This is a genomic window from Phytohabitans maris (genome assembly GCF_031085175.1).
GTDB classification, from domain to species: Bacteria; Actinomycetota; Actinomycetes; order Mycobacteriales; family Micromonosporaceae; genus Phytohabitans; species Phytohabitans maris.
Genome location: NZ_JAVHUY010000025.1, coordinates 1 through 115,343 on the forward strand (window position 1 = coordinate 1; position 115,343 = coordinate 115,343).

Genomic DNA, 115,343 nt, shown 5'->3' on the forward strand with positions numbered 1-115,343 from the left:
CCCGGCGGGCGCCCGTCTCGCTCGAGTGGGCTGCTTCGGGCGAGACGGGCGGGTGCGGGTGGTCGACGAAGCGGATCGACCACGCCGCTGGTCCTGGTGCCGGCGGCGGCCCTTCGGGAGGCATGAGGGCCACCGCCGGCGGCGTCCCGGGCCGGGGGCTGCTTGCGACCCTGGACACCACCCGCCCTCCGGGCAGCTCGTCCGCCAGCCGACCGGTGGGCGGTCGCCGCTAGGCGGGGACCGGCGTACGGCTCCGGCCGCGCCTGCCCCGCGCCGGCTCGCCGGGCGCCCCCGTCTCGGGCAGACCGCCGTCCGACTCGGTCAGCCCGGCGCCCGCCGCCACCGCGGCCAGGTCCGGCTCGGCGCCGTCACCGGGGAGCATGTCGACGCTCAGGCCGTCTGCCGTCTTGTCGCCGTCACCCTCCTCCGCCTCGTCCAGGTCGTCGCCGTCGTCATCGTCATCGTCGTCATCCGCGTCGGCTGGGACCGTGGCGGCGATGGCGAGCGGGTCGAGATCCTCGTCGAACTCCCGGCCGCCGCGCATCTCGGCCAGCGCGTCGTACGACGGGGACGAGATCGGCACGGAGCCGAAGTCTGGATCGGGGATGTCGTCGAACGGGTGGTCGCCGTGCCGGGTGGGCGCCTCGGCCTCCGGCACCGCCTCGGTCGCCTCGCCGCGCACCCGGCTTTCCGCCTCGTCGTCCTCGACCGCGCTGGTGGCGGCCGTCGGACGGTTGCGCGCGAAGCGGGCCCGGCCACGGGACAGGTCGTGGCCGACCGCTACGGCCTCCATCTCGTACGCCACGCGGGGGTTGCCCTCCGTGTCGCTCCAGTCGCGCGTGTAGAGGCGGCCGACCACGACCACGGGATCGCCCACCATCACGCTGGAGGCGACGCCCTCGGCGAGCCTGCGCCAGCAGGTCACCCGCACGCGCAGGCTGTGGCCGTCGACCCACTGCCCCGACTCGCGGTGGAGGCGGCGTGCGGTCGAGGCGACCTTGAAGTTGGCCACGAGGGTGTGGCTCTGGCTGGTGCGGCGCCACTCGGGTGCCGTCAAAACGTTGCCAATGATCGTGAGATAAGTGTCAAACATCGCGTCTCCCACGCAGGGGTCCGAAGGGCTTGTGGTGCGAGTCGACTCGTGCGACAGCCTGGCCCCGCGCGACCGGTCCACGCCACCGCGTGAGCGCCGGCTGTGGACGAGCGGGCGCCCTGTGGAAAACACCCTGATCAAGCGTTGATGTGCTATGGACCGCCCATGGCGTACCGTTCCCGGGATGAGGGACGGGGAAGTGGACGTTCTCGGCACGCCGTACCAGAGCAGGGTCATCGACCTGGGCCACGACGAAGAGGGACCGGTGGTCGCGACGCTGGTCTCCCGCCGCGCCCAAGCGCCCACCGGGCGCGCGGTGCTCTATGTGCACGGGTTTGTCGACTACTTCTTCCAGACCCACCTGGCGGACTTCTACACCGACCGCGGATGGGACTTCTACGCGCTCGACCTCCGCAAGTACGGGCGCAGCCTCCTCCCGCACCAGACGCCGAACTTCTGCCGCAGCCTCACCGACTACTACCCCGAGCTCGACGCCGCGGCCAGCATCATCCGTGACGAGGAGGGCCACCACACGCTGCTCGTCAACGGCCACTCCACCGGCGGCCTGATCACGTCGTTGTGGACACACGACCGCCGCGACGAGCGCCTGGTCGACGGCCTCTTCCTCAACAGCCCCTTCTTCGACTTCAACGCGCGTTGGGTGGTGCGCAGACCCTTCGCGGCCGCCGTCGCGCGCGTCGGCCGCGCCCGCCCGCTGCGGATCGTCCCGGTCGCCCCTTCTCCGGTGTACGGCCAGACGCTCCACGCCGAGCAGCGCGGCGAGTGGAGCTACGACCTGGCGTGGAAGCCACTGCTCGGCTTCCCGGTGCGGGCCGGCTGGCTGGCCGCGATCCGCGAGGCGCACCAGCGGCTGCGGGCCGGCCTGGCCATCCCCGCGCCGGTGCTGCTGGCCTGCTCGGTACGGAGCTTTCGCGGCTCGGCCTGGCACGAGGCGGCCGCCCTCGCCGACGCGGTCCTCGACGTGGAGCACATGGTGCGGTGGGCGCCCGGTCTCGGCCCGCACGTCACGGTGGTACGCGTCGACGGCGGGCTGCACGACCTCACGCTCTCCGGACCCGTCGTGCGCGCACGCGTGTTTGACGAGGTAGGGCGCTGGATGGGCGCGTACGTCGAGCGTCCCGTGCGGGTCGACGAGACCGGCGGCGTGGCGGAGGCAGCCTGAGGGTCGGCTGAGCGCTGCCTGAGGATCCGACACCGCCATCGGCCGTAAAGCCGGTGCTCGTCAGCCGTGCACCTGGAAACCTAGTATGTGCTGGCCAGTGTTGCCGTCACGGCGTCACGCGCTCGTAGCTCAGCGGATAGAGCAGCTGCCTTCTAAGCAGTTGGTCGCAGGTTCGAATCCTGCCGAGCGCGCGTCCCACCTCCTCTCGGCGGAAACCCAGCGGGTGTCTCGGTACCGGTGCGGGCTGGATCGTGGCGTGAAGGGGTGAGGCATTCGAGGTGGTTCATCATTATTGGACCACTTTTGCCGGCTGCGCTCGTCGCCACCAAAGATGGCTCTTGGCCGGGTATGGGGTGGCCAGCACGGACGACAGGCGCTAACTTCGGTCGCTAACGAGGCGCTTGGGACGAGAAGGCAGCAGCGGGAGCCGCTTTGACAAGACACCAAGGCCGGGGGCCCAACGGCTTGCGGGCGGCCGTCGCCCATGACCGGTAGGGTGCTCGGCGGCCGCGTTCCGAGGGTCGACGATCTTCGCTGCGACGGCTCGCGGCAGGAGCGTATCGTTAACAGTCACCGCGGGACTTCGGGGGAGACACCGTGACCAAAGACTATTCGAGCATTCCTGACTCGAGCATCAACGTCGACGTCACCGACCTGGTCAGCTACTTCCTGAAGATGCAGGAGCTGTCCGGGTCCGGCGGAGGGCCGGCGCTGGCCGAGCTCAACGAGATGCCGCTGTACATTCAGGACGGGCTCACCATGCAGCCCGCCGACGGCGTCGCCCCTCTCCCCGAAGGCATCCACGCGGCTCACCAGATCAACGGTTACCGCAGCAACTTCCAATACTTCGTCCGGGACGTGATCGAAGGGATCCAGAACATCGGCTCCGCCGCCTGCGTCATCGGCGAGATCTTCGAAAACGGCGACGGCGAAAACGCGGCGGACCTGTCCGACATCATGTTCGCCTTCAGCGACCCGGGCGCCGGCCGGCCCGACGGCTTCCGCCCCGGCCAGGACCCCAAGACCCTGGACGAGGTGCGGCAGGAGCAGATGGCCAGCATGCCGCAGGCGGCCCAGGGCGGAGACAACTACACCTCGGTGCGGCAGGAGAACGGCTGGACCATCTACACCTATCCAGACGGCTCCGTGCTGAAGAAGCACACGGTGAGCACCGGCTACTACGCGGCGGGCGACACGACGACCGAGGAGGTGTACGGCCCGGGCGGCGCGTTCGTCTCCCGCACCAGCACCCATACGAACAGCGAGCTCGACGGCACCGGAAACCGGACCGTCACGGTCACCCGGGCCGGTGAAGAGGGGGCGTCGACGACCAGCACCACCCGTACGTCGACGCGACCCGACGGGTCGATGACGGTCACCAGCTCCAGCACCAGCCGAAACAGCGAGGGCGAGGAGACGGCCGGCCCCACCCGCACCACGACCATCGATCCGCAGAACGACGGCGGCGACTCCAGCGGCACCGCCGGTCCGGTCGAGGCGGCGGAGGAGCGGTTCGGCACCACTGGCTCCGACGGCATCCAAGAGGAATACGGCCGCGGGTACTAGGGGGCGGACGCGATGACCGACGAGCGGTACAACTACTGGGGCTACGAGACCTCGGGCAACACCGAGCTCCAGCGTGAGCGCGAGGCCCTGCGGCACATGCCGGAAGGCCGGGACGGCAGCTACCGGTACTACCCTCCGCTGGAGGCGGGCTCCAACTATCCGTCCCCCACTGTGGACTGGGACGACCCTCGCATGGACGAGGACAGCGACGAGTACCGGGCCGCGTACGCCAACGACAGCGTCGAGCGGATCTACAAGCGGGTCATGGCGCAGGACTCCGCGGCCGTCCGCCGGGTCGCGCACCAGTGGCGAAACACCTACCACACGCTCGACGAGCTCGCCGACCGCATCTACGACCTGGCCGACAAGCTCCGCAGCGGCGGGGGCGGCAGCGACAAGGGTTGGCAGGGCAAGGGCGCCGAGGCGTTCATGGCGCGCGGCCCGGGCGCGACCCTGAAGTCGATCGACGACTGGAAGTACGCGGCGACGATCATCTCCTCGGGGATCGACGCCCTGGCCGACAAGATCGACCACTATCAAGGCAGGATGGAGACCTTCTACGAGGAGTACAAGAGTCACATGGTCTCGAGGAGCAACGAGTTCCTCGGGATGTACGGCTTCGACTCCGTGGGCGATCTCGAGGGGCAGCGGCTGCACGGCTTCGACGCGGGCGAGTCGTATGTGAACATCATGCGACACGCGTCCGATGAGAAGGTCGCCGAAGCGCGGCAGATCCAGGCCGACATGGCGGAGTCGTACCGGACGACCATGTGGCAGGAGTTCGCCGGCGCCAAGGAGACCCGTTACGAGGGCCCGGGCGACGCGGTGCAGCACAACCAGGCATTCGTCGAGCGGTGGATGACGGAGAAGTTCGCTCCGAACATCACCCCGCCGAGCATCACGCAGCCCAACATCACACCGCCGACCATCACACCGCCCAGCGTCGACCCGGCCCTCCTGAAGCAGCTCGAAAAGCCGCTCGGCCTCCAACCGGACATCACCGCGCCCAGCGTCGACCAGGCGGACCTGCCGTCCACCGAAAACCTGACGCAGAACGCTCCACAGATCACGCCGCCGAACGTGGTGATGCCGCCCGCGGCGCTGCCGCCCCCCGCCATCGCGCCCCCGGCGATCCGCCAGGTCGGTCCGGCCGGCCCGCCGGCCCTGCGCGCTCCCGGTGAGCTGCCGACGGGCCCGGGCGCCGGACGACTGCTCAACAACCTCCCAGGCGGCGGTGGGCCGGGCGTCCTTCGGGGCGCGAGCGCCCCACCTTCGGCGGAAGGGCTGCCACCCTCCCCGCCGCAGGGTGCCCGCCCCGGCCAGGGGACGCCACCGCCGCAGATCAAGCGGCCTGGGCAGCCAGGGGCGCCGAGCATGCCGCAGCAGGGCCAGCGCGGCGGCGGCCCGGACCGGTCCACTCCCGCCACTCCGGGAAGCCCGGGCAGGCCGGCCTTGGAAAACCAGTTCGGCGGCCCACCGAGCACACCAGCGTCGCCGGTCATGCGCAATCCTCGGTCCACCCCCGGGGGCGACCCGCGCGATCCGCGCCGGGGTACGCCCGGCATCGCGAGGCCCGGGGTCGGCGGGCAACCGCCCGCGCCGGGGCGTCCCGACGCCGTGCCGCCCGTGCTGGGCCGGCCAACCGGCGGCACGCCCAGTGCGCCCGAGAGGCAGACCGCGCGACCGCCGGCCGGATCCCGAGACACCGGCCCGCTCGCAAACCCGCTGGCCCCGCCGCCCCCACCCACCTCCAGCCCGATAGTCGGGCGCACGCCCAGGCCGGAGCCGCGGGCCGAGACCGCCGGTCGCGTCGTCCGCGCCAACAAGGGCGGATCCAGCGGGTACGAGGCGCAGATCGGCTCGCGGCGGCGCGAGCAGGAGCCAGTGGTGTCCAAGGTGGACGCAGAGTTCGACAAGATCGCAAAGCTTCTCGACAAGGAAGCGCCGTGGCGGGTTGCGACCCCGGGCGGCGGTGTCCTGGATGCCGCTCCGACCCCCAACAGCACCCCGACGGCGGAGCCCAAACCGGTCATCGGGGGGTGACGGCGCGTCTTGAGACATGGCCTAGCCGCGTGCGCCGCCGTCGTCGTGCTGGCCGGGTGTGGCGGCGACGAGCCCGTCGCGGAGCCCGCCAGCGGCGGGGCGCCGACCTCGTCCCCGTCGACACCACCGGGTCCGCCCAGCGCCACCGGCCCTCTCTACCGCGAGCCGGCGAGCCTCTGCGCGGCCGCCGACCTGAGGCCGCTCACCGAGCTCTACCCGCAGGTGCTCGACCCGATCGGCGATGGGCCGGGGCTGTGCCGGATCACCCTGAAGTCCCGCGACGCGTCCCTCGTGGCGTCCCTCGACTCAAACACGTTTCCTGAACCGTCGAACGCGTACTACGGCTACCGGGGCTTCCGCGGTGACACCGAGGCGTACAGCGACATCCAGGGCGTCGGCACGGCCGCCGGCTGGGCGCCGAAGGACCAGGGGATCTGGTTCATGGCGTACGACCGTAACGTGCTCCTGATAATCGATATCAAGCACACCGATCCCCGCCGGAAACTGCCCGCGGACGCGCCGGAGCACGTGGCCCGGGTGGCCGCCGGCACCTTCGCCCGCCTGCCGAGCTGACCAGCCATGACAGATGAGGCGCGCTGATGGAGCTCGAGACGTTGACCCCCGACGACTGGCGGCCGGCAAACGACGTGGAGGAACGGCTGTCGGCGGCTGCCACGGCGGGCGACCTCCCCGAGATGCTGCGCATCCTCGCGGGCGCGCCGCTGCTGGTGCCGGGTCTCCGCGACGGAACGGCCGAGGAACAGCGGCAGCGCCTGTTCACACGCGACCGCGAGGGCGTGCCGTACGTGCTGGTCTTCACGTCTCCGGAAGGGCTGTACCGTGCGGTCGCCACGGACGGATGGCGGGTCACCAACATGACGGAGCTGGTCGGGGGTGTCCCGGCGGGCTATGGCCTGGCATTCAACCCGGCCACGCCGATCGTCGTGCTGGTCGAGCCGGAGACGGTGCCCACATTGGTGCCGACGGCGGCCTCGACCGCCGACTTCGTCCCGGCGAACGAAGGCGAGCGGCTGCTGCGCGACGCCCTGATCGCCCCGGACGCCGACCTGGCGCTCGGTGTCCTGGTGACCGCGCGGGTGCTCGCGCCGACCCGGGCGGTGGACATCGACGGCGTGCTGACCGTGCCGGTCTTCACCTCGACCGAGCGGTACGACGAGTTCGTCGCGGGCTGGGACATCGACCTGCCGACCAGGAGCCTGGACCTGGTGGCGGTGCTTCAGCATTGGCCCGGCCCGGAGTACCGGCTCGGGGTCAACCTCGGCTCACCGATCGAGCTGTCCCTGCGCGGCGAGCGGGTGCCCGAGCTGCTCCGGTACGCGGTGTCTCTCGCCCACCGGCTGCGCCAGCAACCCCCGCCGGACAGGGCGGTCCCGCGGCAGTCCCCATCCGTCTCGACGGCGGCCGGCGCCACCCGGACGCCGGACGAGCCGGAGCCGGAGCCGGGACCCTCCGAAAACGGCAACATCGCTGACGTGCTGCGCGGATTCCACTGAGGTCACGATGAGCCAGCCCTGAAGCGAAGCTCAGGCGGGTGCGCTACGCAGAGCACATCATCTATTGTCAAGGCAGGCTGAGGAAGGACGGGGAGGCCGATGAACACTTTCTTGAGGCTCGAGGACGACCCCAACGAGATCGCGGGCACCGGCGCGCGGCTGCTGGGGATGGCGCAGCAGTTCCAGGGCGAGGTGCAGACCGTCCTCGGCGAGATCAAGTCGATCGACGCCGAGCGCCCGTGGGCGTCCGACAAGTACGGTCAGGCGTTCGAGGCCAACTACACCAAGGCCGGGGAGGGCCAGGACGAGCCGATCCGCGACGCCGTCCAGGAGCGCATGGGCCACGCCGGCGAGCAGCTGACCACGGTCGGTGACCAGACCGTCCTCGCCATGACGGAGTACCAGGGCGCCGACGACACGGGTGCGTCCGAGATCCGCAAAACCGCCATCTAGCCGGGTCCGTAGTGAGCAAAGCTGTCCATATCTACATCAAGTACGCCGGTCCTCTCCGGGTAGTCACGCGGCGCGTGGCGCAGGGTCTCGGGATGACCGGATACTTCCAGTCCGACCTCGGGTTCATGGGGTCGCTGGACGCGTCGCCATGGCTCGGCGAGCAGGCGTGGACGCATGTCTACATCGGCGCGAACGAGTGGGACCCGCACGAGGTGACCGCGTTCTCGCCGTACGAGTATGCGGTCAGCCTGGACATGCGTGGCCCCTACGAGCGGGTGGAGCGGCTGGGCTGGCTGGTCTTCGACCGGCTTGTCCAGTTGGGTCTCCCGCTGGCGTACGAGGGACGCGACGCGGATCTCATGGCCGACTTCCTGCCCGGCCGTGGCGTACGCAGGTTTCCGACCGGGACCGATCCGGAGGAGTCGAACCGTGTGGCGTGGCACGAGCCGCGCTTGCATGACGATCCGGCCGCGCCGTGGGGGGCGGAGCCGGAGCTGGCGGTAGTTCCACCCGGGCGGGTCGTGGTCTTCGAGACGGCCGGGCTGCTCCAGGTGGTTCCTATGGCGCGAGCGGACGGTGGGTGGCGGTGGGTGGCGCCAGCGGCGTCGATTCGCGCCAGCCGCGGCGCGCACGAGGTCGGCCTGTTGCTCGGCTCCACGCTCGACACCACCTCGGCGCCAGACCGTGACGACCGCGCCGAGATCGAGCGCCTGTTGTACGACCTGCCTGGCGTGGGCTTGACGGGTGTCGAGGATTTCGGCCGGCGCAGCGTTTCGGTGGAGGTGCGTTCGGACGGCGCTGTGGTGACGGCGGTCCCGCACGGTCCGTACCGGGGTGCTCCCGACGAGCCGCCCAGCGGCCCGGTCGTCGAGTCGCTGATCCAGCGGCAGGACACCGCCGGACTCGATGCCGCCGGCCTGGGACGGATGATGATCGACCTCATCTCGGCGGTACGGGAGCACGCGCCAGTCTGAGGACGCGACATCGACGGGACGTGGGTGGCCGTGCGGCCGCGGGAGAGATCGGGGGGAGGCTGACGTGGCGCCGACGGCGGAGGACGCTGCCTCGGCCGCCCTCGACGCGGTCGAGGTGTGCCTGCGCGAGATCGACCGCTGGATTCCGGTGCTCGGCGACTTCCTCGACATGATCTCCGATTGGCCGGAGGCGGAGCATGTCCGCCTCTACGACCTCGCGGAGCAGTACGGATCGGCCGCGGAGCTCTACTCCGGCCATCTGGAAGACCTCAACGGGTACATGCGAGACCTGGACGCCTGGCAGGGCGACGGCGCCTCGGAGATCGCGAGGCAGCAGCTCACGGGCTACTTCGAAGAGCTTTCCAGCATGGCGGAGACCCTTGGTGGGGTCCAGCAGTACGTGCACGGCCAGGCGCTCGAGATCGAGTCGATGAAGTGGATGGCCGTCGTCGCCCTGGTGATGATGATCATTGCCCTGATCCAGATGATCATCACGATCTGGACGGGCATCGGGGCGGCGGCGGGCGCCGTCGCGATCAGCGGGGCCCGGGTCACCATCCAGACCGTCGCCAAGGAGCTCTTCCGCAAGCTGATGCAGGAGACCATCAGGGGCGGCATCCGCAAGATGGTCCAGACCGGCTTCACCAACGTGGGTCGGCGGGCACTGATGGGCGCCCTGGCCAATGCGGCGTTCATGGGCGGCATCAAGGCCGGCATCATGGGGATCCAGGCGCTCCAGGGCCATGACCCGTTTGTCGACGGTTGGGAGCAGAAGTTCGCGATCGGCCTCGCCGACAGCCTGATCGCCGGCGCGATCGGTGGCCCGCTCACCTTCGGCGCCAACAGTCGCTTCGTGGAGGCCGTGGCGTTCGGCGTCGGCCAGCTCGGCGACAACCTGATCCGCATGGGCCTGGACTCGCTTTTCCGGGCGACCGGCAACCAGGACTGGGCGGAGCGCAACGGGCTCTACAGCGGCATGGGCCTGGGCGACGCCTTCCAGGCGATCATGCCGGCCTCGATCCTCGGCGAGATGATGGAGCCGGCCGGCCGCGGCCACCGGCCGGATCACGTGCAGAACGCGGTCAACAACGGCGCCAACAACCTGTTCAACAACCTCCCGGACCCTGCCCCGGGCGGCGCCCAGCAGACCGGCAACCAAAACCAAGGTGCCCCGGCCCCTGTCCTCGCGCCCGGCGGCCTGCCCGCCGGCTCGCAGTCGCAGACCGGTGGCCCAGCGCCCGGCACCCAGGGCGCCGGCTCCCAGAGCGGCAACCAGGGTGCCGGGTCTCAAAGCGGCGGCCAAAGTGGATCCCAGCGCGGCGGTCAGACCGGTTCCCAGGCCGGCTCCCAAAGCGGCTCCCAAGGTGCCGGCACCCAGAGCGGCTCCCAAGGGGCCGGCACCCAGAGCGGCGGCCAAAGTGGATCCCGGGATGGCGGTCAGAGCGGCTCGCAGGGCTCCCGCGGATCCAACACCGACGGCGAATCGTCCGAAGGCTCCGCGCAGACGCAGGGCACCCAGCCCGACGGGGCGAGCGGCACGCCTCCCGCCGCGACCGACGGTTCCTCCAGCACCCCGCCGGCGGAGTCCGACGGGGCCTCGGGCACACCGTCGCAAGGGGACGGTGCGTCGCAGACGAACGACTCGTCGTCCGGCCGATCCACCGCCACACCGACACCGACGCCCGCCACACCGGCCACACCGGACGGTTCGACGTCCACAGAGACGGGCGGCTCCACCACCAATACCGATGGCACGGCGTCACAGCAGACGTCGAGTGAAGGGGATCGGGCCGAAACCGACCAGCGGAGGGCGACGCCGGAGGTGACGCCGCCCGTCTCGTCAGGCACTGTGGAGGGTTCGACCGACGGATCGGCTACGCAAAGCGAGTCTTCGGACGCCGCGTCGAGCCAGCCACCGTCTGAAGGGGACGGCACCTCGACCCGGGATTCTTCCGGGGAGAGTTCTACCTCGGAGAGCTCGTCGGCCCGGGCGTCCGCAGAGGACGGTCCCTCCACCGACGGGTCCTCCTCGGAGGATTCTTCGTCGGAGGATTCCTCGTCGGAGGGCACCGGCAGCACGCCGCCGCCCGTGCAGCCGGACGCGGCGCGTCCCGACACCGGTCAATCGTCGAGCCAGCCGTCGTCCAGCCAGTCGCGCGAGGCGCGGTGGTGGAACTTCGGCAAGCGCCTCGAACAGCGGATCGAGGCGCAGTTCACGGAGGGCGCCGCCAACTTCTTCGGGGGTACGCTCCAGGGCAGCACGGTCCGGCCGCCAGCACTCACGCCAGACCTGGTGCAGCGGGTGCTCGACGCGCGGCCGGAGTCGCTGAGCACGTACGGCAACCGCATGCGCGGCTTCATCGAGCAGCACTTCACAGAGGTGGACGCCGCCGGGACGCGCCGCCCCCTCGACGATGCCCAGATCGCCGCCAAGCTGGCCGACATGCGCGGCGCGACACCCGCCCCGCAGGGCGGCTCGGCACCGTCCCCCGGCGGAGACGGCCAGACGGGCCAGACCGGGACAGGCCAGACCGAGACGGGCCGGACCGAGACAGGCCGCACTGAGACGGACCGGACCGAGACAGGCCAGACCGAGACGGACCAGACCCGGCAGTCCGAACAAAGCCGGGAGGAGAGCCAGCAGGCCCGATCGGAGAGCGAGACCCGGCGCAGCCGCGAGGAGGCGCCGGCCCTGCCCGGATTCGCGCCGATGCCCGGACCGGTACTCACCCCTACCGGCAGTGCCAGCCCGCCCGGCAGCGTCGCACCTCCTGGCGGGACCACGCCCGCCGGCGGTACCAGCCAGTCGAGCGGCACGAGCCAGTCGGGGCGCGACGGCGACGGTTCGAGTAGCGAGAGCTCCACTCCGCCGGACGAGGGGCAGGGCCAGCCCGAGCCGAGCGCCGCGACGGGCGGTTCGTCAGTTGGCTCGTCCTCCGGCGGCGACGGGACCACCGGGACCGCGACGCCGGACACCACGGGGACGACCGGCCAGCCGGCCAGCCCCGGAGACGGCACCCGTCAGTCCCTCATGGACCGCGTCCGCGACCGCGTCAGCCGCCTCTTCGGACGGGACTCCGCCAGCCAGCAGACGCGGCAGGAGGCCGCCGAACGGGCCGCGTACGAGGCGAACATGCGCCAGGCGCAGGCACAGCTCCGGCAGACGATCGAGAGCGATCCGCGGGTTCAGCAGCACCGGCAGACCGCCGCGAACGCCGCCCACCAGGCGCAGCAGGCGAGGACCGAAGCGGCCGCCGCGACCAACGACGCCGGGCTCGCCCGAGCCGAACAGCAGGCCGCCCAGCAGCGAGCCCAGCAGTACCGCAACCAGGCCGCCCGGCTGGACCCCAGTGACCCGCAGCGGGGCGCGCTGCAGCGGGCCGCCCAGCAAGCCGACCAGTACTCGTACCAACGCGCCTTTGACGCCCAGAACGCCGAGGCACGGGCCAGCGCCGCGCAGCAGCGCGCGCAGGCGGCTGACGCGACGGCGGCCCAGGCCAATCGGGACGCGGACCAGATCACGCAGAACGCCGCCACGCACCAGCAGGCCGCGTGGCGTATGGCCAATGTGGACACGGGCGCCGGGTTCCGCCAGGTCGGGCCGGCGCACCCCGGTCCGCAGGTGTCGATGGTCAGCGGCCGGCCCGACGTCCCACCCCCGGTGTCGCAGAATCGCCCGTACGACCAGCCGGGTGGCCTGCGCCGGCCGCTGGCCGCGGACCAGGCCCGGCTGCAGCGCGCGCTCAGCGACGGTCAGGGCGGCTACGTCCGGACCCCCGACCCGACCGGCCCATGGCTCCGGCTCGTCAACGCGTTCGGGCTCGGTGACCCGACGCGCACCCAGAACTGCCAGGACGCGGTCGCGTCGCTCTTCGACACGTTCGTACACGGCCGGCCGACCGTCGCCGCCCCGCGTACGTACGACGGCTATTCGGGGAGCAGCCCGCATGTGCCCTCGGGCGGTGAGGCGGACGGCCCGGGCCGGATGGAGGACCTCTCCGGCGGCCGGTTCCAGTCACTGGTGGGCAACCTCTCCACGCAGTCGCCGAGCCAGCGCGGGCCGCAGGTGGACCGGGGCTTCGACCAGATCCGGCAGCAGCTCCTCGCCGGTGGCCACGGCTCGTTCGCCGCGATCATCACGGGCTGGCAGAGCGGCAGCTCACACGCGTGGGCAGCGGTCAACCACAACGGAAACATCTATTTCGTCGACCCGCAGGTGGGCACCGTGGTGGCCGCCGTCGACGGGCCGAACGGCGTCTCCTACATCGACCCGCACACCGGGCAGGACGTCGGCAACCCGATCCACGACCGGTCGCAGATCACCATGATGGATGCGCTGGTGGTCGACGGGTCCGCGCGGCCCATGCCGTTCGCCAACAATCCGCCCGGCACGTGGAACTCCCGGCCGCTCACGCCCGATTACCTCGCGTCGCAGTCGCCGCAGGTGCAGGCGTCGGACGGCGCGGCGAACGATCACGCCGCGGCCCGGGCCGCGCAGGAGCAGGCCAGGTCCGAGACGCAGCGGGCCGAACGGCTACGGCAGCACGCGCAACGGCACGCCACCGAAGCGCAGGGGCATGCCCTGCGGGCCCAGGCCGACGCCCAGCAGGCCCAGACACACCGCGCGGAGCGCGACGCGGCCGCGCAGCGGGCGACCCGGCTCGAGCAGGAGGCCCAGCGTCACGACGCGTACGCCCGGCAGTACGCGGAACTGGCCCAGCGGGGCACCCCGGACGCGCAGCAGGCCCAGCACATGGCCGACCAGCACCGGGCCCTCGCCGACGGGGCCCGGCAGCAGGCCAACGACCAGCGTGCCCAGGCACAGCAGCACGAGGGCGAGCGCCAGCGGGCCGAAGCCAAGTGGCGCCAGGCCGAGCAGCAGCGCGCCGATGCGGAAGCCCGCGCCGCCGCGGTCGCGCGGGACGCGGCCACCGCCGAGCATGCCGCCGCCGCGAGCGCGCAGCGGGCGGCGGCGCTGGAGACCAGCTACGGGCAGCGGGCCAACCAGGCGGCGCAGGCCTACGACGCTCAGGCCGCCCAAGCGGCCGCCGATGCCGCGCACCACTCGCAACAGGCCCAGCAGCACCCGCCGCACGACCCGCTGCGGCGCCAGGAGGAGGCCCGCGCCGCGCACCACAATCGGCTGGAGCAGAACGCCCGCCAGGCCGCGCACCACCACCGGGTCGCCGCGCAGCACCAGCAGGCCGCGGCGGCGCGTGACGCGCGCGCCGAGTGGTACGACCAGGCTGCCCAGCGGCACGAGCGGCAGGCCGCCGTCGAGGAGCGCGACGCCCGTACCCATGAGCAGCGCCGGGCGGCGGCGGAGGCGCGGTACCGGCAGGCGGCCGCGGTCGACCCGCAGGTGGCGCAGCGCTTCCGCGACCAGGCGAACCACTTCGCGCAGGCCCGCGACGCGGCACAGGCCCGTGCGGCCCAGCAGCGCCAGGACGCCCAGACGGCGAGGCAGACGGCCGCCACCGAACGGGCCGAGGCCGCGAACCATCGCAACGCCCGCGATCAGTTTGAGAGCGCGGCCCGGGAATGGGTCCAGCAGACCCGGCGCGAGGACCGGTTCGACCCGGGTTCGCAGACGCCGTCCGGCCGTACATTCGACCCGGAAAACCTGCCCGACGGGCTGCGCCAGCGGTACGACGCGCTGACCGACCCCCGGGCGCGGGAGCAGTTCGCCCGCGTGTACGAAAGGGCGCGCGACGACGCCGGCGTCACCCGCGCGCTGGAGGGCATGGAGCGCGGGGCGGCCAGAAACGGTACGACGCTCGAAGACGTGCTCGTCGAGCAGCACGAGAAGGCCGCCGCGCGCCAGGCCGTGACGCCCCCGCCGCCCGATGTGGTTCGCGACATCGACCAGCGACTGCGGGAGGCGGAGCGGGTCCGGCAACGGATAGACGCGTACGCGCAGGCGCATCCCGAGGTCCGGGGCATCGATCGGTGGCGGCGCTCGCTGGACGCCGAGATCACGGCGCTGGAGAACGAGCGCGAGGGGCACGGCACGCCGAGCCCGGAGCGCCACGGCCGGAGCATCCAGGGCATCGACGGCGAGGTGGCGCTCGCCGAGCGGTCGCGCGGGGTGGTGGAGGTCGCCATGACAGTCGAGGTGCGGCTCCCGGACGGCCGGGTGCTGCGCACCGACATCGACGTGGTGGCCGAGGGCGGCCGGGTCTGGCTCGACGCCAAGAGCTACGAGATCTTCGGGCCGGACAGCTACAACGTCCGCCACCACCAGGGACAGATCGCGCGACAGCTCGAGATCATCGAGCACAGTGGACACCGCGTCGACGGCGAGCCGCCGCGCCTGGAGTGGGTGTTCGTTCGCGGCGTACACCCGGACGTGGTGCCGCTGCTCGAGGGGACCCGGGTGTACGACCCGGAGACCGGGGCGGAGCTGCCCCACCGGGTCACGGTCACGGACGGCCGCCCGCCGGACACCCCGCCCCCACCGCCCCCACCGAGCGGCGCCCCACCCGCCCCCGCGGCCCCACCGGGAGCCGTCCCGGACACGACAGCTCCCACCGAGGTAGCCGGCGAGCAGGGGCCACCGGACACCAGCCGGGACGATGACCGCCTGTACTCGCGGGAGGTCTCCCACACCAACCAGGACGTGCTGGTCAACGGTGGGGACGCGCCGTTCACGCTCGAAGAGGTGCACCGGGTCGCGGAGATCCTCGGGATCGACCTCACCGGCGTGGACGTGCGACTGATCACCGACCCCGAGGAGATCCGCTACCTCGACTACCAGGGGGCCAGCGCGTACACCCCGGTCGAGGCCGGCGGGCGGGAGATCCGACTCGGCCCGGCCGCCTTCGCCGACGCTGAGACCCTGGCGGTGACGATCGCGCATGAGTACAAGCACGTGGAACAGATACGTTCCGGTGAGACGATCAATACGGCCACCCGGCGTGAGCTGGAGGACGCGGCCTACGCCGTGGAGCCGGCCGCTCTGGAAAGGTTCCGGGCACACTCCGAAGGGGGATCCGATGGCACCGACGGCACGGTTCTCGATCGAGAAGGTGTTCGACCTGGAGCAGAGGAGCGGTCTGCTGGCGTCCGGGATGGTGCTGGAGGGCGTGATAGCGGAGGGCACGGTGCTCTGGGACGAGACGACCAGGGCGCAAACGACGGTACTGGGCGTGGAGTTCGAGACCAGGGCGGAGCGGGAGACCGGCCGGACGACGCTTCTGCTCGAACGGACCGACCCGACTCCGGTGGTGCCCGGCCGGGTCCTGACCAGCATGACCTGACCCGCCACATCGGCCCACCCACGGATGGCTCAGCTCCGGCCACGCACGCCGACAAGTCAAGCGGTATGCCGGCGCCAGATGATCGGGCCGGACAGACCGAAACCGGCGACGCGGCGAGCCCCGACGCCACGCCGGCGTACGTGGACACCGCCGAGGCGGTCCGGCTCGTCCGCCAGCACCTGCACGCCACCCGCGCCGGCTACGCGTTCTACCCGGCCGGCGACCGGGTGCTCTCGTTCGCCCATGCGGTGCCGCCCCGTCCCGGCGTGGTCACCTTCGACCTGCACGGCTCGCCTGACGGCTTCCACATCGACGGGCGGGTGCTGACCCCCGAACAGTTCGCCCACGCCATCGACGTGATGCGCCAGGAAGGCCGGATCCACCTCGGCGCCGGCGACCACGTCCGCCTGACGGCCTGCGACGTCGCTCGCGGCGACCACTCGCCCGCCGCCCGGTTCGCGCGGGCCTCCGGTACGGCGGTCACCGCGCCGACCGAACGGGTGTGGACCAACCGGCGGGGCGAGGAGCGCGTCACCTCCGCGGAGCTGCGCGGCGGCCGTTGGGTGCCCACCGAGCCGGACAACGGTCGCTGGCGCACCTTCGAAGCCGACGGGCAGGAGCGCGGGGCGCCGCACACCGAGTCCGGCCCGACCCCGGAGTACGGCGGCTCGGAAGCGGCCCGGTCCGGCACGGACGGCGCCTCGGAGCAACCCGCCAGCGACGGCGACCCGCGCGGCCCGGTGCTCACCCCCGACGTGCTCGAGAGCGAGTACGGCATGCCGGAGCGCAACCAGGAGGCGTTCCAGGCATACGCCGAACAGCACGGCCTGGTCATCGACGTACGGCCGACGAACGCGGCGGCGGTACGCTGGCTCGCCGAAGGCGCCATGCCGAAGCCGCTGGATATCAAGGCCAAGACGATCGACGAGCGCGACGTGCTGCTCGGCGCGCAGGCCGGCAACGTCGGACTGGTCGGGTACTTCGAGCCGCGGCTGCCCGCCCGCCCGGACGGCATGTCCGACGCGCAGTGGGAGTCCGTCGAAAAGCGGTACCGGCAACGGCTGAACGAATATGCCGAGCTGTCCGAGACGATGGCCCGGCTGGCGGCGAGCGGGCGGTTCACCGTCTCCGACGGCGTGGTCTACGCCGTCGAAGGCGAGGGCGGCCAGCGCCCGATCACGGGCGACCACGACTTGTTCGACATCCGCCGCACCGACGGCTCACGCCTGGACCCCGACGAGTACGGCGACGTCATCGAGGAGCTGCGCGGGCAGGGCATCGGCGTGCAGCACGGCGCCCACATGTACTGGCAGCCACAGAGCGCCTTCGAGCTCCAGATCCACGCCGACATCGCGGCCAAGCACCAGCCCGGCGGCGAGGAAGGGCTGGTCCGCTTCGCGCCCGGCGAACCGCCCCGCCTGGTCGACGCGTCGACCCCGGTCCACGAGCAGACGTCCGCCCCACCGCGCGACCAGGACGAGTCACCGTCCGGCGGCGACGAGTACCAGGCCCGCTCGGGCACCGACCCGCCATCCGACGCCAGCCCGCCCGCGACCGACCGGGCGGACCTCGACCGGCTCGCCGCCGAGGCGAGCCGTCCCGGCACCGGCGAAGGCGCCACCGGGCGCGCCCGCACGCAGGTGTACGCCATCGCGGAGCGGCAGGGCCTGCTCGGCAACGACGCCACCACGGCCGAGCGCCGGGAAGCACTCGGCGATCAGCTCTCCGGGCAGACCCGGCAGCTGCTGGAGACCTCGCCGAGCCTCGCCGACCGGGCGCGCGTGGAGCGGCTGTACGCGCGGGAGGCGTTCGACCACACCGGCTTCCCCCTCGACCAGGCCGTACGCGGCGCGGAGAGCCTGCCCGCCCTGCTCGAGTCGGGCGTACAGCCGCACGAGATCGCCCGGCATGCCACTCCGGAGACGCTTCGGCGCCTGTTCGACCTGTCCGAGAGCCAGGCCAACGACCTGGCGACGCTGCTGGGCGACCCCCAGGTCCAGACGATGCTGCACGACAGTTGGGGCAGCCCGCCGTTCGATCCGCCGATCCTGGCCGAGTCGGTCCTGGCCAAGCTCGGCGCACACCCCGAGCTGGTCCGGATGATGCTCGACCTCCCGGACCTGCGCAACGCCCTCGCACTGCGGCCGGTGACTCTCGACCACCTGGCCAGCCACCAGCAGGCGATCGACACCTTGCGGGAGGTGGTGGAGGACATCCAGCGCCGTGGACCGGAGGCCGTGCTCGCCGACCCCGAGGTGACGGTGGAGCCGACACCGTTGACGGACGACCAGCGGCAGACCAGCGAGGCGGCCAAACCGGAAGAGGTCCAGGATCGTCAGACCGGCTTCGACCAGCGGCGGCAGGACGATGCGGCGTATCGGGCGGAGTACCTTGACTCGATGTACGTACAGGCAGTGCGGGCCCAGGCGGAGCTGAACGCGATGGCGGCCGAGGTGGCGGGCGACACCGGCGAGCCGGCCGGCCGGTCCGAGCCGAAGAACCGCCAGCGGGCCGAAGATAAGGTCGTCAAATACCGCGGTGAGGTGTCGAGACTCAAGGATCTCGCGGCCGCGAAGGTCGCCTTCGACACCATGGCCGATCTTTATCGAGGGCTGGAGCAGGTGAGACAACACCCAGGGGTGACCATCGTCAAGCTCGACGATCGGTTCGCTCGTCCGCAGGACAGTGGCTACCGGGACATACAGATGAGTGTGCGCACCTCCAATGGACATGTGGCCGAGTTCCGGCTGCATCTGAAGTCGCTGGACGAGGTGGCGGATTGGGAGCACGCCCTGTACGAGATCCGTCGTGACCTGGATACGTTTGGCAAAGAGCGTCGCCTCACGCCCCCGGAGGAAGCCATCCGATTCGGCCTGCTGCAACGGGAGCGGGAGCTGTTCTGGCAGGCCCTGCGGCCGGCGTTGGGAGAGGGCCAGCCGTGACCGTGCCGAGCGGCTTCGTACTGCCGATGTACTACGAGCACTACTCGTTTCCGGTCAAGATGGTGAGAACGCCGGACGGTGGCCTGATGACGTACGACTTCGACGTGGTCACCGGCGGCTGGAAGAAGGCCAACGACATCTTCGACGAGATCGTCTTCGCTCACGGTGGTGAGACGAACAAGATCACCCGTGACGAGTTCGTTCAACTGGTGGAGTCGGAGCGGGCCCACTGGCTGACCGGTGTCGGGCCGATCTTCGCGCTGTACGAGACGGTCCGAGCCATCAGGGAGGCAGCCCGCGCAGAGGATCGGCCGCTCACTCCTACTGAGAAGGCTCTGGTTGCCGGTACCCGCCGGCGTACCTACGCGATGTTCGAGGCCGAGTTGGCGGCGCAGGGTGACCCGGGTGCGGATCTCGACGCCGCACGGGAGGCTGGCTGGACGGAGGGGTCCGCCCCGGGGCTGCCCTCCACGCGGGTGGTGATCCTCCGCGAGGGTGAGCGGGTGCGGGCGGATATCGCCGCGGCGGATGCCGCGGCGGCCCGGGGTGAGGCGGTGGATGGCGCGGCGCTGGCGGCTGCTCGGGAACGGTGGCGTGCGCTGCGTGCGCATTACCGCGAGTGGTTGCCGCCGGTGCCGGTGTCGCGGTGCCCGGACACCGGTGAGGTCGTCGAGTGGCGGCTGGATGACGTCAACTTCGACGGTTGGTTCTGGGAGTACCACAATCCGCTTCGGGTGACGCCGAAGCTGCCGCCCACCTGGCGGGCGATGACCGGTGCGGTTCGCCTGGCCGAGGTCATCGGTGCGGCCCCGTTCATCGCCAAGCCCGGCCCCGAGGTGCCGTACGTGGTGCCCCGGATCCTCGACGAGCCGGATGTCCGGGCCGTGATCGCGCAGGTGCGGGTCAGTCCGCACACCGGCTGGGCGATCACGTACTACGCACCGCGGCGTCTCGGTGTCCCGCTGGCGAACCTGTGGGGCGCCGACAACTACCCCGTCTACGACGACGACGGTACGTGGCTGGGCTGGGACGAGGTGCCGGAGTGGCCGGCCGACAACGACTACGATCTGCGTCCGTGGGTGCTCAGCGGCAAGCTGTTGTGGATCGCCCCCGATGACGAGACGATGACCTTGCGCCAGGGCGTTGACGGATGCCCGTATCTGGATCTTCCCGGGCGGCGCGAGTACGGCATCGTCGAGCGTGGCGAAGTCCGCTACCCGCCGCTGCCGCCGAGCGCGTCGCCACCGCCGGGAAACAGCTGACCCACCCATGCCGTGAAAACGAGGATGACGACATGAGCCGCTTCCGGGTGACGCCGGTATTCGACGCGGTCGACGGCGACGAGCCGTACTTCTCCCCGGACCGGCGACGGGTGCTCGATGGTGCTGAGCGGGCCCGCCTGTTGACGTACCTGGCCGGGGCGCCCCTGGTGCTGCGCGCGCACGGGCTGGAGCCCGACCCGCTCGACCCGTCGGCCGGGCAGGCCGTCCCGGTCGGGTTCCAGACCGACGGCGTGTGGATCTGGCAGGAGGCCACCGTCTACTACCTGCGGCGCTACGGCATCGCTCCGGAAGACGACCTGGTCAGGCACATCGAGGCGGCCGGATACACGCTGCCCGCCCAGCTCGCCGACGAGGTCCTCGACGACGCGGCTGACGCCGCCCTCGCACCGGCGGCCTCGCCGGCGCCGGATGTCCGCCGCGACGTGCGGTACTTCGCCGACGTCCCGGCGGGCGGCTCGGCCGAGGACCCGGGTGGCCTGTCGAGGCAGTGGCACCAGACCTGGCGCGACGGCGAAGACGTACGCATCGACCAGGTCTGCGACCCCGCGCTGCGATGGCGCGACACGGGCGCTTTCGCGTCCAACGCGCGCGGCGGCGAGCACGACTTCGTGGAGATCCCACAACGGCTCGCCTCCCGCATCCTCGACCGCTGGTGGGCCGAGGAACACACGGACGCGAGTTAGCTCACTGGTGGACGCCCGACCGGAACTTCGGTCCGGCGTACTGGTTGACGAGAGCCGCCACCTCTTCCCGGCTCTCCCGGAGCTGGTCCATCTCGACCACCGCGTACCCCTTACGGGCGGCGCCGGGCGGGAAGGTGGGCTGCTCGCCGGTCCGCACGTCGTCGGAGAGCCACATGACGAGCATGTGTCGCTCGGTCGGAGTCGGCATGCGCTCGATGTTGATGGCCTCGACCTGCTCCCAGCCTGCCTCGAAGCGCAGCCCTTCACAGTGGACGGAGACGCCGCTCTCGCCGAACGAAATGCGGAACGGTCGCATGCTGAGGGCGAAGACGAGAAGGCCGACCAGGATCAGGAACACGCCACCGATGCCGGCGAAAACCACCAGGTAGCCGCCGAGAGGGCCACCGATGAGAAGGCCGAAAGCGGCGATCAGGAGCCCTACGGCACCGACGCCCATGCCCTTGAGTGCGAGCGACCGGTCAGTCCATCCCTTTCGATGCAGCTCCATCAGCCCTCCTCCATGGCTCACACCGACCAGACCCTAGCAGGGAAAACGCCGGTCGATGCCCATTTCAGCGGCGAAGAGCGTCGATCTCCTCCTGGCGGGCCCGTGGCACCACGCCGAACAACTCCGCCTCCACAGTGGAGCGGGCGCGGGCGTTCGCCAGGGCGAGAACGCGTACCGGCGGCGGGGCCTGCGCGATGCGGGCGGCCCGGCGTGCCACGCCCTCCCCGTCGGTCTCCTCCGGCTCGGGCCGGGCCAGCCGGGCCAGCTCGCCGGCCGGCGTGCGCCACAGCGGTGAGGCGTCGTCGACCAGCGTGTCGGCGCGGGCGCTGCCCCGGGCCGCCAGAAGCGCGGCGGTCACCGACTCCGGGTCGGTGACGTCGACGGTCGCCAGCTCCCGCACGGTCTGCACCGCCACGCGCCAGGCCACCAGGAAGTCGGGCCACGCCTCGGTGGCCAGCGCGGCGGCGTACCGGGTGGTGGCTTCGTGCAGGACCGGGGCGGCGGCCGAGTGCACGGCGGGCGGTGCGGTGGCGGCCAGCCCTTCCGGCAGCGGTGGCCGACCCTCCGGACGCCACCCCGGCGGCAGCGGGAAGGCGCGCCGCGGGTCGACGAACTCGCGGAGGGTAAGGCCGGCGAGGTCGACGGCGTCGACGTGGCGGGTGACCCGGTCGACGATCCAGGCCGGCTCGCGCGGCGGTGGTGTGGGCTGGTCACCCGGATTGGACACGACCGGACCGCCCGGCCTGATGGCCTCCGGCGGCGCGTCCCAGCGGACCTGGTAGACCAGCTCCTGGCCCTCGACCAGGTAGCCGGTGTCGAACCCGCCGTCGACCCACATCGTGTGCGCGCCGAACCGAGGCGGGCGGGCCCGCACCAGGGCGATCGCCTCCGCCGGGCCGCCGACCGGATCGGGCACCGGCTCCCGCGGCTGTGGGGGGTGGGCGCTGGACGGCAGCAGCGAGCGGGGGACGTCGGGGGCGAGAAAGGACAGCTCGGCGTCGTCCCACGGGCGCGGCAACGGCAGCGGCAGGCGGGGCGGGAAGGTACGCCGCTGCGCGGCGATGTCGCCGGCGAGCGAACGCTCCGTCAGCACCGCGCCGCGCAGCAGCGGTGGCAGGGCGGCAAGCTGGCGCAGGTGTGCGGGGGGTGGCACCGGGACCGCCGGCGGGGCGGGTGGGGGGTCGCCCGCGCGGCGCAGGGTGCGCGCCTCGACCGGGATCATCGCCAGCACCATCGCCGCGGCCCAGTCCAGCGGCCGCTCCCGCAGCAGCCACTGGCGTGCGCCGACGGCACCGTCGTACCACGGCAGGGCGACCACGGCGGCCAGCACCTCCGGGTCCGCGCACTCCCTGGCGAGCACGGCCGCGGTGGACACGCCCATCTCCAGCCGGGCACGCACGAGGTCTCGCTCCGCGCCGGGGTCAGGGGTGGCGAAGGCGGGCGCATACGCCAGCGGGCGCGGTCGCGCCGGGTGGAGCAGCCCGAGCACGAGCGCGTCGAACGCGTCCCGCTCCCGGCGCGGGAAGACCTTGCGCAGCTTCCGGCCCGCGTCCGCCCACGCCCCGGCCAGCTCGCCGTCCCCGCCGGTCACCCCCACCGCTGCTCCCCGCTGCCGTGGAGGTAGATGTTGCCGCCGAGGATCGGCAGCTCCTCGCGCGGCTCGCGGGCGAGCGCCGGGGCGATCGCGTAGTCGGTCTCACCGTTGAGATAGAGGGCCGCGAAGCCCGCGTCGAGCAGCGACTCACCGTCCATCGTCACCACGTGGTACTCGTGCTCGACGGCGGCCTCGAGCAGGTCGGGCGTCCGCCGGGAATGCAGGAACGCCACCTCGAGGTCGGGACTTAGCCCGGCGCACGCGGCGGAGAACGCCCGCGCGACCGGCGGGGCGGCGTCCGTGCCCGCACCGGACTGGCCGCGCGCGGCGTCGAGCTGGTCCTGGAAGGCGTAGAGCTCGAAGGCGAGCAACAACACGGTCAGGGACCCCAGGTCGAAGGCCCGCACCACGCAGCCCTGCCCGCCCCAGTCGGCGTAGAAGGAGCCCGGGCTGGCGGGATCCGCGGCGGGGGTGATGCCAATCCTGGTGAGCGTGTCCGGCAGCCACACATAGTGCAGGCTGGCGGGAGATCGGGGAAGGTAGAACGCCGCGCCGATCGGGCGCTTCAGCGGCCACGGCGGCGTGCCGGCGGACTCCGCCAGCTGCTCCGGCGCGGGTGGCTCCCAGTCCGGGCGGCGCTCGTGCACCGGCTTGGCCGGGCTGGGCTGCCCTCCGGTGACCAGCGTGTCGAGGGCCGCTTCGAGGGTGGCGCCCAGCGACCACTCGCCGACCGCGTCGATGGCGAGCACCTCGCCGTGGTCGGCGATGGCCAGTACCGCCTCGTCCATGCCCTCGACCCCGATCGGAAACAGGGACGCCCCGAGAGCGCGACCCGCGTCGATCAGCGTCTCCACGCTCGCGGCGGCCAGGGCCGGGTCCAGCGCGAACGGCCGCGGATTGAGATCCACCCCGGGCCGCCCCGCGTCGACCACGAGCCCGCCGAACTCCGCCAGCGCACGGTCCGCGTGGACGGACGGCCGCAGCCGCCCGCCGAAAACCCCGGTGCGCGCGAACACCGCCCGGCGCAGCCCGGCCAGCTCCTCGTCCGGGAGGCGACGGCCCGGGTACCAGCCGGCGGCCCGCAGCGCGTTTTCCACCGGGGGCGTGAAACGCTCAGCCATTGTCGGCCTCCGCCCCATCGCCGGCATCGTCTGGTGACTGGAGCGCGAAGCCGAAGTGCCGCAGCAGTGCCATGCAGGAGACGCAGGGCGGTGACGGCTGCCCGCCGGTCGGGTCGCCCGGCTCGCGTACCCGATAGGTCACGACCTCGGCGCCGCGCAACAGCTCGGCGCGGGCCTCGTCGATGCCGACCGGCGGCTGGCCGGCGGCGGCGCGGCGGGCGTCCTCGGCGTGCAGGGCGTCGGAGATCGCCGCCACCTCCGCGCACCGGTCGCCGCCACGCTCCCGGTACGCCGGGGACGCGCTGGTGAGGAACGCGGCGACCAGCGGGTGGAGGTTGGGCGAGCCCGCGCCCTTCATGGAGCGTCCGCGGCGCAGCCGACCGTCCGCCAACCGCAGGTGGGTGACGTTTTCCGGGAAGGTGGCCCGGAGCCGGTCATACTCGGCCCGCGCCACCGGATCCCACGTCAACGGCGCGGCCGGCGCCTCCCGCCGGTAGTCCTGGTACATCAGCGCGACGGTGTCGGGCGGCACCGAGGGCCAGTACGTCAGCTCGCCGGTCGCCTTGTCGACCACGATCTGACCGGCGCCGATGCCGGCGGCATCACCCTGCGGAAACTCGCGCCAGAACACGTAACCGAGGTCGAACTCCCGCATGCCGAGGGAACGCTCCGCGCCCACCGGCTTGTCCTGATAGGCCCAAGGCGCCGCAATCAGCTTGGCTTCCCACTCGCCGAGCACGCTCGCCTCCCCCGAATGCTCCATCCGGCGCCACTCTAACGTGTACGCCGCACCGCCGGCCGGTCGGTTTGACGCGGCCGAGGCCGGTCCGGGTGCCGAGCTCGCTGGGCCGCCAGGCGGCTACCGGTCAGGCGGTGAAGCCGCCGTCGGAGGCCACCACCGCGCCGTTGACGTTGACCGCCTCGTCGGAGCCGAGCCAGCACACCAGCGTGGCGATCTCGTCGGGCTGGGCGGTCCGGGTGGTCCGGGCGAACGCCTTCTCCAGCCGCTCGTAGGCCCACGCCACCTTCGGCACCGCGCTACGGCCGATGTTGGTCGCCACCCCGCCGGGGCAGACCGCGTTGGCCCGGATGCCGTCGGCGCCGTAGAGGGCCGCGATCGAACGGGTCATGCCGACCAGGGCGTGCTTCGACGTCACGTACGCGGTGCCGGCCACCGCGCCGGTCAGCCCGCCGATGGAGGAGACGTTGACGATCGCGCCGCCGCCGGCCGCCCGCATCAGGGGCAGCACCGCTCGGGACAGCCGCATCGGGCCGGTCACGTTGACCGCCATGACCCGCTCCCAGGTGGCGTCGTCGACCTCGGTCACCGGCAGGAAGAAGTCCATGATGCCGGCGACGTTCGCCAGCAGGTCGATCCGCCCGTCCGGGAGGAGACCCACGATCCGGTCGACGTCCGCCTGCGCGCTCACGTCGGCCACCGCCATCGTCGACTGCCCGCCGGCGTCCGCGATCAGCTTGCCGGTCTCGGCCAGCGCATCCGCGTCGACGTCGCAGCCGAGCACCCAGGCGCCCTCGGCCGCCAGCCGCAGCGCGACCGCCCGACCGATACCCGAGGCGGCACCGGTAACCAGCGCCACCCTTCCCTCGTACCGTCGCTCGACCATCACACACACCTCATCCGTCGCCACGCGGCCGACCTCGGCCCTACTGATCAAGCCTCGCGCTGTGGGCACGGCGCCGCGCAGGGCCACAGGTCCCCCAACCGGGCGACCGGCGTCCCTTTAGTCCCGGCGGCCGCGGCGGCGCCACCAGACCAGGGCCAGCGCGAGCGCGACCGCCGCGGTGGCCCAGAGACAGCACGAGCCGGCGACCAGCAGGGCGGTGAACTCCCACTCCACCTACGCCTCCGGTTCCGCGGCGGTGCCGAGCTCCTCGGCCCACCGCTGCGACCAGCGCCCCAGCGGCCGCAGGGCCTCGTACGCCTCGCGGCCCAGCCCGGTCAGCTCGTACGTGGTGTCCGGCAGCTGGGCCACGATCCGGCTCTCGACCAGCTCGCCCAGGCGCTGGCGGAGCACGCTCGACGACATGTTTCCGCAGCGCTGCTGGAGCGCCCGGAAGCCCAGCGGCCCCTCCCGCAGCTCCCACAGCACGCGCAGGCTCCACCGGCGGCCGAAGAGGTCGAGCGCGGCCATCAGGGGACGCCCCGTGGTCGACCCCCGGACCGGGCCGCCGGGCTTCGGAGCGGTCACCGCACACCCCCTGGCGCTTCGGATACAGAAACGCTATCGTGCTTCTGAAATAGAAGCGCGAGGAGGGAACGGTCATGGCCCGCATCGCCCCACTCGACCCGCCGTACGCGCCGGACGTCGCCGCCGCGCTCGCCAAGTGGATGCCGCCGGGCTCCGCGCGCGAGCCGCTCGTGCTCTTCCGCGTCCTGCAGCGCCACCCCGAGCTGGCCTCGCGGATGCGGGTGCTCGGCGCCGGGCTGCTCGGCCACGGGGCGCTGCCGCCCGCCGACCGCGAGCTGGTCATCCTGCGCACCTGTGCCCGCGCCGCCTGCTGGTACGAGTGGGGCGTCCACGCCGAGGCCTTCGCCGGCCCGGTCGGCCTCACCCCGGACCAGGTGGCGGCGACCGCCTCCGGCACCGGCGGCGACCTGCTGATCCGGGCGGCCGACGAGCTGCACGACAGCGCCCGCTGGTCCGCGCGGACCTGGGAGGCGCTGCGCGGGCGCTACACCGACGAGCAGCTCGTCGAGCTGCTGGCCCTGGCCGGCTGGTACCGCACGATCAGCTACGTGGCCAACAACCTGCTGGACGCCGGAGACGCCCGCCAGGATGACGTCCTTGACAGGACGTACCCGTACGCCGACCCTTTGTGATGACAGTCCTCTATCTAGGAGGTCGCGGGGTGGCCAAGGAGAAGTTCGAGCTCGTGTTCCTCGCCGGCGGCTTGCTGCTGGATGTGCTGGCAAACCGCCTGCGCCGCGACCCGGCGACACCACGCGAGGTGGTGGGCGCCGCGATGTTCGCGCTCGACCAGGCCTTCGAGGAGCGGCGGGGTCACCTCGCCGACCCGCGGGGCGTGGCCGACCAGATCGACGTGATCAAGGCCGAGCTCTGCTCCGACGCGCCGCACAAGCTCGTGCTGGAGGCATACCTCGACGAGTTGGCCAGCCGCGCCGCGTCCGACGTCGAGCTCAGCGAGGCGGTGGCTCGCCTGCGGGAGGCCGTTCGCGGCTGGCAGGGCTGAGCCGGGGGCCGTCAGGCCCGAGCCGGCCCGTGGTAGTCCGCGGCGACGTAGACGGGCCGGCGCTCCCCGCCACCCAGCGCAAACCGGCGCAGGTAGGTCACCCGGCCGCCGGTCTCGGCCGGAGACGGCACGTTGAAGTGCGTCGGTAGCGACTCGTGCCCCCGCGCGACACGTGCCGGCGCCACCTCGTGCCGCTCACCGTGCCACGGACCGCCCAGGAAAAGTACTCGCATTCGCTGATCCTGCACTATTCGCGTCCGCACCGACAGTACGCGGTCGCGTGGTAAGGTCGACCGGTTGCAGTTTGGTTTCCGTGTGCCCAGTTGGCGCTTGGTGGGACAGATGGCCACCAGGCGCTTTTTGTGTAGCCGGATTTCCGAACGAGGCTGGTCAATGCCGGCGACGCAGGACCCGCAAGGTGCGGGCCCATCAGCCTTGTGAAGGAGTAGACATGGCTTTCGGCACCGTAAAGTGGTTCAACGCGGACAAGGGCTTCGGGTTCATCGCCCAGGACGGCGGCGGCCCGGACGTGTTCGCGCACTACTCGAAGATCGCGTCCTCGGGCTTCCGCAGCCTGGACGAAAACCAGCGCGTCGAGTTCGACGTCGAGCAGGGCCAGAAGGGCCCGCAGGCAGCCAACATCCGCCCGATCTGAGGGATCGCACACCTGCCGTGCCGACGGCGGGTGTGCGGCTCCAGGGCGCGTGCTAGCGCCACCCACACCGCGGCTCGCAGAAGGATCACTCTGAACGCCCTACGTTCCCGCGGTATCGACGACCTCAGCCTGATCCCGGTGCCGCTGGCGCCGGAGATACGGCTCTTCCTGGCCGAGGACGCGATACTGTTCTGGGCCCGCTTGGAGGCCGAGGCCGGCCGGCGGCTGCCACCCCCGTTCTGGGCGTCCGCCTGGATCGGCGGTCAGGCGCTGGCCCGGTACGTCCTGGACAATCCGGCCGTGTTCGCCGGCCGCCGCGTGCTCGACCTCGCGAGCGGCTCGGGCCTGGTCGCGATCGCCGCGGCCATCGCCGGCGCCCGCGAGGTGACCGCGAACGACATCGATCCGTACGCGATCGCCGCCATCGAGATGAACGCCCGGGTCAACCACGTGGCCGTACGGACGCGGTGGGGCGACCTGCTCGACGGCGAGAGCGACGGCGCCGACGTGGTGCTCGCCGGTGACATCCTCTACAGCCCGGCGCTCGCCGAGCGGGCGCTGCCGTTCCTCAGCCGCGCCAGCGAGCGGGGCGCCCTGGTGTTCGTCGGCGATCCGGACCGGGGTCACCTGCCGCACGACTGGCTGGAGGCCGTCGCCAGCTACCAGGTCCCGATGGCCGGAGCGCCGGAGGACGCGCAGATCGAGCGGACCGCGGTGCTCACCCCTCGCGGATCGCCCAGCTAGAGCGCCTCCCCCACGTCTGTGATCGAAGCTCCCGTCAAGTCGTTAGAACGACTTGACGGGAGCTTCGATCACAGAGCCGGCGCGAAGGCCGCCGCCAGGCGGCGCAGCCCTTCGCCGATCCGCTCGGTCGGGATCGCGCCGTACCCGATGACCAGCCCCTCGCGCACCGGCTCGCCGAAGTGGTAGTCGCGCAGCGCCTGCACCCGTACGCCGGCGGAGCGGGGGCGGCCACCACCGGCTCGACGTCCACTGTGGAGAGGGCGCAGAGGTGCAGGCCGGCCGCGGAGGGCACCACGCTCAGCCACGGCGCGAAGTCCCGTTCCAGCGCGGCGACGATCCGGGCGTGCCGCTCGGCGTACTGGCGGCTGGCCTTGCGCACGTGCCGGGCCAGCAGCCCCTCGTCGACGAACCGGGCCAGCGACTGGAAGAGCAGCCGCGCCGGCCAGTACCCGGGCCCTCCGCCGCGACCGTGCTCCCCGGCTCGACCAGCACCCGGCCGATCAGGTCGAGGGCCTGCTGGGCGCCGTGCGTGACCAGCACGTCGTCGGCGCCGGCCCGGACCGAGCGGGCCACCCCGATGTGGCGGGCGATCGCGGCGCGCAGCCCGGCGTGGCCGCGCGGGTCGCCGTACGTGGCCGAGCGGACCGCGGAGGCGCGCAACTCGCGGGCGACCAGCCGGCGCCAGGTCTCGATCGGGAAGAAGCGGCCGTCCGGCACCCCGACCGCGAAGTCGTACTCCACAGTGGACCGGTCGGGTGCCGGGACGGGCGGGGTGCGCCACACCGGCCGGGGCAGCACGTTCGACCCGGCCGGCGCGGACCGGGCGCGGAGCCGGCCGAGCGGTTCGGCCGACACGAAGGTGCCGGCGCCCACCCGGCCGACCAGGAAGCCCTCGGCGGTCAGCCGCTCGTACGCGACCGCGACCGTGTTGCGCGAGACCTCCAGCCGCTGCGCCAGGTCGCGGCTGGGCGGCAACCGCTCGCCCGCGCGCAGCCGCCCGTCCAGGATCGCGTCGAGCAGCTGGCGGTAGATGCCGGTGGCCAGGTCGCGCCGCCCGGCGAGGCTGACGTGGATGTCCATCGCCCGCAGCCTAGCCCGCAATGGAGCCGACCGATGGAAGCGCTCTCACAAACGCGCGGGGCGCCGTTACGTAACATCTTGAGAGCGCTCTCTTGACAAGTCGGATACTAAGCACGACCCTCCTCCTGTGAGAGCGCTCTCACTGAGCGCGGCGCGAGAGGGGCACCCATGCATGTCAACTCCCGCGGTCGCCGGTTTGCGGCCGTGGCCGTCGCCGTCACGACGGCGACCCTGCTGGCCGCCTGCGGCGGCGACGATGGAGACAGCGGTAGCGGAGACGGGCCGATCACGTTGACGGTCGACGTCTTCGGTCAGTTCGGATACGAAGAGCTCTACAAGCAGTACGAGGCGAGCCACCCCAACGTGAAGATCGTCGAGCGGGGCACCGGCAGCAACCTCGACGAGTACTCGCCGAAGCTCACCCAGTGGCTCGCCGCCGGCAAGGGCGCCGGCGACATCGTGGCGATCGAGGAGGGCCTGCTCGTCGAGTACAAGGCCAACCCCGGCAACTTCGTCAACCTGCTCGACCACGGCGCGGCCGAGCTCAAGGGCAACTTCATGGAGTGGAAGTGGAGCCAGGGGCTCACCGCTGACGGCAAGCAGCTGATCGGCCTCGGCACCGACGTCGGCGGCATGGCCATGTGCTACCGCAAGGACCTCTTCGAGAAGGCCGGCCTGCCCACCGAGCGGGAGGCGGTCTCCAAGCTCTGGCCCACCTGGCAGGACTACGTCAAGGTCGGCGAGCAGTTCAAGGCGAAGAACACCGGCGCGGCCTTCCTCGACGCCGCCACCAACACGTTCAACACGATCGTGCTCCAGTACGGCGGCGCCGCCGGCGGCTACCACTACTACGACACCAGCGACAACCTGGTGGTGGAGAGCAACCCGGCGGTCAAGCAGGCCTGGGACACCACGATGGACATCATCGACTCGGGCCTGTCCGGCAAGTACCAGGCCTGGTCGGACGACTGGGTGGCCGCCTTCAAGCAGGCCAAGTTCGCGACCATCGCCTGCCCCGCCTGGATGACCGGCGTCATCGAGGGGAACGCGGGCGCGGACGCCGCCGGTAAGTGGGACATCGCCAGCGTGCCCGGCGACGGCGGCAACTGGGGCGGCTCCTTCCTCGCCGTTCCGAAGCAGAGCAAGCACCAGGCCGAGGCGATCGAGCTGGCCAAGTTCCTGACCAGCCCGCAGGGGCAGATCGGCGCGTTCAAGGCGAAGGGCCCGCTCCCCTCCTCCCCGCAGGCGCTGGACGACCCGGCGATCACCGGCGCGACGAGCGCGTACTTCAGCGGCGCGCCCACCGGCCAGATCTTCGGGGCCGGCGCGAAGAGCCTCAAGCCGGTCTACATGGGACCGAAGAACCAGGCGGTACGGACGGAGGTGGAGAACGCGGTGCGCACGGTCGAGCTCGGCCAACGCAGTCCCGCGGACGGCTGGACCGACGCCGTGAACAACGCCAAGAAGGCCGCTGACAAATGAGCGCGAGGAGTGCGGGAGCGCCAGCGATCGAGCCCCGCGGTCGCGCATCTCAAGAGGACGAGTAGTGGCCACCAGCCTCGACATCCGTACCGAGCCCGGGACGCCGGTCACCCACCGGCGTCCCGGGTCACCCCGCCGGCACCGGCTCAGCCGCCTCGACACGAAGTTCTCGCCATACCTGTACGTGGCGCCGTTCTTCCTGCTCTTCGCGGTCTTCGGGGCGTACCCGCTGGTGTACACGCTCTGGGTCTCGCTGCACGAGTGGGACCTGCTGGCGCAGGAGCACCCCTTCGTGGGGCTGGCGAACTACAGCGCGCTGATGAGCGACGGCGACTTCTGGAACTCGGTGTACAACACGCTCGGCATCTTCGTCCTCTCGACGGTGCCGCAGCTGCTGCTCGCGCTCTGGCTGGCCAACCTGCTCAACCGGCAGCTGCGCGCCCGCACGTTCTTCCGGATGGGTGTGCTCATCCCCAACATCACCTCGACGGCGGCGGTGGCGATCGTCTTCGGGCAGCTCTTCAGCCGCGACTTCGGCCTCGTCAACTGGGCGCTCGGCCTGGTCGGCGCCGGCCCGATCGACTGGAACACGAGCAAGCTCGGCTCCTGGGTCGCCATCTCCACGATGGTCGACTGGCGGTGGACCGGGTACAACGCGCTCATCTTCCTGGCCGCGATGCAGGCGATCCCGCGCGACCTGTACGAGTCGGCGGCGATCGACGGCGCCCGCCCGTCCCGGCAGTTCTGGTCGATCACCGTTCCGCTGCTCCGGCCGACGATCGTCTTCTGCGTCATCATCTCCACCATCGGCGGCCTCCAGCTCTTCACCGAGCCGCTGCTGTTCAACTCCGGCACCAACGCGATCCGCGGCGGGACGCTGCGCGAGTCGCAGACCATGACGATGTACATGTTCGAGAACGCGTTCGCCCCCAACTACAACTTCGGGTACGGCGCCGCGATCGCCTGGATGCTGTTCGCCCTCATCGTCGTCGTGGCCATCGTCAACGTACTGATCATCCGAAGGGCGGCGCGGTCGGCATGAACGGCGGTCTGTGGAAGGGCACGAGGCTCACCTACGTCGCCCTCTTGCTCGCCGGCGTGATGTCGGTGTTCCCGATCTACTGGATGTTCGTCGTGGCCACGCGGTCCAGCGACGCGATGGGCGAGGTGCCGCCGCCGGTCACGCCCGGCGGCAACCTGCCCGGCAACCTCGACCGCCTCTTCGCCAACGCCGACGCCCACTTCCTCACCGGCATGCTCAACTCGGCGATCGTCGCCGCCTCGGTGACCATCTCCGTGGTCTTCTTCTCCTCGCTGGCCGGGTTCGCCTTCGCCAAGCTCCGCTTCCGCGGCTCCAACGCGCTGCTGCTCGTCATCATCGCGACGATGATGGTGCCCACCCAGCTCGGCGTGATCCCGCTGTACATGCTGATGACCGACCTCGGCTGGAACGACCGGCTGCAGGCGGTGATCGTGCCGGCGCTGGTCACCGGGTTCGGCGTCTTCATGATGCGGCAGTACGCCAGCCAGGCCGTATCGGACGAGCTGATCGAGGCGGCCCGCGTCGACGGCTGCGGCACCTTCCGCATCTTCCGCAGCGTGGTGGCGCCCGCGCTACGCCCGGCCGCCGCGGTGCTCGGCCTCCTCACGTTCATGACCACCTGGAACGACTTCCTCTGGCCCTACGCCGTGCTGAACGACCCCGAGAACCCCACCGTCCAGCTCTCCCTGCGCGCCCTCTCCAACGGCTACTACCAGGACATGTCGCAGGTCTTCACCGGCACCGCCATCGCCACGCTGCCACTGCTCGTCGTGTTCATCATCTTCGGACGCCAGATCATCGGGGGGATCATGGAAGGCGCGGTCAAGGCGTGACATCCGCACGGGAACGGCCGACGCTGGAGGAGGTGGCGCGCCGGGCGGGGGTTTCGCGCGCCACCGTGTCCCGGGTGGTCAACGGCTCCACCACGGTCGCCCCGCCCATCCAGGAGGCCGTCCGCCGGGCGGTGCGCGAGCTCGGGTACGTGCCCAACCTCGCCGCCCGTACGCTGGTGACGCAGCGGACCGACTCGATCGCGCTGGTACTCCCGGAGACCGCCACCCGCGTCTTCTCCGACGACCCGCTCTTTCCCGGCATCGTGCGCGGCGTCAGCCAGGAGCTGGAGGCCGCCGACCGGCAGCTCGTCCTGATGATGGCCGGCTCCACGGCGAGCCACGACCGCATCGAACGGTACGCGATCGGCCGCCACGTCGACGGCGTCATGTTCGCCTCGATGCACGGCATGGACCCGCTCCCCGGCGCCCTGGCGAGGATCGGCATGCCCGCCGTCTGCAGCGGCCGCCCACTGGGCCGCCCGGGAGTGCCCTATGTGGACATAGACCACGTGTCGGGCGTGGCCAGCGCCGTACGCCACCTGCTCGACGCCGGCCGCCAGCGCATCGCCACCATCGCCGGCCCCCAGGACATGGTCGCCGGCATCGAACGCCTGGCCGGCTACCGCGACGCCCTACGCGGTTCGGACCGCCGCTCGATAGTCGCGGTCGGCGACTTCACCAGGGAGTCCGGCGCGCTCGCGATGCGCCACCTGCTGCAGGACGACCCCAAGCTGGACGCGGTCTTCGTCGCCTCGGACCTGATGGCGGACGGCGCGCTGCGCACCCTGCGCGAGGCCGGGCGGCGGGTGCCGGACGACGTCGCGGTGATCGGTTTCGACGACGCCGAGTTCGCCCGCTACACCGACCCTCCACTAACGACGGTCCGCCAGCCGATAATCCAGATCGGCCGCGAAATGGTCCGGCTCCTGCTACGGCTCGCCGAAGGCGCCCCCGTCGAAGACTCCCTCATCCTCCCCACCCACCTGGTGGTCCGGGAAAGCGCCTAACCCGCGGCCCGAACCGGAGCGGACTATGGCGTCTCTTCGACCGGGAGCAGCACCGTAAACTCGGTCCTGCCGGGCTCGCTCTGCACGCGGATGTCGCCGTTGTGCTTGTTGACGACGATGCGGTACGAGATGTCGAGCCCCAGCCCCGTCCCTTCGCCCACCGGCTTCGTGGTGAAGAACGGCTCGAAGATGCGGGGCCTGATCTCCGGGTCGATGCCGGTGCCCGTGTCGCCGACCGTTACCGCTACCTGGTCGCCGTCGCGTTCGGTGCGGATGGTCAGGGTGCCGCGGTCGCCCATCGCGCCCAGGGCGTTGTCGATGAGGTTGGTCCAGACCTGGTTGAGCTCGGCCGGATAGCAGGGGATCTCGGGCAGCGTGTGGTCGTACTCCTTCACGACCGTCAGGTTGGGTGAGATCTTCGCCGTCATCATGACCAGCGTGGAGTCGAGCAGCTTGTGCAGGTCGACCACCTGGTGTGGCGCGCGGTCCAGCTGCGAGTACTGCTTGGCGGCGCCGACCAGCGCGGAGATCCGGCCGACCGACTCGTCGATCTCGCCCATGAGCAGTTCGGTCTCGATGGTGTACGTCAGCCAGCTCACCGCCGACTGCAGGTCGCTGGGGTCGACCACCTCGGCGACCAGGTCGAGCCAGGGCACGCTGGCGTCGCCGGCGACGAGGGTGGCGGCGTGGTCGTACTCGAAGCCGGCGGAGAGGCCGCGCTCCTGCAGCCAGTCGACCACCGCGTCCTCGGCGTCACCGGTCTCCAGGGCGGAGAGCTTGGGCGCGTTCGCCGCGCGCTTGACCGCGGCCTCCTGCAGCTCGACCAGGCGGTGCAGCTGCTTGACGTTGATTTTGCCCTCGGCGATCATCGCGAGCTTGTGGCGCATGCCGGCGACCTTGTCGCGCAGGGTAGCGGTGGCCCGTACGGCCGCGGAGGCCGGGTTGTTGAGCTCGTGGGTGAGGCCGGCCGAGAGCGAGCCGAGCGCGATGAGCCGCTCCCGCTCGCTGACCGCCGACTGGGTCCGCTTCTGGCCCCAGAAGAGCCCCTCCATGAGATGCATGGCCATCGGGAACCAGCGGCGCAGGATCGGGCCGAACTGGTCGGCGGGCAGCTCCAGCGCCTTCACCGGCGTGATGGCCACCATCGAGTTGGGGTACTTCTGGTCGACCTGGTCGCCCAGGTAGGCCTGGATCGCGCCGCCGTACACGCCGAGCTGGTCGGTCCGGGAGACCTCGATCTCCTGGCCGTGCACGTTGCGGGTCAGCGTGACCGCGCCCTCCAGCAGTACGACGAAGCAGGTGGCCGGCTCGCCCTCGGAGTAGACCCGCGTGGTCGCCTCGTACTCGACCACGGTGCTGTGCTCCTGCACCCACGCCAGCTTCTCGTCGTCGAGCGACTCGAAGAGGAAAAGCTTGCGGAGATCGTCCTTCGAGATCACTGTGTCTCCTGATTCGCTCGCTCGTGCGGCGCCAAAGGCGACGTCTTCCTCCGCCAGCCCGAAACCCCGACTCCGTCGGCGGGCCGGCTCCGTCCAGACGCCGCCGCGCCAACTCGCTCGCTCATTGCGCCTCCAGGTACCTGTGCACGAGCGTGACCGCCATCGCTCCCTCGCCCACCGCGGACGCCACCCGCTTGACCGAGTTGGCCCGCACGTCGCCCGCGGCGAAGACGCCGGCGACGCTCGTCTCCAAGTGGTACGGGTCGCGGTCGAGCCGCCAGCCCTTGGGCCGCCGGCCGCCGACGACGAGGTCGGGACCGGTCACCACGAAGCCCTGCGCGTCTCGCTCCACCAGGCCGTCGAGCCAGCCGGTGTGCGGCTCGGCGCCGATGAAAACGAACAGCCATGAAGCGTCAACATCCCGCGTCTGACCGGTGTTCCGGTCGCGGAGTGTGAGCCCTTCGAGGTGCTCGGTGCCGTGGCCGGCGGCAACCTCGGTGCAGGTGTGCACCTGGATCCGCGGGATGCTCTCGATCTGCTCGATCAGGTAGGCGGACATCGACTGTGCCAGGCTCTCGCCGCGCACGACCAGGTGCACCCGGCCGGCGAAGCGGGAGAAGTAGACGGCGGCCTGCCCGGCGGAGTTGGCCCCGCCGACGATGTAGACGTCGGCGCCGGAGCAGGCCGGCGCCTCGGTGGCCGCGCTGCCGTAGAAGACGCCGCGCCCGGTGAGCTCGGCGAGCCCGGGAACGTCGAGCGTGCGGTAGGAGACGCCGGTGGCGAGGATCACCGTGTGCGCCACGATCTGCGGCCCGCTGGCGCAGGTGAGCACCCGGGCGGAGCCTTTGGCGTCGAGGCAGGTGACGTCTTGCGCGGTGAGCAGCTCGGCGCCGAAGCGCTGCGCCTGCCGGCGGGCCCGGTCGGTCAGCTGCGCGCCGGAGACGCCGTCCGGAAAGCCCAGGTAGTTTTCGATCCGGCTGCTCTGGCCCGCCTGCCCGCCGGTGGCCCGCCGCTCGACCAGGATCGTGCGCAGCCCCTCCGACGCGCCGTAGACGGCGGCGCCGAGCCCGCCCGGTCCGGCGCCGACCACCGCCAGGTCGTAGAACTCGGCCGCCGGGGTGGTGGTGAGGCCGACGTGCGCGGCCAGCTCGGCCTCCGACGGCCGCACCAGCGTCTTGCCATCCGGCGTGATGACAACGGGTACGTCGGACTCGCTCGCCCCGGAAGCGGTCAGCAGCCGCTGCCCTTCCGGCTCCTCGGTGAGGTACCACCGGTAGGGCACCATGTTGCGGGCCAGGAAGTCGCGGATCTCGAACGACTCGGCCGACCACCGGTGCCCGACCACGCGCGTCTCGACCTCGGGCGAGGCGGGTGTCGCCTGCCACGCCTCCAGCAGCGAGTCGAGCACGGGGTAGAGCTTTTCCTCCGGCGGGTGCCAGGGCTTGAGCAGATAGTGGTCGACGTCCACGAGGTTGATCGCGTCGATCGCGGCCTCCGTGTCCGCGTACGCGGTCAGCAGCACCCGCCGGGCGTGCGGGAAGAGGTCCATCGCGGACTCGAGAAACTGGATGCCGTTCATCTGGGGCATCCGGTAGTCGGCGAGCAGCACCGCCACCTGCTCACCGCGCAGCTTTATCTCCTTGAGCGCATCCAGCGCCTCGGCTCCTGAACTGGCCCGCACGACGCGGTAGTCCTGACCGTAGCGGCGCCGCACATCGCGCGCGACGGCCCGGGAGACAGCGGGGTCGTCGTCGACCGTCACGATCGCTGGGTTGGCCATTGCCCAATCAAAGCACGCTCAGCCGTCCCCGCGTTCCTCCCGAAGTTTCTCCCACCGCTCCAGCAGCTCGGACATCCCTTCCTGGATGAAGACGTAGAACTCCTCCATCTCGGCGAGCCGCGCGCCGGCCGGCGACGACGTGTCGCCGACGGCGACGACCCCTTCGTGGACGATGTCGGCGAACCGCTTGTACACCCCACTGCGGATCATGCCGGCGGTGAACCACGGATCGGGCGGCAGGCGGTAGTGGTCACTGCGCGAGCCCAGCACCGGCTCGCGCACCACGAACTGCAACTGGATGAGGTAGCGCACCGCCCCGGAGACGGCCGCCGGGCTGACCCCGAGGCGCTCGCCGAGCTGGCCGGCGGTCAGGCCCGGCTCGTCGGTCACCGTGAGCATGGCCAGCACCCGGGCGGGCATCCGGGGGAAGCCAAGGTCGCTCAGGGTCATCGCGAAGTGCTCAACGAAGCGGCGAACCGCGTCCTCGTCACGCGCTTTCGGCATGGTTCACCACTCTCCTAGTGCTTGTGTGGCGGCGCCCGGAAGGCGCCGCCACACTCCGTCACAGTGCGAGGTCCCGCCGCCGGAAGAGTGCCAGGCCGGCGGCCCCGAGCGCCACCGCGACCGCGCTGAGCGCGATCAGCGGGGCCGCCGTCGCGGTCGCCGCCGGCACCGCCGGTACGTGGGTGAAGGGTGAGATGTCCCGCGCCCACTGCGGCAGGCCGAGCAGCTCGCCGAGCTGGCCGACGATCAGGCAGATCGTGTACGCGGCCCAGGCCAGTCCGATGGTCAGCCGGGGCAGCAGCCCGAAGGCGACCACCGTGAAGCCGACCAGGACCAGCGCCGCCGGCAGCTGCATGAGTGCCGCGCCGGTGAGCTGGCCCACCCGGCCCGCCGCTTCGCCGCCGTCGAGCCCAGCCACGATGCCGGTGGCCAGGCCGGAGACGAGCAGGAGCAGGGCGGCCCCGGCGACGGACACCGCCAGGTGGCTGACCAGCCAGGTCAACCGGCCGGTGCCGGTGGCGAGGACGGCCTCTCCGGCACCGCCGGCCTCCTCGATGCGCGGGCGCATCAGCGCCTGTACGACGTAGGCGGCCGCCATCGCGCCGTAGAAGGTGATCATGGCGGCGAAGAACGCGTCCGTCAGGTCGGCGCTGCTGCCACCGGCCAGCTTGGTGATCGTCTCGGCGCCGCCCTCGTTTTCGCCGAGCGCGCCCGGGACGCTTGTGGCCAGCGATCCGACCGCCACGCCGAACGCCGCCATCGCCACACCCCAGCCGAGCAGCGTGCCGCGCTGGAGCCGCCAGGCCAGGCCGAGCGGGCTGAGCAGCGCCGGCGACGCCTGGGCCGGGCCGCGCCGGTCGGCGATCATTCCCATGCCGACGTCACGGCGGACGGTCAGCGCGAACGCCACCGCCACGCTCGCCGCGAAGCACGCGAGCGGGAGCAGCAGCACCCACCAGCGGTCACCGGCGTACGGCCGGATCTCGGTGACCCAGCCGATCGGCGAGAGCCAGGCGGGCCAGGCGCTGCGCATGACGTACCCGTTGGGCTGCACCTGGCCGAGGGCGTCACCGAAGCCGCGTACCAGAAAGGCGACGCCGACCACGGCGGCGGCGATGCCGTTCGCGGCGCGTGCGCTCTGGGTGATCTGGGCCGCGACGGCCGCGATGCCGGCGAAGGCGACGCCCGCGGCGGCGATGCCGGCGCCGGCGGCGAACGACCCGGCGGCCGGCAGGCCGTAGCCGAGCAGTGCGAGGCCGAACAGGCCACCGAGCACGACGTTGGCGCCGGCTGCGACGATCAGCGCCGCGGTCAGCTCCGCGTACCGCCCGACCACGGTCGCCCCGAGCATCTCGGCGCGGCCGGTCTCCTCGTTCTGCCGGGTGTGCCGCACGACGGCGAGGGTGCTCATGAGGCCGGTGACCACGGGGAGGTACCCGAGCATCTGGAACATCGCCATCGCGCCCTCGCTCGTGCCGGTCGGCACCGTGCGCATGACGAGCAGGGCGGGACTCTCGACCGCGGCGCGCAGGACCTCGATGCGGTCGGCCTCGGTCGGGAAGCGGTCCCGGAGCGAGGCGATCACGGTCGGGACGAACAGCAACGTGCCGATGATCCAGAGTGGCAGCTGGATCCGGTCGCGCCGGATCGCGAGGCGGACGAGCCGGGCGGTGCCGACGAAGGCGCTCATCGCACTCCCGCCCCCGCCTTCACGCCGTTCTCCCGGAGCTCGTCGCCGTAGTGGCGCATGAAGAGCTCCTCCAGCGAGGGCGGCGCGCTCGTGAGCGCCCGCACCTCGAAGCGGGTCAGGTAGCGCAGCGCCTGGTCCAGCTGGTGACTGTCCACATCGAACTTCGCGTGCGTCCCGTCGACGGCGGCGTCGTGCACGCCGGCCTGCTCGTCCAGGCCGCTGATCGGGTGGGTGGTCTCGACCGAGATCGAGGTACGGGTGAGGTGGCGCAACTGGGCCAGCGTGCCCGACTCCACCGTCCTGCCCTGCCGGATGATGCTCACCCGGTCGCAGAGCGCCTCCACCTCGGAGAAGATGTGGCTGGAGAGCAGGACCGTACGCCCCTCCTGCTTCACCTCGCGGACGCACTCCTGGAAGACCGCCTCCATCAGCGGGTCGAGGCCCGAGGTCGGCTCGTCCAAGACGTAAAGCTCCACATCGGACGCGAACGCGGCGACGACGGCCACCTTCTGCCGGTTCCCCTTGGAGTACGTGCGGGCCTTCTTGCTCGGGTCGAGCTGGAAGCGCTCGACCAGCTCGGCCCGGCGGCGCTTGTCCAGCCCGCCACGCAGGGCGCCGAAGAGGTCGATCGCCTCCCCACCGGTCAGGTTCGGCCAGAGGTTCACGTCGCCGGGCACGTACGCGAGGCGCCGGTGCAGCCGCACCGCGTCCCGCCACGGGTGGCCGCCGAGGAGGCTCACGTCGCCGGCGTCGGCACGGAGCAGGCCGAGCAGCACCCGGATGGTCGTGGACTTGCCGGCGCCGTTCGGCCCCAGAAAGCCATGCACCTCACCGGTGTCGACGGACAGGTCGAGCCCGTCCAGCGCGCGGGTCCGGCCGAAGGTCTTCACCAGGCCGGAGACCGAGATCGCAGATGTCATATCAGCGACGCTACGCTCGTTTCACGAATTTGTGAAACCTCAGAAGCGTATGAACGACGTCAAGAAACGTGACCCCGCCCACCGTAGAGTTGATCGAGGTTGATCAGTCGCACGCCGGTGCCCGGCGCCGCGTCGAAGCCGGCCCCGCTGTAGCAGGCGAGCACCGTGTCCCGCGTGTCGTAGCCGCGACCGGCCAGCAGGTCACGGGCCCGGGCCAGCCGGTCCACCTGCCGCGCGCCCATGACGTCTCCCCACTTGGCCTCGCCGAGCGAGAGCACCCGCCGCGGCTCGCCGGGCACCGCCGGCGCGAAGACCGCCACGTCGACCTGGATCTGCGCCCGCCGGGCCGGATCGGCGACCACGCCGGAGCCGACCACGCCCGGCAGCCCGCCGTACGTCTCCGGCGGGGCCGCCATCGCGTACTCCCGGCAGAGCTGCTCGAAGTGCGGCCCGAGCACCTGGGCGGCGAACCGGGTCCGGGCGTCCTGCCACACCGACTCGGCCCGGCCGCTCTCCAGCAGTCCCCAGTACGGGCGCATGACCACCTGGTAGAAGGTCACCAGCGGCTCGGCGACCCGGTAGGTCATCCGGCCGGAGCGGAAGACGTCCGGCTCCCGGCGCAGCAGGCCGGCGTCCTCCAGCACGTTGAGGTGGTGGCCGATGTCGGTGGCCTTGCGGCCGATGTACCCGGCGATCCCGCCGCGCGTGCTGTTTCCGTTGGCGACCGCGGCCAGCACGGAGTGGTAGAGGGCCGCGTCGCGCACGCCGCCCTCCTCGTCGAGCAGGTAGCGCGCCTCGCGGAAGAGCGGGGTCGCCGGGTTGAGGACCGTACGCAGCACCCACTCGTCGAAGTCGGCCAGGTCGGCCGGGGCGTCCTCGCCGACGAACCGCCGGTACGCCGGGGTGCCGCCGACCACCGCGTGGGTCTGCGCGGCCAGCCGAGGGTCGGACATGCCCCAGAACTCGGCGGCGAGGCGGTGGTCGAACGGCCGCACCACGAGCTCCAGGCTGGCCCGCCCGCGCAGCGGGGCCGTGCCGCCGAGCAGCCCGCCCATCACCGACATCGCCGAGCCGCAGAGCAGGACGGCGATGTCACGCTCGGCCGAGACCGCCTGGTCGATCTCGCGCTGGAGGATCGACGGAAGGGCCGGCGTCGCGGCGCTCAGGTACGGAAACTCGTCGATCACCACCGGCCCCGGGCGGGGCGTGCCGGCGGCGAAGAGGTGCCGGATCGCCTCGTCCCAGCCGTCGAAGCGGGGTACGACGGCGGCGCCGGTCCAGGTCGCCAGCGCCTCCCCGAAGAGCCGCAGCGACTCGCTCTCGGTCGCCAGCGTGGCCCCGAAGTACAGCCCGCCGGTCTCCCGCGCGAGGGCCTCCAGCAGGTACGTCTTCCCCTGCCGCCGACGGCCGGAGACCACGCCCAGCCGGGCACCCGTACGGGCCGCGAAGGTGGCCAGCTGGCGCCACTCGCGGTCCCGGTCGAAGATCCGTGCCGGCTTTTCGATCAACCCGTCCTCCAAAAGCAAGCAGTACACTTCTTAGAAGTATACTTCTCGTTCTTGCGAACGGGCCTGAAAGCCCAGGTCAGAGCTGGGCGTCGACCACCTCGCCCAGGCCGGAGGCGACCAGCTCGTCGCGGATCACGGCGGCGTCGCCCTCGACCACCAGCGTGAGGCCGTGCGGGTTGAGGTGCTTGGCGGCCGCCTCGGAGACCGTCGCCTCGTCGGCGGCGAGCAGGGCCGCGCGCAGGTTGGCGTGGTAGTCGTCCGGCAGGTTGTGCACCACCAGCGTGGCCAGGGCGCCGGCGATCGCGCCCGGCGTCTGCAGGTCGACCGAGAGCTGCCCGGCCCGCCAGGACCGGGCCACCGCCAGCTCCGGTTCGGTGACGCCCTCGACCGCCGTACGGGAGACCTCGCCCACGGTGTCGACCAGCGCCGGCACGGTCACCGCCGTCTGCACGCCCGAGCTGACCAGCAGCCGCCCGAAGCGCTTGGACTGGCCGAACTCGGCGCGGATGCCGTACGTGTACCCGCGCACCTCGCGGATCAGGTGGTTGAGCCGGGACGTGAACGCCCCGCCGAGCACCGTGGCGGCCAGCGTCATCAGCACGTAGTCCGGGTGTGCCCGGTGCGGTGCGGCATGCCCCAGCCGCAGCGTCGACTGCACCGAGCCGGGCCGGTCGACCAGCACGACCCGCCGGTCGGTACGCGGTTCGATCGGCAGCGGCCCGCCCGCCCCCGCGACCGGTTCGCCCGCACCGGCGAAGGCGGCCGCGCCGAGCGCGCCCAGGTCGACGCTCGTCAGGTCGCCGGCGACCAGCAGCGTGCCGGGCTGGCCGAGCCAGGTGCGGTGGTACTCGACCACGTCGTCGACGCCCACCCCGGCGACCGAGTCGGGGTCGCCGTGCAGCGGGCGCCCGTGCCGCCGGTCCCGGCCGAAGATGTCGGCCCGGAGCGCGGCCTCCGCGCGCGGCCCGGGGTCGGCCCAGTCCATCCGCAGGGCGGCGGCCTCGTCGTCGCGGACCCGGGCCACGTCGGCCGGGTCCAGGCGCGGGGTGCGGGCCGCCTCGGCGAGCAGCGCCACCGCCGCCGGCAGCCGGTCGACCGGTGCCTGCACGCCGATCCGGAACGAGTCCCAGTCGACGTTGGTGAACAGCTCCGCGCCCAGGCTCTCCAGCGCGAGCGCGTAGGCCGCGGAGTCGCGCTTGGCCGTACCCTCCTCCAGGGCCTTGGCCAGGACGGCGGCGATCCCCTCCCGGCCGGCCGGCTCGCGGCCGGCGCCGGCGTCCAGCAGCAGGATCGCGACGGCCAGGGCCTGGCCGGGCAGGTGGGCGGCGACCACGCCGTCGCGGCGGACGACCTCGGGAAAGCGGTACGGGCGGGCCGCGCCCGGCCCAGGACGCTCGGTGACGAGGCTCATGCGGGCTTCTCCTCCGTGAGGTAGGAAAGGGTGACCCGGCGCGACGGGTGCAGCTCGGCGGCGACCTCGGCCACGGCGTCGAGCGTGACCGCCTGCCAGGCCGGCAGCCGCTCCCCCGCGCGGGCCGGATCGCCGAACTGGGTGGCGTACCGGCTCAGCACGTCCGCCCGACCCGCCACTGTGGACACCTGCCGCCACCACGCGGTGGCCAGCAGCGCCTTGGCCCGGTCGAGCTCCTCCTGGCCGACCCCGCCGGCCAGCCCGTCGACCACCTCGGCCAGCCCGGCCTCCAGGTCGGCGGCGGCCACGCCGTCGCGGGCGGTCGCGGTCACGATGAGCGGCGCCGGCGCGTGCGCGAGGTCGACGCCGTACGCGGAGACGTAGTCCGGCTGGGCCAGCCGCGCCCCGTCGGCGAGCCGCTGGTACAGCCGGCTGCCCCGGCCGGTGCCGAGGATCGTGGCGAGCACGGTGACCGCGTCGTACCCCGGTGAGCCGAACGCGTGGGTGCGGTGCGCCAGGTAGATCCGCGGGGCGGGCACGTCGCCGACGACGTCCTCGCGCACCGGGCCGGTGGGCGGCGCGGGGCGGGTGCCGTCCGGCGCGGGCGGGATGTCGGGGCGGGACGGGAGGCCGCCGAAGTACTTCTCCGCGAGCGCGAACACGTCGGCCGGCACCACGTCGCCGACCACGGAGAGCACCGCGTTGTTCGGCGCGTAGTACGTGGTGTGGAACGCGGCGAACGTGGGCAGGTCGGCCGCGTTGAGGTCGGCCATCGAGCCGATCGTGGCGTGGTGGTACGGGTGGCCGGGCGGGTAGAGCAGCGGCAGCAGGCGCAGCCAGGCATCCCCGTACGGCACGTTGTCGTACCGCTGGCGCCGCTCGTTCTTGACCACCTCGCGCTGGTTGTCGAGCGTCTGCTGGGTCAGCGCCGGCACCAGCCCGCCCATCCGGTCGGCCTCGAGCCACAGCGCCAGCTCCAGATGCTCGGCCGGCACGGTCTCGAAGTAGTTGGTGCGGTCCGGGTTGGTGGTCGCGTTGAGCGAGCCGCCGGCGCCCTGGACCAGCCGCATGTGCTCGGTCTTGGCCACGTGCTCCGAGCCCTCGAACATCAGGTGCTCGAAGAGGTGGGCGAACCCGGTCTGGCCGTCCGGCTCGTGCCGCGACCCCACGTCGTACCAGATATTGACGGCCACGACGGGCGCGGTGCGGTCTTCGCTGACCACGACCCGCAGGCCGTTGTCGAGGCGGGCGGTTTCGATGGGCCACGGGTAGCCGGTCGGCGACATGCGCTCGACGGTAGCGGATCTGTTGCGGAACGCACGTGTGGATCCCGGCACCTCGCGCCCCGGGAGCCGGGACGGATACTACGGGCATGCTGTGTGAGCCGTACCTGCTCGATCCGACAGCCGACGGCATCCACGTCGTCTGGCACACCGAGGGGCCCGGCTCCCAGCACGCGGTGCTCGCCGGTCCGGCGGTGGCGACCATGACCGGCGACGAGGCGCGCGCCGCCGCCACCGGCCCGGCCGGCGCGGGCCAGGGATGGCGCCGCTTCAGCGCCGACACCGTCGAGCTGTCCCGCACCCGGGAGGACCAGGAGTCGGCGGTACCCGGCCGGGAGTACCCGGTCGTCACCCGCCGCGCGGTGCACCGGCACCTGGCCACCGTCACCGGGCTGCCCGGCGGGCGCACGCCGTACCGGGTGGTCTCCGGCGGCACCGTCACCGCCGCGTACACGCTCGCCCCGGCGCCGCCCCCGGACCGCCCGGTGCGGCTGCTGCTCACCAGCGACCACCAGCTCAAGCCGATGGTGCCGGCCAACCTGGCGAAGGTGGCCGAGACGGCGGGAGTGGCGTTCGACGGCGTGCTGATGGCGGGCGACATGGTCAACGCGCCGGACCGGGCCAGCGAGTGGTTCGACAGCAGCGCCGAGCCGCCGTTCTTCCGCACGTTCGAGCGGATCCTGGCGCACTCGCCGATCTACCCGGCGATCGGCAACCACGAGGTGATGGGGCGCTGGTCGGAGAGCGCGACGCTGGACGCGCAGTTCAACGACCCGCAGCCGGGCGCGTGGGACATCACCACGTACCGGGAGATGTTCCCGTACCCGCGCAGCGACTCCGGCGACCAGCGCTGGTGGTCCCGCTCGATCGGCGACGTGCACGTGATCTGCCTCTTCGCCACCCAGGTGTGGCGCTCGCCGCGGCTGGAGGGGCGGGGCAAGTTCCAGGAGGCGCTCGAAGACGTCGACAACCCCGACCGCTGGGGGTACGGGCAGTTCATCTTCGAGCCGATCAAGCGCGGCTCGCCCCAGTTCGCGTTCCTGGCGGCCGAGCTCGCTTCGCCGGCCGCGCGGTCGGCCCGCTACCGGGTGGTGATGTTTCACCACCCGAGCCACGGGCTGGGCAACCACTCGGTGCCGCCGTACACCGATCCGGTCCAGGTCGTCGGCCCGAAGTCGATCCGGTACGAGTACCCGCTCGCCGGCGACTACATCCTGCGCGACGTGGAGCCACTGCTCTCCGCGGCCGGCGTCCACCTTGTCCTCAATGGACACTCGCACGTCTGGAACCGCTTCCGGAACGCGGCCGGCGTGCACTGGCTGGAGACGTCCAATGTGGGCAACAGCTACGGCGCGTACGACGTGACGTCGGGCATGACCCGCTGGTACCCGCCGGACTACGTGCTCCAGGGCGACCCGGGCGGGCTCCAGCCGATCGTGCCGACGGTGGCCCCGTTCGTGCGCCCGGACGGGGTGCCGCTGCCCTTCGTCGCCAGCAACGAGGTGACCGTCTTCACCCTGCTCGACTCGGCGGCGGGCGTGGTGCGCTCGTACCGCCACGACACCCGCCACCCGACGTCCCCAGCCGTGCTCTTCGACGAGTTCCCACTCGCCTGAGGCCCCTTGCGGATTCTTGGGTCGCTTCCCCCGCTCGCCGGACTCCCCGGCCTCCGCTTCGCCGTCCGCACCCGCACGCCCATGTGTAGTCATCGGCTACCTATCGAGCTGCCCCGTCTGCGCGCCCGCCGGCGGTGCCCCTCCAGGCCGTCCGCGTAATTGGCTCGGGCCCGGCGTCAATCCCCACCCAAGCGATCGGCTATAGAGCGACATCGACGTACGGCTGCTATCGGATGCCGGCGTTGCCCGCTGGCGAATGTGGATCTAGAACGTTTAGGGCGCGATATCAGCCCTAGATGTTCTAGATCTACTTCGATCCGGTCGTACGCGGCGGAGTTGACGAACAGCGCACCGCCAATTGTGCAATATCACTTGGACCATTCCGGGTCGGGTTGCCGTTTTCCGGATCCGGCGCCCGCGACAGGCGGAGCGGGTCGGGCTGGTCCCGCGGGGCCGGCAGCGGAGGATCGGGGGTCGGCGAGAGTCAGCGACGCCGAGCCCCGACCGGAGCGCTGCCCGCGGGAGCATACGGTCCGCCGGTGAAGCGGACCGGGGCAAATCTATCTATGAATCACGATCTGAACGGGCCGCGCACCTCGTAGGTGATGCCGCCGGAGGAGGAGCCGGAGGTGCCGCGCTGCGAGGAGAAGTAGAGCCTCGTGCCGTCCGGCGAGAAGGCCGGCCCGGTGATCTCCGAGCCGGACTGCCCGGAGAGGCGGATGAACGGTGCCACCACCCCGGCCGGCGTGATGATGTTGATCTCCATGTTGCCGCCGTCCTCGGCGACGAAGAGGTCGCCCGAGCCCGAACCGGTGATGTTGTCCACCCCGGTCAGCGGGGCCGTGCCGGTCACCAGCGAGTCGTCGTACGCGAGGTCGATCCGCTGGTTGACCGCGTCGTACGCCCACACCCGGTTGTCGCCCTTGGTGGTAAACCAGCAGACGCCGTCGGCGTAGTAGCAGCCCTCACCGCCGTTGAACCGCTTGGCGCCGGAGACCTGGCTCCGGGTGCGGGTGGGGCTGCCGTCCGGGTCGGGCACCGGCGCCCAGCTCACCGGCCCGCTGGTGGCCGAGCCGGCGACCAGCACCTCGAGCGTGCCGGCCGAGAGGTTGCCCCAGGTGGTGGGGCGGAAGCGGTAGAAGCAGCCGTTCGTCTCGTCCTCGGTGAGGTAGATCACCCGCCGGTCCGGGTCGGCGGCGGCCGCCTCGTGGGTGAAGCGCCCCATCGCCGGCCGGCGCACCGCCGCGGTCCCGCCCAGCGGGTACGTCTCGTACACGTACCCGAGGTCGGCCTCCTCGCAGGAGAGCCAGGTCCCCCACGGGGTGGCGCCGCCGGCGCAGTTGCGGTTGGTGTTGGCCAGGATCCGGTACGCCGAGGCGATGCTGCCGTCCGCGTTGAACCGCAGGGCCGAGGCCCCGCCGGTGGCGGAGATCTCGGAGTTGGAGACGTACACCCAGCCGGCGCCGGTCACGAAGCAGGCGCCGCCGTCCGGGGCGTCGTGCCAGGTGTACCCGGCCACCGCCTGCCGGGAGCGGGCGACGATCCGGCTGGTGAAGCCGGCCGGCAGCTGTACGCCGTTGGCGTCGGCGGCGCGCAGCCCGCCGTACGGGCTCGGGCCGGGCTGGGCGGGGGCGGCGAAGGCGGCCGACCAGAGGCTTCCGGAGAAGGCGGCGGTCCCCGCGCCGATCACGGTGGCGCGTAGCACAGTGCGACGATCCATGCCGGAAACGTATTTATCGATCGGTGTCGAAGGGCACGCCCGCGAGGTGAACGTCGGTGGAAGCTCCGTTGAGGTTCCGGCAATGCGATATGATCCCGGCGTGACCCGATGGTATGTGTGCTTTAGTTGGCCGGCCCTGGCGCCGGCGGCTGAGGCATGAGCACATGACCTAGGTCACCACCGCCAGAGCCGGCCAGGGCAGGAGAGCGCTCCTGCCCTTTCGCGTGTAACGACGACGCAGAGCCGGCTTCGGCCCCGGGACGCCGGCCCCGGGGTGGCTGGCGAAAGGAACCTCCGTGACTCTCCCGAGTGTGCAGCGGGTCAGCGACCAGCGGATCGACAAGGTCGTCCCGCTGATGACCCCCGCGCTGCTCCACCACGAGCTGCCCCTGGACGACGATCTCTCGGCCGCGGTGGTCGATGGTCGGCGTGCCGTCGCCCGCGTGCTGGACCGGGAGGACGACCGCCTGATGGTCGTCGTCGGCCCGTGTTCGGTGCACGACCCCGTGGCCGCCCTCGAGTACGCGGACCGGCTCGCCGAGACGGCCGCCCGGCTCGCCGACGACCTGCTGATCGTGATGCGGGTCTACTTCGAGAAGCCTCGCTCGACCGTGGGCTGGAAGGGGCTCATCAACGACCCCGGCCTGGACGGCTCGGGCGACGTCAACACCGGCCTGCGTACCGCCCGCTCGCTGTTGCTCCAGGTGCTCGCCAAGGGGCTGCCGGTGGGCTGCGAGTTCCTCGACCCGATCACCCCGCAGTACATCGCCGACACCGTCTCCTGGGGCGCGATCGGCGCCCGCACGGTGGAGAGCCAGGTGCACCGCCAGCTCGCCTCGGGCCTGTCCATGCCGATCGGCATGAAGAACCGGCCGGACGGCGCCATCGCCACGGCCGTCGACGCGATCCGGGCCGCGGCGGTGCCGCACGTGTTTCCCGGCATCGACTTCTCCGGCACCCCGGCGATCCTGCACACTCGCGGCAACAGCGACTGCCACCTCGTGCTGCGCGGCGGGCGGGGCCTGCCGAACTACGGCGCCGAGGACGTGGCCGGCGCGCTCGACCTGCTGCGCGCGGCCGGGCTGCCGGAGCGGCTGATCGTCGACGCCAGCCATGACAACAGCGGCAAGGACCACACCCGCCAGCCGGTGGTGGCGCAGGACGTCTCCGCCCAGCTCGCCGCCGGCCAGCGCGGCATCGTCGGGGTCATGCTCGAGTCGTTCCTGGTACCGGGGCGGCAGGACCTCGACCCGACCCGCGCCCTCGCGTACGGCCAGTCGATCACCGACGCCTGCATGGGCTGGGACACGACGGTCGAGGTACTGGAAGGGCTCGCCACGGCCCACCGCTGACTTCCGCGATCAAAGCTCCCCCCAAGCTGTTCCAGCAACGTGCGGGGAGCTTTGTTCACGCGGTTCTGCGGCGCTCGCTGGAGCCCATGAAGCGGGCGGCGAGCCAGACGAAGAGCACGGCGAGCGCGATCTGGATGGCGTGCCGGATCCAGTCGATGCCCCTGGTGTCGCCGACGCCGAGCCAGTCGGCGATCACACCGCCGAGCAGCGCCGCCGCGATGCCGACGCCGATCGTCAGCCACACCGAGATGTTCTGCCTGCCGGGCAGCAGCAGCCGGCCCAGCATGCCCACGATGGCGCCACCGATGATGGCCCAGAGAATCGTTCCAATCATGGGGGGAGCGTATGACCGAGATACTCCGAAGGAGGTGAATTGCCAGGATCGCCGTACGCACTCGTGAAAGTGCTGTGAAGATTCCTCCCGCCAGCAACCCATACCTCATCTTTGTACGTCTTGCAGAAGTGACCGAACCCCTGCTGAGCTTCTCCGCCGGGCGTGCCCCCGACGGGCGCCGCCGCCACGCCCTGGTCAACCTCGGGACGCTGGTGCTGTGCGGCCTCCTCGCCGGCCTCGTCGTCGCGGCCGCGATGTTTCCGGCGATCGCCGCCTCCGGCCTGGCCGCCAAGGCCGGCGCCGAGTCGTTCGAGGCGCTGCCGAGCGAGCTCACCACCACCAGGGCGCCGCAGGCCACCGAGGTGTACGCCGCCGACGGCAAGACGCTGATCTCCCGCTTCTGGGACGAAAACCGGCACGACGTCACGTTCGCGCAGATCGCCGAGCCGATGCGCGAGGCGATCATCGCGGCCGAGGACCACAACTTCTACGTGCACAAGGGCGTGGACGCCAAGGGCATCGCCCGGGCCGCGCTCAACAACAGCTCCGGCGGCGCGCAGCAGGGGGCTTCCACGCTCACGATGCAGTTCGTGCGGATGTCGGTCACGTACACCGCGCCCACCCACGCCGACGCGGTGAAGGCCGGCGAGGACACCACCGCCCGCAAGATCCGGGAGGCGCGGCTGGCGCTGCAGGCGGAGAAGAAGTTCTCCAAGGGCGAGATCCTGACCCGCTACCTCAACCTCGCCCCGTTCGGCCACAGCACGTACGGCGTCTACGCGGCCAGCCAGTTCTACTTCGGCAAGCAGCCGAAGGACCTCACCATCGCCGACGCCGCCCTCATGGCCAGCCTGGTGCGGTCGCCGACGTACTACGACCCGCTCGACCCCGACGGCAAGGAGCGCGCGCTGGGCCGGCGCGACTGGGTGATCGGCCAGATGGTGGAGATCAAGGCGATCACCGCCGCCGAGGGCGAGGCCGCCAAGAAGCAGAAGCTCACGGTCCGGGGCAAGCGCCCGCCGAACGGCTGCACCGCCACCAAGCCCAACGACTGGGGCTTCTTCTGTGACTACTTCCGGCGGTGGTGGCTGGAGCAGGAGGCGTTCGGCCCCACGGCGTACGACCGGGAGCGGCGGCTGAACGGCGGCGGCTACCGCGTCGTGACCACGCTCGACCCGAAGGCGCAGAAGTCCGCCCGGGACAACGTGGAGCAGCGGCTCAAGACCGGTGACAAGCACGCGCTGATGGTCGCCGCGGTCGAGCCGGGCAGCGGCCGGGTGCGGGCGCTCGCCACCAACCGGGTCTTCAAGCTCGACAGCTCCGCCAACAAGCCCTCCTCCAACCCCGGCAAGTCCGGGCAGCGGGGCACGTACCCGAACACCACCAACCCGCTGCTGACCGGGGGTAGCGGCTACCAGGCCGGCTCGACGTTCAAGATGTTTACGCTCGTGGCGGCGCTGGAGAAGGGATACCCGCTGGACTACTCCATCAACGCCCCGCAGCGGTACCCGTCGAAGTACCACGGCGCCTCCGGCGACGCGGCCTGCCCCGGCACCGACCAGTGGTGCCCGGGCAACAGCAGCGCCAGCCTCGCCGGTATGCACAACGCCTGGACCGGTTTCGGCAAGTCGGTCAACACCTACTTCGTACCGCTGGAGGAGCTGGCCGGCGCGGCGAACGCGGTGAACGTGGCGAAGCGGCTCGGCATCCGCTTCCTCTCCCAGCAGGACCTCGACATGGCGAACAACCGGGCGGCCGCTGACGGCTGGGGCTCGTTCACGCTCGGCGTCTCCGGCACGACACCGCTGGACCTCGCCAACGCGTACGCCACCCTCGCCGCGGACGGCAAGCACTGCGAGCCGATCCCGGTACAGCAGATCAAGGACATCGACGGCAAGCAGCTGGACGTCGCCAACCCCCGCTGCGACCAGGCGGTCGACCGCGAGGTGGCACGGGCCGCCGTCGACGCCGCGCGCTGCCCGGTCGGTGACCAGTCCGCGTTCGGCGAGTGCCACGGCTCCACCTCGGCGGCCGCGAAGGCGGCCATCGGGCAGCCGATCGCCGGCAAGACCGGTACCACCGACAGCAAGCGCACCGCGTCGCTGGTCGTCACCACCCGGTCGATGGCGGTCGCCGGCATCCTGGCCGACCCGGACTGGCCGGAGACCACGGCGAACATGAGCCACGACATCGTCAACCCCGCCGTGTACGAGACGCTCGCCGACATCGTGCGGGGCAAGCAGCCGCAGGACTTCCCGCGGCCGAGTGAAAAACTGGCGTACGGCGAGCAGCGCTCGATCCCGGACGTCACCTGCCAGCCGGTCGACGCGGCGAAGTCCACATTGGAGAATCAGGGGTTCCGGGTGGAGACAAACCCCGAGCCGGTCGCGTCGGCGTGCCCGGCCGGCTCGGTCGCCCGCACCGAACCCGCCGGCCGCACCATCGACGGCGGCCTGGTGGTGATCCGGACCAGCACCGGGGTCGCCGGCACCCCGACCGCGCCGCCTCCCGCGCGGTAGGGCTCGCTCGGGCGGAGCGGGATGCGCGGTCGGACCGTTCCGGAGGCGCGGTGGGACGCTCCCAGCGGGGCCGGCGGGACCCGCCGGAGCGCCCGGAAGCCGGTGCCAAAAAGCGCCGCCCGGTGGAATGGCCACCGGGCGGCGCTAGGCGTCGGTGTGCAGGTCGCCTCTCGGCGAGTGGCACGACGCGGCTCCGGCCGAACGGTATTCCGCGAAGGCAATTAGGTGAGGCCCGGGGACACTGGACACACCGACAGTCATCTCAACGGCCCACCCCCACATGGTGTTCCGGGGCCTGAAGTGGCCCGCGCCACACAGGGCACAGCTAGTAGCTTGCGCGCCGGCACGCCGACAGCTGACTGGTGATCCACATCGGTCGCGGAATCAGATCGTGGTACCTGAGTGCCCCCAGAGGGGCACTGAAATACCACGATCACCGTCTTCAGACATGATTTGCCCCGGTCCGCTTCAGCTGTGGGCCGTTTGCGCGGGTCCCCGGGGAAACGTGGAGCGCAGCGGAGCGTTTTCTCGGGGTGCTTTCCCACGGGCGCCGCTGCGGCCGGCGGTCGCCGGGATCCCCGGCCTCCGCTGCCGGCCTCGCGGGGCAAGCCCAACCCAAGGGAGCACAGACGGGGCAGCTCCAGAGCTTCCCGCACACACACATCCGTCCGCCCCGGCGGCGGCGCAGTGGTGACGTGTCGTCTTTCAGTCGCGCAGGCGACCGGGGTCGACCTCGCGCCCGGGGTACCGGGTGAGGTACTCGGTCTCCAGCTCGGCCGTGCGCCGCAGGTGGTTGGCGAGCGCGGCGTCGGAGCCGTGCCGCAGCGTGTCCAGGCGGGTCCGGTGCAGGCTGGACATCTCCCGGATCAGGTCGTCGTCGGTGAGTTCGGCCGGGTCCACCCCGGTGTCGAGGTCCGCCGCCGAGGCGTCCGCGTACTGCGCTGGTCCACTCATACTCCCCACCGTTGCCCGGAGCGGAGCCGGCCAAACCCTCGCCGGTACTCTCGGGCGTATGAGGCGGCTGTGGACACCAGGGTGGATCGCCCGCCACGTGCTCGCGGTCGGGCTCGTGGGCGGCTTCCTCGCCCTCGGCTGGTGGCAGATCAGCCGAGCCGCCGGTGGCAATACGCTCAGCTGGGCGTATGCGTTCGAGTGGCCGGTGTTCGCCGCGTTCGTGGTGTTCATCTGGGTGCGCGAGGTGCGCCTCACCGTCCGCGACAAGACCCTCCGCGACTCACCCGCCGCGCCGGTCTCACCGGCCCCGGCGGGCGCACCCGCCACGGCGGCCACCGCCTTCCGCCGCCCCGTGCGCACCGCGCGGCGACCCATCGGGTACGAGGACGGCGGCGACCCGGAGCTCGCGGCGTACAACCACTACCTGGCCTGGCTCAACGAGCACCCGGACGCCCGGCCCGCCGACTATCCCGGGTGACTGGAGGAGTTGACCGTGGGGGGAGCCCTGCTGCGCTACCGCGCCATCGCGTACGTCGTGGGCGTGGTGCTGATCCTGCTCGTCGTGGTCGGCATGCCACTGAAGTACATCTGGGACGAGCCGGCGGTCGTAGAGACGGTGGGCCCCGCGCACGGCTTCCTCTACATGATCTACCTGGTGGCCGTCTTCGACCTGGCCCGCCGCACCCGCTGGGGGCTGCGCCGCATGCTGCTGGTCATGCTCGCGGGCACGATCCCGTTCCTCTCCTTCTACGCCGAGCGGGTGGTGACCCGCTGGGCGCGCGAGCCGGTCGCCGTCAGCGCCTGAGCTCGCCCTCCCGCACCGCCGCGCAGAACGCTCTCCATGCTGTCGCGGTGACCTCGATGAACGGCCCGTCCGGCGACGCGGAGTCGCGGATCGCGACGTGAGCCTTGTCCAAGGCCACCTCGACACAGTTCTGCGATTCGCACTGCCCGCTCTTACGCCAGTTCGTCGGTCCATCCGCCACGGCAACCTGCCCCTCCGCGGGCTGGTACGCGCCGGCCATGACGGCACCGCCCCGCACTCGCGCTGCTATCAAATGTTTCATGCCGAGGCATCCACAGAAAGGAGGGCGTACATGAATGAATGACCTCCCCGCCGCTACCAATGTGCCACAGGCTGTCACGAAACCCGTGAACAACAAAAAAGGGCATCCGTCGTGGATGCCCTCGCGAGGTGCCGAGGAGAGCTCCCCGGGCGGAGAGACCCGGGGAACCGGACCCTATTGAAGGTCGAACTGACCTGCGCGAACGCCGCTGATGAACGCTGCCCACGCCGGGTGGGCGAAAGCCAACTGGGCGTCCGGGACCGAGCTGTTGCGAATAGCAACCGCGTCGGCGCGCTCGGCTACTTCGACGCAGTTGTGCGTCTCGCAGCGAGCGCTCTTCCGCCACGCGTCGGCGACGGAATGTGTCTGGGCCATCCGGTGCTCCTCTTAAGCAGCCGCAAACGTCGCGGCAGAGCGCCGTGACGCCACACTGTAGCGCATGAAGAGCGGACTCATGTGCCCAAACCGCCGCACTTACGGCCGAATCCGCATCGCCAACCGAACATCAACCGGGCCCCTTTGACGGATGCCCGGGCGCCCCGCGGCGCGATGCTGGAAAAGCTAGCAGGGCAGGTGTAGCCTTCACAAGACTAGCTAAATGGCAGGTCGCGTCTAGCCAGGTGGCATTCTGCACAGATCATTCTCTGCACGGACGGGTCGACTGCACGGTGACACATCGTGGGCGCGGGATGCGCGCAGCCAGGGAAGGTCGCCGATGACGACGGTGCATGGGCCTACGGTCGGCCGGCGCCGGCTGCGGTCCGCACTGCGTCGGGCGCGTGACGCCGCCGGGCTCACCCAGGAGCAGGTGGCCGCGGCGATGGACTGGTCGCTCTCCAAGCTGATCCGGATCGAGGCCGGCTCGGTCTCCATCTCGACCAACGACGTCAAGGCGCTGCTCGGGCACTACCGGCTGACCGACCAGCAGCAGATCGAGGAGATGGTCGAGCTGGCCCGGGTCTCCCGGCGCCGCACCTGGTGGTCGCAGTACAAGGACACCCTCCCGAGCGCGTACGCGGCGTACATCGGGCTCGAGGCGGAGGCGTCCAGGCTTTCCTTCTTCCAGCCCTCCGGCGTTCCCGGGCTCCTGCAGACCGAGTCCTACGCGCGGGCCGCCGTCACCGCGGCCTCCACGACCGTGGGCGACACGATGGACGCGGAGCAGATCGAGGAGCGGCACGCGATCCGGATGCGGCGGCAAAAGGAGGTGTTCGACCGCCCGGGCCGGCCGGACATCGACGTCGTGCTCGACGAGGCCGCGCTGCACCGGCAGACCGGCGGCCCAGAGGTGCTGCGGGAGCAGCTGCTCCACCTGGCGGACGTGAGCCGGATGCCCCGGGTGACGATCCACGTGCTCCCGTTCACCGTCGGCGACTACGCGCCGCAAGGCCCGTTCGTGATACTCCGGTTCCCCGACGAAGACGACAGCGACGTCGTCTACCTGGAAGGTGTGCTGGCGCAGGACGTGCTCGACCGCCCCACGGACGTGGCGGCCTACCGACAGACCTTCGAGCGAATGCGCGAGATGTCACTCGACCCTCACGAGTCCCTCGCAAAGATCACCAAGGTTGCCGGCCAGCTCGGCTGAGCGACGCAAACAACGCAGGAGTGGCGGCATGACTGCGACATATGGGCCCACCGTTGGTCGGCGACGGTTGCGGTCCGCATTGCGCGCGGCGCGTGAGGCAGCGGGCTTCACGCAGGACCAGGTCGCCCAGGAGATGGACTGGTCCCTCTCGAAGATCATCCGGATCGAGTCCGGAGCGGTGGGCGTCTCGCCTATCGACGCGCGTGCCCTCCTCCGGCTGTACGGGGTGGCCGACAAGCCCCGGGTCGACGAGCTCGTCGGCTTGGCCCGCTCGTCCCGGGCGCGCCGCTGGTGGTCGTCGTACGCGGGTGCCCTTCCCGCGCCGTACACGGCGTACATCGGGCTGGAGGCGGAGACCTCGTCGGTGCTCTGCTACACGCCCACCAAGCTGCCCGCGCTCTTCCAGACCGAGGCGTACGCGGCGAAGGCGGTGCGCCGCGGCCAGTCCGGCACCGACGAGCAGAGCCAGGTGGCGGTCCGGCTCGCCCGCCAGCGCGAGGTGCTGGGCAAGGAGGACCCGCCGCACATCACCGCCGTGATCGACGAGGCGGTCGTACGCCGCATCGCCAGCGACCCGCGGACCAAGCGGGAGCAGCTGGAGCGGCTGGTCGCGCTCTGCGGCGAGCCCAACATCACGATCCAGGTGCTCCCATTCGCCGCCGGCGTCGACGGCTTTCCCAACCCGTTCGCGATCCTGGAGTTTCCCGACCCGACCGACGACGCCGTGATGTACCTGGAGAACGGCCTCGGCGACGACGTGGTCGACCAGCCCGACCTGGTCGGGCCGTACCGGCACGAGTTCGACCGGCTGCGCGAGATGGCGCTCAGCCCGGCCGAGACCCAGGACATGATCAAACGGATCGTGGGCGAACTCGACTGAGCCCGCCCACGATCGGTGTGGCCCCCCGGCCCCACCTGCGCCCCTCGTCCGTTGTCTCCGCTTTGCCGCGCGGCGGCCCGAACTGGGGACGAAGTATTCGGTTACTGGGTCATGCGGTAGATGTTCATCGAGACCAGGGGCTCGGCCAGCCCGCCGAGCTTGTAGGCCTCGCGTGCGCGAAGCAGCGCCCGGGTGACCTGGCCGTACTGCCGCTCCTCGTCGCTGCTGAAGAGCAGCACCGTCATCCCCCGGAACTCGCCCCAGAGCTCGTAGGCCCGGGGGCGCAGGCGGTGGCCGATCGTCGCCACTAGGAACGGGACGAACGCCACCGCCGTGAGCGCCAGGTAGGTCTGGGCACTCAGGTGGTTGAGCTCGGTGGTCATGCCGAGCGTGATCCCGATGGCGGCCAGCACGATCGCGGTCACCGTCACCGACCGAACGGTGAGCTGATGCGCCGGGCCCCGGGCCGTGTGCAGGTGGTGCAGCTCGCCGACCGGAAACCGCCGACCGCCGACGATGAACCAGTCGCGGGTCACGACGATGCCGGGCTGCTGGTAGAGCGGTGCGGGTGGTTTCGTGGTTGTTACGTCTACCGGCGTTACGGACTGTGCTGCTGGTGACCGCGCGGGGTAGCGAGTAGTCTGCACGTCATGCCTCCTACGGCTCGTGAGGCGGGCTGGTGTGGTGGGTTTTGAGATCGGCACCTGGTGGCAGCCAGGTGCCGATCGTCTTTCTCGCTCCGGTGCCGCTTCAGCAAACCCTCAAGGGCCTAGTGCCATTGTGCGAGATGCCATCTAGTCGAGGGAAGGGGCGCAATCAGCCACCTGGCAGATTGGCAGGGGTCGCCTAGCCGCATCGCGGGGCTTTCGGGGCCGCACGCCCCATTTGTCCGCGCCGTCGCCCACGTAACGCGTAGACCGACAAATCGCCCGTCCCCCGTACGGCCCACCGGCCCACATGAACGACCTAACCACTTAGAGTGACTCAGACATTCGCCCCATTGGCGGGTGTCAGTCACAAGTCACCCAGCGGCCACTTTCGTCCGACCGGCTCCGCCGCTAGGTTGGAGCCGCTGGTCTGGTCGTCAGTCACTCCCCCCGGGTGACGCCGGTCCGGTGCCACCACATCGCTCGACGGTCACACTCCGTCAGCGAATCGGGGACCCACCCTGTGCACTGGGGTGAATCCGCGGCCGCCTGAGCGGCGGTCCGGTAGGGCGATCTTCCCGCCCGGATCCGTCAGCTGACGTCGCTTCGCGACGAGCCGCCGCCAGCGCAGGCTCCTGAGCTTGACGGTTCGCTCGCAAGCTCGCTCACCCGGTCGGTGGCGTTGGGGAAGAAGGGTTCACCGTTTGTCTTCCGCGCGGAAGCTGCTCCGCGCGCTCGTGCTGGTCGGCCTCGGCATCGGGCTGACCGTACCGGCCGCGGCCGCACAGGCCGAGCCGTCGCCGAGCGAGCTGACGGAGCAGATCAACAAGGCGTCGACCGAGCTCGAGAAGGTCGTCGAGTCGTACAACAAGCTCAACGAGCAGCTCAAGCAGACCAAGACCGCCTCCGCCGCGCTCGCCGCCAAGATGGGGCCGCTGGAGGCCCAGCTCGCCAAGGCGGACGCCGAGGTGGGCACGATGGCGGCGGTGGCATACCGGACCGGCCAGGTGGGCACCGCGAGCGCGCTGCTCGACGGCAGCGGATCGCTGGCCGACCGGCTGGGCGTCCTCGACCAGCTCGCGCGGGACCGCAAGCGGCAGCTTGAGGGGTTCACCGCGACCGAGCGCCAGTACACCGAGGAGAAGGCGAAGCTCGAGGCCACCCAGGCCAAGCAGACCGCGCAGCTCAAGGAGCTGGCGGCCGGCAAGAAGAAGATCGAGGCCGAGCTCGACAAGCTGTACGAGATGCGGGAGAAGGCGTACGGCTCGGCCACCTCGTCCAGCGGCGGGTACACCGGGTCGATCCCCTCGATCTCCGGTAAGGCGGGCGTAGCGGTGCGGTTCGCGTACAACGCGATCGGCACGCCCTACGTCTGGGCCGCCGAGGGCCCCGACGGGTACGACTGCTCCGGCCTCACGCTCGCCGCGTGGCGGGCGGCCGGAAAGACGCTGCCACACAACGCCGCCATGCAGTGGGACGTGGTCGCGCACATCGGCCGCGGCTCGCTCCAGGCCGGCGACCTCGTCTTCTACAGCGGCCTCGGGCACGTCGCCATTTACGTCGGCGGGGGCAAGGTGATCCACGCGCCGACGTTCGGCGAGTCGGTCAAGCTCGCCTCGGTCGACATGATGAGCCCGTACGGCTACGGCCGGGTCCGCTGAAGCCACCCCAGGAAAAATCTTCGAATACGCCGATCGAGGGCGGGCAGCCGGCGAGTCCCTGACGACTCACGGCCGCTAGCCCTCGATCGGCGTCAAATCCCCTGATCGACGGGGTGGTGGGCCGGCGGGAAGTGTCGTACCGCGGGTCCACCGTCTAACGCATGAGCGAAGTCATCCTGGCGGCCCGCGAGCCGTTCTCGTTCGATCTGTCCCTGCGCGCTCTCGCCGGGTTCGCGCCCTGCGCCGGCGGCCACGTGATCAGCGGCGGCCGGGTGCGCAAGGCGTTCCTGCTCGGCGCCGAGGCGGTGGTCGCCGACATCGGTCCCGCCGCCGACCGGCCGGGGGTCGCGCTCACCCTCCACGCCGACCGCCATCTCTTGCCCACCGAGCGGGCGGCGGTGCACCGGGCCGTCGCGCAGTGGCTCGGCCTCGACGACGACCTCTCCGCCTTCCTCGACGTCGCCGGCCGCGACCCGGCCATGGCCACGCTGCTGCGCGCCGCGCACGGGCTGCACCAGGTCCGCTTCTCCTCGCTCGCCGAGGGCGCGGTCTACTTCGCGCTGGTCCAGCGGAGCACCCAGTGGTACGCGGCGGCCCGCAAGCGCCGGCTCGCCGCCGAGTTCGGGCCCTCCCTGACGGTCGACGGCGTGGAGCACGTCGCCTTCCCCTCGCTCGCCATGGTCGCCGCCCGGGACGAGGCCGAGCTGGTCCGCTTCGCGGGCAACCGGCTGCGCGCCCGCCGGCTGCGCGAGGTGGTCGAGGGCGTGGCCGGGCTCGACGAGCAGTGGCTGCGCACCGGGGCGTACGAGGAGGTGCGCAAGGCGCTGCTCGGCCTGCCAGGCGTCGGCCCGTTCACCGCGCACGCCCTGCTGCTGCGCGTGCTCGGCCGCCCCGACGGGGCCCCGCTGGGCATGCCCCAGTTCGAAGACGCCGCCCGCGCGGTGTACGGCGACCCTCCGCCCAGTCCGGCCGAGCTGCGGGAGGCGTATGGGTCGTCGATCGGCTGGTGGGCCTACTACGTGCGCACCGCCCGGAGCTGGCAGCCGGAGGCGGTGCCGGTGGCCGCGTAGACAGGCGAGCGGCCGGTGTCCGATCCGGACACCGGCCGCTCAGCGGGCAGATGGTGGGGTGTGTGTCAGGCGGCCTGCAGGCCCTCGGCCCGAGCCAGCTCGCGCAGCCGGCCCAGCGCCTGGATCTCCAGCTGGCGGATCCGCTCGCGGGAGAGCGAAAAGCGCGAGGCGACCTCGGTGAGCGAGTGCTCGCGCCCGTCCTCCAGGCCGTAGCGGGCCCGCATGATGCCGGCCGACCGGTCGTCGAGGTGATTGAGCAGGCCCTCGATCCGCTGCCGCTCGAGGGCGGTCAGCACGACCTCCTCGGGCGACGGCGCGTCGCTGTCGGCCACCAGGTCGCCCAGGTTGGTGTCGCCGTCGTCGCCGACCGGCGTGTCCAGCGACACGGTGTCCTGCGACCAGCGGACCAGCTCGTGCACCCGCTCCACCGGCACGCCCAGCGCCACCGCGATCTGCTCCGGCTCCGGGTCGGAGCCGAGCTCGCGGGTGAGCTGGCGAGCCACGTTACGCATCCGGTTGACGTCTTCGACCAGATGCACCGGCAGCCGCACGGTGCGCTCCTGCTGGGCGATCGCCCGGCTGATGGCCTGGCGGATCCACCACGTGGCGTAGGTCGAAAACTTGAAACCGCGCTCGTAGTCGAACTTCTCCACGGCGCGCACCAGGCCGGTGTTGCCCTCCTGGATCAGGTCGAGCATCGGCATGCCCGACCGCACGTAGCGACGGGCGATCGAGACGACCAGCCGGAGGTTGGCCCGGATGAACAGGTCCTTGGCGCGCTCACCCTCGAAGACGATGCGCTCCAGCTCCTCCTGGCCCACGCCCTTCGGGATCTCGCCCTCGTCGAGCAGGTGCTCGGCGTACAGTCCGGCCTCGATGGCCTTCGACAGATCGACCTCGGTAGCGGCGTCGAGCAGTGGCGTCCGGGAGATCTCGTGTAGGTAGACGCCAACCAGGTCGCGCTCTTCGGCGACCTCGTCGGTGCGCATCACCACGCTGCTTTCCACGTTGCTCACGATCCCCTCGTTCACCCCTGTTGCTCTCTTGCCTGCGGTCCCCACGTCCATCAGCCCTCCCCCGTAACTTCCGCTATCCCCCGCGGTGCTGACACCTACACAACAGATGAGACGCGTAAGGGATTCCATCTGCTGAGTCGAAAGTGTCACGAATGCCTGAGTACTAGCTGAGAGCGCGGTGCATAGTTGCTGTGCACTGCCCTCATCAGGGCGTTCGGGGTCCGACCCGGTGGCGGATTGGGCGGCCACTGCGCATACTTCGCCCGAATAATGACAACATCCGGGCTCCATCATGTGCAGCGATCCGGGTCACTACCTGTCTGCGATCCTCGTCACTTCACAGTACGCACGTACGCCGACGCCGGTTCACTGTCGGATCAAGGATTACCCCGCACGCCATCCCACATAACTCCGGCCTACCCGGCGCCCATCCCAGCCGTGACCGGCGTCACGCCCGGCCGTCCGCCAGCAGGCTGAGCGCGCCGCGCACCTGGCCGGTCGAGCGGGCCAGCGCGCCCCGCGCCTCCGCCACGCTCGCGCCGGAGACGAGCGCCACGAGGGCGACCTTCAGGTCACCGTCGGCACCGGCGAGCGCCCGGCGGCAGGCCTCCTCGCCGTACCCGGTGGCCTCCTCCAGGATGGAGATCATCCGGCCGCGCAGCTTGGCGTTGGTGGCGACCATGTCGACCATCAGGTTGGAGTAGACCCGGCCGAGCCGCACCATCACCGCGGTGGAGAAGGCGTTCAGCACCAGCTTTTGCGCGGTCGCCGCCTTCATCCGGGTGGAGCCGCTCACCACCTCCGGACCGGTGTCCACGCCGATGAAGACGTCCACCTCGGCGGCAGCGGCCGCGTCCGGGTCGGCGGTCACCAGTACGGTGCCGGCCCCCGCCGTCCGGGCGGCGCGCAGGGCACCCAGCACGTACGGCGTACGCCCGCTGGCGGCCAGCCCCACCACGAGGTCGCTGGCGCGTACGCACTCGGCCGCCTCGCGCGCGCCGGCCTCGCCGTCGTCCTCGGCATCCTCGACCGGCCGGAACACCGCACCCGTGCCGCCGGCGAGGTGGGCGCAGAACCAGTCCTCCGGCGAGTTGAACGTCGGCGGAAGCTCGGCCACGTCGAGCACGCCGAGCCGCCCGGAGGTACCCGCGCCGAAGTAGTGCACCCGGCGGCCGGAACGGATCGCGGCGACCGCCAGGTCGACGGCGGCCGCGATCTCGTCGAGCACCGCCGCCACCGCCGTCGGCACGGTGCGGTCGGCGTCGTTGATGACCCGGACCACCTCGCGGGTGGAGAGCAGGTCGAGGTCGACGCTGTCCGGGTTGCGGCGCTCGGTCGGCGAGCCGACCCGGACGACCGCCCGCCTGTCCGCCTCCGCTGTCACCGGGACCGCCGCGCCCCGCCCACGCGGTGGGTCTGCACGGCCTCGGCGGTGACCTCGAGCGCGCGGCGCGCCTTGGTCCGGTTGCGGGCCGCGACGCCGACGAAGAGGCAGTCGACGACGGTCAGCTGGGCCAGACGGCTGGCCATCGCACCGGACCGGTACGTGGTCTCGCGCGCGGCCGTGGTGAGCACGAAGTCAGCCACCTCGGTGATCGGGGATCTGGGGAAGTTGGTCAGCGCGACCGTGGTGGCGCCCCGCGCCCGGGCCTGCTGGAGCACCTCGACCACGTCCGAGGTAGTGCCGGAGTGGGAGATGCCGATCGCCACGTCGCCCTTGCCGAGCAGCGCCGCCGAGGTGAGCGCGAGGTGCACGTCCGGCCAGGCGAACGCGGTGCGCCCGATCCGGTGCAGCTTTTGCTGGAAGTCGGAGGCGACGAAGCCACTGGCGGCGGCGCCGTAGATGTCGACCCGGCCGGCCCCGTTGATCGCGTCGACCACCTGCTCGCAGACGGCGGGGTCGAGCTGCTCGGCGGTCTCCTCCACGGCGCGCGCGTCGTTGAACGCGATCGTCGCGATGATCTGGGCCAGGTCGGCGCCGGGCGGGATGTCGCCGCCCACCACCCGGGCGTCCGGCGGCTCGACCCGGCGCGCGGCCTCGGCGGCGAGCCGGATGCGCAGCTGCGGGTAGCCCTCCATGCCGACCGAACGGCAGAAGCGGATCACCGTCGCCTCGGAGGTCTCCGCGGCCGTGGCGAGGTCGGTGATGGTGCGCCGGGCGGCGTCGGCCGGGTCGGCCACGACGAGGCGCCCCACGCGCTGCTCAGCGGGCGACAGCGACGGCAGCAGGCCGCTGATGTGCACGATCAGCCCGCTCGACTCGTGGGTCGCGGAAACCTTCGTCGTTTTCGCCACGGATGAAACTTACTTTCAGAGAGGTGGGACCGTCAACCGTGACCTCGGTATCTGCGACGGTACGCCGCGGACCCCGACATGGCGCTCGGCTTCAGCCGTCCGAGCGGGCCATTCCTGATACACGTTCGGTTCATGCCGGCGTAGCGGGACGGTGGGGATACGGTGTGGCAATGGCCGATCGCACCGTTCTGATCACCGGTGGCACGGGAGGTTTGGGCGGTGCCGTCACGGCCGCCTTCCGCGCGGCGGGATGGCGCACGGTCGTACCCGTCCGAAATCGTCCGCCGCACGGCGGTGACGCCATCTACGTGACCGCGGACGTGAGCGATCCCGCGACGGTCGCGGCGGCGGTGGCCACCGCGGCCGGCGACCCGGCGGCGCCGCTGCGGGCGGTGGTCAACCTCGTCGGCGGGTTCGCGTCGGGCGGGCTGGTGCACGAGACGCCGATCGAGGACTTCGAGCGGATTCTGGCGCTCAACCTGCGCCCCACCTACCTCGTCACCCAGGCCGCGCTGCCGCACCTCGTGGCCGCCGGCGGCGGTGCGGTGGTCTGCGTCTCCTCCCGCGCGGCGGTCTCCCCGTTTCCGCGGGCCGCCGGCTACGTCACCGCGAAGGCGGCGGTGCTCGCGTTCGCGAGTGCGGTGGCCGTGGAGTACAAGGCCAGGGGCGTGCGCTGCAACACGGTGCTGCCGAGCGTCATCGACACCCCGACCAACCGGGAGTCCCGGCCGGACGCGGACACCTCCCAGTGGGTACCGCCGGCGGAGATCGCCACGGTGATCCGCTTTCTCGCCAGCGACGAGTCGGCACCGACCAGCGGGGCGGCGATCCCGGTCTACGGGCGGGCGTAGGTCGGTCCGGTGAGCGCGCCGAGGTGCGCGCCGATCCGGGCGGCCACCTCGTCCGGCGTACCGTTCGCGTCGATCACCACGAAAGTGGCGAATTCCGGCAGTGACCGGTATGCGGCGGTCGACGTGGCCAGGAACTCCTCGCTCTCGTGGTCTTCGGCCCGCAGGTCGATGCGGTGCACCGCCACGGCGGGGTCGACCGCGAGGAAGAAGGTCACGTCCGGCCGGGGAAACAGCGCGTACGCCCGGCGGGCCAGCCACTCGGCCACCCGGCTGCCGTCGTGCGCGCGGATGCTCGCGTACTGGCAGACCGCGTACCGGTCCATGACCGCGACCCGGCCGCGCAGGCGGGAGCGGAGCAGGGCGCGGGCGATCGCGAGCCAGCGGAGCACCGACTCGACCAGGAGCAGCCCCGCCCGGCCGAGCAGCCGCTGGGCGTCGCTGCCCCGGCCGAGGCGCCTGGCCAACCGGCCGAACCAGCGACGGCCACCGGCGTTCTGCCAGTAGGTCGCGGGGAGGCCGGTCTCGGACAACGCGGTGGCCAGCCGGTGGGCCTGCGTGGTCTTGCCGGACCCGTCCACGCCCACCAGTGCGACAACCCGTGGCCGCCCGGTGACAGTGGGCCGAACCCTGGAGTAGATCACGATCACCCACGGTACCCGGGCAGCACAACATCGTACTTTCGGCTAGATTTCTCTGAACCGTTTGGTCTAAGGTGAGATAGCTGATCGGTTAGGCCCCCTTTGCATGATCGGGCAGCACGCGAGACAGCACAGATAGATAGCGCAGACACGAGTCCGGACACAGGTGCAGGGAGGACCACCATGACCGCGACCCACGTGCACCGCACGAAGAGCAATGCCCCCCTGGACGAGCGCCAGGTGACCGATAACGCCGCTGACCTGCTGGCCACGATGGCCTCGATGCCGGCGCACCACCCGTCCCGGGCCAGGGTGCGCGACCAGGTGATCGAGTCGTGGCTGCCGCTGGCGCAGCACCTGGCCAACCGCTTCGCGGGGCGTGGCGAGCCGATCGAGGATCTGGTCCAGACCGCCACGGTCGGGCTGATCAAGGCGGTGGACAAGTTCGACCCGCACCGGGGTGTCGAGTTCGCGGCGTACGCGATTCCCACCATCATCGGTGAGATCAAGCGTCACTTCCGCGACCGCACCTGGGACATCCGGGTCCCCCGCCGCCTCCAGGAGCTGCGACTGAGCATCTCCGAGGCGACGAGCACGCTGCTGCAGGCGCTCGGCCGCTCGCCGACGGTCGCCGACATCGCCGGCCACATCGGGATCAGCGAGGAAGAGGTGCTGGAAGGGCTGGAAGGCGCCCGGGCGTACAACGCGGTGTCGCTCTCCATGCCGACCAGCGACGGCGACCGCGCCACCGAGCTCGGCGACATGCTCGGCAGCGAGGACAGCGAGTTCGAGCTCGCCGAGCTGCGGGTCGCGCTCGGGCCGGCCCTGGCCGCGCTCGACCAGCGCGAGCAGAAGATCCTGACGCTCCGCTTCTACGGCAACATGACCCAGTCGCAGATCGCCGACCAGATCGGCGTCTCCCAGATGCACGTGTCCCGGCTCCTGGCCCGGGCACTCGCCAAGCTCCGCGGCCACCTCGGCGAAGACGCCGCCTAGGCAAAGACGCCGCCCAGGCAGTCGCCGCGCCACAGACGCTCGACGGCGGTTCGCCGTGCGAGCGAGCCGCACGGGCGGACCGGTGTGTCTCTATGAAGGGGCAGAGGTCACACCGGTCCGTCCGTGCGCGCGTGCGTACCCAGGCCGTGGCGTGTCAACCGGTTGCCACCCGGGTATCTGTACTGCCTCCCCCGGAGCGAACTACCTGAGGAGCCTTCATGGGCGTCGATGATGGACTGCTCGTCACACTCAAGCGTGTCGCTGCCACGCTGAAGCAGGCAGAGGTCCCCTTCGCCCTCGGCGGCAGCTTCGCCGTGTACGCGCACGGCGGCCACTCCGGCGACCACGACGTCGACTTCCTGATCCGCCAGGAGGACGTGGAGCGGGCGCTGGAAGCGTTGGTGGCGACCGGTTTCCGGGCCGAGCGTCCGCCGGAGGACTGGCTGGTCAAGGTCTACGACGACGAGGGCCGGATGGTCGACCTGATCCATCACCCCCTGGACACGCCGGTGACCGAGGAGACGCTCGCCGACACCGTCCCCCGGGTCGTCGACGCGATCGTCATGCCCTGCGTGACCGCCACCCAGCTGATGATCCACAAGCTGCTGAGCTTCACCGAGCACTACTGCGACTTCACCCGCGGCCTGCCGCTGGCCCGGTCCCTGCGCGAGCAGATCGACTGGGACCGGGTACGCAAGGAGACCGCGCAGTCGCCGTACGCGGAGGCGTTTCTCCTGTTGCTCGAACGCCTGGAGGTGGTCGCATGATCGACGAGTACGTGGAGGCGGCCGTACAACGGCTGTTGACCGAGCACGCGGGCCTCGCCGAGCAGGGCATATCGGTGACCCGCCGGGAGCACACGATGATCCTCTTTGGCGAGGTGGAGAGCCCCGCCCGCCGGGACGAGATCGTGCGGCTGGTCGAGGAGCACTTCCCCGACGTACCCCTCTGGGTGGACATCGGCATCACCCGCGCGAACGCACCGACCGAGCCGGAGGACCTGCCGTGAACGACCGAAACGACCCGCCGGTTCGCATCGCGGCGGTCGGCGACGTCCACATGGACCAGGACGTGCTCGGCCGCTTCCGTCCGGCGCTGGAGCAGCTGGCCGAGCAGGCCGACGTGCTGCTGCTCGCCGGCGACCTGACCCGGCACGGCACCGAGGCCGAGGCGCGCTGCGTGGCACAGGAGTTCGGCCACGTGGGCGTGCCGGTGGTCGCCGTGCTCGGCAACCACGACTACCACTGCGACCAGGTCGACAAGGTGGTGAACGTGCTCGCCGACGAGGGCGGCATCACCGTCCTGGAGGGAGACAGCACGGTCGTGGAGACGCCCACCTGCCGGATCGGCGTGGCCGGGGCGAAGGGCTTCGGCGGCGGGTTCGCCGGGCGGTGCGCGAGCGAGTTCGGCGAACCGGAGATGAAGGCGTTCGTCCGGACCACGAGCGCGGTGGCCGACCGGCTCGGCGCGGCGCTGCGCGAGCTCGACTGCGACCTGCGGGTGGCGCTGACCCACTACGCGCCGGTACCGGACACGCTGGCCGGTGAGCCGCCGGAGATCTACCCGTTCCTCGGCTCGTACCTGCTGGGCCAGGCCATCGACTCGGCGCCGACCGCGCTGGCCGTGCACGGGCACGCGCACGCGGGCAGCGAGCGGGGCGCGACACCGGGCGGCGTACGCGTGCGAAACGTCGCGCATCCGGTCATCAAGCAGGCATACAGCGTCTTCCGGCTGGGCTGAGTAGAGGTTTCTGCCGGCGAGGCCGGGGGTACCTCACCAGACATGGAATTTCTTCTGTGGATTCTCGCAGTCGTGCTCGTGGTTGCCGGCGTCCTGGCGCTGTTCCGCCGGCAGGTCCTGTGGGGCATCGTCCTCATCATCGTCGGGCTGCTCGTGGGCCCGGGCGGCGTCAGCATCTTCACCTAACCGATCGAGGCGCCGCGCACCACGACGCCCGCGGCGCGCTCCGAGCGATCTGGGCGACTTACGGCCACCCCCAACGGCCGCGGGTCGCCCAGATCTCTGTAAGGGGCGCACAACCTGTGCGCCTGGACAGCCTCCGCGGCGTGCCTCAATCACTGGTGTGGCGCAGATCCATCACCTGACGTACGGGGCCGTGAACCCCATCGTCGCGTACCTCATCGCGTTTGTCGGCTCGCTGCTCGGTCTGGTCTGCACGGCCCGGGCGCGGGCGGCCCGGCACCGCCGCCGGCGCACCCGCTGGCTGGTCCTCGCCGCGATCACCATCGGCGGGGCGGCGCTCTGGCTCATGCACTTCACCGCCATGTTCGGCTTCGACGTGCCGGACAGCCCGGTCCGCTACAGCCCGTGGCTCACCATGGCCAGCCTCGTCGTCGCGGTCGTTACCGCCGGCGCCGGCCTCTTCGTCGCCGGCCGTGGCCCGGCGAGCGGTGGCCGCGTCGTCCTCGGCGGCCTGCTCATCGGTGCCGGCGCGGTCGCGATGCACTACACCGCCATGGCCGCGGTGCGGGTGGCCGGCCGCATCGAGTACGACGGCGCGCTCGTCGGCGTCTCCACCCTCGTCGCCGTCGCGGGCGCGACCGCGGCGCTCTGGCTGGTCGTCGCGGTGCGCGGCTGGCCGGCGGTCATCGCCGGCGCGTTCGTGCTCGGGCTCGGCGTCTGCGGCATGCACTACGCTGGCATGGCCGCGATGCGGGTACGGCTCTGGACGCCCGGCGAGACCCGGGTGGAAGGGCTCAGCCCGTCGCTGCTGATCGTGCCGATCACGGTGCTCGCCGCGGTGACGCTGATCGGTGTGGCGTTCAGCGCGCTGCAGGCGATGACCGAGGAGGAGTTCGCCGACGACCGGTGGCCCACCTCCCGCGCCGCCGGCCGGCCGGCGCCGGTGGACCCGACCGTCCAACTCGGACAGCGCCCCTGGTCGGTGCGCGCTGTCCGGGCGATCGAGGGTCAGCAGCGGGGGACGCTCGGGATGTAGCCGTCGTAGCCGGTGTAGACGTACGCGTCGGAGACGAACCGGTCGGTGCCGATGCGGTCCCAGATGTCGCTCGTGCCGTACGTGCCGGTGACCGTGGTGCCGGCCGTCTGGCAGTAGATGGTGACGGTGGCGCCGTCGGCCACGGTGCCGACCGCGCTGTAGCCGGTGCCGGGTCCGGATCGGACGGTCAGCGGCGAGCCGGCCGTGTCGACCGTGCCGGACCCGGTGTTTCCGCCCGAGCAGGCGTTGTCGCTCGTGTACGTCTTCGTGCCCCAGTAGAGCGCGAGCGCGCCGTTGAACCGGATCTGGATGTCGGCGCCGTCCAGGCGCTGCTCGTAGTGCAGGTGCGGCCCGGTCGAGCCGCCCGTGGTGCCGACGTAGCCGATGACGCTGCCGTAGCCCACCGTCTGTCCAACGGAGACGTTGAAGCCGTTGAGGTGCGCGTAGTACGTGGTGTAGCCGCTGCCGTGGTTGATCCGCACGTACTTGCCGTAGCTGGTGTCGCCCAGGTCGGTGACCCGGTCCACCGTGCCGGGCGCGCTGGCCACGACCGGGTCGCCCTGGTCGTCGGTGCGGTTGAAGTCGATGGCGTTGGCGGGGCTGTGGTTGGTGCGGGTCTGACCGGACCACGACTGTCCACAAGGGAACGGGACCTTGAACGCCGGTGCGGCCTGCGCCGGGCCGGGCCCGACGACGACCACGGCGGCCGCGGTGACGGTCACGGCGAGGAGACGGAACGCGCGTCGAGCCATCGATGTCCTCCTGCGTCGAAAACCTTCCTACATGCGCGGGAGTTTGACAGAAAGCTTCATCGAGCGGAAGACGGGACGGTGGAAATTGGCGTGATCCGGTATACCTGGAGCCCATGGCGTCCCCGGCGTACCTCACGACCATGCCGCTGCACGCGATCACCGAGATCTACGGGGAAGACGGCCTGCGGCAGCGGTTCGCCCTGGAGGTCGCCCGCTTTCCCGCGCCCGACCGGGAGCGGCTGACCGAGGCACTGGAGCTCGCCGCGCACCTGCACCGCGACGACCGCCGGGTCCGCGAGCCGTACCTCAACCACCTGCTCCGGGTCGCGATCCGGATCATGTCGCACTACGGGGTCGACGACATCGACGTGATCGTGGCGGCGCTCCTGCATGACGCGGTCGAAGACCACCCCGACGAGCTGGGCGGCGACACCGAGACGGCGCTCGCCGAGCTGGCCCGGCGGTTCAACCCGCGGGTCGCCGACCTGGTCCGCGCGGTGACCAACCCGGCGTACGACCCGGACCGCGACCGCCACGAGCAGTACCGGGCACACGTGGCGGAGAGCCTCGACCGCGACCCGTGGGCACGGGTGATCAAGGTGTCCGACTTCACCGACAACGGCGTGGGCGTCATCCACACGACCGGGCCGAAGGTGCGCAGCTCGGCGACGAAGTACCGGCCGCTCGTGCCGGTATTCCGGGAGCTGGTCAGCCGGCCCGACACGCCGCTGTCCGGGCCGGCCAAGGCCCACATCATGGACCAGCTCGACCTCGCCGAGAGCCGGTTCGCCGCCATCCTCGACGGCAGTGGAAGCGCTCCCGACGTTTCCTAATCGTTACGGCTTCTTTGCTGGAGAGCCTGGACGATGGGTCGTGCAAGCGCTTACATGTGTACACGCCCCTAGTCGGGACCGGCACGTGAGCCAAACGCACCGTGCCGGCGAGGAAGGAGGACGGCATGGCGGTCTTTCCAAGACGACGCCAAGCCATCGTGATCGCCACCGTGGTCGGGTTGGCGCTCAGCGCCACCGCGTGCGGGGACGACAGCGGAAGCGGAAGTGGCAACGGAAGCTCGGCGGAGTGCTCCGCCTTCGAAAAGTACAGCGGTAACGACGGCAAGAAGGTCACCATCTACGCGTCCATCCGCGACACGGAGGCCGACCTGCTCGAGCAGTCGTGGGAGTCGTTCACCGACTGCACCGGTATCGAGATCGACTACGAAGGCAGCGGCGAGTTCGAGGCGCAGCTGCAGGTGCGCGTGGACGGCGGCAACGCGCCGGACATCGCCTTCATCCCCCAGCCCGGCCTGCTGGCCACGTTCGCCAACGCCGGCAAGCTCAAGGCCGCGCCGGCCGACACCAAGGCGTCGGCGGAGGCCAACTACCCGGCCGACTGGCTGAAGTACAGCACCGTCAACGGCACGTTCTACGGGGCGCCGCTCGGCTCCAACGTGAAGTCCTTCGTGTGGTACTCGCCGAAGACGTTCCAGGAAAAGGGCTACACGGTCCCCAAGACGTGGGACGAGCTGATCGCGCTCAGCAACAAGATCGCGGACAGCGGTGAAAAGCCGTGGTGCGCGGGCATCGAGTCCGGTGACGCCACCGGCTGGCCGGCTACCGACTGGCTGGAAGACCTCATGCTGCGCACGCAGACGCCCGAGGTCTACGACCAGTGGGTCACCCACCAGATCCCGTTCAACGACCCGAAGGTCGCCACCGCGCTCGACAAGGCCGGCGAGATCCTCAAGAGCGACAAGTTCGTCAACGCCGGGTTCGGCCCCGTGAAGAGCATCTCGACCACCTCGTTCCAGGAGGCGGGCCTGCCGATCCTGGACGACAAGTGCTACCTGCACCGCCAGGCGTCCTTCTACGCCAACCAGTGGCCGCAGGGCACCAAGGTGGCCGAAGACGGCGACGTGTTCGCCTTCTACTTCCCGGCCGTCGACCCGAGCAAGGGCGAGCCGGTGCTCGCGGCCGGTGAGTTCACCGTCGCGTTCGCCGACCGTCCCGAGGTCCAGGCGGTGCAGAACTACCTGGCCACGCCCGAGTACGCCAACTCCCGGGCCAAGCTCGGCAACTGGGTCTCGGGCAACCGGGGCGCGGACATCAACAACTTCAGCAACCCGATCGACAAGCTGTCGGTCCAGATCCTCCAGGACCAGAGCAAGGTGCTCCGGTTCGACGGTTCCGACCTGATGCCGTCGGCCGTCGGTGCCGGCACCCTGTGGCGGGGGATGGTCGACTGGATCAACGGTAAGGACACCGCCAGCGTGCTCTCCAGCGTCGAGAGCTCCTGGAAGTAACGCATAGCCGGCCGGGCCCACCCCCGGGGGGTGGGGGGGGGCCGCCCCGCCCCCCCCCGGGGGCGGGTTGCCGTGGGGGTGTGTTGGCCCAACCGCACCCTGAACCCCCCGCCAACCCCCCCCCCGCCGGCCCCCCCCCCCCGGGGTGCGGGGGCGGCCCCGGCCGATCCCCCTCGGGAGGGCGGATGGACTTCGCGGATATTTCCCCCAAGCTCACCGTACTGGTGTACGGCCTCGTCGCGTTCGCGGTGGTCGTCGGTGGGCTCCTGCTGCTGCTCGACGTCGTACCCACCTACTTCGCCCGGCGGCGCGAGCGCCAGCTCATCGCGGTCGCCGCGGGCGACGTACCGGCGCCACCCTCGGGCCGACTGCGCAAGCCCCGTGAGTTCGGGTACGCGTTCTTCTTCCTCCTCCCGGTCGTGGTGTTGCTGCTGATCGGGCTGGTGGTACCGGTGGTCCGCACGCTCGTGCTGTCGCTGAAGAACGGCGACGGCTCGGAGTGGGTGGGCCTTTCCAACTACGGCTGGCTGTTCAGCAACGGCGACATCCTCAACGTGCTGTGGAACAGCCTTCTCTGGGTCGTGCTGGTGCCGCTGGTGGCGACCACGGTCGGGCTCCTCTACGCGGTGATGGTCGACCGGGCCCGCTTCGAGGCGGTGGCCAAGTCGCTGATCTTCCTGCCGATGGCCATCTCGTTCGTCGGCGCGAGCATCATCTGGCGCTTCGTGTACGCGTACCGCGGCGAGGGGCAGGACCAGATCGGCCTGCTCAACCAGATCGTCGTCTGGCTGGGCGGCACCCCGCAGCAGTGGCTGCTCGAGTCGCCGCTCAACACGCTGCTGCTGATCGTGGTGATGGTGTGGATCCAGGCCGGCTTCGCCATGGTGATCCTCTCGGCCGCGATCAAGGCGATCCCGGGCGACATCGTCGAGGCGGCGCGCCTGGACGGGGTCACCGCCTGGCAGATGTTCTGGCGGATCACGCTCCCCAGCATCCGGCCCGCCCTGATCGTCGTGATCGTCGCCATCACCGTGGCGACGATGAAGATCTTCGACATCGTCCGCACGATGACCAACGGCAACTACGACACGAACGTGATCGCGCTGGAGATGTACAACCAGGCGTTCCGCTACCAGGAGACCGGGCAGGGGTCGGCGCTGGCCGTGTTCCTGTTCATCCTGGTGATCCCGATCGTCATCTTCCAGATCCGCAACCTGCGCCGGCAGCGGGAGGGCTGACATGGCAACCACGACTCCCGTGCTCCCGGCCACCACCTCCGCCGAGGCGATGCCCAAGACGGTCGCCGGGCGGGTCCGCCGGCGGCTCAACACCCGCGCGGCCACGGTCATCTCGATCCTCATCGCGCTGCTGTGGACGGTGCCGACCTTCGGCCTGTTCATCTCGTCGCTGCGCCCCGAGGACGCGATCAAGACGACCGGCTGGTGGACGTTCTTCAGCGACCCGAAGCTGACGCTGGAAAACTACAACGAAGTCCTCTTCGGACAGTCGGCCTCCTCCGGCCAGCTGGCCAACTACTTCGTCAACTCGCTGGTCATCACGATCCCCTCGGTGCTGTTTCCGGTGGCGTTCGCCGCGATGGCGGCGTACGCGCTCTCCTGGATCCAGTTCCGCGGCCGGGAGTGGATCTACATAGGGATCTTCGCGCTGCAGATCGTGCCGCTGCAGATGGCGCTCGTACCGCTGCTGAGCTTCTTCTCCCGCGGCGTCTCGCTCGCCGGCATCACGCTGATGCCGGCGTGGCAGCTCGAAGACGAGCAGAAGTTCATCCAGGTGTGGTTCGCGCACACCTGCTTCGCCCTGCCGTTCGCCGTGTTCCTGCTGCACAACTTCGTGTCGCAGCTGCCCGGCGAGCTGATGGAGGCGGCGCGGGTCGACGGGGCCAGCCACCCGAAGATCTTCCGCACCATCGTGCTGCCGCTGATCACGCCGGCGCTGGCATCGCTGACCATCTTCCAGTTCCTCTGGGTCTGGAACGACCTGCTCGTGGCGCTCATCTTCGCCGGCGGTGGAGACGAGACCGCCCCGCTGACGGTACGGCTGGCGGAGCTGGCCGGCACCCGCGGCAACGAGTGGCAACGGCTGACGTCCGGCGCGTTCGTGTCGATCGTCATCCCGCTGATCGTCTTCCTCTCCCTCCAGCGGTACTTCGTCCGGGGTCTCCTCACCGGCAGCGTGAAGGGCTGATACGCCATACGCGGGTGGGCGGCCTCGGCCGCTGCGAGCGAAGCGAGCCAGCAGGGCCCGCGCCGCCCACCCGCAGCGATCACCCACGAGGAGGGCGCGCGTGACGAAGATCGATGATGTCGCGCGGCTGGCCGGCGTATCGACGGCCACCGTTTCCCGGGCCCTGCGTGGCCTGCCCACCGTCTCCCAGGCGACCCGTGACCGCGTGCTCGCGGCCGCCGCCCAGCTTGGCTACGCCGCCTCGCCCAGCGCGTCCCGGCTCGCCGGCGGCAAGACCGGAGCGGTCGCGGTGGTCGTGCCGCGGATCACCCGGTGGTTCTTCGCGACCGTGGTGGAGGCGGCCGAGGAGGCGCTCCACCGGGGCGGGTACGACCTGCTGCTGCACAACCTCGGCGGCAGCGAGACCGAGCGGCAGCGGCTGCTGTACACCGCCGCGCTGCACAAGCGGGTGGACGCGCTGATGCTGGTGGCCACGCCGCTGCAGGGGCCGGACCTCCACGCGGTCACCAGCCTCGCCCTGCCCGGCGTCACGGTCAGCTCCGGCACCGGCGTACCCGGGTGGCCGAGCATCCGGATCGACGACGTCGCGGCCGCGCGGACCGCGACCACCCACCTGATCGAGTGCGGCCACCGCCGGATCGCGCACATCTCCGGCGATCCCGCCGACGAGCTGGCCTTCACCACCCACATCGACCGCCGGCGCGGTTACCGCGAGGCGCTCGGCGCCGCCGGCATCACGCCCGACCCCGCGCTCGACGTCGAGGAGGAGTTCACCGTCGCCGGCGGCGAGCGCGCGGTGGCCGAGCTGCTGCGGCGCGGCACCCCGCCGACGGCGATCTTCGCGGCCTGCGACGAGATCGCGATGGGCGCGATGGCGGGGCTGCGGCAGGCGGGGCTCAAGGTGCCGGCCGACGTCAGCGTGATCGGCATAGACGACCATGACCTGGCCGGTGTGGTAGGGCTCACAACCGTGGCCCAGCCCGCGGCCGAGCAGGGCCGCCTGGCGGCAAACGTCCTTCTTACTCCGCTGACCGGCGGCGACTACCCGGGAGAGGAAACCGTGATCCTGCCAACTCGCTTGATCGTCCGCGAATCGACCGCGCCACCTCGGGCAAACTAGAACGATGCCTGAGTGGATCGCACCCCACGAAGACGCTCCGCTGCGCTCCACGTCTACGCGGGGACCCCGCACCAACGACTGGTGGCGCGACGCGGTCATCTACCAGATCTACCCGCGCTCCTTCGCCGACTCCAACGGCGACGGGATCGGCGACCTGCCCGGCATCACCGCGAGACTCGACCACCTCGTCGATCTCGGTGTCGACGCCGTCTGGCTCTCGCCCTTCTACCCCTCGCCGCAGGCGGATGCCGGCTACGACGTGTCCAACTACCGGGACGTGGATCCCATCTTCGGCCGCCTCGACGACGCCGACAAGCTCCTCGCCGCGGCTCGCGAGCGGGGGCTGCGGGTGATCGTCGACCTGGTGCCCAACCACACCTCCAGCGAGCACCCGTGGTTCAAGGCCGCGCTCGCCGCCGGCCCGGGCAGCCCGGAGCGGGCCCGCTACGTCTTCCGCCCGCACAAGCCCAACAACTGGCAGAGCACGTTCGGCGGGCCTGCCTGGACCCAGGTGCCCGACGGCGAGTGGTACCTGCACCTGTTCGACGCGGGGCAGCCCGACCTCAACTGGGACCACCCCGAGGTGCGCGCCGAGTTCCGTGACGTCCTGCGGTTCTGGCTCGACCGCGGCGTCGACGGCTTCCGGGTCGACGTGGCGCACGGCCTGATCAAGCAGGCCGACCTCGCCGACTGGCACTACCCGGTCGAGCCGCTCTCCGGCCCCGCCATGGAGGGCATCCGGCCGCCGATGTGGGACCAGGACGGCGTACACGACGTCTACCGCGACTGGCGGCGGGTGCTGGACGAGTATCCGGGCGAGCGGATCCTCGTCGCCGAGGCGTGGGTGTCACCGTCCGAGCGGCTCGCGGCGTACGTGCGCCCCGACGAGATGCACCAGGCGTTCAACTTCGAGTACCTGGAGGCCGCCTGGACCGCGGCTGCCCAGTTCGAGGTGATCAGCCGCTCGCTGGAGGCCAACGGCACGGTCGGCGCGCCGACGACGTGGGTGCTCTCCAACCACGACGTGCTCCGCCACGCCTCCCGCCTCGGCCTGCCGATCGGCACCATGCGCCCGCGCGGCATCGGCGCCGGCGACCCGCAGCCGGACCCGGTGCTCGGCCTGCGCCGGGCCCGCGCGGCGACGCTGCTGATGCTCGCCCTGCCCGGCTCGGCCTACCTGTACCAGGGCGAGGAGCTGGGACTGCCCGACCACACCACGATGCCCGACGAAGCCCGCCAGGACCCGATGTTTCGGCGCACCCACGGCGAGCAGAAGGGGCGCGACGGCTGCCGGGTGCCGATCCCGTGGGAGAGCCACGCCCCGTCGTACGGGTTCGGCCCGTCCGAGCGCACCTGGCTCCCCCAGCCACCGGTCTGGGCCGACCTCGCGCTCGACAAGCAGCGCGGGGTGCCCGGCTCGACATACGAGCTGTACCGGGCGGCGCTGCGCCTGCGGGCCCAGCACGGGCTCGGCGGCGGCTCGCTCAGCTGGACCGAGGGCCCCGACGGCGTGCTGGCCCTGCAAAACGGCGACGTCTACGTGCTGACCAACTTCGGCGGTACCCCGGCCCCACTGCCCACCGGCGCCCGTCCGCTGATCAGCAGCGAGCCGCTCGCCGCCGACGGCACGGTGCCGACCGACGTCACGGTGTGGGCCGCGGTGTAGCCGGCTCCCTCCGCTCGGCGCGGGCCTCCAGCAGTTCGTGGACGGTGGCGATGTCCGCCGGCGAGCTGCGGGAGGCCCGCCAGTACATGAGGCCGGTGGGGATGAAGAAGAGCTGGAAGAAAGCGAGCCCGACCGCGTAGTTCAGCGGCGGCGGAAACGGGCCCTGCAGGGCCCGGAAGGCGACACCGGCCAGGCCGTTGCCGACCGCGCGGCCCGCGCCGTTGGTGAGGTTGCCCAGGCTGTACACGGTGCCGCGGTGCTCGGGCGGGTTGACGTCGGCGATGAGCGCGTACCAGTTCGGCGAGTTGGCCGAGGTCAGCGCCAGCGCGACCAGCGCGGTGAGCAGGCTCAGCCCCACGGTCGGCTCGGTCACCACGCTGGACAGTACGGCCCGGACCGCCGCGCCGGCGCCGGCGCCGTCGGGAACGTCGATGCGGATCGGCACGAAGAAGAGCACGAGGTACAGCGGTACGGCGGCAAGGATGCCGACCGCCGCCACCATGGCCCGCCCACCGGGGTCGCGCCGCTGCAGCCGGTCGCCGACCAGCCCGCCGATGATGGAGAAGCCCGCCCCGAGCTGGAACAGCGTGGCGAAGACGCTCCCCACCACGATCGCGGTGTCGTCGCTGTACCCCTGCTGCTCGGCCCGCTCCCGGAAGAGCACCGGCAGCCACACCAGCGACCCGAACGCCACCTGCGCGGTCAGGCCCTGGAGCACCAGCCAGAAGTTGGTCCGCCGGCGCAGGATGCCGGGCAGGTCGGCGCGGCTGATCCGGTAGTCGTACTCCCCGCCGTGCGCGATCACCCCGGCGAGCTCGGGGTCGCTCTGGCCGCGCCGCACGTCGTAGGTGAAGACGTACGCCAGCGTGGCCGCCAGCCCGACCACGGTGAGCACGAGGAACGGCACCCGCCAGTCGTGCCGCCCGAGCAACCCGCCGACCAGCGTGCCGGCGAGCGTGCCGATCCCCTGCGACAGTCCCCAGAAGCTCATCACCAGCCCGCGGTGGCGGGGCGCGATCAGGTCGCTGACCACCGAGAAGCCGACCGAGGCGATCGCGCCCAGCCCGACCGCGGCGATGATCTGGGCGGCGAAGAACGCGGCGTAGCCGCCGCTCACCGCCGTGCCGGCCGCGCCCGCCGCCCAGACCAGCGTCCCCACCATGAGCAGCGGCTTGCGGTGGTGCCGATCCCCCGTGTACGCCCAGGCGACGGCGGCGACCGCGCTGACCAGGAAGGTGATCGCGGTGACCAGGCCGATGGCGCTCTCGGCCACCCCGAACGAGTCGCTGATGCTGCCGTAGAGCGGCGGCACGAGCCCGATCGCCACGTTGTCGAGCGAGGCGAGCACCACGAAGACGGCGACGCTGTAGATCCGGTGCCCCCGCCCGCCGCTGCTCATGACCGCACACAACCAGCGCAAGATAACGAAGAGGTAGCGCCACGCCGGCCGAGCTTGATCATGGATTTCCGGGGAGTCTAGGGCAGGCGGTGCGGCCGGGACTCGATCGCGCGGCGGACCGCCCGGGACACCTGGCCGAAGACCACGCCGTCGCGCGTCTTGAGGAGCATGACCGGTCCTGTGCCCAAGTCTCCGTAACCCACCGTGATGGTCAGCAGGGCCCGACCGACCCGGCGGCCGGTCAGTGATCGCGACTTGTCCCTACGGCCGACCCGCCCCGAGCGACCCCGCCGCTCCCTTGGTGAGGACCAGGCCGAGCTCGCCGGCGCGGTCCCAGACCGGGCGCATCGCGGCCTCCGGGTCGCGGTGGAAGACGCTGGCCCGCAGGCGTACGAAGACGCAGTTGCCGACCCGCTCCAGGATGGCCTGGCGGCGCAGGTCGTGGGCGAACGCCTCGGCGCCGTGGTAGGTGTCGCCGTCGCACTCGATGGCCAGGCGGCGGCCGTCCGGGGCGGCGACCATGAAGTCGACCTTGAACGTGCCGATCCGGAACTGGGGCACCGCGCGCAGCCCGGCCGCGACCAGCCGGCGGTGCACCGCGCGCTGGAACTCGGTCGCCGGCTCGCCACCCACCTCGGGGGGCGCGGGCGGGCGCTGGGCGTACGCGAGCAGCGCCGCGCGGGCGTCGTCGGGGTGCAGGTCGGCGAGGGTGACGGAGTGGAAGAGCCACATCTGGTCGCGGGCCCGGGAGGCGGCGACGTTGATGCGGCGGTGGAAGTCGCGTTTGGTGAACGCGCCGATCGCGGCGTCCGCCGAGGAGACCACCATCGAGGCGAGCACCACGTCGCGCTCGTCGCCCTGGAACGTGTACGGGTCGCCGACCCGCAGCTCGCGGCGCTCCAGCTCTTCGGGGCCGATCTCCTCGCGGAGCCGGTGCTGGAGGTACGCCGCCTGCCCGCTGCCCGACAGCAGGCTGACCACGCCGAGCGTGTGCCCGGTGTAGGTGGGGTCGGCCACGATCGCCGCCACCCGGGCGACCAGGGCCTCCGCCTCGGCGATGTTGACCTCGCCGTACTCGGGGAGCGTCACCCGCTTGCCGTCCGGCACGTGCTCGGCCACCACCGAGCGGTCGAGGCCGCTGCGGGCGGCGCGGAGCGGCTGGATCTTGCCGTCGTAGTAGACGGCGCTGGAGAAGCCGATGATCTCGGGCACGCTGCGGAAGTGCTCGGTGAGCAGGATGCGCTGCGGCGAGCGGCGTACGGCGTGGTCGTAGAGGCTGCTCTCGGTGTCGAAGTGCTCCGCCGACGGCACTCCGGCCGGGTGCAGGTGGGTGGCGACCAGCGCGTTGACCCGGTCGGTCGGCACGCCGACGAGCTGCGGGCCGATCTGCTGGTCGTCGCCGACCACGACCGCGCGGCGGGCGAGGGTGAGCACCGGCAGCGCGAAGAGGTCTGCCTGGGACGCCTCGTCGACGATCACCACGTCGAAGACCGGCGCGTGCCCCGGGAACTGCTCCAGCGCCCGGTCGATCGACATGATCCAGACCGGTACGGCGGTGACCGCCTCGGACATGGCCCGCTGGGCGGCGGCCTGCCAGTGCGCGGCGCTCTTGCCGGTGCCCTTGCCGATCTTGCGGAGCGCGGCGGTCCAGTCGGCGAGGGCCGCCTTGCGCCGGTCGTCGAGGGAGAGCGCCACCTCCAGCCAGGCCGAGGTGACGACCAGGTCACCGGTGAGCCGGCGGATCTGGTCGCGGGCCCGCTCCAGCCGGCGCCCGAAATCGGCGCCGTCGACATCGCCGACCACCTCGTCGAACCAGGTCTGCGCCTGCCGCCACTGCCACGCCCGGAGCGCTCCCGCGCCGTCGAAGGAAGCCGCCCCGCTCGCGCCGGCGGAAGCAGTGCCGCCCGAAGAAGCCGCGCCGGGGGCGGCACCGGCTCCGCCGGGGAAAGCGGCGCCCGCGGCAGCACCGCCGGAGGAAGCCGCGGGCCCGGCAGCACCAGCGCTGCCACAAGAAGCCGCGCCGGCGCCGCCGGACGCAGCCGCAGCGGTGCCGCCCGGAGAAGTCGCGCCGGCGCCGCCGACGGAGGTGGCGGCCGCGTCGATCGCGGCGGCCCACTGCGGGGCTACGGCGGCGAGGCGGGCGTGTAGGGCGGCGTAGCGGGTGGCGTCCGGCCGCAGTGTCCACAGTCGACGGATCTCGGCCAGCGCCGCGTCCCAGCCGGCGAGGTCGTCGCGGTCCCAGGCGGCGGCGAGCGCCTGGATCTGTGGCGACTCGGGCGCGAACCGGTGCAGCCACTCGGCCATCGCGGCCCGCTCGGCCTCCAGCCGGTCGGCGAGCAGGACGTTGCCGGCGGCCTCGACCGCACCGGCCAGCTCGGCGATCTGCCGGGCGTCCACGTCGCGGGGGCAGCGGGGGAACACGGTGACCAGCGTCGCGTGCAGCTCCGGCCAGCGGTGGCTCTCCCACTCCAGCGCGGACACGGCCGAGGAGAGCAGCCGCCCCGCCCACAGCTCCGGCTCCCCGCCACGCCCGCCCGGCGAAACGCCACGCCCGCCCGGCGAAACGCCACGCCCGCCCGGCGAAACGCCGCGGCCGTCCGGCGAAGCACCGCGCGCGTCCAGCGAAGCACCAGGCCCGCCGGGCGAAACGCCGCGCCCGCCCGGCGAAACGCCGCGGGAGGACGGCGGAGCGGCGGCGTCCACTGTGGAGGTCGGCACGGGCACGTCGAGCCGCGTGCGCCACTCGTCCCACCGGGCGGCGAGCTGCTGCCGCAACTGCTCGCGCTCCACGGTGGCCACCACGAGGTCGACGTCGTCGGTGGTGCGCAGCGGCTCGCCGTCTACCTGTACCTCGGACACGAGCCGGGCCAGCTCGGCGTGGGTGAGTCGGCGCACCGCCTTGCCGGCCGCGTACCGGGCGCGGATCTCGGAGAGCTGGGAGAGCAGGCGGCGGGGCTGCGTCGAGTACGGCTCGGGGATCGTGACCCGCCGCCCGGCCACGAACGCGGTGCGCTGCCCCAGCTCGCCGAGGAGCTGCTGGCAGGCGGCCACGTGGCCGTCCCACACCGCGCGCCAGCTCGGGTCGCGGATCAGCTGGCCGAGGCGGTCGGTCCAGCTCCCCTCGCGGCGGGTCAGCTCGTCGGCCGCCCCGCGCAGGGCGGCGGCCAGCTCGTCGACGACCGTGGGCCCGTGTTCGCGTACTCCCGCTATGGCCATGCCGCGGTCTCGCAGCGCGTCGACCACCTTGCGTGCGTCGCGCAGCGCGTCCCTCCGCGCGGCGACCGCTTCCCCGGTCGGAAGCTGGCCATCGGCGGGCAGGGGTCCGAGCGCGGCGGCGCGGTCGGCGGCGGTCAGCCGCCGCGCGAGATCGGCGAGTACGGCGAACTCGGCGGCCTCCAGCGGCGGCGGCGTGCCCGGCGGGATCGGGTCCGGGACCAGCGCGTCGGCCTCGTGCCGGCGCAGCCACTCGCCGACCTCGCCGGCGCTGCGCCCGTCGTAGCGGCGGGCCTCCCGCTCGGCCGCGGCGAGCAGCTCGGCCCGGGCGGCCGCGAACCCCTCCTCGGCCGCCGCCACCTCGGCGACCAGCTGACGCACCCAGGCCGCCTCCGCCTCACTGTCCAATGTGGCCGCGCGGTCGGCGAGCTCGCGGGCGGCGACCTGCAGCTGCACGAGCTGGTCGGCGGAGCGGCCGAGCACCGCCAGGCAGAGCGGCTGGATCTCCTCGGGCAGCCCGTCGCGGAGCACCCGCAGCGGGTCCTCCTTCTGGGCGAGCACGAGCACCCGCTTGCCGTGCGCGACCAGGTGGCAGATGAGGTTGCGGATCGTGTGCGTCTTGCCGGTGCCGGGTGGACCCTGCACGGCGACGTTGCGGTGGGCGGCCAGCCGGCGGGCGATCGACTCCTGCGCGTCGTTGGTGGCCATCGGCATCAGCAGCCGCTCGCTGGTGCGGTCCCAGGCCTCCGCGTCGTCGTCGGGCATGCGCAACCGGCTCGGCTCGTGGGCGAGCACCCCGGCGAGCGCGCCGACCTCGAGGCTCCCGCCGGTCAACCGCTCGCGCAGGGCTTCGAGGAAGCGGCGGACCATGCGCTGGCGCGGCCGGACGAACAGGACGCCGGTGTCGACGACGGTGTCCGGCTCCAGGCCGAGCCGGCGGGTGGCGCGGCGGGCGAAGTCGAGCCGTTCGGCCGCGTCCCACGGGTCGATGTCGACCTGGCCGCCGGTGCCGCCGAGGTCGAGCAGGTCGGCCACCCGGCGCCCGTCGAGGTCGCCGAGCGCGTCGACCTGGATGCGTGGCGGGCCCTGCGGGGTCACCGAGACGGTGGTGGAGTCCGGGTCGTACTCGATCGCGACCGGCGTGGCCAGCAGCGGGTAGTGGATGTCGCGGTGGCGCAGGACCAGGTGGCCCCAGACCAGCTCGACCCGGGCGGCGTCGATGTCGACCCGGTACCGCAGGTCGTAGAGGCGGTCGTGCAGCCGGCGGGTCACCTCGGCGAGCTGGTGCTCGCGGGCCCACGGCTCCCACTGGCCGTCGCGCCACTCGGTGAACGCGGTCTCCACCTCGGGCGCGACCTCGCCGATCGTGGGCGGCGACACCGTCGAGAGGTCCCAGACCAGGTGGCGCAGGAGCGGGGTGGGGATCGAGGGCGGGTCGGGCGGGTCCGGCCGGCCGACCCGCAGCCAGCTGCCGCCCGGCTTGAACGGGCCGACCCCGCACTCGACGTGGGCCGGCAGGTCGTCCTGCCAGAACGCGTCGGCGGCCGGCACGGCCCGCACCGGCTTTTCCAGCAGGGCGCGGACGGCCAGCAGGTATTCGGTGAGCGCGACCGCCCGCGCGTGTACCGCCGGCGGCGAGTCGCCGCCGGCGGTCTGCTCGGTGTCGCCCAGCGCGGTCATACCCATCGACGGTAACCCGCCGGTGCACCGCCGCGCCCGTTGATCAAGCGGTTCGGTCGATCACGTGTTCGCGCGCCTCGGCGTACCGGTCGCGGATCGCCGGGACCGCCTCGCCCTCGTACGCCTCGACCGCGCCCGTGGACCAGGCCGGTGGCTCGTCGCCGCCGAGCGCGACCCAGGCGGCCTGGCGAGCGGCGCCGTCGGCCACATACTCACCCGGGGGCGGCACGACCACGGGAGCGCCGAAGACCTCGGGCGCGATCCGGCGTACCGCCTCGGAGCGGGCGCCGCCGCCGACCAGGATCACCCGGTTGACCACCGCACCCTGCGCCACCAGGGCGTCGAGGCCGTCGGCGAGCGCGCAGAGCATGCCCTCCACCGCCGCCCGGGCCAGGTGGGCCGGGGTGGAGGTGCCGAGCGTCAGCCCGTGCAGGGCGCCGGTCGAGTTCGGACGGTTGGGGGTGCGCTCGCCCTCCAGGTACGGCACGAGGCAGAGCCCGCCGGCCCCGGGTGGTGCGCTCAGCGCCAGCCGGGACAGCGCGGGATGGTCGACGCCGAGCAGCGCCGCGACCGCGTCCAGTACCCGGGCCGCGTTGAGCGTGGCGACCAGGGGCAGGAAGCGCCCGGTGGTGTCGGCGAATCCGGCGACCGTGCCGCTCGGGTCGGCGGCCGGCTTTTCCGCGACGCTGAACGCCGTACCCGACGTGCCGATCGAGACCAGCACGTCGCCGGGAAGCGCGCCGGCGCCCAGCGCGGCCGCGGCGTTGTCACCCGCGCCCGGGCCGAGCGGAGCGCCGTTCGGCAGGCTGCCGGCGACACCGGTCGGGCCGAGCACCTCGGGCACCAGCGGCTCCCGCCCGAACGCCCGCCGGAGCAGGTCGAGGCGGTACTCCCCGGTGGGCGTCGACCAGTAGCCGGTGCCGCTGGCGTCGCTGCGGTCGGTGCGCAGCGCGTCGAGGCTCCCGGCACCGGCCAGCTTCCAGGTCAGCCAGTCGTGCGGCAGGCAGACGGCGGCGGTGCGCTCGGCGTTGGCCGGCTCGTTGCTGGCCAGCCAGCGCAGCTTGGTGATGGTGAACGAGGCCACCGGCACCAGCCCGACCGCGTCCGCCCACGCCTTGCCGCCGCCCAGCTCCTCGATCAGCTCGGTGGCCGCGCCGGCGGAGCGGGTGTCGTTCCAGAGCAGGGCCGGCCGCACCACCTCGCCGCCCTCGTCGAGGCAGACCATGCCGTGCTGCTGCCCCGCCACCGAGGCCGCCGCCACGTCATCGAGCCCGCCGGCCGCGGAGATCGCCGTGGAGAGCGCCGCCCACCAGGCTGCGGGATCCACCTCGGTCCCGTCCGGATGCGAGGCCCGCCCCTCCCGAACGAGCACACCGGTCTGCGCGTCCCGGACAACCACCTTGCACGACTGCGTCGACGAATCCACTCCCGCGACGAGCATGCCGTCCCTCCCCTTTCGACGGTGCCGGCCGGGGCCCGTGCGGGACCCCGACCGGGTGGGTCAGGCCTCAGCGGGCGCCGAGCGCGTGGTCGGCCATCAGCTGGTTGAGGCGGACGAAGCCGTAGCCCTGGGCGCCCTTGGCGTCCGGGTCGAAGTCTTCCCAGGCGGTGCGGTCGGCCAAGAGGTCGGCGACCGTCTCGCCCGCGCCGAGCGTGGGCTGGGACAGCTCGGCCACCTTGGCGGCGGCGAGCGCCTCCCGCACCTCGGGATCCGCCCGGAACGCCGTGGTGCGCTCCTTGAGCAGCAGGTACATCCGCATGTTGGCCTTGGCCGACTCCCACACGCCCGCATAGTCCTCGGTGCGGGACGGCTTGTAGTCGAAGTGGCGCGGCCCCTCGTACGCCGGGGCGCCGTCCGGGCCGCCGTGCTCCAGCAGGTCGACCAGCGCGAACGCGTTGAGCAGGTCGCCGTGGCCGAAGACCAGGTCCTGGTCGAACTTGATGCCGCGCTGCCCGTTGAGGTCGATGTGGAAGAGCTTGCCGGCCCAGAGCGCCTGGGCGATGCCGTGCGCGAAGTTGAGCCCGGCCATCTGCTCGTGGCCCACCTCGGGGTTGAGGCCGACCATGTCGCCGTGGTCGAGGCTGGCGATGAACGCGAGCGCGTGCCCCACCGTCGGCAGCAGGATGTCGCCGCGCGGCTCGTTGGGCTTGGGCTCCAGGGCGAAGCGCAGGCCGTAGCCACGGTCGATCACGTACTGCGCGAGCGTGTCGACGGCCTCCCGGTAGCGGTCGAGCGCGGCCCGCACGTCCTTGGCCGCGTCGTACTCCGCGCCCTCGCGGCCGCCCCACATGACGAACGTCTGCGCGCCGATCTCGGCGGCCAGGTCGATGTTGCGCAGCACCTTGCGCAGCGCGTAGCGCCGGACCGAGCGGTCGTTGCTGGTGAAGCCGCCGTCCTTGAACACCGGGTGGGTGAACAGGTTGGTGGTGACCATCGGGACGACCAGGCCGGTCTCGTCGAGCGCCTTGCGGAAGCGGGAGATGACCTCGTCACGGCTGGCGTTGTCGGCGCCGAACGGCACGAGGTCGTCGTCGTGGAACGTCATGCCGTAGGCGCCCAGCTCGGTCAGCTTGTGCACGGCCTCGATCGGGTCGAGGGGAGCGCGGGTGGCGTCACCGAAGGGATCGCGGGCCGGCCAGCCCACGGTCCAGAGGCCGAAGGAGAACTTGTCGGCGCGGGTCGGCTGGACAGACATATGAGACCTCCACGTAACATCCGCGATTTGTTCAACGGTTGAATTATTTGCCTCCGCTATGGCACTGTCAAGGGCATGACGGACGGGCCCGTACGGCAGGCTTCGCTGCGCGAGCACAACCTCGGGCTGGTGCTGCGCCAGGTCGCCAGCAGGGCCCCTGGGCCTGGCCGTCGCCTGGCGGGCGACGGCCGGGCTCCCGAAAAGGAAGCCGCCCGCCCGCCGTCCCGAGCCGACATCGCCGCCGCCACGAGTCTCACCCGCGCCACCGTTTCCGCGCTGGTGGATGACCTGATCTCGGGCGGCCTGCTGACCGAGGTGGAGCCCGCGCCAAGGGCCGGCGCCGGGCGCCCGGCGGCCGGCCTCGTGCTCTCCACGAGCGGTCCGGCCGGCCTCGGCCTGGAGATCAACGTGGACTACCTGTCGGCCTGCGTGGTCGACCTCGCCGGCACGGTCCGGCACCGGGACGTGCGCCACGCCGACCAGCGCCCCGGCCGCCCCGACCAGGTGCTCGCCGAGGTCGCCGGGCTGGCCGCGGACGCCCGCGCGCACGCGGAGCGCGAAGGGCTCGTGCTGGCCGGTGCCGCGCTGGCCGTACCCGGCCTGGTGACCCCGGCCGGCGTGGTCCGCCTCGCCCCCAACCTGGGCTGGCGGGACGTGGACGTGCCGGCCGGCCTGGCTGCGGGGCTGGCAAGGTCCGGCCCGAGGAGCGAAGCGAGCGCGGTAGGCAGAGCCGCGGGGCTGGCACGGTCCGACCCGAGGAGCGAAGCGACGAGGCCGGACCGAGCCGGCCACCTGCGGCACCCAGCGAGCGAAGCGAGCGCGGCCAGCAGAGCCGCTCTCGACGGGCTGCCGGTAACGGTCGACAACGAGGCCAACCTCGCCGCGCTCGGCGAGCTGCACGCCGGTCCCGCCGGCCCGGCCAGCTTCCTCTACGTCTCCGGCGAGATCGGCATCGGCGCCGGCATCGTGCTGCACGGCGCGCTCTTCAGGGGCGCCCGCGGCTGGAGCGGCGAGCTGGGCCACATGGCCGTACGACCGGACGGCCCGGCCTGCCGGTGCGGCGCGCGCGGCTGCCTGGAGCAGTACGCGGGGCAGGAGGCGATCCTGCGCGCCGCCGGCGCCGACGACCTGCTCCCGCAGGCCGAGGCGGGTAACCCCGCGGTGCTGGACGCGCTGGCATCGGCCGGCGAGGCGCTCGGCGTGGCGGTCGCCGGCGTGGTCAACCTCCTCGACGTCGAGGCGGTCGTGCTCGGCGGCATCTACGCGCCGCTGGCCGCCTGGCTCCGCCCGGCCGTCGAGGCGGAGATCCACCGCAGGGTGCTCACGGCCGCCTGGTCACCGGTGGCCGTACGCCCCTCGGTCCTCGGCGCCGACGCGGCTGTGGTCGGCGCCGCCGGCTCGGTCGTGCGGACCATCCAAAACCACCCGGCCCGGTGGCTGACCCGCACCGTCTCGTGATCGGCCGCCGATGCTCGCCCGGCCTCGGGCGCCTCGCTCCCGTGGTTCCCCGTGTCGCCCCCAGCCAAGGCGGTGACCCCACCCGCCCACCGCCCGGCCCACCATCCATCTGCTGACCGGCGCACAAACCGGGGCAGCTCGACAGCCCGCCCAAGCGACGCTCCCCTCCGACGTCCACCAACAGCCCAACGGGCCTCCGGCGTCTCAGGCGGCGAAGCCACCTGCGAGGCGGTTCGGGTTGTGTCGTGGCGGCATTTGCCCTGCTTTGACATCGGAAGCAGCCGGGCCCAGGCAGCACGGGCGGTGGGGCAGCCCTTGATCGGCGTCGACGTCAGCCGACTTTGAGCAGATCGTGGTACGTAGCTGCCCTTGTAGGGGCAACTCTGTACCACGATCTGCGCCTTGGGTTGATCGGGCGGCAGAAGGTTGTCTCGATCCGCCTTCCGGCATGATCGTTCGCCCAAATTCCGCGTGAAACGCCGTCGAGAACGCGGAATCCGGGCGAAGGATCATGAGAGGGCGCCGTGCGGACAGCGGCACATAGCGCGGACGGTGAGGCCGCAGGAAAGCGGCCCCTACGCGCAGGCGCCCCATCGACCTGGCTGGGCGCGTTGGTGCGCCCAGCTCCGCAGCGGCTAGTACGCGCCTCGGCTGGCCATCACGGCGCCGATCGTCTTCCACATGATGACGACGTCGGTGGCGAGGGACCAGTTCTCGACGTAGTACAGGTCGAGCCGCAGACCGTCCTCCCAGGACAGATCCGAGCGGCCGCTGACCTGCCACAGGCCGGTGATGCCGGGCTTTACCAGCAGGCGGCGGGCGATGTCGCCGTCGTAGCGGGCGACCTCGGACGGCAGCGGCGGGCGCGGGCCGACCAGGCTCATGTGGCCGACCAGCACGTTGATCAGCTGGGGCAGCTCGTCGAGTGAGTACTTGCGCAGGATCCGGCCCACCCGGGTGACCCGCGGGTCCTTGCGCATCTTGAACAGCAGGCCGTCGTGCTCGTTGCGGGCCGCCAGCTTGGCCAGCATCTCGTCGGCGTTGACCACCATCGTGCGAAACTTGAAGACGCCGAACTCGCGGCCGCCCTGCCCGACCCGGATCTGCCGGAAGATGACCGGGCCCTTGCTGTCCAGCTTGATCGCGAGCGCGATCACGACCATCAGCGGCAGCGCGATGGTCAGCCCGAGGATCGCGGTGAACCGGTCGACGAAGCCCTTGACTATCTTGCGGGTGCCGCGAAACTCGGGCGCCTCCACGTGGATCAGCGGCAGCCCGGCGACCGGGCGGGTGTGGATCCGCGGGCCGGCCACGTCGGTGAGGGCCGGCGCGAGCACCAGGTCGATGCCGGTGCCCTCCATCTGCCAGCCGAGCCGGCGCAGCCGGGCGGCGGTCAGTTCACCGGAGGCGGTCACCGCGACCGTGTCGACACCGGCCGCCCGGGCCGACTCCAGGATGCTGCGGAACGAGCCGACCACCGGCACGTCGCCCAGCCGCTGCGGCACCGGGGCGAGCAGCGCGTCCGGGATGCAGGCGCCGACCACGCGATAGCCCGCGTACGGCTCGCGGCGCAGCGTGTGCACCAGCTCCAGCACGTGCGGCGCGTCGCCGACCACCAGCACCCGGCGGGACCACCCGGTGCCCTTGGCGCGGGCCTTGTGCAGCCACTTGCGGGCCAGGTAGCGCCCGCCGACCAGCCCGACCGTGCCGGTGGCGAACGTCAGGGCGAGGAAGCCCCGGGCGACGCCGACGTTGGCCACGTAGCCGACGATCGCGATCGCGCCGGCCAGGCGGAGGGTCGCCGAGGTGACCCGGCGGTACTCGTCCGCGCCGTACCCCAGCACACGGTCGTCGTAGCAGCGCATCACCTTGAGGGAGCCGAGCCAGACGAGCACGAGGGCCGGGCCGACCACCGGGTACGGGATCTGCGAACCGATCGGCTCGCCCCCGCCGAACGGCTCGACCGCCCAGTTGAACCGCCCGAAGTAGCCCGCGAGCACGGCGCCGGAAATGATGGTGAGATCCAGCACCACCAATGCCCGCTCGTACGTGCGGAGCCTCGCGCGCAGCAGCGCGCCCGTCGTTTCCGCCGCGTTCGGTACCCCCACCGGACGCGTCAGGAGAGTCGCCGACGTCACCAGCCCTCCCCCAGCTTGTCAAGTCGACCGTGCCCTCACGGCAATCGCCGGACCCATGATCGGGGCCGGCGGCGCCAGAGCACCAGGACATCTTGACCTACGGGCGCATCTCGCATGGGCTTCCGACAAAAAACTGTCAGTTCATTGCGATCAACCACCCGAACGTACATGTACGCAAGGTAGTCAATTGCCTACATCAGGTATATCCGCTGCTCAGCGGGGTGCCGCGGGACGCAATGCGAGCGCTTTGAGAAAGATGTCGCCAATCTTCGTCGGGTCCTTTGTGACGAAGACGCCGCCGCCCGTGACGTTGGTGATCCGCTTGAGCTGCCCCTCGTCGACGCCGTCGCCGATGCCCAGGATGATCACCTGGATCGGGCGGCGCGGGTCGGCGAGATCCTTCAGCTGGGCCAGCAGGGTCTGCTCGTTGATCCCGTTGGCGTCGTCGTTCTTGCCGTCGGTGAACATCACGATCGAGTTGACCCGGTCGGCCGCCCACCCGTCCTGCACCTCCTTGTACGCCGCGAGCATCGTGTCGTACAGCCCGGTGTCGCCGTCGGGCTTGGGCGAGATCGACTTGAGCGCGTTGAGCGCCTGCGAACGGTTGCTGCTCAGCGGCCCGATCGGCACGAGCTCGCGCCAGTCCTTGCCGCCGTCGAGCTCGGTGGAGAACGTCCAGAGCCCGAGCGCCCACGAGTCGTCGAAGAGGCTGAGCCCGCCCTGCGCCGCGGCGAGCGTCACCGCCATCCGGGTGGCGTTCTCGGCCGTGGGCACCCTTTCCAGCATCGAGCCGGAGACGTCCATGACGGCGAGCATGCGGCCGGGCGCGGTGACCGCCGTCCAGGTGGCCAGCGACCGGTCCAGCGCCAGCGGGTCGAGGTCGCCGGCGGCCCGGCCACCCGCGTTCGGCGTCGCGGACGGCGGCCCGCCGGCCGGGCTGGGCGCACCGGTGGGCGCGGAGAAGCCGGAGCCCCAGGTGCCGTCGGGCGCCCGGAGGCCCTGCGCGCCGAGCAGGTCGCGGAACGACCGGGTGTCGAGCGCGTCGTGCACCGCCTCGGCCGCCGCGGCCTTGTCCGGGTCGACGCCGGGCATCACCGCGAACGGGTAGTCGAGCGGCGCCGGCGTCGGCTCGACGTAGAGCGCGGCCAGCGGCACCGGCGGCTTCTTCGCGTTGTACTCGATGACGTCTTCCTCGGACAGCGGCGCCACGTTGAGCCCGGAGGCGAGCGAGGCGGCATCGGAGGCCTGCGGAAACTTGGCCACCAGGTCGTCGCGGAGGGCCGAGCGGCCGATCGCCAGCGAGCGCAGTGCCGCGGTCTGCGCCTGCGCCCCGTTGCCGCCGCTGGCCGCCGCGCCGAGCGAGAGCAGCCCGGAGAGGCCGGCCGCGTCGCGGGTCGGCTCGACGATGCCGGTGCGCAGGCCGGTGCCGGTGGTGATCCGCTTGAGCAGGTCGGTCCAGCCCACCTTCTTTTCCGGCCAGCCGAGGCTCTCGGCGAGCGGCTCGGGCATCGCGGCCACGACCGGGCTGCGGGCGACCGAGCCGCCGTCGGTCGGGTTGAAGCCGGGCGCGAGGTTTTTGAGCCGCACCAGCCAGCTGGAGGAGTCGGGCAGCCACACGTCGGGGGTCTCGAGCGTGCCGTTGGCGCTGCCGACGCCAGCGAGCCCGACGTTGTGCTGGGCGGCGATGACCGCGGCCATGTCGACCGAGTTGACCTCGTTGATGTCGACCGCCACGCACGTGCCGCCGGCCGAGCCGCCGTCCGCGCGCCAACTCTCCACGGTGGAACGCACAGCGGGTGCGATCTCCGGGGAGGCGGCAAGGGCAAGCTTCATCTCGCCGGTGCACCGGGAGCCGGCGAGCTCCCGATAGCCGAACCACGAGCCACCCACCACGACGACAAGCGCCACCGCTACAGCGATGGCGCCTGCTCCGCGAAAGTTGCTGTGCATGCGATGGCGGCCTGGCACGGTCCCATCCTGCTGATGCTTCGTGCGCGTCGCCAGGTGCGTTCGGCCGAACGTTACGGATCAGCGACCTTCCGGCCGATATTCGCTTACACGGCGTAGCTATATAACGGCGGTCCGTTTTGGGAATCCCCCATATACCGGGGCCAATCCCCAATCGTTCAAGCCGGCATCTTCATTAGCGATATCGTCCTATAAGGACTTAGCGGGCAAAACGCACGTAGGGCTGGGCAGCTCCAGTACGCTCCCCGGCTCCTGCGGAACCCCCGAGTCGGCGTCGAGGTGGAAGCCGACAACCGCGTGCGACCGCTCGTTGGCCACGTACAGGTGATCACCGACGAGCGCGAAGTGCCGCGGCCACCGGCCACCGGTCGGGATCTCGGCCAGGTAGACCGGTACGTCGCCGTCGAGCGCGAACGCGGAGATCGTGTCGGTGCCGCGGTTGGCCACGTAGAGGAAGCGGCCGTCGGCGCGGACCGCGATCTCGGAGGGCTGGGCGCCGGTGAGCCGGGTGGTCGCCACGCGGCCCCGCTCGTGCAGCACGCCGGCCCCGCCCTCGATGTCGTACGCGGTCACGGTCGCGTCGAGCTCGCCCACCAGGTACGCCCGGCGGCCGTCCGGGTGGCGGGCGAGGTGCCGCGGCCCCGAGCCGGCGTGCGCGTGGATCCGCGGCCCGAGCGGCACGAGGCGGCCGGTGGCGGCCTCCAGCTCGTACCGGTACACCGAGTCGGTGCCGAGGTCGACCACGAGGATCGCGCCGCCGCCGGGGTTGGGCGAGGCCATGTGCGCGTGCGCCCGCTCCTGCCGCTTGGGGTCGGGTCCGGCGCCCTCGTGCGCCAGCAGGTCGGTCCGCTCGCCCAGCGCGCCGTCGTCGCCGAGCCGGTGCACGGCCACGCTCCCGCTGGAGTAGTTGACGCTCACCAGGTATCCCCCGCCGGGGGCGACGGCGAGGTGACACGGGTGCATGCCGCCGGTCGAGCCCTGGCCGAGCGGGCGCAGGTCGGTCTCCCCGTCGACCGCCCAGGCGCTGACCCCACCCTCCTCGACCTCGTTGACCGCATACAGCACCGGGAGCGTCGGGTGCCAGGCCAGGAACGACGGCGACGGCGTACGGGCCACGACGCCGAGCGATTCGAGGAGGCCGGTGGCCGGGTCACGCCGTACGGCGGTGATGCCGGCCCCTTCCCCGCCCGAGTCCGGCGTGTAGCACCCGACGTAGAGGAGTTCAGGCTGGGCGGTGGGCGGCGACAGGGAGGTCACGCTCCGATCCAACCAGACCGCAAGCGGTTGATCTAGCGTCAGCGAATCGTATAGGATCCACGATTGTGGCGACGATGAAGCCGGCCCGGCGACTGACCCTCACCGAGGACGTGTACGGGTCTGTGCAAGCGCTGATCATGGACCACGCCGTCGCGCCCGGCGCCCGGATCAACATCGACGCCCTCGCCCGCCAGCTGGAGGTCTCACCGACCCCGGTGCGCGAGGCGCTGGCCCGGCTGGAGGCCGACGGGCTGGTCCGCAAGCGCCCGCTGGCCGGATACACGGCCGCGCCGCTGCTGACCCGTGAGGAGTTCGAGGAGCTGGTGGAGATGCGGCTCATCCTGGAGCCGCCGGCGGCGAGCAGGGCCGCCTCGGTGCTCCCGGCGTCCGATGTGGACCGGCTGCGCGCGGAGGCCGACCTGCCCGACCCCCAGCCGGGGATCGCCGCTTTCACAGCGCAGGACGCCCGCTTCCACCACCTCGTCGCCGAGCTCTCCGGCAACCGGATGCTGCACGAGGCCGTGGTACGCCTCCGCTCGCACCTGCACCTCTTCCGCCTGCACTTCCCCCCGGCCCACTACGGCATCAGCGCCGAGGAGCACCACCGCGTGGTCGACGCCATCGCCGCAAGCGACCCGGAGCGGGCCGCCGGGGCCATGCGCGCGCACATCACCGCCGCCCGCGAGCGGCACCTTCCCTACTTCGGGAGGACCACTTGAAAGTCGCGCTCTTCGTCACCTGCGTCAACGACCTGGTCTTCCCCGGCACCGGCCGCGCGGTCGTCCAGGTGCTGGAGCGGCTCGGCCATACCGTGGAGTTTCCGGTCGACCAGGGCTGCTGCGGCCAGATGCACGCCAACAGCGGCTACCGCGAAGAGGCGCTGCCGCTGGTGGCCAACTTCGTCAAGACCTTCGACGGGTACGACGCGGTGGTCGGCCCCTCCGGCTCCTGCGTGGCGATGGTCCGCGACTGGTACCCGAAGCTGCTGCCGGACGCCGCCGAGGTGGCCGCCCGCACGTACGAGCTCTCCGAGCTCCTGGTCGACGTGCTCGGCGTGACCGACGTGGGCGCCACGTTCCCGCACCGCGTGACGTACCACCCGACCTGCCACGGCCTGCGCATGCTCCGCCTCGGCGACCGGCCGCGGCGGCTGCTGGCGGCGGTCGGCGGCCTGGAGCTGCTCGACCTGCCCGGCGCGGAGGAGTGCTGCGGCTTCGGCGGCACGTTCGCGGTGAAGAACGCGGGTGTCTCCGGCGCGATGCTGGCCGACAAGTGCCAGGCGATCGCCGGCACCGGCGCCGAGTACGTGGCGGCGGTCGACAACTCCTGCCTGGCCCACATCGGCGGCGGCCTCTCCCGCGCCGGCGGCCCGGCCAGACCGATCCACTACGCCGAGATCCTGGCGGCCACCTCATGAGCGGGGGTCACATCGTCGCGCGGCGGCCGTTCCCGGTCGCCGCCCGCGCCGAGCTCGGCGACGCGCAGCTCCGCGCCAACCTGCGCAAGGCCACCCACACGATCCGCGACAAGCGGCTGCGGGTGGTCGGCGAGGTGCCCGACTGGGAGGCGCTGCGCCAGGCCGGCGCCGCCATCAAGGACGACGTGCTGGCCCGCCTGCCCGAGCTGCTGGAGCAGTTCGAGGCGGCGGCCACCGCGGCCGGCGCCACCGTGCACTGGGCCCGCGACGCGGCCGAGGCCTGCGCGGTGGTCACCGGGCTGGTCCGCGACACCGGCGCCGCCGAGGTGGTCAAGGTGAAGTCGATGGCCACCCAGGAGATCGGCCTCAACGAGGCGCTGGAGGCGGCCGGCATCGCCGCGGTGGAGACCGACCTGGCCGAGCTGATCGTCCAGCTCGCCGGCGACACGCCTTCACACATCCTGGTACCGGCGATCCACTACAACCGCGCGCAGATCCGCGAGATCTTCAGCCGCAACGGCCTCTCCGCCCGGACCGACGACCCGCCGGCGCTGGCCGAGGCGGCACGGCGGCACCTGCGGGCCAAGTTCCTCTCCGCCCGGGTCGGCATCTCCGGCGCCAACTTCGCGGTCGCCGAGTCCGGCACGCTCGTCGTGGTCGAGTCGGAGGGGAACGGCCGGATGTGCCTCACCCTCCCGGAGACCCTCATCTCCGTGGTCGGCATCGAGAAGATCCTGCCGACCTTCCGCGACCTGGAGGTCTTCCTCCAGCTGCTGCCCCGCTCGTCGACCGGCGAGCGGATGAACCCGTACACGTCGCTGTGGACCGGCGTCACGCCCGGCGACGGCCCGCAGACCCTGCACATCGTCCTGGTCGACAACGGCCGGACCGAGACGCTCGCCGACAGCGTCGGGCGGCAGGCGCTGCGGTGCATCCGCTGCTCGGCCTGCCTCAACGTCTGCCCGGTGTACGAGCGGGTCGGCGGCCACGCGTACGGCTCGGTCTACCCCGGCCCGATCGGCGCGATCCTGAGCCCGCAGATGAGCGGCGAGGGCGCCAACCGCACGCTGCCGTACGCCTCCACGCTCTGCGGCGCCTGCTACGACGCCTGCCCGGTGCGCATCAACATCCCCGAGGTGCTGGTCCACCTGCGGCAGACCGGCCCGCACCCACCGGCGGAACGGGCCGCGATGCGCGCGCTCTCCTGGGCGATGCGTGACCGCCGCCGGTACACGGCCGCCCTGCGCGCCGCCCGGCGCGGTGCCGCCCCGATCCGTTTGGTCGCCGGGCGCCGCGGCGCGGTGCGCCACCTCCCGTGGCCGCTGTCGAAGTGGACGTCCACTCGCGACGCCCCCCTGCCGGCGAAGCAGACCTTCCGGGAGTGGTGGGCCCATGAGCGAGCGTAGCGAGCGAATCAGACGCAGTACGCCTGATGCCTCGTGCCCGCCCGCAGCGAAGCGAGGACGGGCATGAGCGCTCGTGACGAGGTGCTCCGCCGGGTCCGGGCGGCCCGACCCTCCGCTCCGGTCGACGTGCCCCGGGATTACCGCACTGTGGACGGCGGCGCGGACCTCGTCGACCTCTTCGTCGACCGCTTGATCGACTACAAGGCCACGGTGCGGCGGTGTGACCCGGGCGGGCTGGCCGGCGCGGTCGGCGAGTTGCTGAGTGACGCCTCAGCCGTCGTCGCACCCGCCGGGGCGCGTGCCTGGCTCGCCGCGTACCCGGGAAGGGTTTTGCGCGAACCTCTCACCGTGACCGACCTCGACGCCGCCGGCGTCGCCGTGCTGACCGGGTGTGCGGTCGCGGTCGCGCGGACCGGGACGCTGATCCTCGACGCCGGCCCGGACCAGGGGCGGCGGGCGCTCTCGCTGGTGCCCGACCGCCACGTCTGCGTCGTCCACAGCGGACAGATCGTGGGCGGGGTGCCGGAGGCGCTGGCCCGGCTCGCCGACCCGACCCGGCCGCTCACGCTGATCTCCGGCCCCTCGGCGACCAGCGACATCGAGCTGAACCGGGTCGAGGGCGTGCACGGCCCGCGCCGGCTCGACGTCGTGGTCGTGGATTGAAGGGCTCAACGGCCGTCTGTCGGTGCGGCCAGCGCCGTGCGTCATCACTGAGTCTGATGGCTCGCTCGCAAGCTCACTCGCTCGCCGCGCAGGCGGGGCTGGTCGGCGCAGATCTTCTTGAGCAGCGCGACGATCGGGCGCAGGTGGTTGGGGCGGGGGTTGGCCGTCGTCACGTGCACCTCCAGCGTCAGCCGCTCGGTCTCGTGGTGCAGCGGCACCCACTTGGAGTGATCCACGCCCGCGCCGCCGAAGCGCATGCCGGGCTTGTAGATGAGCGCGATGTCCGAGGGGGCGAGCACGAGCGGGCCGGGCAGGCCGCACTCGTGCAGCAGGGCGACCCGCTCGATGACGCTGCCGATCTCGTACGTGGCGCTGGCCACCCGCCGCTCCTCGCCCGGGTCGGCGATCCGGTGGCCGGCGATCCGCTTCTCCAGCAGGATGCGGGCGCGCGAGTCCTTGGGCGGGACGTGCGCGACGCTGCGTACGAACTCGGCCAGCGGCATCGCGTCGCCCGGGTAGTCGGCCGGGACGAGCACTTCGAGCTGTGACTCGTACAGCAGGTCGGACTGGAGCTCGTCGCGAAACTCGGCCGGCGGCGGCTGGCCGATCGCCAGGTGGTACGTGCCGGTGGTGAGCGGCCAGAATGCCTGGTCGAAGAAGGACTCGGTGCCCCGGTCGCTCTGCTGAAGCTCCTCGATGCCGACCTTCTCCTCACCGGGCGGGTACTGGGCGAGCGTCTCCACGTAGAGCGTCTTGACGATCGTGGCGTGGTGCGGGAGGCAGACCAGCCGGGTCACGTCCGACTCGGCGAGGCGGCCGCGCTCTTCCTGGTACAGGCTCCGGATCCGTTCGCAGAAGCGCAGGAAGCGGCGGCCGCGCACGGTCAGCTCGGCCTTGCCGCGCGGGCCGACGCCCTCGCGTAGCGCGGGCCGCCCCAGCCACCTGTTGATCTTCAGGAGGATGGTGCGCACGCCCTCGACGGTGATGTGCTCGTCGTACCGGTCGGCGAGCAGCCGCACGGCACGCTGCCGGGTGCCGGCCTCCACCACCGCCATGAAGACGGCGCAGTCCCACTCGTCGGGCGCGCGGTCCCTCACCTTTCCCACAGCGGAAAGTTACGGCCCACCGGCCGTCCGGTTACGTGATTTGCGGTACGGCGGCGTGGCAATCGGCAAGTGGAGCTTGGCGCGCACAACAAATAGTTCTTCCGATCTTGGTCGAACGACGCCGGTCGGCCCCGCCGAAAACCGGCCGGGGCGATCACCACGGAAGGTACAAAACGGATGTGTTCGCCCGGCCGAGCTGGCACTCGCTCATCTTCTACGTCGGGGCCGCCAACCTTGCCCGCACGCTGCTCGCGCGCGGTCACGGCGACCCCGAGCCGCACGCGCACATCGGCGTGTACACCCTCTGCGCCGCGCTCGCCGTGCTCGTCTCCCGGCTGGTCGAGCGGGCCCGCAGCGCGCTCACCTCCCGGGTCTGTAGCGCCAGCCTCGGCCTGACCGGGCTGCTCTACGCGACGCTGCACGGCGGGGTACACCCGTGGGCACCGGTACCGGCGGCGGCGCTGCTGCTCGCGGCCGTGTGCGCGGGCGAGATCGGGTACCGGCTGCGTGGCACCCGCCGCCCGGCCTGGCACTCGGTGATCTTCTTCGTCGCCTCGGCCGGCGTCGCCCGCACGGTGCTGGTCGTGTACGGCGCGGGCCTGCCCCTGCTCGTCCACGCCGGCGCGTACCTGCTCTGCCTGCTCTTCGCGCTGCTGGCGGCGGGTGCCATGCGGCGGGTGGAGAGCCCGCTGACGCCCCGGGTGCACAGCGGCAGCCTCGGCCTGACCGGGCTGCTGCTGGCGGCCGCGCACGCGGACAGCCCGGTGCACGCGCCGGTCGCGATCACCGCGCTGGTGCTCGGCGCGACCTGTGTCGGGGAGCTGGCCTACCGGCGCCGCAGCGTCTCGCGCGGCTCAGGCCGGGACCGGGTGGCCGTGGTAGCCGGCCACGTGCTCGACCAACGCGATCAGCACGAGCTTGCCGGACTGCCGCTGCCGTACGTCGCAGAGCACCACGGGCACGTCGCGGTCGAGGTCGAGCGCCTGCCGCACCGCCTCGGAGGTGTAGCGCCGGGCGCCGTCGAAGCAGTTGACCCCCACGACGAACGGGATGCCGGCCCGCTCGAAGTAGTCGACCGAGGGGAAGCTGTCGGCGAGCCGGCGGGTGTCGGCGAGCACCACCGCGCCGAGCGCCCCGTACGCGAGCTCGTCCCAGAGGAACCAGAAGCGGTCCTGCCCCGGCGTACCGAACAGGTACACCTGGAGGTCCTCGTTGATGGTGATCCGGCCGAAGTCCATCGCGACCGTGGTGGTGCGCTTGCCCTCCACGCCGACCAGGCTGTCGGTCTCGACGCCGGCGTGGGTGAGGACCTCCTCGGTGTGCAGGGGCCGGATCTCGCTCACCGCACCCACCAAAGTGGATTTGCCGGCGCCGAAACCGCCCGCGATGAGGATCTTCAACGCGAGCGGAATCTGCCGATCGGCATCGAGGTCAGAGTGCCCGGAGTCCATTCACCACCGCCTGGAGGACGTCGTCTTCGGGGAAGTGGGCCGCCGTGGACGGCTCGTACATCGCGATGAGGCCGGCCGCCAGAAGGTCGCCGAGCAGCACCCGGACGACCCCGAGGACCAGGTTGAGCCCGGCGGACAGCTCGGCCACCGAGATCGGGTCTTCGGCCATCGCGAGGATCGCGCGGTGCTCAGGTTGCAGGTGTGCGGCGTCCGGCGAGCTCGCGGCGCCCGGTGCCGCGAGGACGAACGCCACGAGGTCGAACCCGCCCGTCACCGGCCGCACCCGGCCACCGGTCACCGTGTACGGACGGACTACCGGCCCGGCGTCGTCGTCGAGCCAGTCGTGCTGGGCCTCGGGGGCCGGCGACATCCGATCCGGGGAGCGCGGCGACGAGGGCGGACGGAGGCGGCCGTCCCCGGGGCCAACGGGCGCGGAGCGCCCGTCAGCCGGCAGAGCCCCGAAGGCCTCACCCCGCATCGGAGGGCACCGTCGGGTGGCGGCTGGGCGTGCTCATGTTTTGCCCCACCCGCGCGACCAGCATGGCCATCTCGTATGCGATCAAGCCAATGTCCGAGTCGATGCCGGCCAGCAGCGCCAGGCAGGCGCCCCGACCGGCGGCGGTGACGAAGAGGTACGCCCCTTCCATCTCGACCACCGTCTGGCGCACCGGCCCGGTCTCGAAGTGGCGGCTCGCCCCCCTGGCCAGGCTCTGGAAGCCGGCGGCCATGGCGGAGAGGTGCTCGGCGTCTTCCCGGGTCAGGCCGTGCGACGAGCCCATGAGCAGCCCGTCGGAGGAGAGCACGACGGCGTGGTGCGCGGACGGCACCCGCTCGATCAGGTCGTCGAGCAGCCAGTTGAGTCTTGCGGCCGGACTGGTCGTCGGCACCACTACTCGGCTCCTTCCGGCTCGGCGGGCGGGGTGTTGTCGCGCGCGGCGCCGCCGTTCGCGCCGGACGGCGTGCCGTGCCCGTTGGCGTCCGCGGACGCCGGCTCGTCGCCGGCCGGACCGGGCTCGCGGGTGGGCAGGCCACCGCCGGTCTTGCGGAGCCGAAGCGCTTCGAGGCCGGTGCCGCGAGCGGGTCGATCACCGTTGTCGTCCACCGGCGGACCCTCGCCGGCCTTGCGGCGGGGCAGCCCGCCGGAGGTGGACCGGCGGGCGGCCGGCCCGTCCACTGTGGCGCCGCGCTTGCGCCGGGGCAGCCCGTCGATCACCTCGGGCGCCCCGCCGGCGTCGCCTCCGGAGGGCGGGGTCACGATCGCGCCCGGCGGCGGTGTCGCGGTGCCGCGGGCGAGCGGCCCGGGTGTGTCTGCACCACCCCGGCGGGCCAGCGGGACGGGACCGTCGACCGGCGGCTCCACCACCTGGCGCGTCGGCCGCATCGCGAGCGGCAGGAACTGCGTCTCGGTCGGGTCGGGTGCGGCCGGCCCGCGTCCGGCGAACGGCAGGGCGTCCGGGTCGCGGCGGGCCAGCGGCACCGGACCCGGCTCGCGGCGGGCCAGTGGCACCGGATCCGCGTCGCGCCGGGCCAGCGGCACGGCGCCCGGCTCGGGGCGGGGCGTCGGGATCGCGTCGGCGTCACGCCGGCCCCGGGCGGTACCCGCCTGGAGCGCGGACATCGTGGCCCGCGCCTGCTCGGCGGAGCGGGGCGGCGGCTCGGGGTCGACCCGGTCGAGCGTCAGCGGACCGGCCGGCTCGCCCCGGAGCTGGGGGGCCAGGCTCGCCTGCCGCACCCGCTTGGGCAGCCCGTCCGCCCCCGCGCTCGGCGTCGCGTCGGTCGGCTCCGCGTCGATCACCGGCGCCGGCACCAGTACCGGGCGGGCCACCGCCTCCAGCGAGCGGCGCGGCCCCGAGTCGACGCTGGCCAGGGCGCGGGCCCGGCGCATCCGCGGAGTCTCGCCGTTGGACGGTGCCGCCGGCAGCGCGGCCGGCTCGGGCGGCGGGGTGACCAGGTCCGGCGGGATGAGGACGATCGCGGTGATCCCGCCGTACGGCGAGTTGCGCAGCTGGATCTTCACGCCGTGGCGGGCGCCGAGCTGCGCCACCACGAAGAGGCCGAGCTGGGCGCTGTTGGCCGGGTCGAAGTCGGGCGGGCGGCTGAGCTTGCGGTTGGCCTCGCCGAGCAGCTCCGGCGTCATGCCGAGCCCGCGGTCCTCGATCTCGATCGCGTACCCGTTGGGGACCGAGGCGCCGGTCACCTGCACCTTCGTCTCCGGCGGCGAGTACGACGTCGCGTTTTCGATCAGCTCCGCGAGCAGGTGGATCATGTCGCCGACCGCACGCCCGGCGATGTTTGCCGGCTCGATCTTGGTGATCGCGACCCGGGAGTAGTCCTCCACTTCGGACACCCCGCCACGGATCACGTCGATCACGCCGACCGGGTTGCGCCAGCCGCGGCCGGGCGCCGAACCGGCGAGGATCACCAGGTCTTCGGCGTGCCGCCGCATGCGCGTCGCGAGGTGGTCGACCCGGAAGAGGTTTTCCAGCTCGTCCGGGTCGGTGCTGCGCCGCTCCATCGAGTCGAGCAGCGCGAGCTGGCGGTGCAGCAGCGCCTGGCTGCGCCGGGCGATGTTGAGGAACACCTCGTTGAAGCCCTGCCGCAGCGTGGCCTCGTCGACCGCGGCCTGCACCGCCGTACGCTGCGCCTCGGTGAACGCCCGCCCGAGCTGGCCGATCTCGTCGCTGCCGTACTCGAGAGGGGGTGCCTCCTCGGCGACGTCGACCTCCTCGCCGCGCCGCAGCCGGGCGACCACGCCGGGCAGCCGCCGGTCGGCAAGGTCCATCGCGCTCTCCCGCAGGCTGCTCAGGCGCCGGATCAGCGAACGCCCCACGCGCAGCGAGATGAGCAGGGACAGCGCGATGGCGGCGAGGCCGAGCAGGCCGGCGAGCGCGAGGCGGAGCAGCACACCGACCGCGACCGGAGTGGCCCGGTCGGCGAGCGCGTCCGAACTGGACAGCTCGAACTCGCGCAGCTGCAGGATGGCCGGCTCGTACGCGCTCTGCCACGCGGAGGCGGTGACCGACGGCGCCTGGCCGTCGCGGCCCTGCGCGATCACCCGATCTTCCAGCGAGCGGAGCCGGGTGAACGCCTCACCCTCGGTCATCCGCTGGTAGGCGATCCGCTCGGTGTCCGGGAGCGCGGGCAGGGCCTGGGCGAACAGGTAGCGGTGGGCGCCGATGATCTGCACGAGCTGGGCGTGCTCGCCGCCGGAGAACTTGCCGGCCGCGAACGCGCCGGCCAGCAGCGCGTCGGACTGCCCGAGCACCTCGCGGGCCCGGCCGAGCGAGGTGACCGCCCGCGCCTCGCGGTTGAGCTCCTCGTCGTCGACGTCCGCGATGATCTCGAAGACCCGGAACGCCCCGTCGACCACCCCGCTGTACAGCCCGAGCGCGCCGGCCTGGTCCATCTCCCGGCGGTCGATGAAGCCACGGCCGGTGGTGAGCAGGTCGAGCGAGGTGAAGAGCTGGTCGAGGTTGGTGCGGAGCCGCCCGTCGGCGGCGTCGCGCAGGTCGGGGTCGCCGGCCCGGCGGCGGAACTCGGTCACCGCGGCGTCGGTGCGGTTGCGCTGCTCGCTCAGTGCTGGCAGGTCGCCCTTGCCGGCGAGGTAGACGAGGGAGAGGCGCCGCTCACGCTGCAGCTCGGAAACCATGCTCTCGCCGGGACGGCCCACCTCGTCGAGGAACGTCTGCGCCGAGAGCAGGTTTAACGCCGGGCCCAGGGTCAGCGTCGTGGTGAATATCCAGAGCGCCAAAAGGGCGGCGAGGGGCACGGTGATCAGGGCGATAATCTTCGCGCGGATCGACCAGTCGCCTGTATTCATGAGACCTCGCCCGTCGGGGTACGGTACGGCAGCCTTGGGCAGGATACATTGCCACCGCAAGTACCAAGGCGCCCTATCTCACGCGAAAAAGGGCACTGGGGCGTTCACCACCCGCTCGGGGGATGTACGCACGGAGTTTTTGTTCCGTGCGGGGATTGTCGATCATGGTTGAGCGGGAACTACTACCGCATGTCAGCCACGCAGATCGTTGTCACCGTCATCGTCGTGCTCGCGGTGCTGGCCGCCGCGGGTGCCGGCTGGATGCTGTACCGCCGGTGGTCCCTGCGTCACCGGTTCGGCCCCGAGTACGACCGCCTCGTCGCCGAGCGCGCGGGCCGGTCGGCCGCCGAGCGGGAGCTCCGCGAGCGCGAGCGCCGCCACGCCGAACTGGACCGCAGGCCGCTGCGCCCCGAGTCCCGCGCCCGCTACGCGGCGCAGTGGGAGGAGATCCAGATCCGCTTCGTCGAGTCGCCGGTCGAGGCCGTGAACGCCGCCGAGGACCTGGTCGGCCGGATGGCCGCCGAGCGCGGCTACCCCGCGGGCGACTTCGAGGAGCAGGCCGCGTACCTGTCCGTCGAGCACGCCCGCTCGCTGGACCACTACCGCCGGGCCCACGCGGTCCGCGAGGCGGTGGACCGCGGCGAGAGCGACACCGAGCGGCTGCGCGAGGCGCTCGTGCACTACCGCGAGATGGTCACCGAGCTGCTCGGCAGCGAGCCCATCCCGACCGCCGCGCGGCCCGAGGCCGAGGCCCACGAGCGCATCCCCGCCGCGGAGCGGCGCGAGACCGGCGGCCGTTACGAGACGAGCCGGTAAAGGAGGCACATCATGGCGAACCAGCAGACCGAGCGGGTCACCTCCGAGCCGGTACCGGTGCCACCCGCCGCCGACGACACGGACCGGGAGCGCGACGCGGCCGAGGACGTCACCGACCGGGTGCCGGACGACGGGCTCGACGACCGCGGCACGTTCGACGACCCGGTGCTCGCCGGCGAGCGGACCGACCCGGACGACCTCACGGCGGTGACCCCCCGCCCGCCCGAGTTTCACGAGCCGGAACCGCAGCGGACCGCGTTCGGCGCGGCCACCGTCGGCGGTGCGGCCGCCGCGGCGGCACAGGCCGGCCCTTCCCATGACGTCCGCGACAGCGCCGAAGCGGAGGACGCCGCCGGCGACGCCGAGCAGGCGGCCGAGCAGCCCGAGACGGCGGCGGCGGTCGACGCGCCGGCCGTCGAGGAGCCGATCGCCGGCCTCTGGGGCGAGCAGACCGCCCAGGGCTACCGGGACCGCTGGCGCGAGGTCCAGCTCCGCTTCGTCGACGACCCGGCAGCCGCGGCGCGGGAGGCGAACCTGCTGGTCGAGGAGGCCGTCGGCGCCCTCACCGCGGAGCTGTCCCGGCAGACGAAGGCGCTCGGCGGCTGGTCCGGTGAGGACACCGAAGAACTGCGCGCGGTCGTCCGCCGCCACCGCGACTTCCTCGACCGGCTCCTCGGGCTTTAACTACTTCATTCGCACCCCACGGCCGCGCGGATTGCTCGATGCGAGCTATCTGACAGTGACCAGTCCATCGCACGTCGGGATTCCGAACGCCTGGCATCACCTCGCACCGGGCGGAAGGAATCCCGATGTCCATACGTACCCGAATCTCCACGCGGCGCGGCGCCGCCGCCCTCGCGGCGATGGCCGTGCTCGGCGGCGCGGGGCTCTACGGCCTCGGCCCGAGCGGCGCCGTCGCCTCCAGCCACCGTGAGGCGCCGCTGATCGCGGCCGACCCGGCCGTCGACAACACCGACCTGTACGCGTTCGTCAGCCCCGACCGGCCGGACTACGTCACGTTCGTGGCGAACTGGATCCCGTTCGAGGAGCCCAACGGCGGGCCGAACTTCTACCCGTTCGCGACGGACGCCACGTACAACATCAACGTCGACAACGACGGCGACGCGAAGCCGGACGCGGTCTTCCGGTGGAAGTTCAAGACCCAGGACAAGCGCGGCACCGGCACGTTCCTGTACAACAACGGCCCGGTGACCTCGCTGGACGACGAAAACCTGCTGGTCCGCCAGACGTACACGATGGAGTCGTCGTTCGACGGCGCGCCGTTCAAGACCCGGGTGTCGAACGGGCCGGTGGCCCCGTCCCGCGTCGGCCCGGCCTCCATGCCGGACTACGGCAAGCTGCGCGACCAGGCGTCGATCCAGCTGCCCGGCGGCTGGAAGATCTTCGCCGGCCAGGCGGACGACCCGTTCTTCCTCGACCTGCGGGTCTTCGACCTGCTGTACGGCGGCGACCTGAGCGAGACCGGCCAGGACACGCTCGCCGGCTACAACGTCAACACGATCGTGCTCCAGGTGCCGTTCAAGGACGTGGCGCTGAACGGCGACGCGAAGCGCAACCCCAACATCGGTATCTGGACCACCACCGACCGGCCGCGCGTGCGGCTCGCCGGCGGCGGCTCGACGGGTGACCGCGTGCAGGTCTCCCGCCTCGGCAACCCGCTGGTCAACGAGGTCGTCGTGCCGGCCGGGCTCAAGGACGCGTTCAACGCCTCCCGCCCCGACCAGGACGCCAAGAACCCCACCATCGTCAAGCGGGTGACCAACCCCGAGGTGCCGCAGCTGATCGAGAAGATCTACGGCATCCCGGCGCCGGCCACGCCCCGCAACGACCTGGTCGAGATCTTCCTGACCGGCATCACCACCAAGGCCGGTGGGCCGATCAAGGCGGACCTCAACTCGCAGCTCAACAACAAGGACGTGAACCCGAAGCGGTTCGTCCCCTCCGAGCAGCTGCGGCTCAACCTCACGGTGCCCGTCACCGCGGAGCCCAACCGGCTCGGCGTGCTCGCCGGCGACCTGCAGGGCTTCCCGAACGGGCGGCGGCTGGCCGACGACGTGGTCGACATCGAGGTGCAGGCGCTGGAGGGCGCGGCGCAGACCGGCAAGATCGTGGACGCGCTCGCGGCCGGTGACAAGGTCGACGCCAACGACCAGGAGTTCGCCGGCACCTTCCCGTACGTCGCGCTCCCCAACGGCGTCGGCGTCAACACCGGTGGCGACGGCGTCAAGCCGGCCGCCGCCGGAGGGTCCTCTTCGGACGGTCCGGACCTGACTCCGGCCGGGTTCGCCAGCAAGTCCGACGGGGACATGCCCGCCACCATCGCGGCCGCCGCCGTGGGGGTCGCGGCGACCGCGGGCCTCGGCCTGCTGGTGCTCGCCTGGCTGTGGCGCCGCCGGGTCCGCCTCGCGGACCAGCGCACCCAGCGGTTCTGACCCTCGTTCCGGGCGCGCCGCCCCGGGGGGGCGCGCCCCCTGGCCCTGGAGGCCCCCCAGGGGACCGCCACCCCCAATCGGCCGGGCGGGGCCCCCCCCGGCCCCCCCCCCCCCCTGGGGTCCCCCCCCGGGGGCGGGGCCCCCCCCCGCGGGGCGCCCCCCCCACTTCCCCTGGAGGCTCCACATGCGACGGACAGCTCTACTCGGCGGTGCGGTGGCGCTCGCTGTCGCGGTGACCGCCGCGGCGGCCGTACTCGGCCCCACCGGAAGCGCCCCGGTGGCCGCCCCGGCCGCGGCCGCCGCCCCGGCCGACCCGGTCGCCCGCGCGCAGGAGCGGCTCCGGCTCGTACCCGGCGACTGGCGCACCTGGGCGGCGCTCGCGGTCGCGTACGTCGAGCGTGGCCGGATCACCGCCGACCCCACGAACTACCCGCGGGCCGAGGAGGCCGTGCGCCGCTCGCTCGCCGTGCGCCCCACCGGCAACGCCGAGGCGCTGGTCGCGCGGGGCGCGCTGGCCAACGCCCGCCACGACTTCGCCGCCGCCCGCCGCTTCGCCCTCGACGCCACGAAGATCAACGGGTACGGCGCGGACGCGTTCGCGGTGCTCGCCGACGCGGAGACCCAGCTGGGCAACGTCGCCGCCGCGACCGCCGCCGTGCAGCGCCAGCTGGACCTGCGGCCGGGACTGTCGGCGTACGCCCGGGCCTCCTACGACCTGGAGCTGCGCGGCAAGGTCGCCGAGGCCACCGACCTGATGCGGCGGGCGCTCGACTCGGCGGTCAGCCCGGCCGACATCGGCTTCTGCCGGGTACAGCTCGGCGACCTCGCCTGGAACGCGGGCGACCTCGCCGAGGCGACCCGCCAGTACGACGCCGGCCTCGCCGCCGACCCCGGCTCCGTCGCGCTGCGCCGCGGCAAGGCGCGCGCCGACTGGGCCGCCGGGCGGAGCGAGGCGGCCCTCGCCGGGTACGCCGACGTCACCCGCCGCGCACCGACCCCCTCCTACGTGCTCGAATACGCCGAGCTGCTGCGCGCCGCCGGCCGTACCGCCGAGGCGGACGCCCAGCTGGAGCTCGCCACCGCCGGCCACCGCCTCTTCACCGCCGCGGGCGGCGTGGACGGGCTGACCGGTACCGCCCTCGCCCTGGCCGCCGGTGACCCGGACACCGCGCTGGAGGAGGCGCGGGCCGAGTGGTCCCGCCGCACGCACGCCGACGTCGCCGACAACCTCGGCTGGGCGCTGCACCACGCGGGGCGGGACGCCGAGGCCCTGCGGTACGCCCGCACGGCCGTCGACAGTGGCGCCAGGTCGGCCGGGTACGCGTACCACCTGGGTGTGATCGAGCTGAGTCTGGGCCGCACCGGCGCGGCGAAGGCCGACCTGGCCACGGCCCTGCGACTCAATCCCTACTTCTCCCCCACCGACGCGCCGCTGGCGCGGACCCTGCTCGCGGGACCGGAGGTCACCCGATGAAACGCCGCTGGCTGCTGGCGCTCGCCGCCGCACCGCTCGCGCTCCTGCTGATGCCGGCCGCGCCGGCGAGCGCGCACCCGCTCGGCAACTTCTCCGTCAACCAGTACACCGGGCTGACCCTGCACCCGGACCGGATCGACGCGACCGCGATCGTCGACTTCGCCGAGATCCCGACGCTGCAAGCCGCGTCGGAACCCACGTGCGCGGACCTCGACCTCGCCGTGGCGGTCGACGGGGAGGCTCTACAGTGGACGCTCACGTCGAGCGACTTCGCCTACGTCGAGGGGAGCGGCGGCCTGAAGACCAGCCGCCTCACCTGCGCGCTGTCGGTCCCGGTGCGGCTGGAGACCGCCACGGTCACGGTGCAGAACCGGTACGCGGCGGACCGGGTCGGCTGGCGCGAGATGACCGCCCGCGGCGAGGGCGTACGGGTCGAGTCGCCGCTGCCCGCGCAGAGCGTCAGCGACGAACTGCGCACGTACCCGGCCGACCCGCTGGCCTCCGCGCCGGACGTGCGCTCGGCGACGCTGCGGGTGACCCCCGGCGACGGTACGGCGGGTGCCGCGCTGAGCCGCCCGAGCGACGGCTTCCTGGCCGGGATCACGGCCGGCGTGGAGCGGCGCTTCCAGGAGCTGGCCGGCGGCCGCCTCACCCCGGCGGTCGGGCTGCTCGCGGTGCTGCTGGCGCTGCTGCTCGGCGCCGGACACGCGGCGCTGCCGGGGCACGGCAAGACGGTGCTCGCCGCGTACGCGGCCGCGCAGCGCCGCCGGATCCGCGACGCGCTCGCGGTCGGCGCGACGGTCACGCTCACCCACACCGGCGGCGTACTGGTGGTGGGGCTGCTGCTGGCCACGTCGAGCACGCTCGCCGGCGACCGCATCCTCGGCTACCTCGGCATCGTGAGCGGCGCCATCGTGGTCGCGGTGGGGGTGGGCATGTTCGTCCGCCGCCGGCGGGGCCACTCCCACGCGCACGGCCATTCCCACTCCCACGACCACGGGCACGACCACTCCCATGGGCATGACCACGGGCACGATCACGACCACGGGCATGGGCACCATCACCACCGCGGCGAGGGGCGGCTCGGGCTGGCCGGCATCGGTATCGCCGGCGGCCTCGTACCCAGCCCATCCGCGATCGTGGTCCTGCTCGCGGCGATCGGCCTGGGGCGCACGGCGTTCGGCGTGGTGCTCGTCCTCGCGTACGGCGTCGGCATGGCCGCGACCCTGACCGCGGTCGGCCTGGCCCTGGTCGCCGCCCAGCGCCGCCTGGGCCGCCTCCCGCGCCTTCCGGTGCTGGCCCGCCGCCTGGGCCGCCTGGCGCCCGCGGGAACGGCGACGCTGGTCATGGTGGTGGGCGCCGGCGTAGCCGCCCGCGCCGCCGCCGGCGTCTTCTAGCCCCTCCCGCGTTGATCAGGGACTTCGTGGGCGTGCCGCGCGGCGCGTCGCCCCGCGAACTCCCTGATCAACAGGCTTCCAGTGAGCGCATTTCTCAACGCCTGACCGCCGGCGGGCATAGAGTCGGCCGCGAGGGAGGTACGCACCATGACTGGTCGCATTGTTCACTTCGAGATGCCCGCCGACGACATGGAGCGGGCGCAGACCTTCTACCGGGACGCCTTCGGCTGGCAGCTGATGCCGATGCCGGAGATGTCGTACACGATGGTCACCACCACGCCCACCGACGAGCAGGGCATGCCCACCGAGCCGGGCGCCATCAACGGCGGTCTGACCCCGCGCCAGGCCCCGGTCTCGGCGCCGACGCTCACCATCGGCGTCGACAGCGTCGACGACGCGCTGGCGACGGTGGAAAAGCACGGCGGCAAGGTGGTGGCGGGCAAGATGGCGGTCGGCGACATGGGGTTCGTCGGCTACTTCACCGACACCGAGGGCAACACGGTCGGGCTCTGGGAGAACGCCGCCCCGGCCTGACCGGCACCGCCGGGTGACGACGGGAACGCCGCCCCGGCCTGACCGGCGCATCGGCCCGGGGCCCGGCCGGGGCGCCAGATCGAGAAAAGCCGCCCTTCCCCGGCGCGTTACCCAATGGTAACTTCCGGGAATGGCGGGCCCACAGCACTACCGGATCGCGGTGATCGGGGCGGGCTTCAGCGGCCTCGGCGCCGCGATCCGGCTCAAACAGCGCGGCTACGACGACTTCGTGGTGCTCGATCGGGGCACCGAGGTGGGCGGGACCTGGCGCGACAACACGTATCCCGGCTGCGCCTGCGACGTCCCCTCGCACCTGTACTCGTTCTCCTTCGACCTCAACCCGGAGTGGAGCCGCAGCTTCTCCCCGCAGCCGGAGATCTGGTACTACCTGCGCCGCTGCGTCGACGCGTACGGCCTCGAACCGCACCTGCGGATGGGGCACGAAGTGCACGGCGCGGCCTGGGACGGCGGCCGGTGGGTGGTCGAGACGTCCCGCGGCACGTACAGCGCGGACGTGCTGATCTCCGCCTCCGGCGGGCTCTGCGAGCCGGCGCAGCCGAAGCTGCCCGGGCTGGAGACGTTCACCGGCCCGGTCTTCCACTCCGCCCGGTGGCGCCACGACGTCGACCTCACCGGGCGCCGGGTCGCGGTGGTGGGGACCGGCGCGTCGGCGATCCAGTTCGTACCCGCGATCGCTGCGGACGTGGCGCGGCTGCACCTCTTCCAGCGCACCCCGCCCTGGGTGCTGCCCAAGGCCGACCGGCCGATCAGCCGGCTGGAGCGGCGCGCGTTCCGGGCGGTGCCGGGGGCGCAGCGGCTGGCCCGCACCGGCATCTACTGGCTCCGGGAGTTCTACCAGGGCACCGCGTTCCTCCAGCCGGTCATGATGCGGCTGGGCCAGCGGATGGCCCGCTCCCACCTGCGCCGGCAGGTCCCGGATCCCGCGCTGCGCGAAAAGCTCACCCCGCGCTACCGGATGGGCTGCAAGCGGGTGCTGCTTTCCAACGACTACTACCCCGCGCTCACCCGCTCCAATGTGGAGGTCGTGACGGAGGGGATCGCCGAGGTGCGGCCGGACGCGGTGGTCACCGCCGACGGCACCGCCCGCCCCATCGACGCGATCATCTTCGGCACCGGGTTTCACGTCAACGACGCCCCGATCGCGCAGCGGATCCGCGGCCGGGACGGGCGTACGCTCGCCGAGGCCTGGCAGGGCTCGCCGCGGGCGTACCTGGGCACGACCGTCGCCGGCTTTCCCAACCTCTTCCTGCTGCTCGGCCCGGGCACCGGCACCGGGCACACGTCCGTGGTCTTCATGATGGAGTGCCAGCTCGCGTACGTGCTGGACGCCCTGCGCCACCTCGACCGCGGCGGCGACGGCGCAATCGAGCCGACCGCCGCCGCACAGCACGCCTTCATCTCCACAATGGACAAGAAGATGGCCGGTACGGTGTGGCAGGCCGGCTGCCGCAGCTGGTACCAGGACAGCACCGGCCGCGTCTCCGCGATCTGGCCCGGTTACACATGGTCGTACCGGCTGCGCACCCGCCGCTTCGACCCCGCGCACTACGAGGTGGTGGCCCGTGCTTGACGGAAAGGTCCTCTTCATCACCGGCGCCGCCCGCGGGATCGGCGCGCACACCGCCCGGCTGGCCGCGGCCCGGGGCGCGACCGTGGTGCTGGTCGGCCTCGAGCCGGAACGCCTCGCCGAGGTGGCGGCGCAGACCGGCGGCGCCTGGTTCGAGGCCGACGTGACCGACCAGTCCGCGCTCGACGGGGCGGCCGCGGGCGCGGTGGAGCGCTTCGGCCGCATCGACGTGGTGGTGGCCAACGCCGGCATCGCCCCGCGCGGCACGATCGCGGTCGGCGACATCGAGGCGATGGCGCACACCGTACAGGTCAACCTGGTCGGCGTGATGCGTACGCTCGGCGCCACCGTCGACCACCTCATCGCCAGCCGCGGCTACGGCCTGCTGGTGTCGTCGGCCGCCGCGTTCACCGCGCTGCCCGGCATGGCCGCGTACTGCGCGTCGAAGGCGGGAGTCGAGCAGTTCGGCAACGCGATCCGGCTGGAGCTGCGGCACCGCGGCGTCGCGGTGGGCACGGCACACATGTCCTTTGTGGATACCGACCTGGTCCGGGACGCCCAGGAGGACCTGCCCCAGTTCACCGAGACGCTGGGCAAGCTGCCGTGGCCGTTCGGCTCGCTCATCTCGGTGGAGGCGTGCGCGCGGGCGTTCGTCGACGCGATCGAGCGGCGCCGCCGCAAGGTGTACGTGCCGCGCGCGGTCGGCGTGGCGCAGGCGGTCCGCTCGCTCATGCTCAGCCCGCTCAGCGACGCGGTCATCGGGCGCGGCGCGCGCACCGCCGTGCCGCGGATGGAAGCCCAGGTCCGCACGCTGGGACGCGCGTTCGGCCGGCACGGTGGTGGGCGATGACGACACCCTCCGTCGTGTACGAACGTCGGGGCGCCGGCGAGCCGCTGGTGCTGCTGCACGGCATCGGCCACCACTGGCAGGCCTGGCTTCCGGTCCTGGACCGGCTCGCCGAGGCGCACGACGTGATCGCGGTCGACCTGCCCGGCTTCGGCGCGTCGCCGATGCCCACCGGCGGCCCGCCGCGCGACATGGCCCGCGCGGTCGAGGGGGTCGCCACGTTCCTCGGCGACCTCGGGCTCGACCGGCCGCACGTGGCCGGCAACAGCCTCGGCGGCGCGATGGCTCTGGAGCTGGCCTGCGCCGGCCGCGTCGCGTCGGCGACCGCGCTCTCCCCGGCCGGCTTCTGGACCCGCCGCGAGCTGCGCTGGGCGATCGGCGCGCTCACCGCCCACCGGTTGGGTACCCGGGTGCCCGAGCCGGTCATGCGGGCGATGTTCCGGCACGGGGCGTTTCGCTCGCTCTGCTTCGGCATGATCTGCGCCCGCCCCGGCCGCCTCACCCCCGAGGTGGCGCTCTCCGACGCGCTGGCGCTGCGCGACGGCCGGGCCTTTCGCGCGGTGGCCCGGGCCGGCCGGGCGTACGCGTTCCACGGCGCCCCGACCGTGCCGGTGACCGTGGCCTGGGGCACCCGCGACCGGATCCTGCCCTACCGGCAGGCGACCCGGGCCAGGGCGGCACTGCCCGGCGCCCGCCACGTCGACCTGCCCGGCTGCGGCCACGTACCGATGAGCGACGACCCCGACCTCGTGGCGTCGGTGATCCTCGCGACGACCGGCCCGGCGATGTCGAGAATCCCTGACGGGCTCCGTCCCCCCGGTGAAGGTGACCAGAATGGGTCGCACCAGCACCGAGGAGAACCCGATGGCTAAGTACCTGCTGCTCAAGCACTACCGCGGCGCCCCGGCCCCGGCCAACGACGTGCCGATGGACCAGTGGACGCCGGAGGAGATCGCGGCGCACATGCGGTACATGCGGGACTTCATGGACCGGCTGGAGGAGACCGGCGAGTTCGTGGACGCGCAGGCGCTCGCCCCGGAGGGGGCCTTCGTCCGGTACGACGGGGAGGGGCGCCCGCCGGTCACCGACGGTCCCTTCGCCGAGACCAAGGACCTGATCGCCGGCTGGATCGTGATCGACGTAGACAGCTACGAGCGCGCCCTCGAACTGGCCGGGGAGCTCTCGGCCGCTCCCGGCGCGGGCGGAAAGCCGATCCACGAGTGGCTCGAGTTGCGGCCGTTCATGGGCGCGGCGCCCACGATCACGGAGTGAGCTCCGGTCACGAGATGAGGCGCTCGGCCTCGCCGGCGGGGACCGGCTCGGAGAAAAGGTGGCCCTGGCCGTAGGCGCAGCCGAGGCGGAGCAGGTGGTCGCGCTGCTCCTCGGTCTCCACGCTCTCCGCGATGAGCTGGAGGCCGAGGTTGCCGCCCATCAGCACGATCGTGTGCACGAGCGCGCTGCTCTTGGCGTCGATGCCGAGCCGGGCCACGAACGACCGGTCGATCTTCAAGGCGTCGATCGGCAGCCGGTGCAGCGCCTCCAGCGACGAGTACCCGGTGCCGAAGTCGTCGATGTGCAGCTCGCAGCCGAGGCTGTGCAGGTCTTCGAGCATCTTGCGGGCCAGCCCGACGTTGTTCATGATCACGCCCTCGGTGATCTCGAAGGCGAGGTTTCGCGGGTGCAGGCGGGACACCCGCAGCGCCTCCGCGACGTCGTCGACCAGCCCGCCCTGCCAGAACTGGCGGTTCGACACGTTCACGCTGATCCGCAGGTCTTCCCGGCCCGGTGTGCGCTGCCAGGCGGCCAGCTGCCGGCACGACTCGGCGATCACCCAGCGGCCGATCGGGATCGCCAGCCCGGTCTCCTCGGCCACCGCCAGGAACTGGTCCGGCAGGATCAGCCCGCGGGTAGGGTGGCGCCAGCGGATCAGCGCCTCGAACGCCCGGGTACGCCCGCCGACCAGCTGCACGATCGGCTGGTAGTGCACTTCGAGCTCGCCCCGCTCGATGGCCCGGCGCAGCTCGGTCTCGATCCGCAGCCGCCCGACCGCCTTGGCCCGCATGGCGACGTCGAAGAGCGCGTGCGAGCCCTTCCGCTGCGACTTCGACCAGTACATGGCGATGTCCGCGTCGCGCACCAGGTCCTCCGCGTCCGCGTACTGCCCGCCGCCGAGCGTGATACCGATCGATGCGGTCACCACCACCTCCTGCCCCTGCAGGCGGAACGGCGGTGCCAGCGCGGCGTGCAGGCGCCCGGCGACCTGCGTCGGCGTGTACTGGTCGGCGACCCCGTCGAGCAGGATCAGAAACTCGTCGCCGCCGAACCGGGCCGCGGTGTCCCGCTCGCGCAGGCTGTGCGAGATGCGGTTGCCCACCTGGATCAGCAGCGCGTCGCCGGCCGCGTGGCCGAGGCTGTCGTTGACCACCTTGAACCCGTCGAGGTCGACGAAGAGCACCGCGAACTCGCGGTCGTCGCGCATCGCCTCGCGGAGCCGTTCCAGGAAGAGGGCGCGGTTGGGCAGGCCGGTGAGGTGGTCGTACTGCGCCGCCACCCGCAGCCGCTCCTCCTGCTCGCGGAGCGTGGCGAGCACCTGCTGGTAGTCGAGGGCGACGGTGAGCAGCGCGGCCCAGTGGTTCATCGGCTCGCGCCCGGTGCCGGTGCCGGTCTCCACCGCGTCGACGACCGCCAGCAGTCCCCAGTCGCTACCGTCCACTTTGACCGGTACCACGAACGTGACCGCGTCGGCGTCCTGCCGTGCCAGGTCGAGCAGGTCGGCCGGCGGAAACTCGCTCACCGGGGTCACCAGCGGCCGGTCCGCGGTCGGCTGGCCGGCGGTCGGCCTGTCGCGCCGGTAGAAGCCGACCAGGTCGAGCGACGGATCGTCGGGCACCGGGTCGGCCCAGAGCCCGAGGCAGCCGGCCCGCGCGCTGGTCCGGCCGAGCCAGCCCAGCCGGCGCGGGTCCTCCTCGTGCGCGCGGAGCAGGTCCATGCTCACCACGTACTGCTTGCTGAGGATGCCCTGCAGGTGGGTGTGCTCGCGGAAGTGCGCCCGGCCGTCGGCCGCCAGCCGGCTCACCGGCGGGAACGCGGGCGGCTCGGCGGCGCCGTCCCGGTGGCAGCCGCACGACTCGCGGACCCGGAGCGACGTGTCGACGTACCGGAGGCCGCCTGGCATCGCCTCGCCACGGATCCGGCGCACGAGCAGCTCGGCGGCGGTACGGCCGATGGCGTCGACCGGGTGGTTGACGGTGGTGAGGCGGGGCAGGCTGTACCGCGCGGCGCGCACGTCGTCGAAGCCGATCACGGCGAGGTCTTCCGGCATCCGGTACCCGGCGTCGGCCATGCCGTGCATCAGCCCGATCGCGTTCGCGTCGGTGCCGGCGATGACCGCGGTGGCCGGCATGCCCGCCTCGACCAGGACCCGGGCGGCGGTCTCACCGCTGGACATCTGGTTGTCCTCGATCGCGAAGAGCAGCGCCGGGTCGGGCTCGATGCCGTGCCCGCGGAGCGCGTCGCGGTACGCCTCGTACCGCTGGCGGACGTCCTT

98 protein-coding genes and 1 tRNA gene (1 of these 99 running past the window's edge) are annotated in these 115,343 nt (G+C 72.1%); 56 read left to right on the plus strand and 43 right to left on the minus strand.

The genetic code is table 11. The annotated features are described in order from the left end of the window. Positions 1-229 precede the first annotated feature (229 nt). Positions 230-1,093 (minus strand): single-stranded DNA-binding protein, encoded by an 864-nt coding sequence (locus tag RB614_RS24970; protein ID WP_308715053.1) that lies wholly within the window; start codon positions 1,091-1,093, stop codon positions 230-232. A gap of 184 nt (positions 1,094-1,277) precedes the next feature. On the opposite strand from RB614_RS24970, the gene RB614_RS24975 reads away from it, so the two are divergent. From RB614_RS24975 to RB614_RS25025, 11 genes are all read left to right on the plus strand, one after another. Continuing rightward, positions 1,278-2,276, plus strand: a complete 999-nt coding sequence (locus tag RB614_RS24975) for an alpha/beta hydrolase (RefSeq protein WP_308715054.1) — start codon at positions 1,278-1,280, stop codon at positions 2,274-2,276. Positions 2,277-2,394: 118 nt separating this feature from the next. Then, positions 2,395-2,467: transfer RNA gene (locus tag RB614_RS24980), tRNA-Arg, on the plus strand. Between the two features lie 406 nt (positions 2,468-2,873). After that, a complete protein-coding gene (locus RB614_RS24985) occupies positions 2,874-3,842 on the plus strand; it encodes a hypothetical protein (RefSeq protein WP_308715055.1) in 969 nt (322 codons plus the stop codon). A 12-nt stretch (positions 3,843-3,854) separates the two neighbouring features. After that, complete coding sequence (locus RB614_RS24990; RefSeq protein ID WP_308715056.1) at positions 3,855-5,885, plus strand: WXG100 family type VII secretion target; 2,031 nt, start codon at positions 3,855-3,857, stop codon at positions 5,883-5,885. Positions 5,886-5,894: 9 nt separating this feature from the next. After that, a complete protein-coding gene (locus RB614_RS24995) occupies positions 5,895-6,458 on the plus strand; it encodes a hypothetical protein (RefSeq protein WP_308715057.1) in 564 nt (187 codons plus the stop codon). Between the two features lie 26 nt (positions 6,459-6,484). Continuing rightward, positions 6,485-7,399, plus strand: a complete 915-nt coding sequence (locus tag RB614_RS25000) for an SseB family protein (RefSeq protein ID WP_308715058.1) — start codon at positions 6,485-6,487, stop codon at positions 7,397-7,399. A 99-nt stretch (positions 7,400-7,498) separates the two neighbouring features. Then, positions 7,499-7,852 (plus strand): hypothetical protein, encoded by a 354-nt coding sequence (locus tag RB614_RS25005; RefSeq protein WP_308715059.1) that lies wholly within the window; start codon positions 7,499-7,501, stop codon positions 7,850-7,852. Positions 7,853-7,944: 92 nt separating this feature from the next. Beyond that, on the plus strand, positions 7,945-8,826 hold the full coding sequence (locus RB614_RS25010; RefSeq protein WP_308715060.1) for a hypothetical protein: 882 nt from the start codon (positions 7,945-7,947) through the stop codon (positions 8,824-8,826). 64 nt (positions 8,827-8,890) lie between these two features. Beyond that, positions 8,891-19,027 (plus strand): toxin glutamine deamidase domain-containing protein, encoded by a 10,137-nt coding sequence (locus RB614_RS25015; protein ID WP_308715061.1) that lies wholly within the window; start codon positions 8,891-8,893, stop codon positions 19,025-19,027. 104 nt (positions 19,028-19,131) lie between these two features. Continuing rightward, complete coding sequence (locus RB614_RS25020; RefSeq protein WP_308715062.1) at positions 19,132-20,289, plus strand: hypothetical protein; 1,158 nt, start codon at positions 19,132-19,134, stop codon at positions 20,287-20,289. A gap of 32 nt (positions 20,290-20,321) precedes the next feature. Beyond that, on the plus strand, positions 20,322-20,993 hold the full coding sequence (locus RB614_RS25025; protein ID WP_308715063.1) for a hypothetical protein: 672 nt from the start codon (positions 20,322-20,324) through the stop codon (positions 20,991-20,993). Between the two features lies 1 nt (position 20,994). Here RB614_RS25025 and RB614_RS25030 read toward each other — a convergent pair whose 3' ends face one another. The 6 genes from RB614_RS25030 to RB614_RS25055 all read right to left on the minus strand — a co-directional run bounded on the left by RB614_RS25030 (position 20,995) and on the right by RB614_RS25055 (position 26,426). Further along, entirely contained in the window at positions 20,995-21,501 is a 507-nt protein-coding gene (locus tag RB614_RS25030; RefSeq protein WP_308715064.1) for a hypothetical protein, read from the minus strand. A gap of 64 nt (positions 21,502-21,565) precedes the next feature. Further along, on the minus strand, positions 21,566-23,098 hold the full coding sequence (locus RB614_RS25035; protein ID WP_308715065.1) for a hypothetical protein: 1,533 nt from the start codon (positions 23,096-23,098) through the stop codon (positions 21,566-21,568). Then, entirely contained in the window at positions 23,089-24,216 is a 1,128-nt protein-coding gene (locus RB614_RS25040; RefSeq protein ID WP_308715066.1) for an SUKH-3 domain-containing protein, read from the minus strand. The genes RB614_RS25035 and RB614_RS25040 overlap by 10 nt, the downstream gene beginning before the upstream one ends. Next, positions 24,209-24,979: a YwqJ-related putative deaminase gene (locus RB614_RS25045; RefSeq protein WP_308715067.1), complete on the minus strand. Its 771-nt coding sequence runs from the start codon at positions 24,977-24,979 to the stop codon at positions 24,209-24,211. Before RB614_RS25045 ends, RB614_RS25040 begins: the two co-directional genes overlap by 8 nt. Positions 24,980-25,082: 103 nt before the next feature. After that, the gene (locus RB614_RS25050) at positions 25,083-25,841 is read right to left on the minus strand and encodes an SDR family oxidoreductase (RefSeq protein ID WP_308715068.1); all 759 of its coding nucleotides are present in this window, start codon (positions 25,839-25,841) and stop codon (positions 25,083-25,085) included. Between the two features lie 234 nt (positions 25,842-26,075). Further along, on the minus strand, positions 26,076-26,426 hold the full coding sequence (locus RB614_RS25055) for a winged helix-turn-helix transcriptional regulator (RefSeq protein ID WP_308715069.1): 351 nt from the start codon (positions 26,424-26,426) through the stop codon (positions 26,076-26,078). 74 nt (positions 26,427-26,500) lie between these two features. Between RB614_RS25055 and RB614_RS25060 the strand changes: the two genes are divergently transcribed. Then, the gene (locus RB614_RS25060) at positions 26,501-27,058 is read left to right on the plus strand and encodes a carboxymuconolactone decarboxylase family protein (RefSeq protein WP_308715070.1); all 558 of its coding nucleotides are present in this window, start codon (positions 26,501-26,503) and stop codon (positions 27,056-27,058) included. Positions 27,059-27,087: 29 nt separating this feature from the next. Then, positions 27,088-27,429 (plus strand): hypothetical protein, encoded by a 342-nt coding sequence (locus tag RB614_RS25065; RefSeq protein ID WP_308715071.1) that lies wholly within the window; start codon positions 27,088-27,090, stop codon positions 27,427-27,429. 11 nt (positions 27,430-27,440) lie between these two features. Here the strand turns inward: RB614_RS25065 and RB614_RS25070 are convergent, their stop codons facing one another. Next, on the minus strand, positions 27,441-27,662 hold the full coding sequence (locus RB614_RS25070) for a hypothetical protein (protein WP_308715072.1): 222 nt from the start codon (positions 27,660-27,662) through the stop codon (positions 27,441-27,443). Between the two features lie 218 nt (positions 27,663-27,880). On the opposite strand from RB614_RS25070, the gene RB614_RS25075 reads away from it, so the two are divergent. After that, positions 27,881-28,084 carry a cold-shock protein gene (locus RB614_RS25075; protein WP_308715073.1) on the plus strand — a complete coding sequence of 68 codons (204 nt, stop codon included), beginning with the start codon at positions 27,881-27,883 and terminating at the stop codon, positions 28,082-28,084. Between the two features lie 84 nt (positions 28,085-28,168). Continuing rightward, on the plus strand, positions 28,169-28,828 hold the full coding sequence (locus tag RB614_RS25080) for a class I SAM-dependent methyltransferase (RefSeq protein ID WP_428983111.1): 660 nt from the start codon (positions 28,169-28,171) through the stop codon (positions 28,826-28,828). A gap of 68 nt (positions 28,829-28,896) precedes the next feature. Here the strand turns inward: RB614_RS25080 and RB614_RS25085 are convergent, their stop codons facing one another. Both RB614_RS25085 and RB614_RS25090 read right to left on the minus strand, forming a co-directional pair. Continuing rightward, positions 28,897-29,133, minus strand: coding sequence for a hypothetical protein (locus RB614_RS25085; protein WP_308715075.1), 237 nt, complete (start codon positions 29,131-29,133; stop codon positions 28,897-28,899). Beyond that, positions 29,126-29,908, minus strand: a complete 783-nt coding sequence (locus RB614_RS25090) for an aminotransferase-like domain-containing protein (protein ID WP_308715076.1) — start codon at positions 29,906-29,908, stop codon at positions 29,126-29,128. Before RB614_RS25090 ends, RB614_RS25085 begins: the two co-directional genes overlap by 8 nt. 168 nt (positions 29,909-30,076) lie before the next feature. Between RB614_RS25090 and RB614_RS25095 the strand changes: the two genes are divergently transcribed. From RB614_RS25095 to RB614_RS25110, 4 genes are all read left to right on the plus strand, one after another. Then, positions 30,077-31,390, plus strand: coding sequence for an ABC transporter substrate-binding protein (locus RB614_RS25095; protein WP_308715077.1), 1,314 nt, complete (start codon positions 30,077-30,079; stop codon positions 31,388-31,390). Positions 31,391-31,454: 64 nt separating this feature from the next. Further along, entirely contained in the window at positions 31,455-32,432 is a 978-nt protein-coding gene (locus tag RB614_RS25100) for a carbohydrate ABC transporter permease (RefSeq protein WP_428983107.1), read from the plus strand. Further along, complete coding sequence (locus tag RB614_RS25105) at positions 32,429-33,265, plus strand: carbohydrate ABC transporter permease (protein ID WP_308715078.1); 837 nt, start codon at positions 32,429-32,431, stop codon at positions 33,263-33,265. The genes RB614_RS25100 and RB614_RS25105 overlap by 4 nt, the downstream gene beginning before the upstream one ends. Beyond that, the gene (locus RB614_RS25110; RefSeq protein ID WP_308715079.1) at positions 33,262-34,272 is read left to right on the plus strand and encodes a LacI family DNA-binding transcriptional regulator; all 1,011 of its coding nucleotides are present in this window, start codon (positions 33,262-33,264) and stop codon (positions 34,270-34,272) included. The genes RB614_RS25105 and RB614_RS25110 overlap by 4 nt, the downstream gene beginning before the upstream one ends. A 23-nt stretch (positions 34,273-34,295) precedes the next feature. Here RB614_RS25110 and RB614_RS25115 read toward each other — a convergent pair whose 3' ends face one another. From RB614_RS25115 to RB614_RS25150, 8 genes are all read right to left on the minus strand, one after another. After that, positions 34,296-35,711 (minus strand): ATP-binding protein, encoded by a 1,416-nt coding sequence (locus RB614_RS25115; protein WP_308715080.1) that lies wholly within the window; start codon positions 35,709-35,711, stop codon positions 34,296-34,298. 121 nt (positions 35,712-35,832) lie between these two features. Then, on the minus strand, positions 35,833-37,491 hold the full coding sequence (locus RB614_RS25120) for an NAD(P)/FAD-dependent oxidoreductase (RefSeq protein WP_308715081.1): 1,659 nt from the start codon (positions 37,489-37,491) through the stop codon (positions 35,833-35,835). A gap of 18 nt (positions 37,492-37,509) precedes the next feature. Then, positions 37,510-37,995 (minus strand): GbsR/MarR family transcriptional regulator, encoded by a 486-nt coding sequence (locus RB614_RS25125; RefSeq protein ID WP_308715082.1) that lies wholly within the window; start codon positions 37,993-37,995, stop codon positions 37,510-37,512. Between the two features lie 58 nt (positions 37,996-38,053). Beyond that, complete coding sequence (locus tag RB614_RS25130; RefSeq protein ID WP_308715083.1) at positions 38,054-39,685, minus strand: ABC transporter permease; 1,632 nt, start codon at positions 39,683-39,685, stop codon at positions 38,054-38,056. Continuing rightward, positions 39,682-40,605 carry an ABC transporter ATP-binding protein gene (locus RB614_RS25135; RefSeq protein WP_308715084.1) on the minus strand — a complete coding sequence of 308 codons (924 nt, stop codon included), beginning with the start codon at positions 40,603-40,605 and terminating at the stop codon, positions 39,682-39,684. Before RB614_RS25135 ends, RB614_RS25130 begins: the two co-directional genes overlap by 4 nt. A 59-nt stretch (positions 40,606-40,664) precedes the next feature. Further along, positions 40,665-42,140 (minus strand): AAA family ATPase, encoded by a 1,476-nt coding sequence (locus RB614_RS25140; protein WP_308715085.1) that lies wholly within the window; start codon positions 42,138-42,140, stop codon positions 40,665-40,667. A 49-nt stretch (positions 42,141-42,189) separates the two neighbouring features. Beyond that, the gene (locus RB614_RS25145; protein ID WP_308715086.1) at positions 42,190-43,524 is read right to left on the minus strand and encodes a M16 family metallopeptidase; all 1,335 of its coding nucleotides are present in this window, start codon (positions 43,522-43,524) and stop codon (positions 42,190-42,192) included. Further along, complete coding sequence (locus RB614_RS25150; protein ID WP_308715087.1) at positions 43,521-44,810, minus strand: M16 family metallopeptidase; 1,290 nt, start codon at positions 44,808-44,810, stop codon at positions 43,521-43,523. Before RB614_RS25150 ends, RB614_RS25145 begins: the two co-directional genes overlap by 4 nt. 86 nt (positions 44,811-44,896) lie before the next feature. On the opposite strand from RB614_RS25150, the gene RB614_RS25155 reads away from it, so the two are divergent. Beyond that, positions 44,897-46,423 carry a metallophosphoesterase family protein gene (locus tag RB614_RS25155; RefSeq protein ID WP_308715088.1) on the plus strand — a complete coding sequence of 509 codons (1,527 nt, stop codon included), beginning with the start codon at positions 44,897-44,899 and terminating at the stop codon, positions 46,421-46,423. 571 nt (positions 46,424-46,994) lie between these two features. Here the strand turns inward: RB614_RS25155 and RB614_RS25160 are convergent. Beyond that, a complete protein-coding gene (locus RB614_RS25160; RefSeq protein ID WP_308715089.1) occupies positions 46,995-48,143 on the minus strand; it encodes an alkaline phosphatase PhoX in 1,149 nt (382 codons plus the stop codon). Between the two features lie 296 nt (positions 48,144-48,439). Between RB614_RS25160 and RB614_RS25165 the strand changes: the two genes are divergently transcribed. Further along, entirely contained in the window at positions 48,440-49,495 is a 1,056-nt protein-coding gene (locus RB614_RS25165) for a 3-deoxy-7-phosphoheptulonate synthase (RefSeq protein ID WP_308715090.1), read from the plus strand. A 55-nt stretch (positions 49,496-49,550) separates the two neighbouring features. On the opposite strand, the gene RB614_RS25170 is transcribed toward RB614_RS25165, so the two are convergent. Continuing rightward, positions 49,551-49,829, minus strand: a complete 279-nt coding sequence (locus RB614_RS25170) for a GlsB/YeaQ/YmgE family stress response membrane protein (RefSeq protein ID WP_308715091.1) — start codon at positions 49,827-49,829, stop codon at positions 49,551-49,553. Positions 49,830-49,957: 128 nt separating this feature from the next. Between RB614_RS25170 and RB614_RS25175 the strand changes: the two genes are divergently transcribed. Continuing rightward, a complete protein-coding gene (locus tag RB614_RS25175; RefSeq protein WP_308715092.1) occupies positions 49,958-52,348 on the plus strand; it encodes a penicillin-binding protein in 2,391 nt (796 codons plus the stop codon). Positions 52,349-53,053: 705 nt separating this feature from the next. Here RB614_RS25175 and RB614_RS25180 read toward each other — a convergent pair. After that, positions 53,054-53,302, minus strand: coding sequence for a DUF6158 family protein (locus RB614_RS25180; protein WP_308715093.1), 249 nt, complete (start codon positions 53,300-53,302; stop codon positions 53,054-53,056). A gap of 58 nt (positions 53,303-53,360) precedes the next feature. Here RB614_RS25180 and RB614_RS25185 point away from each other — a divergent pair, with 58 nt between their 5' ends. Together RB614_RS25185 and RB614_RS25190 are read left to right on the plus strand one after the other, a co-directional pair. Then, on the plus strand, positions 53,361-53,780 hold the full coding sequence (locus tag RB614_RS25185) for a hypothetical protein (protein WP_308715094.1): 420 nt from the start codon (positions 53,361-53,363) through the stop codon (positions 53,778-53,780). A 15-nt stretch (positions 53,781-53,795) separates the two neighbouring features. After that, positions 53,796-54,107 carry a DUF3817 domain-containing protein gene (locus tag RB614_RS25190; RefSeq protein WP_308715095.1) on the plus strand — a complete coding sequence of 104 codons (312 nt, stop codon included), beginning with the start codon at positions 53,796-53,798 and terminating at the stop codon, positions 54,105-54,107. On the opposite strand, the gene RB614_RS25195 is transcribed toward RB614_RS25190, so the two are convergent. Together RB614_RS25195 and RB614_RS25200 are read right to left on the minus strand one after the other, a co-directional pair. Beyond that, the gene (locus RB614_RS25195) at positions 54,097-54,369 is read right to left on the minus strand and encodes a DUF397 domain-containing protein (RefSeq protein ID WP_308715096.1); all 273 of its coding nucleotides are present in this window, start codon (positions 54,367-54,369) and stop codon (positions 54,097-54,099) included. The genes RB614_RS25190 and RB614_RS25195 overlap by 11 nt on opposite strands. Positions 54,370-54,543: 174 nt before the next feature. Beyond that, positions 54,544-54,744: a DUF397 domain-containing protein gene (locus RB614_RS25200; RefSeq protein WP_308715097.1), complete on the minus strand. Its 201-nt coding sequence runs from the start codon at positions 54,742-54,744 to the stop codon at positions 54,544-54,546. Positions 54,745-55,084: 340 nt separating this feature from the next. On the opposite strand from RB614_RS25200, the gene RB614_RS25205 reads away from it, so the two are divergent. Together RB614_RS25205 and RB614_RS25210 are read left to right on the plus strand one after the other, a co-directional pair. Then, complete coding sequence (locus RB614_RS25205) at positions 55,085-55,957, plus strand: helix-turn-helix domain-containing protein (protein WP_308715098.1); 873 nt, start codon at positions 55,085-55,087, stop codon at positions 55,955-55,957. Between the two features lie 28 nt (positions 55,958-55,985). Beyond that, on the plus strand, positions 55,986-56,837 hold the full coding sequence (locus tag RB614_RS25210; RefSeq protein ID WP_308715099.1) for a helix-turn-helix domain-containing protein: 852 nt from the start codon (positions 55,986-55,988) through the stop codon (positions 56,835-56,837). A 101-nt stretch (positions 56,838-56,938) separates the two neighbouring features. On the opposite strand, the gene RB614_RS25215 is transcribed toward RB614_RS25210, so the two are convergent. Then, the gene (locus tag RB614_RS25215) at positions 56,939-57,484 is read right to left on the minus strand and encodes a DUF6232 family protein (protein ID WP_308715100.1); all 546 of its coding nucleotides are present in this window, start codon (positions 57,482-57,484) and stop codon (positions 56,939-56,941) included. 704 nt (positions 57,485-58,188) lie between these two features. Here RB614_RS25215 and RB614_RS25220 point away from each other — a divergent pair. Further along, positions 58,189-59,145 (plus strand): C40 family peptidase, encoded by a 957-nt coding sequence (locus tag RB614_RS25220; protein WP_308715101.1) that lies wholly within the window; start codon positions 58,189-58,191, stop codon positions 59,143-59,145. Between the two features lie 161 nt (positions 59,146-59,306). Continuing rightward, positions 59,307-60,215 (plus strand): DNA-3-methyladenine glycosylase family protein, encoded by a 909-nt coding sequence (locus RB614_RS25225; protein ID WP_308715102.1) that lies wholly within the window; start codon positions 59,307-59,309, stop codon positions 60,213-60,215. A 65-nt stretch (positions 60,216-60,280) separates the two neighbouring features. Here RB614_RS25225 and RB614_RS25230 read toward each other — a convergent pair whose 3' ends face one another. The 3 genes from RB614_RS25230 to RB614_RS25240 all read right to left on the minus strand — a co-directional run bounded on the left by RB614_RS25230 (position 60,281) and on the right by RB614_RS25240 (position 63,526). After that, on the minus strand, positions 60,281-61,282 hold the full coding sequence (locus RB614_RS25230; protein WP_308715103.1) for a sigma-70 family RNA polymerase sigma factor: 1,002 nt from the start codon (positions 61,280-61,282) through the stop codon (positions 60,281-60,283). A gap of 397 nt (positions 61,283-61,679) precedes the next feature. Continuing rightward, positions 61,680-62,615, minus strand: a complete 936-nt coding sequence (murQ, locus tag RB614_RS25235; protein ID WP_308715104.1) for an N-acetylmuramic acid 6-phosphate etherase — start codon at positions 62,613-62,615, stop codon at positions 61,680-61,682. Then, a complete protein-coding gene (locus RB614_RS25240; RefSeq protein WP_308715105.1) occupies positions 62,612-63,526 on the minus strand; it encodes a MurR/RpiR family transcriptional regulator in 915 nt (304 codons plus the stop codon). Before RB614_RS25240 ends, murQ begins: the two co-directional genes overlap by 4 nt. Before the next feature lie 170 nt (positions 63,527-63,696). Between RB614_RS25240 and RB614_RS25245 the strand changes: the two genes are divergently transcribed. Then, on the plus strand, positions 63,697-64,377 hold the full coding sequence (locus RB614_RS25245; RefSeq protein ID WP_308715106.1) for an SDR family NAD(P)-dependent oxidoreductase: 681 nt from the start codon (positions 63,697-63,699) through the stop codon (positions 64,375-64,377). Here the strand turns inward: RB614_RS25245 and RB614_RS25250 are convergent. Beyond that, the gene (locus RB614_RS25250; protein ID WP_428983108.1) at positions 64,362-65,018 is read right to left on the minus strand and encodes a dTMP kinase; all 657 of its coding nucleotides are present in this window, start codon (positions 65,016-65,018) and stop codon (positions 64,362-64,364) included. The genes RB614_RS25245 and RB614_RS25250 overlap by 16 nt on opposite strands. 180 nt (positions 65,019-65,198) lie before the next feature. Here RB614_RS25250 and RB614_RS25255 point away from each other — a divergent pair, with 180 nt between their 5' ends. The 6 genes from RB614_RS25255 to RB614_RS25280 all read left to right on the plus strand — a co-directional run bounded on the left by RB614_RS25255 (position 65,199) and on the right by RB614_RS25280 (position 68,970). Then, positions 65,199-66,011: a SigB/SigF/SigG family RNA polymerase sigma factor gene (locus RB614_RS25255; RefSeq protein WP_428983109.1), complete on the plus strand. Its 813-nt coding sequence runs from the start codon at positions 65,199-65,201 to the stop codon at positions 66,009-66,011. A 218-nt stretch (positions 66,012-66,229) separates the two neighbouring features. After that, positions 66,230-66,778 carry a nucleotidyltransferase gene (locus RB614_RS25260; protein ID WP_308715107.1) on the plus strand — a complete coding sequence of 183 codons (549 nt, stop codon included), beginning with the start codon at positions 66,230-66,232 and terminating at the stop codon, positions 66,776-66,778. Next, positions 66,775-67,020 (plus strand): hypothetical protein, encoded by a 246-nt coding sequence (locus tag RB614_RS25265; RefSeq protein WP_308715108.1) that lies wholly within the window; start codon positions 66,775-66,777, stop codon positions 67,018-67,020. The genes RB614_RS25260 and RB614_RS25265 overlap by 4 nt, the downstream gene beginning before the upstream one ends. Next, positions 67,017-67,751 carry a metallophosphoesterase family protein gene (locus tag RB614_RS25270; protein WP_308715109.1) on the plus strand — a complete coding sequence of 245 codons (735 nt, stop codon included), beginning with the start codon at positions 67,017-67,019 and terminating at the stop codon, positions 67,749-67,751. The genes RB614_RS25265 and RB614_RS25270 overlap by 4 nt, the downstream gene beginning before the upstream one ends. Positions 67,752-67,793: 42 nt before the next feature. Next, positions 67,794-67,937 (plus strand): GPGG-motif small membrane protein, encoded by a 144-nt coding sequence (locus tag RB614_RS25275; protein WP_173041606.1) that lies wholly within the window; start codon positions 67,794-67,796, stop codon positions 67,935-67,937. A 157-nt stretch (positions 67,938-68,094) separates the two neighbouring features. Next, the gene (locus tag RB614_RS25280) at positions 68,095-68,970 is read left to right on the plus strand and encodes an MHYT domain-containing protein (RefSeq protein WP_308715110.1); all 876 of its coding nucleotides are present in this window, start codon (positions 68,095-68,097) and stop codon (positions 68,968-68,970) included. On the opposite strand, the gene RB614_RS25285 is transcribed toward RB614_RS25280, so the two are convergent. After that, on the minus strand, positions 68,943-69,722 hold the full coding sequence (locus tag RB614_RS25285; RefSeq protein WP_308715111.1) for a peptidoglycan DD-metalloendopeptidase family protein: 780 nt from the start codon (positions 69,720-69,722) through the stop codon (positions 68,943-68,945). The genes RB614_RS25280 and RB614_RS25285 overlap by 28 nt on opposite strands. A gap of 113 nt (positions 69,723-69,835) precedes the next feature. Here RB614_RS25285 and RB614_RS25290 point away from each other — a divergent pair, with 113 nt between their 5' ends. From RB614_RS25290 to RB614_RS25315, 6 genes are all read left to right on the plus strand, one after another. Then, positions 69,836-70,555 (plus strand): HD domain-containing protein, encoded by a 720-nt coding sequence (locus tag RB614_RS25290; protein WP_308715112.1) that lies wholly within the window; start codon positions 69,836-69,838, stop codon positions 70,553-70,555. Between the two features lie 125 nt (positions 70,556-70,680). After that, positions 70,681-72,024: an ABC transporter substrate-binding protein gene (locus RB614_RS25295; RefSeq protein ID WP_308715113.1), complete on the plus strand. Its 1,344-nt coding sequence runs from the start codon at positions 70,681-70,683 to the stop codon at positions 72,022-72,024. A 185-nt stretch (positions 72,025-72,209) separates the two neighbouring features. Further along, entirely contained in the window at positions 72,210-73,262 is a 1,053-nt protein-coding gene (locus tag RB614_RS25300) for a carbohydrate ABC transporter permease (RefSeq protein WP_308715114.1), read from the plus strand. 1 nt (position 73,263) lies between these two features. Then, positions 73,264-74,229: a carbohydrate ABC transporter permease gene (locus RB614_RS25305; RefSeq protein ID WP_308715115.1), complete on the plus strand. Its 966-nt coding sequence runs from the start codon at positions 73,264-73,266 to the stop codon at positions 74,227-74,229. Between the two features lie 100 nt (positions 74,230-74,329). After that, on the plus strand, positions 74,330-75,349 hold the full coding sequence (locus tag RB614_RS25310) for a LacI family DNA-binding transcriptional regulator (RefSeq protein ID WP_308715116.1): 1,020 nt from the start codon (positions 74,330-74,332) through the stop codon (positions 75,347-75,349). Positions 75,350-75,353: 4 nt separating this feature from the next. Beyond that, the gene (locus RB614_RS25315) at positions 75,354-77,015 is read left to right on the plus strand and encodes a glycoside hydrolase family 13 protein (protein ID WP_308715117.1); all 1,662 of its coding nucleotides are present in this window, start codon (positions 75,354-75,356) and stop codon (positions 77,013-77,015) included. Here RB614_RS25315 and RB614_RS25320 read toward each other — a convergent pair. From RB614_RS25320 to xylA, 4 genes are all read right to left on the minus strand, one after another. Beyond that, entirely contained in the window at positions 76,993-78,414 is a 1,422-nt protein-coding gene (locus tag RB614_RS25320; RefSeq protein WP_308715118.1) for an MFS transporter, read from the minus strand. The two genes, RB614_RS25315 and RB614_RS25320, sit on opposite strands and share 23 nt — an antisense overlap. A 261-nt stretch (positions 78,415-78,675) precedes the next feature. Further along, positions 78,676-83,307 (minus strand): AAA domain-containing protein, encoded by a 4,632-nt coding sequence (locus RB614_RS25325; protein WP_308715119.1) that lies wholly within the window; start codon positions 83,305-83,307, stop codon positions 78,676-78,678. Positions 83,308-83,350: 43 nt separating this feature from the next. Then, entirely contained in the window at positions 83,351-84,748 is a 1,398-nt protein-coding gene (xylB, locus tag RB614_RS25330; protein WP_308715120.1) for a xylulokinase, read from the minus strand. A 67-nt stretch (positions 84,749-84,815) separates the two neighbouring features. After that, on the minus strand, positions 84,816-86,003 hold the full coding sequence (gene xylA, locus RB614_RS25335; RefSeq protein ID WP_308715121.1) for a xylose isomerase: 1,188 nt from the start codon (positions 86,001-86,003) through the stop codon (positions 84,816-84,818). 75 nt (positions 86,004-86,078) lie between these two features. On the opposite strand from xylA, the gene RB614_RS25340 reads away from it, so the two are divergent. Continuing rightward, positions 86,079-87,461 (plus strand): ROK family protein, encoded by a 1,383-nt coding sequence (locus tag RB614_RS25340; RefSeq protein WP_308715122.1) that lies wholly within the window; start codon positions 86,079-86,081, stop codon positions 87,459-87,461. A 635-nt stretch (positions 87,462-88,096) separates the two neighbouring features. On the opposite strand, the gene RB614_RS25345 is transcribed toward RB614_RS25340, so the two are convergent. The 3 genes from RB614_RS25345 to RB614_RS25355 all read right to left on the minus strand — a co-directional run bounded on the left by RB614_RS25345 (position 88,097) and on the right by RB614_RS25355 (position 92,815). Beyond that, positions 88,097-89,599: a sugar transferase gene (locus tag RB614_RS25345; protein ID WP_428983110.1), complete on the minus strand. Its 1,503-nt coding sequence runs from the start codon at positions 89,597-89,599 to the stop codon at positions 88,097-88,099. Positions 89,600-89,812: 213 nt separating this feature from the next. Then, positions 89,813-91,549: a VWA domain-containing protein gene (locus tag RB614_RS25350; RefSeq protein ID WP_308715161.1), complete on the minus strand. Its 1,737-nt coding sequence runs from the start codon at positions 91,547-91,549 to the stop codon at positions 89,813-89,815. A gap of 207 nt (positions 91,550-91,756) precedes the next feature. Next, positions 91,757-92,815, minus strand: coding sequence for a lactonase family protein (locus RB614_RS25355; protein ID WP_308715162.1), 1,059 nt, complete (start codon positions 92,813-92,815; stop codon positions 91,757-91,759). Positions 92,816-92,898: 83 nt separating this feature from the next. On the opposite strand from RB614_RS25355, the gene RB614_RS25360 reads away from it, so the two are divergent. From RB614_RS25360 to RB614_RS25375, 4 genes are all read left to right on the plus strand, one after another. Continuing rightward, positions 92,899-93,543: a GntR family transcriptional regulator gene (locus RB614_RS25360; RefSeq protein WP_308715163.1), complete on the plus strand. Its 645-nt coding sequence runs from the start codon at positions 92,899-92,901 to the stop codon at positions 93,541-93,543. Beyond that, on the plus strand, positions 93,540-94,241 hold the full coding sequence (locus tag RB614_RS25365; RefSeq protein ID WP_308715124.1) for a (Fe-S)-binding protein: 702 nt from the start codon (positions 93,540-93,542) through the stop codon (positions 94,239-94,241). The genes RB614_RS25360 and RB614_RS25365 overlap by 4 nt, the downstream gene beginning before the upstream one ends. Continuing rightward, positions 94,238-95,647, plus strand: a complete 1,410-nt coding sequence (locus RB614_RS25370; protein ID WP_308715125.1) for a LutB/LldF family L-lactate oxidation iron-sulfur protein — start codon at positions 94,238-94,240, stop codon at positions 95,645-95,647. Before RB614_RS25365 ends, RB614_RS25370 begins: the two co-directional genes overlap by 4 nt. Before the next feature lie 63 nt (positions 95,648-95,710). Continuing rightward, a complete protein-coding gene (locus tag RB614_RS25375; protein WP_308715126.1) occupies positions 95,711-96,310 on the plus strand; it encodes a LutC/YkgG family protein in 600 nt (199 codons plus the stop codon). A gap of 44 nt (positions 96,311-96,354) precedes the next feature. On the opposite strand, the gene RB614_RS25380 is transcribed toward RB614_RS25375, so the two are convergent. From RB614_RS25380 to RB614_RS25405, 6 genes are all read right to left on the minus strand, one after another. Next, complete coding sequence (locus RB614_RS25380; RefSeq protein WP_308715127.1) at positions 96,355-97,416, minus strand: hypothetical protein; 1,062 nt, start codon at positions 97,414-97,416, stop codon at positions 96,355-96,357. Positions 97,417-97,822: 406 nt separating this feature from the next. After that, complete coding sequence (locus tag RB614_RS25385) at positions 97,823-98,203, minus strand: hypothetical protein (RefSeq protein WP_308715128.1); 381 nt, start codon at positions 98,201-98,203, stop codon at positions 97,823-97,825. 67 nt (positions 98,204-98,270) lie between these two features. Further along, on the minus strand, positions 98,271-98,867 hold the full coding sequence (locus tag RB614_RS25390; protein ID WP_308715129.1) for a GTP-binding protein: 597 nt from the start codon (positions 98,865-98,867) through the stop codon (positions 98,271-98,273). Continuing rightward, on the minus strand, positions 98,848-99,237 hold the full coding sequence (locus RB614_RS25395) for a DUF742 domain-containing protein (protein WP_308715130.1): 390 nt from the start codon (positions 99,235-99,237) through the stop codon (positions 98,848-98,850). The genes RB614_RS25390 and RB614_RS25395 overlap by 20 nt, the downstream gene beginning before the upstream one ends. 97 nt (positions 99,238-99,334) lie before the next feature. Next, positions 99,335-99,757 (minus strand): roadblock/LC7 domain-containing protein, encoded by a 423-nt coding sequence (locus RB614_RS25400; protein ID WP_308715131.1) that lies wholly within the window; start codon positions 99,755-99,757, stop codon positions 99,335-99,337. Then, a complete protein-coding gene (locus RB614_RS25405; RefSeq protein ID WP_308715132.1) occupies positions 99,757-102,687 on the minus strand; it encodes a sensor histidine kinase in 2,931 nt (976 codons plus the stop codon). Before RB614_RS25405 ends, RB614_RS25400 begins: the two co-directional genes overlap by 1 nt. Before the next feature lie 189 nt (positions 102,688-102,876). On the opposite strand from RB614_RS25405, the gene RB614_RS25410 reads away from it, so the two are divergent. From RB614_RS25410 to RB614_RS25455, 10 genes are all read left to right on the plus strand, one after another. Beyond that, the gene (locus RB614_RS25410) at positions 102,877-103,503 is read left to right on the plus strand and encodes a hypothetical protein (RefSeq protein ID WP_308715133.1); all 627 of its coding nucleotides are present in this window, start codon (positions 102,877-102,879) and stop codon (positions 103,501-103,503) included. 12 nt (positions 103,504-103,515) lie between these two features. After that, entirely contained in the window at positions 103,516-104,187 is a 672-nt protein-coding gene (locus tag RB614_RS25415; protein ID WP_308715134.1) for a hypothetical protein, read from the plus strand. Positions 104,188-104,312: 125 nt separating this feature from the next. Then, positions 104,313-105,956: a DUF4331 domain-containing protein gene (locus RB614_RS25420; RefSeq protein WP_308715135.1), complete on the plus strand. Its 1,644-nt coding sequence runs from the start codon at positions 104,313-104,315 to the stop codon at positions 105,954-105,956. A 184-nt stretch (positions 105,957-106,140) separates the two neighbouring features. Beyond that, positions 106,141-107,430: a tetratricopeptide repeat protein gene (locus RB614_RS25425; protein WP_308715136.1), complete on the plus strand. Its 1,290-nt coding sequence runs from the start codon at positions 106,141-106,143 to the stop codon at positions 107,428-107,430. Continuing rightward, entirely contained in the window at positions 107,427-108,827 is a 1,401-nt protein-coding gene (locus tag RB614_RS25430) for a hypothetical protein (RefSeq protein WP_308715137.1), read from the plus strand. The genes RB614_RS25425 and RB614_RS25430 overlap by 4 nt, the downstream gene beginning before the upstream one ends. A gap of 147 nt (positions 108,828-108,974) precedes the next feature. Further along, a complete protein-coding gene (locus RB614_RS25435) occupies positions 108,975-109,361 on the plus strand; it encodes a VOC family protein (RefSeq protein ID WP_308715138.1) in 387 nt (128 codons plus the stop codon). Between the two features lie 130 nt (positions 109,362-109,491). Continuing rightward, on the plus strand, positions 109,492-110,952 hold the full coding sequence (locus RB614_RS25440; RefSeq protein WP_308715139.1) for a flavin-containing monooxygenase: 1,461 nt from the start codon (positions 109,492-109,494) through the stop codon (positions 110,950-110,952). After that, on the plus strand, positions 110,945-111,799 hold the full coding sequence (locus RB614_RS25445; protein ID WP_308715140.1) for an SDR family oxidoreductase: 855 nt from the start codon (positions 110,945-110,947) through the stop codon (positions 111,797-111,799). Before RB614_RS25440 ends, RB614_RS25445 begins: the two co-directional genes overlap by 8 nt. Beyond that, a complete protein-coding gene (locus RB614_RS25450; RefSeq protein WP_308715141.1) occupies positions 111,796-112,668 on the plus strand; it encodes an alpha/beta fold hydrolase in 873 nt (290 codons plus the stop codon). The genes RB614_RS25445 and RB614_RS25450 overlap by 4 nt, the downstream gene beginning before the upstream one ends. After that, entirely contained in the window at positions 112,661-113,068 is a 408-nt protein-coding gene (locus RB614_RS25455; protein WP_308715142.1) for a YciI family protein, read from the plus strand. Before RB614_RS25450 ends, RB614_RS25455 begins: the two co-directional genes overlap by 8 nt. Before the next feature lie 7 nt (positions 113,069-113,075). Here the strand turns inward: RB614_RS25455 and RB614_RS25460 are convergent, their stop codons facing one another. Beyond that, a protein-coding gene (locus tag RB614_RS25460; protein WP_308715143.1) for an EAL domain-containing protein crosses the window boundary here: on the minus strand, positions 113,076-115,343 show its 3' portion. 411 nt of this gene lie beyond the right edge of the window; the window shows 2,268 of its 2,679 coding nt (coding positions 412-2,679); its start codon lies off the right edge, out of view — the gene reads right to left on this strand; its stop codon occupies positions 113,076-113,078.

Coding starts and splice junctions, on each gene's coding strand:
- RB614_RS25290 (WP_308715112.1), top strand. CDS start 69,836: ATGGCGTCCCCGGCGTACCTCACGACCATGCCGCTGCACGCGATCACC.
- RB614_RS25040 (WP_308715066.1), bottom strand. CDS start 24,216: ATGGCTGAGCGTTTCACGCCCCCGGTGGAAAACGCGCTGCGGGCCGCC.
- RB614_RS25160 (WP_308715089.1), bottom strand. CDS start 48,143: ATGGATCGTCGCACTGTGCTACGCGCCACCGTGATCGGCGCGGGGACC.
- RB614_RS25395 (WP_308715130.1), bottom strand. CDS start 99,237: ATGTCGCCGGCCCCCGAGGCCCAGCACGACTGGCTCGACGACGACGCC.
- RB614_RS25180 (WP_308715093.1), bottom strand. CDS start 53,302: ATGAGTGGACCAGCGCAGTACGCGGACGCCTCGGCGGCGGACCTCGAC.
- xylA (WP_308715121.1), bottom strand. CDS start 86,003: ATGTCTGTCCAGCCGACCCGCGCCGACAAGTTCTCCTTCGGCCTCTGG.
- RB614_RS25260 (WP_308715107.1), top strand. CDS start 66,230: ATGGGCGTCGATGATGGACTGCTCGTCACACTCAAGCGTGTCGCTGCC.
- RB614_RS25275 (WP_173041606.1), top strand. CDS start 67,794: ATGGAATTTCTTCTGTGGATTCTCGCAGTCGTGCTCGTGGTTGCCGGC.
- RB614_RS25410 (WP_308715133.1), top strand. CDS start 102,877: ATGTCAGCCACGCAGATCGTTGTCACCGTCATCGTCGTGCTCGCGGTG.
- RB614_RS25130 (WP_308715083.1), bottom strand. CDS start 39,685: ATGAGCGCCTTCGTCGGCACCGCCCGGCTCGTCCGCCTCGCGATCCGG.
- RB614_RS25150 (WP_308715087.1), bottom strand. CDS start 44,810: ATGTCGCCGACCGGCTACCCGTGGCCCATCGAAACCGCCCGCCTCGAC.
- RB614_RS25425 (WP_308715136.1), top strand. CDS start 106,141: ATGCGACGGACAGCTCTACTCGGCGGTGCGGTGGCGCTCGCTGTCGCG.
- RB614_RS25050 (WP_308715068.1), bottom strand. CDS start 25,841: ATGGTCGAGCGACGGTACGAGGGAAGGGTGGCGCTGGTTACCGGTGCC.
- RB614_RS25415 (WP_308715134.1), top strand. CDS start 103,516: ATGGCGAACCAGCAGACCGAGCGGGTCACCTCCGAGCCGGTACCGGTG.
- RB614_RS25185 (WP_308715094.1), top strand. CDS start 53,361: ATGAGGCGGCTGTGGACACCAGGGTGGATCGCCCGCCACGTGCTCGCG.
- RB614_RS25430 (WP_308715137.1), top strand. CDS start 107,427: ATGAAACGCCGCTGGCTGCTGGCGCTCGCCGCCGCACCGCTCGCGCTC.
- RB614_RS25060 (WP_308715070.1), top strand. CDS start 26,501: ATGGCCCGCATCGCCCCACTCGACCCGCCGTACGCGCCGGACGTCGCC.
- RB614_RS25230 (WP_308715103.1), bottom strand. CDS start 61,282: ATGGACGTGGGGACCGCAGGCAAGAGAGCAACAGGGGTGAACGAGGGG.
- RB614_RS25200 (WP_308715097.1), bottom strand. CDS start 54,744: ATGGCCCAGACACATTCCGTCGCCGACGCGTGGCGGAAGAGCGCTCGC.
- RB614_RS25075 (WP_308715073.1), top strand. CDS start 27,881: ATGGCTTTCGGCACCGTAAAGTGGTTCAACGCGGACAAGGGCTTCGGG.
- RB614_RS25420 (WP_308715135.1), top strand. CDS start 104,313: ATGTCCATACGTACCCGAATCTCCACGCGGCGCGGCGCCGCCGCCCTC.
- RB614_RS25350 (WP_308715161.1), bottom strand. CDS start 91,549: ATGCACAGCAACTTTCGCGGAGCAGGCGCCATCGCTGTAGCGGTGGCG.
- RB614_RS25390 (WP_308715129.1), bottom strand. CDS start 98,867: ATGGACTCCGGGCACTCTGACCTCGATGCCGATCGGCAGATTCCGCTC.
- RB614_RS25030 (WP_308715064.1), bottom strand. CDS start 21,501: ATGGAGCTGCATCGAAAGGGATGGACTGACCGGTCGCTCGCACTCAAG.
- RB614_RS25295 (WP_308715113.1), top strand. CDS start 70,681: ATGGCGGTCTTTCCAAGACGACGCCAAGCCATCGTGATCGCCACCGTG.
- RB614_RS25320 (WP_308715118.1), bottom strand. CDS start 78,414: ATGAGCAGCGGCGGGCGGGGGCACCGGATCTACAGCGTCGCCGTCTTC.
- RB614_RS24990 (WP_308715056.1), top strand. CDS start 3,855: ATGACCGACGAGCGGTACAACTACTGGGGCTACGAGACCTCGGGCAAC.
- RB614_RS24970 (WP_308715053.1), bottom strand. CDS start 1,093: ATGTTTGACACTTATCTCACGATCATTGGCAACGTTTTGACGGCACCC.
- RB614_RS25090 (WP_308715076.1), bottom strand. CDS start 29,908: ATGGACATCCACGTCAGCCTCGCCGGGCGGCGCGACCTGGCCACCGGC.
- RB614_RS25010 (WP_308715060.1), top strand. CDS start 7,945: ATGACCGGATACTTCCAGTCCGACCTCGGGTTCATGGGGTCGCTGGAC.
- RB614_RS25045 (WP_308715067.1), bottom strand. CDS start 24,979: ATGGAGCATTCGGGGGAGGCGAGCGTGCTCGGCGAGTGGGAAGCCAAG.
- RB614_RS25120 (WP_308715081.1), bottom strand. CDS start 37,491: ATGGCCAACCCAGCGATCGTGACGGTCGACGACGACCCCGCTGTCTCC.
- RB614_RS25225 (WP_308715102.1), top strand. CDS start 59,307: ATGAGCGAAGTCATCCTGGCGGCCCGCGAGCCGTTCTCGTTCGATCTG.
- RB614_RS25370 (WP_308715125.1), top strand. CDS start 94,238: ATGAGCGGGGGTCACATCGTCGCGCGGCGGCCGTTCCCGGTCGCCGCC.
- RB614_RS24975 (WP_308715054.1), top strand. CDS start 1,278: ATGAGGGACGGGGAAGTGGACGTTCTCGGCACGCCGTACCAGAGCAGG.
- RB614_RS25210 (WP_308715099.1), top strand. CDS start 55,986: ATGACTGCGACATATGGGCCCACCGTTGGTCGGCGACGGTTGCGGTCC.
- RB614_RS25450 (WP_308715141.1), top strand. CDS start 111,796: ATGACGACACCCTCCGTCGTGTACGAACGTCGGGGCGCCGGCGAGCCG.
- RB614_RS25000 (WP_308715058.1), top strand. CDS start 6,485: ATGGAGCTCGAGACGTTGACCCCCGACGACTGGCGGCCGGCAAACGAC.
- RB614_RS25300 (WP_308715114.1), top strand. CDS start 72,210: ATGGACTTCGCGGATATTTCCCCCAAGCTCACCGTACTGGTGTACGGC.
- RB614_RS25265 (WP_308715108.1), top strand. CDS start 66,775: ATGATCGACGAGTACGTGGAGGCGGCCGTACAACGGCTGTTGACCGAG.
- RB614_RS25105 (WP_308715078.1), top strand. CDS start 32,429: ATGAACGGCGGTCTGTGGAAGGGCACGAGGCTCACCTACGTCGCCCTC.
- RB614_RS25245 (WP_308715106.1), top strand. CDS start 63,697: ATGGCCGATCGCACCGTTCTGATCACCGGTGGCACGGGAGGTTTGGGC.
- RB614_RS25070 (WP_308715072.1), bottom strand. CDS start 27,662: ATGCGAGTACTTTTCCTGGGCGGTCCGTGGCACGGTGAGCGGCACGAG.
- RB614_RS25145 (WP_308715086.1), bottom strand. CDS start 43,524: ATGAGCCTCGTCACCGAGCGTCCTGGGCCGGGCGCGGCCCGCCCGTAC.
- RB614_RS25440 (WP_308715139.1), top strand. CDS start 109,492: ATGGCGGGCCCACAGCACTACCGGATCGCGGTGATCGGGGCGGGCTTC.
- RB614_RS25125 (WP_308715082.1), bottom strand. CDS start 37,995: ATGCCGAAAGCGCGTGACGAGGACGCGGTTCGCCGCTTCGTTGAGCAC.
- RB614_RS25005 (WP_308715059.1), top strand. CDS start 7,499: ATGAACACTTTCTTGAGGCTCGAGGACGACCCCAACGAGATCGCGGGC.
- RB614_RS25325 (WP_308715119.1), bottom strand. CDS start 83,307: ATGACCGCGCTGGGCGACACCGAGCAGACCGCCGGCGGCGACTCGCCG.
- RB614_RS25435 (WP_308715138.1), top strand. CDS start 108,975: ATGACTGGTCGCATTGTTCACTTCGAGATGCCCGCCGACGACATGGAG.
- RB614_RS25095 (WP_308715077.1), top strand. CDS start 30,077: ATGCATGTCAACTCCCGCGGTCGCCGGTTTGCGGCCGTGGCCGTCGCC.
- RB614_RS25360 (WP_308715163.1), top strand. CDS start 92,899: ATGAAGCCGGCCCGGCGACTGACCCTCACCGAGGACGTGTACGGGTCT.
- RB614_RS25375 (WP_308715126.1), top strand. CDS start 95,711: ATGAGCGCTCGTGACGAGGTGCTCCGCCGGGTCCGGGCGGCCCGACCC.
- RB614_RS25315 (WP_308715117.1), top strand. CDS start 75,354: ATGCCTGAGTGGATCGCACCCCACGAAGACGCTCCGCTGCGCTCCACG.
- RB614_RS25305 (WP_308715115.1), top strand. CDS start 73,264: ATGGCAACCACGACTCCCGTGCTCCCGGCCACCACCTCCGCCGAGGCG.
- xylB (WP_308715120.1), bottom strand. CDS start 84,748: ATGCTCGTCGCGGGAGTGGATTCGTCGACGCAGTCGTGCAAGGTGGTT.
- RB614_RS25195 (WP_308715096.1), bottom strand. CDS start 54,369: ATGAAACATTTGATAGCAGCGCGAGTGCGGGGCGGTGCCGTCATGGCC.
- RB614_RS25285 (WP_308715111.1), bottom strand. CDS start 69,722: ATGGCTCGACGCGCGTTCCGTCTCCTCGCCGTGACCGTCACCGCGGCC.
- RB614_RS25455 (WP_308715142.1), top strand. CDS start 112,661: ATGGCTAAGTACCTGCTGCTCAAGCACTACCGCGGCGCCCCGGCCCCG.
- RB614_RS25340 (WP_308715122.1), top strand. CDS start 86,079: ATGACGGACGGGCCCGTACGGCAGGCTTCGCTGCGCGAGCACAACCTC.
- RB614_RS25135 (WP_308715084.1), bottom strand. CDS start 40,605: ATGACATCTGCGATCTCGGTCTCCGGCCTGGTGAAGACCTTCGGCCGG.
- RB614_RS25155 (WP_308715088.1), top strand. CDS start 44,897: ATGCTGTGTGAGCCGTACCTGCTCGATCCGACAGCCGACGGCATCCAC.
- RB614_RS25205 (WP_308715098.1), top strand. CDS start 55,085: ATGACGACGGTGCATGGGCCTACGGTCGGCCGGCGCCGGCTGCGGTCC.
- RB614_RS25025 (WP_308715063.1), top strand. CDS start 20,322: ATGAGCCGCTTCCGGGTGACGCCGGTATTCGACGCGGTCGACGGCGAC.
- RB614_RS25405 (WP_308715132.1), bottom strand. CDS start 102,687: ATGAATACAGGCGACTGGTCGATCCGCGCGAAGATTATCGCCCTGATC.
- RB614_RS25255 (WP_428983109.1), top strand. CDS start 65,199: ATGACCGCGACCCACGTGCACCGCACGAAGAGCAATGCCCCCCTGGAC.
- RB614_RS25170 (WP_308715091.1), bottom strand. CDS start 49,829: ATGATTGGAACGATTCTCTGGGCCATCATCGGTGGCGCCATCGTGGGC.